Origin of the sequence: Nocardia spumae (genome assembly GCF_020733635.1) — a bacterium.
Classification (GTDB): Bacteria; Actinomycetota; Actinomycetes; order Mycobacteriales; family Mycobacteriaceae; genus Nocardia; species Nocardia spumae.
The window spans coordinates 6549645-6662625 of sequence record NZ_JAJFZL010000001.1 but is presented as its reverse complement, the minus strand read 5'-3'; the positions used below and the strand labels follow the sequence as shown (position 1 = coordinate 6662625).

Here is a 112981-nt window from a genome sequence, read left to right as displayed (position 1 = left end):
CAGTCCATCCAATTGTCAACCGAGGCAATAAGTTCTGTCTTCGTGGCATAGGCGTGCCGGTAGTAATGTTCGTGCTTGAAACTCGACCACAGCGATTCGGATGCGCTGTTGTCCCAACATATTCCGGTCGCCCCCATCGACCGCCGCAGCCCGTGCCGGGCGCAGGCCAGCGTGGTCAGATGCGCGGTGAACTCACCACCGCGGTCCGAATGAAGGATCGTGCCCTCGACCCGGCCGCCGCGGGCCGCCACCGCATGGTCGATAGCGGCGGTGACCATGTCGGCACCGATGTGGTCGGCGATGCTGTAGCCCAGCACGCGACGGGTGTGCCCGTCCCGGATCGCGCAGAGGAACATGTCGCCTTCTCCGCAGGTCAGGTAGGTGACATCGGTTGTCCATACCGCGTCGGGACGGCCCTGGTCGAACTGGCGGGACACCAGGTCCGGCGGGAACGACGCGGCCGGATCTCGCACGGTGGTTCGCACCTTGAACGTACGCGGGCTGATGCCTTCCAGCCCGATAGAGGCCATGATCTTCGCGACCGTCTTGGCCGAGACCCGCTCGCCCTGATCACGCAATTCGCCGGTGATGCGGGGCGACCCGTAAGTGCCGGCGGACTCGGCGTGGACCTCGACGATCTTTGCGGTCAGGTCGGCTCGCCGTTGCTGCCGGCCGGTGGGAAACGTTGCCGCGCAACGGTTCACCCACGCGTGGTAGCCGGATTTCGATACCCGCAGCAAGCGAGCCATGCGGCGGATCGAGAATCGTTGTCCCTCACAGCGGCTGGTGCCGGCGGTCTCGATGTCGTCGGGGCCGGCGTACTTGGCCATCAGTTCGAACCGGGCCGGTTCTGCTGCATCGCGGCAAAGTACGCCGAAGCTTTTTTCAGGAACGCGATGTCCTTGTCCTGCTCGGCGACCTGTTTCCGCAACCGGAGCAGCTCTTCGCGTTCCGCTGGCAACAGCGGTTTCTCACCGTGGACGGCGGCGGCGTCGAGGCGGCGGCGTTCGTCGGCGACCCAGCGCCCCAGCAGGCTTTCGTGGATGCCGAGTTCGCGGGAGACCTCGGCGACGGTGCGTCCGGAATCGATCACCCGGTGGGCGGCCTCGACCTTGTACTCGGTCGTGAACGACCGGCGTTTGCGAGACATGCGAACATCCTTCCAGCAGGATCGATGATCCTGCCAAGTCGGTGTCCACTACTCAGGGTGAACCTCACCACGCGCCGTGTTTTCCCTGTGCATCGTGTACCCACCGCCGTTGTCGCGAGGATAACGCCGCAGTGAACGAAACAGCCGGGTTGCGTTGTGGCGCAGCCAGAACAGGCGGTGATGGTCGGGGTTGTCGCCGTATCGTCCCTGAGTCAAAGGCATGTCAGTTCCCTCTCGCATCCTTCCCCCGCCTTGTCTGTACATCTGCCCGTTGGATCACGGGCGAGTCTTTTCAGTCGGCGCTTCCACGCGCATCGGGCTCGAGATCTGCCAGCGCTGCTCCGAGATCTGCCCGCGCGAGGATGTCCCGCTCTGTGGGAGGCGCCGGCGGTAGCCCGGTTGGCTGCCACGCCCGCAGAGCAGCGAGCAGGCTGTCCAACGAGGCGAGGACTGGCGACCAGCACGCTGTAGTCGTGCCGGACGGATGTCTCTGTGGCAGTGAAGGTCTGATAGCCATCACCGTGCCTCCAGCGGGTTCGCGCGGTGGCCCTCGTCGGGCGCGTACGCCCCTTCTCTTTCGTAGGTTCGGTTGGCCGCGAGGTCGTAGATGTCGGTGAGATCGGCGAGCTCAGCCGGTATCCGTCCGCGCAAGTGCATCAGGTCGGGGACGATCAGCAGTTCGATCTTGTGCGTGGTGACGTGATCCAGCAGTGCGGCGGGCACGATCAGGGTGGTGCTGCGGCACAGTCCGGCGTACTGGTAGCCGAGTCGCGTGGCGACCTGCCGGGCCCGGAGGTCCAGGCCGGTGACAGTCTTCACCAGGTCGATGCACACGTAACCCATTGCGCGGGGCGGGTCGTCAGCGTCCATCGGTGGTTCCTCGTGGGTTATGGGTCCGACGCTCGGATTCGACCCGGCGTTGAATCGCTGCCACACCGCGATCCTTTGGAATGCGTTGAGGCCAAAGCACAATGGCGAAATAGATCCCGGTTGCCGCCGCTAGGCCGCCGATTGTCAACGTGATCACGATTGCCCTCCGATATCGTCGTTTGAGTACTGGCGGTTGGTCAGTAGTTCGGTGAGTGCAGCGGTCCTCACGATCGGCTCGCTTTCGGTACGGGAATTGGTTCGCACCCACCGCCGAGGTTTGCGGCACCCGGCGGCGGGGCTGGTTCAACTATTGCGTGACAACGCAGGTCACAACAGGTACGGAGGGGGTACGCCAGGGGTACGCTCGGTGCACTCGACACGTGACTGGGGGCATAACCGATGCGCACGGTTGGACGATGGACAGGGCGGGAGGTAGCCGCTTTTCGGGCTGCGTTGGGGATGAAACGCGAGGTGTTCGCGGCCTATACCGGAGTGTCCGTGGATGCGGTGAAGAAGTGGGAACGGCGTAAGGAAACCATCGAGCTGAGCGCTCCATACGCCGCGCGGATGGACCGCAAGATCGGCGAAGTCGACACTGTTGTCGCCGAACGGTTTTGGTCGCTCTCGAGTATTCCGGATACGGCCGGCACCGAGGCTGGACTTCAGCTGGGTGCGTCGTCGGAATCCGGCGCCGACTCCGATCACATTCAAGTGCCGGCCCGTACCGCCGCGGGAGAGGTGGTTCTGGTGTCCGTGCCGCGCCGGGCATTTGTCGCCGGTGTCGGAGCCGGTGCCGTCGGCATGGCCGCGAGTGTCGCGTTGTCCAGCAAGTCGTTGGCTGCGGTGTTCACCCACACCGACATCGACCACATCAAGTTTTTCCGCGACAAGCGCATGCACATCATCGAGTCCGACAACATCTACGGATCTGCCAGCACCCTGCCCGACGTGCTCACCTCACTTGAACGCATGCAGGCACTGCGAGAGGCGAAAGTTGTTGATTCCCAGGTCATTCTGCACCTTCTGGCCATGTACGCCGAAACGGCGGCATGGCAGTACCAGGACCAGCGCATGTTCCCCGAATCTCAGCGCTGGGCTGAGAAAGCCCTGACCTGGTCGCAGCAGCTCGGCGACAACTACTACATCGGGCTGTCGCTGGTGCGGATGGGTCAACTGGCCTCGGATCGAGGCGACGGCGCCAGCAGTGCCGAACTCGCCCAAGCTGCCACCCGCGTCGCCCCCCGTGCCTCGCTGTTCACTGCCGCCGCCGTGGCTTACAACGCGCACGCCCTCGCACTCGAGGGCGACCCGATCGCGAGCGCCCGTGCCTACGACGCCGCTCGCACGCTGGTCGACCAGGCCGACACCGATCCCGCGTGGGGATTTTTCCTGGATCACTCCTACATCGACGCCTACCAGGCCCACAGCCTCACCATCCAGGGCGACCACACTGCTGCCATCATGCAGTTCGACCAGGCGACTGCGCGGATGCAGTCCGGCTATCCCCGTGATCGTGGGGTCTATCTTGCGCGGTCGGCTGTCGCACACATGTCCGCTGGGCATATCGAGCCTGCGGCGGCGCTGGGCGCCCAGGCCCTACAGATCGGAGCGGCCACCGGTTCGGGACGCATCATGGAACGGGTGATCACCCTGGCGGGCATGATTGATCCCGCGAGCACCCAGACCGGCGTCGGCGAATTCGTCGACGAATTCCAGCAGTGGAAGGCAGCATTTTGCCCCGACCGTACGTAGTCCTGTCTGTCGCGGTCAGCGTGGACGGCTACATAGACGACACCATCCCCGAACGGCTCTACCTGTCCAACGAGGCCGACTTCGATCGCGTCGAAGTCGTACGCACCAAGTGCGACGCCATCCTCATCGGCGCGGGAACTTTGCGCCGCGACAACCCACGCCTGATCATCAAAAACCCCGAACGCCTGGCAGCCCGCGCCGCGGCAGGTGAACCCGCGCACCTACAGAAGGTCGTGGTCACAGGCTCCGGCAACCTGGACCCGGCCGCCCGCTTCTGGCATTTCGGCGTCGAGGAACGCATTCCGATCGCCTACACCACCGACGCCGGTGCCGAGAAACTCCGCGACCGCCTCGGCGACCTTGCCGTCGTCGTATCACTGGGCACGGCAGTCGATTTCGGTGCCATGCTCGATGACCTCGGCAACCGCGGCATCGGCCGGATGATGATCGAGGGCGGCACCAGTATTCACACCGCTGTACTCGCCGCCGGTCTGGCCGACGAACTCCATCTCGCTGTCGCCCCGCTGCTCGTCGGACAAGCCGACGCACCCCGGTTCGTCAATCCGGCCGAGTTCCCTGGCGGGTCACGCAGGCGGATGAAGCTGGTCGATGTGACCCAGATCGGTGACGTCGCATTCCTCCGGTACTTCCCGAAAGCCGAGTCCGACGGCAATTGATCTCTCGCTGGCCTATCTGCTGCACGGCGACCGTCGCCATGCCTTCGACGCATCGCGGTCCCCACCACCGGGCGGCGCCGCCGTCCGCGTGCACTGGCCGGGATCGATTACGGACTCGCCGCGCCCGCCCTCGCTCGCCCGACTACAGATCCCGTAGAAGATGATCTCGTGACATTCAGCTTCTGGGGTAGGTTGTCGCGCAGCATGTTCCGTCCGACTGCGCGACGCTGGGAAATTTCTTCCTGAAACTTGGGAACCGATCGGCGCGGATTGCCGGCAAAGCCTGTGACAGAACAGTTTCGGGCCAGGGAGAGGCCGCGGCCGTTCTGCAATTGTTCACAGTTCAGAACAAAAGGGGGAAGGCAATGAGCCTTGTCATGTCGAGGTCGGTAGCCAGATTCAGGGGGGCTCGCCAGGTGGAACCAGCTGAAAGAGCGATATGACCGAGACGTGCAACGTCAGGCCCCCGTTACTGGTGTCGCGGGATCCTCAGTCCAACGCCGCCTCAATCGAGTTCGGCAGAAGTGACCGCCCGCGGTGGACCTTGCCGGTCCGGGACGGCGAACACCTCGTCGGAACCCTGCGGTTCGCCGAAGATGGTGAACTCATGGAGATCGAGTTGCTCGATGCCGAAACCCAAATGCCGCGTTCATTGCGGAATCTGGATGAAGGCAACAATCAATCGTAGAGTCACCAGCGATGCGCGTACTGACTTGAACTGAGACCGCCCGACCGGAATTCCGGTCGGGCGGTTCGTCATTCGATGGTGACTCAGTCGGCGATAGTCAACCGCACATCGCCCAGCACCGCCGCGTCCTCACGCTCGACCACGGTCGCCCCGATGATCAACTCGTTCCCCGCACGCCAGATGCGTGAGCGGATGGTCTCGCCCGGGAACAGCACACCCGCGAACCGGGCGCGGAATCCGGCGACCCGGCTCGCGTCGGAGTCCAGCACCGTGTCGGTGGCGGCCTTGCAGACCAGGCCGTAGGTGCACAGGCCGTGCAGGATCGGTTTCGGGAATCCGGCGGCCTCGGCGAAGGCCGGATCCGAATGCAGTGGGTTGCGGTCACCGCACATGCGATACAGCAGCGCCTGCTGCGGCAGGGTCGGGGTCAGCACCTCGAAATCCGGTGCGCGATCGGGCAATTCGACCTTGTTGCTGGGTCCGCGCTCACCGCCGAAGCCGCCCTCGCCCTTGGCGAAGATGGAGGAGCGGTCGGTCCACAGCGGTTCCCCGTCGGAGCCGACGATGGTCAGTTCGCGGGTCAGGACGGCCGCGGAACCCTTGTCCCACAGTTCGGTGACGCGTCCGGTCGCGGTCGCCTTGCCCTCGGCCGGAATCGGCCGGTGCACCACGATCTCCTGACTGCCGTGCACCACCTTGGCGAGGTCGATCTCCACCCCCGGGTAGCTCACCCGCGGCGGTTCGGTGACCCGCATGGTCGGGGCCACGGTCGCGAATGTCGGCAGCACCTGTGGCTGCTTGTCGTCGAGGTAGCGCAGCTCGCCGGCGTCGGTCCAGCGCTCACCCGCGCCCAGGCCGAGGTGGTACAACTGCACATCCGACGGAGTCCACGCGAACTCCTGGCTCGGAAGTTCCGCTCCCAGAGCGGTTTTCAGATCGATGGGCATTCCTTCTCCTACTCTGGTGCGGTGCCGCGAGAGGTCGGGGCCACGCGGCGCGGGCATCGGATTCCGCGCCGCGCGGCCCCGGTCCGTCCATGGTGGACGGGCGTGATCCGGTGGCCGGACCGGGTCTCACTCACCGGAAATATTCCCTACCGACCGCTCGCGGCGGCCGCCGACTGCTGCTTCGCCTTCTCGACGATGTCCATCACCGCGAGGTAGCCGAAGGTCAGCGCGGGACCGATGGTCGCGCCGGGGCCGGCGTAGGTGTGACCCATGACCGGAGTCGAGGAGTTGCCGGAGGCGTACAGGCCCTCGATCACGCTGCCGTCCTCGCGCAGCACCCGCGCGGCGGTATCGGTGACCAGGCCGCCCTTGGTGCCGAGGTCGCCGGGAACGATCTTGGCCGCGTAGAACGGTCCCTGCACCAGTGCCGCCAGGCACGGGTTCGGCTTGACCGTCGGATCGCCGTAGTAGCGGTCGTAGTGGCTCTTGCCGCGGCCGTAGTCCTCGTCGACACCCTTCTCGGCGAAGGCGTTGAAGCGGGTCACCGTATTGGCCAGGTTCTCGGCCGGCACGCCCAGCTTCTCGGCGAGTTCGGCGATCGAGTCGGCCTTGACGATGTTGTCGTTTTCCATCCAGCGGGACGGAAAGCGCTGGCCGGGCTGTAGCCCGGCGAAGATGTAGCGGTTGCGGTAGCGCTGGTCGAACACCAGCCAGGCGGGGATGTTCTCGCCCGGACCGTCACCCTGACCCCACTTGCCGCCGTACATGGTGTGCACGGCCTCGACGTAAGGAGCGGACTCATTTCCGAATCGCTTCCCGTCGGCGTTGACCATGATCGCGCCCGGCAGATTGCGCTCGGCGAGGGCGAACCACGGCTTGCCGCCCTTGAAGATGGTCGGCCCCCACCAGGAATCCTCCATGAAGCCGATATCGGCGCCGACCTCCATCCCCGCGAGGATGCCGTCACCGGTATTGGCCGCGGCACCCGTGGTCCACTCGGTGGTGATGGGCTGGCGCTGGTATTTGGTGCGCATCTCGGCGTTGTGCTCGAAACCGCCGGTGCCCAGTACCACGCCGTAGCGGGCCTTGAACACGGTCGGCTCACCGTCGACCGTGGCCTCCACGCCCACGACCCGGCCGTCCTCGGTGATCAGCTTGGTCAGGGGGGTGTTGAGCAGCACCGGGACGTTCGCGTCCTGCAGGCCCTTGCGCATCGCCGCGATAATGGCCTGGCCCATGCCCACGATCTGCTTGCCGGTGAACTTCGCCAGGTAGGTGCGGGCGCCGACCCGCATCGCGCGCATCATGCCCTTCGGATGGCGCTTGATCAGGTTCAGGCGGACGAAGTCGGTCTGCATGACGACGACGTTGAGCGGAGCCTTGGCGTAGGGCGGTTCCAGATTGGCCGCCTCGGCGCCGAGCACCTTCAGGTTGAACGGCTTCGGCTCGCAGGACCGCCCCGAACCCAGACCGCCGGGGGCCTCCGGGTGGTAGTCGGAGTAGCCCGGCACCCAGGTCATCCTCAGCGGGGAGTGATCGAGGACGAAGTCGAAGGCCTCCGCACCGCGGTCGATGTAGGTGTCGATCTTCTCCTTCGGCACCACGTCACCGATGATGCTGTGCAGGTAGCGGCGTGCCTCCTCCCGGTCATCGGGCCGGCCGGACGCCTTGAGCGCCTTGTTGCCCGGGATCCACACGCCGCCACCACTACGTGCGGTCGAGCCGCCGTAGTGCGCGGCCTTCTCGATGAGCACCGCACGCAGGCCGTGGTGCGCGGCGGCGAGGGCGGCGGTCATTCCGGCGGCGCCGCTGCCGACCACCACCACGTCGTATTCCCGATCAGTCATGTAGAACACGTTATAGAATCGGGTCAGGTTCGGTCTATATTGGTCTGGCAGATGGGACTGCTGACACGAGAAAATGCAGGAAAACTCGTTTCAGTTTGTGTTCCGGTAACCGGCTGGTCCCCGAACCGAGCGCCCCGATGGAAGGAACAAGCGTGCTGTCCGACGCGGTACGGAACGAACTGGCCGCGGAGCTCGCGGTCGCCGAACGAGACCGGGTGCCGATCGATCCGCTGGTCCCGCGGTATCCCGCGATCGATGTCGTCGACGCCTACGAGGTTCAGCTCGTCAACATCCGGCGGCGGCTGGCCGACGGCGCGAAGGTGGTCGGGCACAAGGTCGGGCTGTCGTCGAAGGCCATGCAGGAGATGATGGGCGTCGACGAGCCCGACTACGGGCATCTGCTGGCCGATATGCAGGTGTTCTCCGACGTTCCCGTCGACACCTCGAAGTACCTGTTCCCGCGGGTCGAGGTCGAGGTCGGCTTCGTCCTGGGCGCGGACCTGCCGGGTGAGGAGTGCACCGAGGCCGATGTGCTCGCCGCGACGGTGGCCTACGCCCCGGCCATCGAGCTCATCGACACCCGCATCAAGAACTGGAACATCACGCTGTGCGACACCATCGCCGACAACGCGTCCTCCGCCGGCTGGGTGCTGGGGTCCGAGCGGGTCGCGCCGGATCGCTTGGACATCAAGGCGATCGACGCCACGCTGACCCGCAACGGCGAGGTGGTCGCCGAGGGCCGCAGCGATGCGGTGCTCGACGATCCGACCACCGCGGTGGCCTGGCTGGCTCGCAAGGTCGCCTCGTTCGGGGTGCGGTTGAAGGCCGGTGACATCGTGCTGCCGGGCTCCTGCACCCGCGCGATCGACGCCCGTCCGGGTGACGACTTCCATGCCGAGTTCGCTGGACTCGGTTCCGTCCGTGTGAAATTCAGCTGAGGGAGATCTAGTGCCTAATAACGGGAAGGTGACAGCCGCGATCGTCGGCTCGGGGAATATCAGCACCGATCTGCTGTACAAGCTGCTGCGTTCGGAGCGGATCGAGCCGCGCTGGATGATCGGCATCGATCCGGACAGCGAGGGCCTCAAACGCGCTCGCGGCCTGGGCCTGGAGACCTCGCACGAGGGCGCTGACTGGCTGCTCGCGCTGCCGGAGAAGCCGGACATGCTGTTCGAGGCGACCTCGGCGTACGTCCATCGCGAATACGCGCCGAAGTACGAGGCGGCCGGCATCCGCGCGGTGGACCTCACCCCGGCCGCGGTCGGTCCGGCCGTTGTGCCGCCGGTCAACCTGGGTGCGAATATCGACACCCCGAACGTCAACATGATCACCTGCGGCGGGCAGGCGACGATTCCGATCGTCGCGGCCGTCTCCCGGGTGGTCGAGGTGCCCTACGCCGAGATCGTCGCCTCGGTGTCGTCGGTCTCCGCCGGACCCGGCACCCGCGCCAATATCGACGAGTTCACCAAGACCACCAGTCGTGGCGTGGAGACCATCGGCGGTGCCCAGCGCGGTAAGGCGATCATCATTCTCAACCCGGCCGAGCCGCCGATGATCATGCGCGACACCATCTTCTGCGCGATCCCCGAGGATGCCGACACCGCCGCGATCACCGATTCGATCCACCGGATGGTCGCCGACATCCAGGAATATGTGCCCGGCTACCGCCTGCTCAACGAGCCGCAGTTCGACGAGCCGAGCGTGATTTCCGGTGGGATGGCGAAGGTTTCGGTGTTCGTGGAGGTCGAGGGCGCGGGTGACTTCCTGCCGCCCTACGCCGGCAACCTCGACATCATGACCGCCGCCGCCACCCGCGTCGGCGAGGTCATGGCCGAACAGATCCTCACGGCTCGGGTCTAGGAGGGACCAGATCATGAACTACGTATTGCAGCCGTTCTCCCAGGAACTCGACGTCCGGGTCACCGATACCTCTCTGCGTGACGGCTCCCATCACAAGCGCCACCAGTTCACCGCCACCGAGGTCCGCGATATCGTCGCGGCCGTCGACGCGGCCGGCGTGCCGGTGATCGAAGTGACTCACGGCGACGGCCTGGGCGGCTCATCGTTCAACTACGGTTTCTCCAAAACCCCTGAGCAGGAACTGATCACGATCGCGGCGCAGACCGCGAAGCAAGCCAAGATCGCGGTCCTCATGCTGCCGGGTGTCGGCGTCAAGGAGGACATCAAGATCTCGCAGGACAACGGCGCGTCCATCGTCCGCATCGCCACCCACTGCACCGAGGCCGACGTCTCGATCCAGCACTTCGGCTACGCCCGCGACCTCGGCATGGAAACTGTCGGCTTCCTGATGATGTCGCATTCGCAGCCGCCGGAGGTGCTGGCCAAGCAGGCGCGCATCATGGCCGACGCCGGATGCCAGTGCGTGTACGTCGTGGACTCCGCCGGTGCGCTGGTGCTCGATCAGGTGTCCGAGCGCATCGCCGCGGTCGTCGCCGAACTCGGTGACGACGCCCAGGTCGGTTTCCACGGCCACGAGAACCTCGATCTGGCCGTCGCCAACTCGATCTACGCGGTCAAGGCCGGCGCCAAGCAGATCGACGGCAGCGCGCGGCGCTTCGGCGCGGGTGCGGGTAACACTCCGGTCGAGGCGTTCATCGGCGTCGCCGACAAGATCGGGATCAAGACCGGTATCGATTTCTTCGCGATCGCCGACGCCGCCGAGGATGTCGTGCGCCCGGTCATGCCGCAGGAATGCCTGCTCGACCGCCAAGCTCTCATGATGGGCTACGCCGGGGTCTACTCCAGCTTCCTCAAGCACGCCGAACGGCAGGCCGAGCGGTATGGGGTGTCGGCGGCGGAGATGCTGGTACGCGCGGGCAAGCGCAAACTCGTCGGCGGACAGGAAGATCAGCTGATCGACATCGCGCTGGAACTGCAGCGGGAACAGGCGGGCGTGACCGCCTGAGTCGATGAAAACGAAAGGCCGCGAACATGTTCGCGGCCTTTCGTCGTGCTCGACCCGGATCTGGTGGTGCGGGTCCGGCCGCGAGTCGCCTGAGTCTTCGCTGTGGGGTTCTCGAGTAACGCTCGGCCGGGCGGCCGGGATGTTCTGATATCGGTGCGCTTCGCAGGGGTGCACGGCGCTTCGCGATCGATATTTCGTCTCTTGTGATGACACTTTGGGAGCAGGCTGTGAAGATTCGGACATTTATCGGGGCGGCCGCGGCGGCGGTGGCGGTGGCGGGTGTGGGAACCGGTGTGGCCTCGGCCGACCCGTTCGTCGCCGCGAACGGGCCCACGGTGCAGAACCCGGCGGACTATCTGGTCGGCGACACGGTGTATTTCAGTGCCGGATACGCGAATTGCTCGATGCGTCCCAACGGTGACGTGGGCTGCGATATCAGCCCCGGAATCGCGAATCTGTGGGGAATTCCGATCACGAATCTCGCGATCGATCTGCCGTTCCTTCCCGCGCACCCGACCTTCGGCCTCACCGGTGCGCTCGGACGTCCCGGCAGTCGCTCGATCGGGTCGGGCCCCGCGGCCGACGGTTACGACTACGGCGGCACCATCAGCTACGGCGGCGCCACCTGCAGCGGTGGGGGGCGGGGTGCGGTCAGCTGCACCTCCAAAGGCCACAGCTTCAACTTCGGCTGGTCGGGAACCAACCTGACCTGACCTGTGTTTTTGGCCTCCGCTTCGCTCCGGCGGGGTTGACGGCCCCTTGGTCTCGCCGTTCGGCACCCGCTGCTTGCTCCTTCGTCGCCTACGCAGCGGGCACCGAACGGCGAGACGGCCGCGAAACCACCCACTTGATCTACCTCGGAAACGCTTGTGGCGTGCCGTGCCCGCCTCGAGCGCGTGAGGTCGCCTCTGTGGATCCATCTGGGTGTGCCGTGCCGCATGCGGCAGGTGAGCTCGTGCGGCAGTGGTCGCGGTGGTGAGAAGTGGCGTGGTCGTGAACGGGGCGGTTGATACACTCGTGTATCCAGTTGTCGAGGGAGAGGATCCGGGTGTGGCATCCCTCGACGCCGGGGAACCTCGAATGACCAAGCGGCGGGCCGAGACTCGGCAGCGGTTGCTGGACGCGGCATTCGACGCGTTCGCGGAGGAGGGGTTCGGGCGGTGCACGGTCGAGCAGATCTGTGAGCGAGCCGGATTCACTCGGGGAGCGTTCTACTCCAATTTCACCTCTCTCGAGGAGTTGTTCCTCGACATGTGGGAGGTGCGCTCGGGGCAGATGCTGCGCGAGGTGACCGGTGTCCTGGAGTCCGAGGCCGGTGTCGCGGAGGGAGATCTGCGGGCCGGGGTGGAGCAGGTGCTGCGCGCGGTTCCCCTGGACGACAAATGGTTTCGTATCACCGCCGAATTCACCGCGCACGCCCTGCGCAATCCGCCGCTGCGCCGGGTGATGGTCGCCCGCGAGAACGCCATCGTCGCCGCACTCCTGCCCGTTCTCGAGAATCTTCTGGCCCGCGTGGGGCGCACCGTCACCGATCGCGAGGGGCTGGGGAGTGCGGTGGTCGCCGTGCACGACGGCACCGCCACCCAATGCCTGCTCGAACCCGGCAGCACCACCGCATGGGAGCAGCGGGTGACGCTGTTCACCCAGGTCGCGATGGTATACAGCGTGGCGGCCGACGCATGATTCGCTCCTGCCGCTCGGGAGCCGACCACGATCAGCTCACCGGCATCGGGAACGGTTCCGGTGAGCTGATCACGGTCGGATCGGATCGTGTTCATCTGCACCGAGCCGGCGGTCCCGGTGCGCGGCCGGTGGTCCTGATACACGGGTTCGGTGGTTCGCTGCACTGGTTCGAGCGGATGGCGCCGCCGCTGGCTGCTGCCGGATATCAGCCGATCCGGATCGACCTGCGCGGGCACGGCCACACCGGAGTCCCGGCGCGGGATCGTTCGGCGACCGCGGGTGAACTCGTCGCGGACCTCGGCGGACCCGCGCAGGGCCGCATGATCGCCGATCTGCTGGCTACTCTCGGGCTGGAAGATGTTCTCGCGGTGGGGCATTCGTTCGGCGCGGACGTGGTGCTCGCGGCGGCCGAGCAGTCGGCGCGGGTGACCGCGGTCGCACTCATCGATCAGGCGCCCGACTACAGCTACGCGACATTTCCCGGTGGCAATGCCGTGCTGGCGGATCCGTTCCTCGGCCCGCTGCTGCACCGGCTGGCGATTCCGGCGTTCGTCCGCATCGGCCTGCGCTACGCCGTGGCGCCGGGATTCGATCTGCGGACCGCGTTCGACGTCGCGGATCAGGCCGTCGCCGACTATCGCGGGATGAATGCCGCAATGGCCCGAGCGGTTGTCACCGAGCGCCGTCGTCGCCTGGCCGCCGACCCCCTGGATGCTCAGCTGCGCCGCCTCGGCCTCCCGGCGCTCGTCGTGCACGGCACCGAGGACCGCTTCTACGATTGGCGACCCACCGCCGAACGCTATCGCGCCGCCGGAGCCCGGGTCGAAATCATCGAAGGCGCGGGGCATTCTCCGAATGTGGAATGCCCCGAGCGCGTTGCCGAACTGCTCGACGCCTTCGGGAGCGCGGACCTCGACGCCGTTTCGCGATCGCGGGCCACAACCGGGGCGCGAAATCGGCGGCGTCGGCCCTGACCGCGCAGCATCTGCTGGAATCGACTGCTCTACAGGAGGCGACGATGTCCGAACGGCCCGCGCTGGCCGAGGCGCTGGATCTGCAACCACACCCCGAGGGCGGCTGGTTCCGCGAAACCTATCGCAGTCCGGTCGAATTCGAACCCGAGGGCTACGAGGGCGCGCGAGCATCCGCGACCGCCATCCATTTCCTGCTGCTGCCGCACGAACAGTCCGCTCCGCATACGGTGCGCTCGGACGAGATCTGGCTGTGGCAGCGCGGCGGGCCGCTGCTACTGAACATCGGCGGCGAGGAGGTGATCCTCGGCCCGGATGTCGAACGGGGACAACTCCTGCAGGCTGTGGTTCCGGCGGGCGTCAGCCAAGCCGCGCGCCCGGCCGGCGATGAATACGCACTCGTCAGCTGTGTGGTCGCACCGGGATTCGATTTCGCGGACTTCCGGCTGGATTGATCGCCCGGGGGGGTGCACAGATCGCGCAAGCTGCCGCGATCCGGTCGGTTCCCGATTTCGGCTGGGAGTGTGCACGAATACTTCGGGCCCGCGCACCGTCCCCCGGTGGGGTGTGGTGCGCGGGCCCGAACAGCGTTCCCGCCTACTCGTCGACGACCAGGATGCCCTCGTCGACCGCGTATTGGATCGACTTCTCCAGGTCCGGGCACGGGTCCGGCCGGCCCGGACCCGCCAGTTTCGCGAAGACGGGGCAGTGCTCGGCCGGACTGACCGTCCACTGCACCGAGCGCTGATGCGACGACGACTTGCGGACCAGGACCTCCACCCCGCAGGCGCGGCAGGCCACCGGTGTCAGGCCGTCTTCGAGATAGCGCTGCTTGTCGACGACGGTCTGGGCACGCACCTGCTCCCGGCGTTCCGGACGGTCCGCGAAGTTCGGTGCTTTAGCCCAGGTGGCCATCAGGCACCCGCCTCCTGCTTGACCGCCGCATCCTTGTCAGCGGCGTCCTTCTGCTCGTCCTGCTCCTTCTTACGCCGCAGATTCTCGGCGACCTCGGCCTCCCAGTGCTCGTTGGCCTTGGTGGTGTCGACCTCGAATTCGAAGCGCTGCACCATCTTCGGGTCGATATCGGCGACATCGACGTAGAACTGGTCGTACCAGCGGCGCAGCTGGTAGACCGGGCCGTCCTCCTCGCAGAGCAGCGGATTGTCGATCTTGGACTTGTGCTTCCAGATCTCCACGTCCTGCAGAAAGCCGTCGCCGAAGAATTCGGTCATGCTCGTGGCCAGTTTGGTGGCGGTGTCGTCGTCGAGGCCCTTGGGGATCTCGACGGACAGGCCGTACTGCAGCACGAACGAATCCTGGGTGACCGGGTAGTGGCAGTTGATCAGCTGGACCTTGATCTCGTACCCGCCGTAGATATTGGTCAGCGGGTTGACCATGTAGGACGGGCCGAAGTAGGACGCCTCCGACTTCAGCAGCGTCTCACCGCCGTATTTGGCGGCCATGCCGATGTCCGGACGGCCCTTGGTCTCCAGGAACTGCGTGGCCACGTGGCCTTCGAAGACGTTCTTGAAGTACGTCGGGAAGGCGAAGTGGATGTAGAAGAAGTGGGCCATATCCACCACGTTGTCGACGATCTCGCGGCAGTTCGCGCCCTCGATCACCATGGTGTTCCAGGTGAACGGAGTCCACCCGGGGTTGCGCTCCTCGACCGGATTGCCGTCGGCATCGGTGTACGGCCCCTCGATGTAGGGGATGGTGACATCGTCCGGCGGCGGATTGCCCTCGTGGTCGTGCCAGACATACAGCTGTCCGTTGCGCTCGAGGGTGGTCCACGCGCGAGTACGGGCCAGTGGCGGCACTCGCCGCGCGTAAGGGATCGAGGTGCAGCGGCCATTGCCGCCCCAGCGCCAGTCGTGGAACGGGCAGGCGATGGAATCGCCCTTGACCTCGCCCATGCTGAGATCGCCGCCGAGGTGCCGGCAGTAGGCATCGAGCACTTTCAGCTCGTTGTCGCTGTTGGCCCACACCACGAGTTTGGTGCCGAACGCCTCCACGGCGTGCGGCTTACCGTCGCGAAATGTCTCGGTCAGGCCCAGGCAATGCCAGCCCCGCGCATACCGCGTAGGCGTCGAGCCGACGTCGATCTCGCGGACCTTCCCGCCCCGCTGCGTGGGATTGGCGGCCTCCCGGGTCCCTCCGTGGTTACGCGAGCTGCCTCCTCCGGGCCCGTCGCTCGGCCGCGGTGCGGTCTCTGCCATCGTCATCCCTCCTCTGGAAGTACTAGAACACGTTACAAAATTGCGAGGCCCAGCGCCAGCTATTCCGTTGACTACCAGGCAAAGGGCTCTGTTGTGGGACAATGAACACCCGTTCTCGACATAAATAAGAACGTGTTCTAGTCTCAAGACAAGTATCGGTTCCGCTGAACGGTTGCGGCTGATACCTCCGTTCAGATTTCGACCAGGCAGGAGCAGCCACCGAGATGACGCAAGAAGTGACCGAACGGGTCGAAGCGCTGTTGCCGAAGCTGCGCGAACAGGCGCAGGAGGCAGAGGATCTGCGCCGCATCCCCGACGAGACCATGAAGGCGCTGCAGGAAACCGGTTTCTTCAAGCTGCTGCAGCCGCGCCAGTGGGGCGGCTACGCGTGCGATCCGGTCGTCTTCTACGACACCGTGCGCAAGATCGCGAGCGCCTGCGGTTCCACCGGCTGGGTGTCGGGCATCATCGGCGTCCACAACTGGCATCTGGCTCTGTTCAGCCAGCAGACCCAGGAAGAGGTCTGGGGCGAGGACCCGCAGGTCCGCATCTCCTCCTCCTACGCCCCGATGGGCGCCGGTGTGGTGACCGAGAGCGGTGACGGCTACATCGTCAACGGCTCGTGGGCCTGGTCCTCGGGCAGCGATCACGCGACCTGGACCTTCGTCGGCGGTCCGGTGATCAAGGACGGCAAGCCGGTCGATTTCGGCAGCTTCCTGGTGCCGCGCACCGACTACCGCATCGACGACGTGTGGAATGTGGTGGGCCTCAAGGGCACCGGCTCCAACACCCTGGTGCTGGAGAACGTCTTCGTGCCGCGGCACCGATTCCTCAGCTACAAGGCCATGAACGATCTGACCGCACCGGGTCTGCGGGAGAACACCGATCCGGTCTACAAGATGCCGTGGGGCACCATCCACCCCACCACCATCTCCACCCCGATCGTCGGCATGGCCTACGGCGCTCTCGAGGCGCATGTGGAGCATCAGGGCAAGCGCCTGCGCGCCGCCTACGCCGGTGAGAAGGCCAAGGACGACCCGTTCGCCAAGGTCCGCATCGCCGAGGCGGCCAGCGATATCGACGCCGCCTGGCGTCAACTGTCGGGCAATGTCGCCGACGAGTACGCGCTGCTGGTCGCGGGCGAGGAGATCCCGTTCGAACTGCGCGTGGCCGCCCGTCGCGATCAGGTTCGCGCCACCGGCCGGGCCATCGCCTCGATCGACAAGATGTTCGAGAGCTCGGGCGCCACCGCGCTCGCGAACGGCACTCCGCTGCAGCGGTTCTGGCGTGACGCCCACGCCGGCCGGGTGCACGCCGCCAACGATCCCGAGCGCGCCTACACCATGTACGGCACGCATGCCTTCGGTATGCCGGTCACCGACGGGATGGTGTGATGACCACGGTTTCGGAGCTCACCTTCGAGTCGACCTCGCGTTTCGCTCAGGTCCGGCCGGATCTGAAGCTGCATTACCACGAGGCCGGCGTCGGTAACGGCCCGACGATCGTGCTGCTGCACGGCGGCGGACCCGGCGCCTCCTCGTGGTCGAACTTCTCGCGCAACATCCCGGTGCTCGCGCAGCAGTTCCACGTGCTGGCCGTCGACCAGCCCGGCTTCGGGCTGTCGGACAAGCCGACCGATCATCCGCAGTACTTCGTGCACAGCGCCTCGGCGCTGAAGGATCTGCTCGACACCCTGGGCATCACCGATCGCGTTCACCTGCTGGGCAATTCGCTCGGCGGCGGGGCGGCGGTGCGGTTCGCGCTGGACTATCCCGACCGTGCCGGCAAGCTCGTGCTGATGGGTCCCGGCGGGCTGAGCACCAATCTGTTCGCACCGGATCCGACCGAGGGCGTCAAGGCGCTGGGCAAGTTCAATGTCGAGCCCACCCGCGACAATCTGGAGAAGTTCCTGCGGATCATGGTCTTCGACCAGTCGCTGGTCACGCCGGAACTACTCGACCAGCGATTCGCCTCGGCCAGTACCCCCGAGGCGCTGGCCGCCACCCGGGCGATGGGTAAGTCGTTCGCCAGTGCCGATTTCGAAAAGGGCATGCTGTGGCGCGACGCCTACAAGCTGCGGCAGCCGGTGCTGCTGATCTGGGGGCGTGAGGACCGGGTGAACCCGCTCGACGGCGCCCTGGTGGCGCTCAAATCGATCCCGCGGGCGCAGCTGCACGTCTTCGGCGGCTGCGGGCATTGGGCGCAGCTGGAGAAGTTCGACGAATTCAACCGGCTGGCAACCGATTTCCTGTTCGGTGTGAAGGAGGCGCGATGACCGACACTCGCGCAGCGGGGCATCGGGCCGACCGGGTGCGGGTGTCCCGCAGGGAGGAAGGGCGACGGTGAGTATTCGCACGCTCGGCTATATGCGCATCGAGGCGACCGATATGGCCGCCTGGCGCGAGTACGGCCTCAAGGTCCTCGGCATGATGGAAGGTGACGGGCCCAACCCCGACGCCCTCTACCTGCGCATGGACGATTTTCCCGCCCGTCTGGTGATCGTGCCCGGTGAACAGGACCGGCTGCAGGTTTCCGGCTGGGAGGTCACCGACGCGCCCGCGCTGCAACAACTCCGGGAAACGCTGACCAAGGCCGACGTGGCTTTCGAGGAGGGCACCAAGGACGAGCTGGCGGACCGGCGTGTCGAGGGCATGATCCGTTTCCGGGATCCGGCCGGTAATACCCTCGAGGCGTTCTACGGTGCGCAGTACCTGGCCCGGCGCTTCGTGAGCCCGTACGGGCACACGTTCGTCACGGCCGAACAGGGCCTCGGCCATGTGGTGCTGACCTGCGATGACGATGCCGCCGCACAGGCGTTCTACCAGGATGTCCTGGGCTTCCGGCTACGTGACTCGATGCGGCTGCCACCGCAGATCGTGGGTCGCCCGGCCGACGGCGATCCGGCCTGGCTGCGGTTCTACGGCTGTAACCCGCGCCATCACGCGCTGGCGTTCCTGCCGCTGCCGAATCCGACCGGCATCGTGCACCTGATGGTCGAGGTGGAGAACTCCGACGATGTCGGTCTCTGCCTGGATCGCGCCAACCGCAAGAAGGTGAAGATGTCGGCCACGCTCGGCCGGCACATCAACGACAAGATGCTGTCGTTCTATATGAAGACGCCCGGCGGCTTCGATATCGAATTCGGCTGTGAGGGTTTGGAAGTCGACGATCATTCCTGGATCGCGCGGGAGTCGACCGCGGTGAGCCTGTGGGGTCACGACTTCTCGGTGGGATTCAAGTAGTAGCGAGCGCTGCGGTGTCGAATGCGGAGAGGGCGACAACCATGACCACGACCGGCGAATATCCCGAGATCGACGGCCGGCAGTTCCGGAATGTGCTGGGGCAGTTCTGCACCGGCATCACGGTGATCACCACCTTCGGCCCGGCCGACGGCGACACTGCGGTCGCGCCGATCGGTTTCGCCTGTCAGTCGTTCGCCGCCCTGTCCCTCGATCCGCCACTGGTGCTGTTCTGCCCCACCAAGGGGTCGCGCTCCTGGGCCGCGATCGAGCAGTCCGGGCGGTTCGCGGTGAACGTCCTCGCCGAGGAACAGCAGCCGGTATGCGCCCGCTTCGGTTCCCGCGAACCCGATAAGTTCGCCGGAGTCGACTGGCGCACTTCAGAGCTGGGACTTCCGGTCCTGGGCGACGCGCTGGCCACGATCCAGTGCACGGTGGACAGCGTCGTCGACGGCGGCGATCACTTCATCGTGATCGGCCGAGTGCTGGCCCTGTCGGAGTCCACCGACTCCGGCAGGCCGCTGTTGTTCTATCGCGGTCAGTACACCGCGATAGAACCGGAGAAGACCACCCCGGCTCCCTGGCGGGCCGACCTCGAACACTTCCTCACCACCACGACCCTGGACACGTGGTTGTAGGTCCGAGCACAGGACGAGGGCGGTCACCTTTCCCGGTGGCCGCCCTTCGTCGTTTCGGATATCAGCGGTTCGGTCCGTGGCGTAGCCCGCGGGCGGGCTTGGGTGTGCCCCCAGGGCAATGCGGGAGGGTGCGGATCAGAGCGGATCACCGTGCCCGGCCCCACCGGGGCGCCGCACCGGTGGCATGACGAGTCCGTGCGGTTGTGCCGCGTGCGGGCCGGCGCGGTTGTGCAGGATGGAGGCGTGGATATTCTGAGTGGGACGGTGGCCGCGTTGCGGACGGGGACTCCGGCGTCGGGGTTGTTCGTCCGGCACGCGCCCTGGGGACGGGAGTATCCGGTGGTGCCCGGGGTCGGTTTCCATATCGTGGTGGAGGGGGCTTGCTGGTTGTCGGCGCCCGGTGTGAATCCCATGAGGTTGGCGACCGGGGATGTGTTGTTCATGCCGCGGGGAACCGCCCATGTGGTCGCCGATGATCCGGATACTCCGGTGAGCGAAGTCGCGAAGGTCGGCGAGCCCCGGGAGATTCCGGGGCCCGGGGCGCGGACCACCTTGCTGTGCGGTGCCTATGAGATGTGCCGGGCGCGCAGTCATCCACTGCTCGATCAGTTGCCCGACTTCCTGCATCTGCCCGCGGATTCCGGGCGGAGTCCCGACTTGCGCGCCGCGGTCGATCTCTTGCTCGGCGAGCTCACCCGCCCTCGCCCCGGCAGTGATGCCGCAGTGCCCGCACTCCTGGACACCCTGCTGCTGTTCATCCTGCGATCCTGGTACGACCGGCAACCCGACAACTCCGGTTGGGCAGGCGCTTTCGCGGATTCCGCGGTCTCGGCCGCGCTCCGCGCCATCCACGACGAACCCGCCCGCGCCTGGACCGTTCCGGCCCTGAGCGCCCTCGCCGGCGTCTCCCGAGCCACCCTGGCCCGCCGCTTCACCACCACGGTCGGCGAAGCGCCCCTGAGCTACCTCACCCGCTGGCGCATGCTCACCGCGGCGCGCCTGCTGCGCGAAACCGACCTCCCGATCGCCGCGATCGCCCACCGGGTGGGCTACGGCTCCGAATTCGCCTTCGCGAAAGCGTTCAAACGCGAATTCGCCGTCGCGCCGGGACGTTATCGCCACGCCGAGGAACCCACCCCCGTACTCGCGGTGTGATTCAGCTGAACGGGCTGGAGTGTTCCTGGCGTACTCCGTCGACGTAGAGTTCGACCTTCTCGTTGTAGAAGCAGACCAGTCCGGCCACCTTCTGGCTTTCCGGGAGCGGGGTGCGGTAGTACCAGACCAGGTCGGGGTATTCGGTGTCGTCGATGACGATGTTGTAGTACTCCGCGGTGCCCTTGTACGGGCAGCCGGTCGTGGTGGCCGATGGTGTGAGCAGGTCCATGCGGACATCGGTGAGGGGGAGATAGTAGCGGGGGATGAGCCCGGTTTCGTAGAGGATGCGAGGCGAATCCGATTCCGCCACAACCACACCGCCGAGTTCCACCCGCACCGTGCGTGAGCTGGCGAGGATATCGACGCGGGTGTACGGATTGCGTGGATGAACGGAGATCGGTTCGTCTTCCTCGAACCATTGGTCGATCAGCGCCCAGTCGAGCCGGATGTGATCGCGCAGCTCCGAAATCGGTGAATCCGGATAGCGCAGCGCCGCCGCGGATCTGGTCGTATGACCGATGACGACGTCGTATTCGGCGCCCTCGCCGCGGCTGGGTGAGTGCCGGGCGGATCCGGTCGCCACCAGTTCCGCGCGCACATCCTCGGCGGGCAGATAGTAGGTGGGGTAGTACGGGCTCTCCCAGACCAGTAGCGGCCGGATCGTATCCGCGACCAGCAGGCCCTCCACATAGGCCCGGATGCGTCGGTGACCGGCTTCGGTCCGCACGCGGCCCCGATTCGTCTCCGTCATCTGCCCCACGGTACGCCCGGCGGGTGACGGTGCGGGTTCACGAAAGCAAGAAGCCGGAATCCGATCCGCGGGGTTCGCGGGCCGGATTCCGGCTTACCACCGTGGCGGTCAGAGAAGGGGTACCGCGACGGGGGCGTCATCCGTGCCGACGGGGTGGGCCGGCGGGGACGACCAGGTCTCTTCAGTCGTCGCCGATGGTGATCGCTTCGGCCTCGGCCGGGCTGTGCTCGGCCGGGTCGTGGTCGTCGACGTGGGCCAGCGCCGAGCGCCCGCCCAGCAGTACCAGCACACCGACCGCGGTGCACGCGGCGCCGACCCAGAACGGCAGGGCCATCTGGTGTTCGCCGAGCTTGCCGGCCAGGTACGGGGCGGCGGCTCCACCGGCGAAGCGGACGAAGCTGTAGGCGGCCGAGGCGGTGGCGCGCTCCACCGGCGCGGAGATCATGACGGCCTCGGTGATCAGGGTGTTGTTCACACCCAGGAACAGGCCCGCCAGGACGGTGCCCACGACAAGGACCGGCTTCTGATCCGCCCAGATCGCCATGACGGCCAGATCCGCGGCGAACAGTCCCAGTGCGGTCGCGATCATCGGCACGGTGCCGAACGTGCGCTGCAGCCGGGGAGCGAAGACCACCGAGGCCAATGCCAGCAGCAGACCCCAGCCGAAGAAGATGAACCCGATCGAATAGGTGCCCATGTTCAGCGGGAACGGGGTGTACGCCAGCAGGGTGAAGAAGCCGTAGTTGTAGAGCAGCGCGGTGATGCTGACCAGCAGCAGACCACGGTGCCGCAGGGCCTTGAACGGCGCGGCGATCGAGGTGTGGTGGGCCGGTTTCGGCATTTCGGGCAGCATGACGATGATCGCGATGAAGGCGATCGCCATCAGCACCGCGACGCCGAAGAACGGTGCGCGCCAGCTGAATCCGCCCAGGAACCCGCCGACCAGCGGGCCGGTGGCGATACCGATACCGAGTGCCGCCTCGTACAGGATGATGGCGCGCGCGACTCCGCCGCTGGCCGCGCCCACGATGGTGGCCAGTGCGGTCGCGATGAACAGCGCGTTGCCCAGACCCCAGCCGGCGCGGAATCCGACGATCTGTCCGACAGTGCCCGAGCAGCCCGCCAGTGCCGCGAAGACGACGATGATCGCCAGGCCCGCGAGCAGCGTCTTCTTGGCGCCGAAGCGACTGGACACGACGCCGGTGATCAGCATCGCGACACCCGTGACCAGCATGTAGCTGGTGAAGAGCAGGGTCACCTGGGACGGTGAGGCGTGTAGTTGTTCGCCGATCGGCTTCAGGATCGGATCCACCAGGCCGATACCCATGAAGGCGATGACCGATGCGAAAGCTACTGCCCAAACCGATGTGGGCTGCTTGGTCTTCGTTGTGGCCGTCGCCTCGGTTTCGGCCGGCGATGTGAGAGTGCTACTCATCGACGCTCCTATATCGAGACTTCGTGGGGTGCAGCGGATTTCAGGGCTTCGAGGAGATCGGTCAGCTCATGCTCGAGATGGCTGAGGCGGTCGATTCCGAAGTCGGGCAATCGGGCCGCGAGAGCGGTGCCGAACGCGCGACGGGACGCGGACAGTTGTGCGCGTCCCGCCGGCGTCAGCTCGACGACCACGGCTCTGGAGTCGTCGGGGTCCTTGGTGCGTGCGGCGAATCCGGCGGTTGTCAGCCGGCCGATCAGCGCCGTTGCCGAGGGCTGGGAGCAACCGTCGATCTCCGCGAACTCGCTGATTCGCAGTGGTCCGTGCTCTTCGAGAGTGGACAGCGCCCGCACCAGTGCACGCGGGAGCGCATTGGTTCCCAGCGTGCCGGCCAGTCGGGTGAGTCGCGCCGCGGTGACGGCGATGTCGACCATGAGCGCCTCCGGAGTGGGGGCGGTGGGCGACTCGTTCGACTGCACGAAAATTATGTTACATAAGCTAACTATGTAGGTACATAGCCTAACTATCTATTTTCCGGTGACATCGACCACAGAGGTTTCTATGCAGGTCACCAGGGTGTGGATCGATAGATGCCGCCGCGGATACAGCTCGGCCCCGCGTCCCGAGGGGCGCGGGGCCGAATGCGCGCGGGGCGCCGGCTCAGGCCGGGCGGGCCAGCGGACGCGCCGGCCGGCCGAACAATTCGGCGTCGGCGTGGGCGCGCTTGAAGTACAGGTGCGCCTCGTGTTCCCAGGTGATCGCGATACCGCCGTGCAACTGCACCGTCTCGCCCACCACCGAGCGGAAGGCCTGTGAGCAGTGGATTCGCGCGGATTCCAGATCCAGAACGGTATCGCTCGTGACCGGTCGATCCAGATTCGCGATCGCCGCGTACGCGGCCGAACGGGCGGACTCCACCAGCACGTACATATCGGCCATGCGGTGTTTGAGCGCCTGGAAGCTGCCGATCGGACGACCGAACTGCACTCGCGACTTGCTGTATTCGACCGTCATCTCCAGGCACTGGTCCGCGGCGCCGACCTGTTCGGCCGCCAGCGCGGCCCACGCGATATCGCGCAAGCGGGTGCTCAGCGCGGCGGCGTCGGAGCCCAACCGGGTGGCCGCGGCACCATCGAAGGTGATGGCGGCCAGCCGCCGGGTCGGATCCATGGTGCGGGTCGTCGTCCGCGTGACGTGCTCATCGGCGGCGTCGATCTCGTAGAGGCCGGCATCGGTCAGTACGAGCAGGGTGTCGGCCGCGGCACCGTCGAGAACGTAATGGGCGGTACCGGTGAGGGTGTCACCGTCGGCGCGCACGCCGTAACCCGATCGCGGGGCGGCCGGGGTGGCCCAGCCGGTGGAGTCGGCCCAGCAGAGCGCGAGCGTCCGGGAACCTTCCGCGACCTCGGGCAGCAGCCGCTGCGCGGCGGCGGTATCCCCGGCCGCGAGGACCGCCTGTACGCCGAGGACCGCCGAGCCGAGCATCGGCGGGTTGTGCAGGGTGCGGCCCAGTTCCTCGACCACCACCAGCGCGGTATCCAGATCCGCGCCGACGCCGCCGTACTCCTCCGGGATCGCCAGCGCGGCGACGCCGACCTGCTCGCAGAGCAGCCGCCACAGGCGTTCGTCGTAGCCGAGATCGCTGTCGATCGCCCGGCGCAGCGCGTCGCGATCGCCGTGCTTGGTGAGGACGGCCCGTACGGTATCGGCCAATTCCTGCAGTTCGGCGGTGTCGGTCATGCCCGCACTCCCGTCTGGTCGTCGTGCCGTTGTGGCGCCGAGTGGATCACGCCTCGCCACCGGCCGGCGAGCGCAGCGCCGCGGCGACCCGGGCGCGATGGAAATCGGCTGTGCCCCAGGCGGACCGGAGCGCGGTCGCCTTGGTCAGCCACAGCGACAGATCACATTCGGCGGTGTAGCCGATCGCGCCGTGCACCTGCAACGCGATGCGCGCGGTGCGATAGGCGGCATCGGCGCAGGCGACCTTGGCCGCGGAGACGTCGCGGGCGCGATCGGCGGTGCCGAAACTCAGCGCCGCGCGATGCAGGAGCGGTTCGGCCATATCGAGGCCGATCTTCGCATCGGCGAGATGATGTTTGATGGCCTGGTAACGACCGATCGGCTGGCCGAACTGATGCCGCTGGATCACATAGGCGACGCTGGTGTCGAGCATCGCCTTACCCGCGCCCAGCAGTTGCGCCGCCGTCGCGAGGGCACCGGCGTCGAAGGCGGTCGCCGCGGCGGCGCGCACCGAATCCCCCTGTGCCACCAGCTCGTCGGGGCTCACCGAGGACAGGCGCCGGGCGGCGTCCACGGATTCGATCGAATCGCCGCGCCGCGCGGTGTAGAGCCGGTCGTCGTCCACGAGCAGTACCACGTCCGCGGTATCGGCGTCGAGGGCCGGGGTCTGCGGCGCCGGTGCGATGGTGCCCAGTGACCCGCCCTCGGCGAAGGCCGGGAGCCAGCGTTGCGCCGGACCCGAATCATCGAGGCCCTGTAGCAGGGCCGGAATCACGGCGGCGGTCTCGATCAGCGGTCCGGGCGCCGCGGCCCGGCCGAATTCCTGGCAGGCCACCACCAGATCGATGGTCTCCGCGCCCATCCCGTCGTATTCCTCGGCGACGGCCAGGCCGAGGGCGCCGGCGCCGGCGAGCTGGCGGATCAGCGCCCGGCCGCTGTGGGCGGCGCCACCGCTCCAGGCGCGGATGACCGCGGGTGTGCTCGCCGCATCGCACATCTTGCGCAGACTGTCGGCGAAGTCGCGTTGTTCGGAGGACAGTGCAAATCTCATCGATGGGTCCATTCGGAGGTACGGCGCGGGGACTCGGGGTGGCGCACGGCGGGGCTCAACGCGGTAGTCCGAGCAGTCGTTCGGCGACGATGTTGCGCTGAATCTCGTTGGTGCCGGCGTAGATCGGCCCGGACAGCGAGAACAGGTAGCCGTCGGTCCAGGAGCTGGTCTGTTCGGCCGCGGCGCCCAGCAGATCCAGTGCGGTCTCGTGCATCGCGATATCGAGCTCGGACCAGAACACCTTGTTGATCGAGGATTCCGAGCCGAGTTTGCCGCCTTCGGCCAGCCGGGTCACGGTGCCGAGTGTGTTGAGGCGATAGGCCTCCGCGCCGATCCAGGCGTCGACCACCCGATTGCGGGCGGCGGTATCGGCCGGATCCGCGGTCTCGCGCCACAACTCGATCAGCCGTGCCGCGGTGGCGTTGAAGCGGCCGGGACTGCGCAGCGACAGCCCGCGCTCGTTGCTGGAGGTGCTCATCGCGACCCGCCAGCCCGCACCGGGCTCACCGATCACGTCCCGATCCGGGACGAAGACGTTGTCCAGGAAGATCTCCGCGAATCCGGGCTCGCCGTCGAGTTGCGGAATCGGCCGCACGGTAACGCCGTCGGCCGACAGCGGGAACATCACATAGGTGAGTCCCTTGTGCCGTTCGGCCTCGGGGTCGCTGCGAAACAGCCCGAATGCCCAGTCCGCGAACGATGCTCGCGAACTCCAGGTCTTCTGCCCGTTGAGTACCCAGCCGCCGTCCACCCGCTTGGCGCCGGAGCGAATACCGGCGAGATCGCTACCGGCCTCCGGCTCCGACCAGGCCTGGGCCCAGATGTCGTCGGCACGAGCCATTCTCGGCAGGATTCGCTCGAGCTGTTCCGGGGTGCCGTGTTCGAACAGGGTCGGCGCCAGCAGGAAGATTCCGTTCTGGCTCACCCGGCCGGGTGCGCCCGCCGCGTAGTACTCCTCCTCGAAGAGCACCCATTCCAGCAGGGACGCGTCGCGGCCGCCGTATTCGCGCTGCCAGGACACCACCGACAGCCGCGCGCCGGCGAGGGTGTGTTCCCAGGCGCGATGGGCCTCGAAGCCCTCGCGGGTGTCCATCGACGGCAGGGGTTCGGCGGGCACGTTGGCGCGCAGGAATTCCCGGACCTCGAGCTGGAATTGCTGTGCGGTCGAATCGAGTGCGAGATCCATCTACTTACCGTTCTGTTCTGCGGGAGCGGTGGACGAGTCGGGCCCGGAGGCGGCGGCCGGCGTCGCCACGGAGGGCCCTCGACCGCCGCCATCGGACGCTGTGGCGGTGGCCTTCATCGACTTGGCGTTCATCCCGCCGAGCGAATCGGTGCCCACCTCGGCATTGTGGGCGTGCGCGAAGTGGTGCAGTCCGAAGACCGAGTCCATCCCGGCGCGCATACCCATCAGGTCCTCGCACTGGTTGACGGCCTTCTTGGTCAGCGCCAGCCCGAATTGCGGCATGGCGGAGATCTTCTCGGCCAGCTCCAGCGTGTGCGACTCCAGTTCCGCGCGCGGCACGACCCGGTTGACCATGCTCCATTCGTAGGCCTGCTCGGCGCTGAAGCGGTCACCCGTGTACAGCACCTCCTTGGCCCGGCGCGGCCCCAGCACCCACGGGTGCGCGAAGTACTCCACACCCGGAATGCCCATGCGCACCACCGGATCGGAGAAGAAGGCGTCCTCGGAGGCGACGATCATGTCGCAGACCCAGGCCAGCATCATCGCGCCCGCGATGCAGGCGCCCTGCACCATCGCGATGGTCGGCTTGGGCAGCTCGCGCCACCGGCGGCACATGCCGAGGTAGACCTCGAGCTCGCGGGCGTAGCGCTGATCGCCGCCGGGCCGGTCGACGTGGTCCCACCACAGCGCGGCCTTGTTGTCGTAGCTGATGTGGTGGTCGCGTCCCGGAGTGCCGATATCGTGACCGGCGCTGAAATGTTTTCCGTTGCCCGCCAGGATGATCACCTTGACCTCGGCGTCGGCGACCGCCCGCTCGAAGGCGGCGTCGAGGGCGTAGGTCATGACCGAGTTCTGCGCGTTGCGATAGTCCGGCCGGTTCATCGTGACGATGGCGACCGGACCGCGCCGCTCATAGGTGACGACCTCACCCTCGTCCGGAATCGGGCCCGGGGCGCCGGCATCTGTGGTCACGAAATCTCCTCACGTAATTGCCGCTTGAGTACCTTTCCGGCGGCGCTGTAGGGCAACCGGTCCCGGAATTCCACGAACCGCGGCACCTTGAAGTTGGCCAGTGTCCGCTTCGCGTAGGCGATCACGTCGTCGGCGCTGATCTCGGTACCCGACCTGCGCACGATGTAGACCTTGCCGACCTCGCCCATCCGTTCGTCGGGCACGCCGATCACCGCGGATTCGGCGACTCCGTCCAGCCGCGCGAGGGTCTGTTCGATCTCGGCCGGGTACACGTTGAATCCGCCGGAGATGTACATGTCCTTGAGCCGGTCGGTGATCTTGAGATAGCCACGCTCGTCGAGGATTCCGACATCGCCGGTGTGCAGCCAGCCCTCGGTGTCGATGGCCTTGGCGGTGGCCTCGGGATCGTCGAGATAGCCGACCATCACGTTCGGCCCGCGCAGCAGCACCTCGCCGTGATCGCCGATGCGCAGCTCGAATCCGGCCATGGCGGCGCCGGAGGTGTTGGCGATGGTCTCCGGATCGTCGTCGGGCAGGCACATGGTGCCGAAGCCGGAGGATTCCGAGAGCCCGTAGGCGGTGACCACGACCTCGAATTCCAGTTCGCTGCGCATTCTTTCGACCAGCACCACCGGCACGGTCGCCGCGCCGGTGACCGCGACCCGCAGACTGCTCAGGTCGAAATCCGCGCGGGCCGGATGTTCCAGGATGGTCTGATAGATCGTCGGCGGGCCGGTGAGGACCGTGATGGACTGGTCCTGCACCATCCGCATCGTCTGCGGCACGTCGAAGGTCGCCTGCGGGACGATGGTCGCGCCGGTGACCAGGCAGGCCAGGATGGCCGCCTTGTATCCGAAGTTGTGGAAGAACGGCGGGATCACCAGATAGCGGTCGGAGCTGTCGAGGGTGGACCGCTCCACCCAGCCTCGCACCACGTCGAGAGCCTGCCGATGGGCGACCAGCGTGCCCTTGCTGCGGCCGGTGGTGCCGGAGGTGAACAGGATGTCCGAGATATCGGCCGGCTCGACCGCCTCGGCGCGGGCGAGGATCTGCTCGGCCGGGACCGTCGCGGCCAGCTCCGGCAACCGCGACCACGCGATGGCGTCGTCGTAATGGGTGCCCGCGCTCTCGGCCGGTATGACGATCACGGTGTCGACCGCCAGATCCGGTGCCGCGGCGCGCAGTTCGGCGAGCCGCTGCCGGCCCAGGAAGGGGTCGGCGATGAACAGCGCCTTGGCGTTCACCCGGGCGATCACATCGGCGGCCTCGGCGGCGACGTAGCGGGTGTTCAGCGGCACCATCGCGGCGCCGGTGTAATGCGTGGCCAGTGCGGCCACGACCCAATGCCAGGTATTGGGCGCCCAGATGGCGATGCGATCGCCGCGTTCGACACCGCGTGCCATCAGCGCCCCGGCGGTCTGCCGCACCTCGTCGAGTAGTTGCACCCAGCTCAGGTGCACCTCGCCGTCGCTGAGCGCGGGCGCGTCGCCGTGGATGCGCGCGGCTTCGTGCAGGGCGAGAGGGGTGGTCTGCACAGGGGTTGTCACGTCGTCCTCGATCGGTCTACAAGGCAGTTCTCCGGGAGACCCGGGTCCGCGGGTTCTGCTCCGCAGAGCTCACCGGCCCTACAAAGCAAGTGCTTGGTAGGTTACTCTACCGGAGTGAGTGCGATCCAGACCCCCGATTCCGCCGCCGGCGCGGATGCCTCGGCCGACCAGGAATTCCGTGCCGAAGTGCGCGAATGGCTGGCCGAGAACCTGAACGGACAGTTCCGTGAGTTGCGCGGGCTCGGCGGACCCGGAAGTGAGCACGAGGCATTCGACGAGCGGCTGGAGTGGGACCGCCACCTCGCGGCGGCCGGATTCACCTGTCTGGGCTGGCCGGTGGAATACGGCGGCCGCGCCGCGACCCTGCGCCAGCAGGTGATCTTCCACGAGGAGTACGCGGGCGCCGACGCCCCGGCACGGGTCTCGCACCTGGGGGAGGAACTGCTCGGCCCGACCCTGCTGGCCTTCGGCACCGAGGAGCAGAAGCAGCGCTTCCTGCCCGGCATCCGCTCGGTCACCGAACTATGGTGTCAGGGTTACTCGGAGCCCGGGGCCGGTTCGGATCTGGCGAATGTGTCGACCACCGCCCGGCTCGACGGAGACGAATGGTCGATCAACGGCCAGAAGATCTGGACCTCACTGGCCCATCTGTCGGACTGGTGCTTCGTCATCGCTCGCACCGAACCCGGTTCCTCCCGCCACCACGGCCTGTCCTATCTGCTGGTGCCGATGAAGCAGCCCGGCGTCGAGGTGCGGCCGATCATCCAGCTGACCGGCACCGCCGAGTTCAACGAGGTCTTCTTCGACAACGCCCGCACCGCCGCCGATCTGGTGGTCGGCGAGCCCGGTGCGGGCTGGCGGGTCGCGATGGGCACGCTGACCTTCGAACGCGGCATCTCCACAGTGGGCCAGCAGATCCGTTTCGCGCGCGAGCTGTCGAATCTGGAGGCCGTGGCGAAAGCCAATGGCGCCCTCGACGATCCGGTACTGGCCGATCGCGTCGATCAGGCGTGGGTCGGACTGCGAGTGCTGCGCGCCCACGCCCTGCGCACACTGGAATCGGCGCACGAGAACGTCGACGCCCGCACCGCCGCCGGCCAGGCGTCGGTCTCGAAACTGTTGTGGGCCAACTGGCATCGCGGCCTCGGCGAACTGGCCATGGACGTCCTCGGCGCGGAAGGATTGCTCGCGCGCGATCTCGACGGCGGCTCCGCCCTCGACCCGCATCCGGCCGACGACCTGAACCAGTGGCAGCGCCTGTACCTGTTCACCCGGGCCGACACCATCTACGGCGGTTCGAACGAGGTGCAGCGCAACATCATCTCCGAACGCGTGCTCGGCCTGCCCCGCGAAGCGCGCTGACCATCTCACACCGACCTCGATGACCATGGCCGAAAACGACATTCGGCTACACGGAAGGACCTACAGTGCCTGATCTCTCGGTTCCGCCCCAGCCGATCACCGGTCACGGGCTGCTCGCCGGCCGCGCCGCGGTGGTCACCGCCGCCGCCGGCACGGGTATCGGCTCGGCCACCGCGCGCCGCCTGCTCGAAGAGGGCGCCGACGTCGTCGTCTCCGACTGGCACGAGCGCCGGTTGCGGCAGACCGAGGAGGAGCTCGCCGCGCAGTTCCCGGACCGCAAGGTGGCTTCGGTGGTCTGCGATGTCACCAGCACCGAACAGGTCGACGAGCTGATCCGCGCCGCCGCGGAGCGCTTGGGCCGCATCGACATCATGGTCAACAACGCCGGATTGGGCGGGGAGACCCCGGTCGTCGACATGACCGACGAGCAGTGGGATCGCGTCCTCGACATCACCCTCAACGGCACCTTCCGCTGCACTCGCGCGGTGCTGAACTACTTCCGCGGCGCCGGCCACGGTGGTGTCATCGTCAACAACGCCAGCGTGCTCGGCTGGCGCGCACAGCACGGTCAAGCGCACTACGCCGCGGCCAAGGCCGGTGTCATGGCACTGACCCGCTGCAGCGCGGTCGAGGCCGCCGAGCTGGGTGTCCGGATCAACGCGGTGGCCCCGAGCATCGCCCGCCACCCGTTCCTGGACAAGGTGAGCTCGACCGAACTGCTGGACCGGCTCGCCGCCGGTGAGGCCTTCGGCCGCGCCGCCGAGCCGTGGGAGGTCGCCGCGACCATCGCCATGCTGGCCAGCGACTACACCACCTACCTCACCGGCGAGGTGGTTTCCATCAGCAGTCAGCGAGCCTGAGCTCTGTTCTCGGCCCGCGCTTCGCTCCGCGAACCCCGCCAGAGCGAAGCGCGGGCAAATAAACACTGGCGCCGACCGCCCCCACCTGTGGGATCCTGATGTTGTCCGGTCCGACGGTTCGAAGGGACCACGGCCTATGGGTCTGGACGGTCATCAGGAAGATAACCAAGTACTGGAGCTCGAGCTGATACGCCAAGTGGTGCTGGCTCGGCGGCGGCAGGACGGCATCGTGCTGGCCGCCCTCACCCTCGGTGCCGAATTACTCGATCACGTCGGTGAGATCGCATCGCGTGCCGCGCAGATCCTGCGGGAGCACGAGGTGGACGAAGGAGAGGTCGCTCGCGACCCCCGCGCTGCGTTGCGTGCCGATATGGCCCGTGATCTGCGGCGTGCGCGCCGCATCGGTGCGGCTTGCGAGCCGGGGGAGTCCGATCCCGCACGGGAGCGCCGCAGACAGCAGACCGAGCTGCTGGGTGAGGTCCGTGCCGATCTGCTGGCGGTGGTGCGGCGCTGTCACCGATTCCGCTTCGATCACATCGCCTTCGCCGAGGGCATCGATCAGGGTCTGGCGGCGGCCGCCGGGAAATTGGAGGGCGCCGCCGATCGCGACACCTATCTCGCGTGGCAGCGCGGCATGGTGCTCGCGCTGCGGGAGGTCCCCACGCCGGGCGGTCCGCCCCGGGTACTGGCGACCGTCGACGCCGGTCCGGGCCGGGGCCCGCTGCAGGTGGAATGGGACAGTTGTGAACGGCGGCTGGCACTGGTGGCTCGCATGAAGCGGGCCGGGGTGCCACCGCAGGAGATCTGCGATCGGCTGCTCGCCGATTTGTCGGTGTCCTCCCCGCTGCGCTATTCGATTCGATGACCGACCACCATAGACCAAGCAAATGCTTGGTTGTATTATGGCCGAGTGACCGCATCCGAGGCCTCCAAATCCGCACGCCGTAACGAACTGCTCGGCCTGGCCGCCGGCCTGTTCGCCGAACGCGGCCTGCGTGCGACCACGGTCCGCGATATCGCCGATGCGGCCGGGATCCTGTCCGGCAGTCTCTACCACCATTTCGACTCCAAAGAGGCGATGGTGGACGAGATCCTGCGCGGTTTCCTCGATGACCTGTTCGGCCGCTATCGGGAGATCGTCGCGGCCACGCTGTCGCCTCGCGACACCCTGGAGGCCTTGGTCATCGCCTCCTGCGAATCGTTCGATCGCTGGCATTCCGCGGTGGCCATCTATCAGGCCGAGGCCAAACGGCTCAGTGCCACACCGCGTTTCGACTACATCGCGGGCTACAACCGGGAGTTCCGGGAGCTGTGGCGCAATGTGCTCACCGAGGGTGTGCGCGACGGCAGCTTCCGGCCCGAACTCGATGTCGAACTCGCCTTCCGCTTCCTGCGCGACACGGTGTGGGTCGCGGTGCGCTGGTATTCCCCCGGCGGCCGCATCACTGCCGACACCCTGGCCAAGCAGTATCTGACCATCGTGCTCGACGGGCTTACCAACCCCGAATCCCGTTCCGGCGCGGCGCATTCCGAAGCACTGCCGTCCGGCACATCCGAATAGGAGCGTTACATGTCCACACCGTCCGATCGCCGCCAGTACGCACCGGTGCGCGAGGCCTATGTCATCGATGCTGTGCGCACACCCATCGGTAAGCGCGGCGGTGCCCTGGCCGGTGTGCATCCCGCCGATCTCGGCGCCGCCGCCCTGCAGGGCCTGCTGGGGCGCAACGATATCGACCCCGGCAAGGTCGACGATGTGATCTTCGGCTGTGTCGACGCCATCGGCCCGCAGGCGGGCAATATCGCGCGCACCGCGTGGCTGGCGGCCGGCTACCCCGAGGAGGTGCCCGGCACCACCGTGGATCGGCAGTGCGGATCCAGCCAGCAGGCAATCAATTTCGGCGCCCAGGCCATCATGAGCGGCACAGCCGAGGTCATCGTGGCGGGCGGCGTGCAGAACATGAGCGCCATCCCGATCTCGGCCGCCATGCTCGCCGGTAAGGAGTACGGCTTCGATTCGCCGTTCGTCGGTTCCACCGGCTGGGACCACCGCTACGGCACCGGCGAGGTCTCGCAGTTCAACGGCGCCCAGATGATCGCCGAGAAGTGGGATATCAGCCGCGAAGATATGGAGCGCTGGGCACTTCGCTCCCACGAGCGTGCGCGTAAGGCGATCGCCGAGGGCGCCTTCGATCGCGAGATCGTCCCCGTCGGCGACTTCTGGATCGACGAGGGTCCGCGCGAGACCAGCCTGGAGAAGATGGCCGGCCTCAAACCGCTCAGCGAGGGCAGCCGCTTGACCGCCGCGGTCGCCAGCCAGATCTCCGACGGTGCGAGCGCCACCCTGCTCGCCTCCGACTGGGCGGTCGCCGAATACGGCCTGAAGCCGCGCGCCCGCGTCCATCACGTCAGCGCGCGCGGCGCCGATCCGATCTACATGCTCACCGCGCCCATTCCGGCGACCCGGTGGGCGCTGGAGAAGACCGGCCTGACCATCGACGATATGGATGTCATCGAGATCAACGAGGCCTTCGCCCCGGTGGTGCTGGCCTGGCTGAAGGAGACCGGCGCGGACCCCGAGAAGGTCAACGTCCATGGTGGCGCCATCGCGCTGGGCCATCCCCTCGGCGCCACCGGCGCGAAGTTGTTCGCCACCCTGCTCAACGAACTGGAGCGGGTGAACGGCCGCTATGGTCTGTTGACCATCTGTGAGGGCGGCGGCACCGCCAACGCCACCATCATCGAGCGGATCGCCTGAGCCGCTTCGGCATTCGGCTGATCGGCGGCGCGGCGCGTGCCGGGCTCGGGCCGGGCGGCTACACCACCGGATCGAGCGAGTTGCCCGGAGCGATCGCGCCGCAGGTGGTGGGCGCCGGCCGGCCCGCGAAGCGGTCGTTGAGCCACAGCAGCGCCTCCGGCAGCCACGCGATCGTCGACGGCGTGTGGCTGAGCAGGTCGTACTGCCGGTACAGCACCGACGGGTTTCCGGTCTCGCAGTACTGGCGGGCCAGTGAGCGGACATCGCCCGCGACCATCACGCCGTCACCCGGACCGGTGCCGGGCCGGGCGCCGTCGGTGCCCTCCAGTGCGCCGTTGGCTCCCTGGCCGATGAACATCGGGGTGGTCGGCGTGGGCGCCAGGCCGAGATCGACCTTGCGCACGGCCTCCACGAACGGGGCCACCGAGTTGGGATCGGCGTATTCCGGCTTGACCATCTGCGCCCACGTCAGCCCCGGGTATTGGAACAGCACGTTCGCGATCGAGGCGTACTGCATCCTGTCCGCGATCTCGGCGCCGAGCGGGCTCAGGTACGGCGAGAAGTCGATGTCGTAGGACCGGCCGATACCGATGACCGCCATCGCCGCCACCCCGGCCCAGCCGAAGCTGCCGTCGATATATTTCAGATTCCGGGCCGGATTGACCAGCACGCCGCCCTCGGCCGCGCCGACCAGCTGCCGGTCGACCTCCGGTGCGTACTCCGGCGCGAGCGCGGCGGCCCAGTTGGTGGCGATCGCACCGCCGGAGTAGCCGACCAGAGCCACCCGGGTCTGTTCGTTCAGGCCGGTCTGCGCCGCGTGGGTGGCGGCGCGGATCGAGTCGAGGGTGTTCATCCCGTACTCGGGGCCGGCGGCGAAGTCGGCGGCCTGACCTTCGGTGTCGGCGATGACGATGGTGTAGCCCTGGGCGAGCAGCGGCGCGACCAGCTGGCCCTCCACATTGTTCACCGCCCCGCCGAACGACACACCGCCCGCGATCGAACGCGACGGCGAGTCCTCGGGATTGAGCGAGTCGTAGAAGGACTGGTACGCAACGGCTTTGGTGGGGTCGACGCCGGTGGGCGGCAACAGCACGGATGTGATGCCGATCGCCGGCCGCTGCTGCGCGTCGGTCGTCCGATACTGCAGCTGCACGGCGGTGATCGGCGTCGGGACGCCGACGAAGTGATACTGCATCGTCCGGGTCCGCAGCACGGTTCCCGGCGCGACCGACGACAGCGGCGCCGATCCGGTGTACTCGTAGAACGAATCCGACGCCGCGTGCGCGCTCGGGGCGATGCCCGTCGTGGATCCGAACAGCAACGATGCGGCCGCGACGGCGGTCGCGATCCGAAGGACTGCGCGTCCTCTTCTCACCAGAGTCCCCTTCTGCCCGAACCGGACATCAACGTCCGGTTACCGGCTAGTAGTGTGAACCCAATCACCCTTGTGCGTCAATATGGCGCAGCTCCATTGGTTGGTTTCACATACTGATTCGGCGTGCCGGGCAACGGGGAGCGTCGACGGTGTCGAAGTCCCTGCCCGGGTCACGCCGCGGCGAGCGAACGGCGTTGCGAAAACCGCTGTTGCGCAATGTGTTCGTCGATCGTGCGGAGTGGTCTTACCGATTGCCGTGCACCTCGTCGAGGGCTGCGACGCATAGTGAAACCGGCTGGTTTGAACAAGGCGATGTTCAGCCTCTCCCGGTCGTCGAGGTAGCGAACAGCTATGGCTTCGAATGCGCACTGCCCGGGTATGTAGCGGGCATCTCGGTGGCGCTGCCTGGGCCGTCGAGAACTCCGCGCCGCGTTCCGCGGCTGGACCTGACATCGGTCTATTGACACCGCAAGTGCTGTCGGACACACTTGCGGAGCGAAGTTGACATGACTGTCACGTCATAAGGTTTTCAGGAGGCAACGGTGCCCGAAGTTCCCGACATGCGCGCTCTGGGCCGGAAGGTCAGCAATTGGGGTCGGTGGGGGACCGACGACGAGCGCGGGACCACGAATCTGATCACCCCGGAGCGGGTGGTCGCCGCCGCCGGGCTGATCCGTACCGGTGAGACCTTCACACTCGGCATCCCGCTGGACGGTGACGGCCCGCAACCGGGTGGCGCACGCATCAATCCGATCCGGCTGATGTCGGAGAACGGGCAGGAACAGGTGCTGCCCGGCGGCTTCAAGTGGGCCGACGACTACGTGTTCATGCCGCTGCAGGCCGGATCGCAGTACGACTCGCTGGCACATGTGCACTACGACGATCAGCTCTACAACGGGCACCCGGGCGACGGCGTGACGGTCAAGGGCGCCGACAAATGCGGTATCCACACCCAGTCCGGCGGCATCGCCGGTCGCGGAGTGCTGCTCGATGTGGCCCGGCACCGCGGCGTGGACTGGCTCGAGGCCGGCACCGCGATCGGACCCGAGGAACTCGACGCGGTCGCGGCGGCACAGGGCGTCGAAGTCGGTGCGGGCGACATCGTCCTGATTCGCACCGGATGGCGCGGCAAGTTCCTGGCCGACGGTGACGCGCAGGCGTTCATGGCCGGCGAGCCCGGACTGAGCCTGGCCTGTGCGACCTGGTTGCGCGACAAGGACGTCGCGGTCGTCGGCTCGGACAACTGGGCGGTCGAGGTGATGCCGGGTGAGCATCCGGGCACCGCGTTCGAACTGCATATGGTGCTCATCCGCGATATGGGCGTCACCCTCGCGGAGATGCTCGACTTCGAGGAACTGGCCGCCGCCTGCGCGGGTGACGGCCGCTGGGACTTCTTCTACGCCGGTCCGCCGTTGCAGTTCACCCGCGGTGTCGGCTCGCCGATCAACCCGCTCGCCATCCGGTGATCGTCGCCGTGGCATGCGAAAGAGCAAGGAGCACAGGCACATGCTGATCGGGGACATCGTCGAATACGGCGCGCGCAAACATCCCGACCGGATCGCCGTGCGCTTCGAGAACGAGACGCTCGACTACCGGCAACTACGTGACGGCAGCCGGCGACTGGCGAACGCACTGCTCGCCGTGGCGGAGCCGGGGGACCGGGTCGCCATCCTGTCGCCGAACAATCCGCAGTATCTTCAGGCCTACTACGGCGTGCCGATGGCCGCGATGGCATTGACAATCCTCAACTTTCGGCTGCACCCGGACCAGATCGCCGGGCTGATCCGGCATTCCGGCGCACGCGTGCTCATCGTCGCGGAGGAATTCACCGAACTCGTGCGCGGTCTCCGCGACAGCATTCCGTCGGTCACCACCGTGGTGTCCATCGGCGCCGCGGGAGATGCGATCAGCTGGGACGAATTCGTGGGTTCCGCCTCGGCGCAGGCACCCGCCCGGCGGCCGGACCCCGACGATCTCGCCTGGCTGGTCTACACCAGCGGGACCACGGGCACACCCAAGGGCGTGATGGTCTCGCACCGCAATCTCGTTGCCGGCGTGACCTCTTCGGCATTGCAGTGGCCGATTCCGGAGCAGACGGTCTTCCTGTTCTGCTTCCCGCTGTGCCATGTCGGCGGGTACGTGGTGCTGATCAATCATCTGCTCGGCGCCACCGTGGGCATCCTGCGCGGCTACGACAACGCGACCTTCCTGCGCCTGGTCGACGAATGGCAGGTCACCCAGACCGGCCTCGCGCCGACGATGATCAACTTCCTGCTCCAGGACCCGGAGCTGGACAAGCATTCACTGCGTACGCTCCGGGCGATCGGCTACGGCTCCTCCGCCATCCCCTCCGCGGTCCTGCGTGCGGGGCTGGAACGTTTCGGCTGCGATTTCTACCAGGGCATGGGCATGACCGAACTGGCCGGCAACGTCCTGCACCTGGACGAGCACGCGCACCGCCGGGCCGCCGCCGGAGAGACCCATCTGCTGGCCTCCGCCGGAAAACCGATGCGGCTGGCGGATATTCGCATCGTCGACGAGAACTTCGCCGACGTGGCGATCGGCGAGATCGGCGAAATGGTGGTGCGCGCGGATCAGGTGACCATCGGCTACTGGAACGATCCCGCCGCGACCGCGGACGCCTTCACCGACGGCTGGTTCCGCACCGGCGATATGGTCCGCCAGGACGAGGAGGGCTTCGTCTACATCGTCGATCGGAAGAAGGACCTGATCATCAGCGGCGGGGAGAACGTCGCCTCGCTGACGGTGGAACAGGCCCTGTATCGCGATCCCTCGGTCGCGGAGGCTGCCGCCATCGGTGTGCGCGACGACACCTGGGGTGAAGTGGTGTGCGCGGTGGTCGTATTGCGCGACAACGCCACCGCGTCCCCTGATGACATCATCGCGAGCTGCCGTGAACATCTGGGAGGATTCCAGGTGCCCCGGCGGGTGGAATTCGTCGACGCCCTGCCCAGGAACGTCACCGGCAAGATCCTCAAACGCGAACTGCGCGAGAAGTTCTCCTGAATACGGCAGCACTCGATACACCGGCGGCCCGGTGGTGACGCTGATACCGTCACCACCGGGCCGCCGCCGCTCGGAACCGCGGCGCGGGCACCACTCGGCCGCACCCCGCGAGGATGATTCGATGGACCCGCGACGAATACAGCTGAATCGCCGCCACAGTATCGAGATGGGCCGGCTGTTCGACCGGTTCTGCCGGGAACACCCCGACAACGAATTCGGATTCGGTGAGCACTCGGCCGGCGCCGACCGCGACGAGCGGATGTGGACCGCCTACAGTGCCGAATTGCTCGCGCGGCATCAGGCCGAGCGTTCGGAACTCGCCGATCTACTCGAAGCGGAACAGCGGCAACGTACTTCGACGCCGAAGTCCGCGACGCACGACAGTGCGCGCCGCGGCGCGAACCGGCCGGGAACCACCGAACAGCGGTAGTCCCGGCCGATATCGTGCTGGTCGTGTGATTACCGCAGGTGCCGGGGGTTCGCGATCCGCAGGCGGGCGAGAACCGCGGCGGAGACCGCGCGGCGGACGGCATCATCGGTGTACGAGATCGCTCCGCTGCGCACGCACTCGGCCAGATCGGCCTCGGACTCGCAGCCGAGCGCGACCAGGTGGCCGCGCACCTCCTCGGCGGCCGCGGTTCCGGCGGCCACTTCACGCGCGGCGATGCCGAGGAGGTTCGCGCACACCCGCAGCAGGTAGCGCGAACGCGATTGCTCCGGCGCCAGGGCGGGCCCGACCTCGCCTGTCAGCGTTTCGGCGACGAGTTCCAGGATCTCGGCCGGATGCGGCTGATCGTGCACGGTCGTGATGGCTTCCCCGGCCGCGGAAGCCGGCACGGTGTCGTCGAGCAGGCCGAGGACCTCGAGCAGATCGTATTCCGATTCGCAGACCCGCCGGCCGATGGCGGCCAGTTCGATCGACCGTTCCGTCCCGCCGAGATGGCGCTGGGCCTGAAAGCGGCTCAGCACCAGCCACTTCAGCGTGCCGAATACCTCCCACCAGTGCAGATCCGCGGCCGACGGCCGATAACCGGTGGCCCGCTCGTAGCCGTCGAGCAGCTGATCGCGGGTGCCCAGGCCGCCGACCGGCGGTTCGGCCCCGAACCGCCAGGAGCGCACACACAGCCAGCCCAGATCCTCGATCGGATCGCCGAGATGGGCCAGCTCCCAATCGAGGACGGCACGCACGCCGTCCGGTTCGATCAGGAAGTTGCCGATCCGGAAATCGCCGTGCACCAGTGCCTTCGGATGGCCCTCGGGCGGATGCTCGCGCAGCCAGCGCAGCCCGGCCTCGACCGCGGGACGGGGGTCGCGCAGATCGCGATAGATCTGCTCGATCGCCTCCAGTGGGTCGTCATCGTCGAGAATGTCCAGCGTGTCCAGCGGGGTGCGATGGATCAGGCCGAGGACGTATCCGAGCTCATCGGCCAGCCGCGGCCGCACCTGCTCGAACTGCGGGTCACGGTGCAGTTTCCGGGGAATCGACTCTCCGGCGACCCGTTCCATCAGCAGATAGGGCGCGTCGATCCCCGGCGCGGTGTCGGCGTCGGCGAGGACCTTCGGCACCGGAACTCCGGCCGCGCCGGCCGCTCGCAGGCACGCCGCCTCGGCGCGCATACGGACGGCATCGCCGTGCCCGGGTGGATCACGGCGCAGAACGGCGCGCACCAGGGCGCCGGTCGCGTCGTGCGCCTCGATCGCGAAGACCTGCCGGCTCGCGCCCCCGGTGAACTGCCGCAGCGTGACATCGGTGATCGGGGTCGCGACCGCCGCCGCGAGCACCGCGGATACCCCGTCCTCGAGCGTGACCTTCGGTGCCGCAGCCGGTTCCGGTGTCACAGCCACGGCGCGGCCTCGGGGGAGCGCAGCAGGCGGCGTGCGGTCGACATGCGATGCACCTCGTCGGGTCCGTCGTAGATGCGGGCGTAGCGGGCCTGGCGATACATCCGCTCCAGGGGCGTATCGGCGGTGAGGCCGAGAGCGCCGTGCACCTGGATGGCGCGATCGATGACGTTGTGCAGCATGCGCGCACCCCAGAACTTGATCAATCCGACTCGCACCCGGTAGTCCTCACCGCTGTCCATCGCGCGGGCGGCGTCGAGGGTCATCAGCCGGGCGGCGTGGATCTCGGCCGCGGATTCGGCGATATAGCGGTGGATTTCGCCCTTCTCCGCGAGCAGCGAACCGTGGACGTAACGGGTGTTGGCCCGCTCGCACATCAATTCGTAGGCGCGCTGGGCCTGTCCGAGCCAGCGCATGCAGTGGAAGATCCGGCCCGGCCCCAGCCGATCCTGCGCCACGACGAAGCCCTGCCCGCGCGCACCCAGCAGGTTGGCGGCCGGTACCCGCACATCGGTGAGCCGGACCTCGTAGTGATCGCTCGGATCGTGCCCCATCGTCGGGATGGAGCGGACGATCTCGAAACCGGGTGTGTCGGTGGGGACGATGATCGCGCTGACCCGGCCGTGCCGGGGTACCGATTCGGGTTCGGTGCGGGCGAAGACGGTGCAGTACGCCGCCTGCTGTGCGCCGGTGGTGAACCACTTGTGCCCGTTGATGATCCAGGTATCGCCGTCGAGTTCGGCCGCGGTGGCGATCAGGGTGGGATCCGACCCGGCGACCTCCGGTTCGGTCAGGCCCACCGAGGGCAGGATATCCCCGGCGACCATCGGGGGAATCCAGCGTTGCCGCTGTTCCTCGGTGCCGTGGCGGTGCAGCATGATGGTGTCCTGCATGGATACCGAGCCGACGGCGAGCAGCCCGAATTCCGATCGCCCGATGATCTCGTTGAGGTAGACGAAATCGAGGAACGGCACACCCCCGCCGCCGAGTTCGGCCGGATGACCCAGCGCCCACAGCCCGAGCTCCTTGGCCCGCTCCTTCAGACCGGTGAGCGCGGCGTGTGCGGCCTCGTCCTCGGCAGCCAGCACCGGCTCGGCCGGGATCACCTCGTCGTCGATGAATGCGCGCATGCGCGAGGCCGATTCGGCGATCTGCCCCTCGGGTCGGCTATCGGTTCCCATCATTGCCCCCGAGCCGTGGTCGAGACCTCGCGCAGCGGCCGCGTCGCGGCCGAGTCGACGTATTCGTCGATCCGGGTGATGTGGCCGTCGCGCACCCGGACGAACAGGCTCGCGGGCACCTCCAGCGCGCCGTGGCCGGGCAGATGACCGCGCAGCACATGTTGCTGCGCGAAGCCGTCGGGCAGGCAATAGCGCCGAATATCCTCGTAGCGAAGGTTGTCGACCGTGCGCGAGAGCCAGCGCAGCACCCGCAGATTCTCGTCGACGGTCTCCTCGGCTTGTTTGTCGTTGTGCCATATCCGGGCGTCGGGCGCGTAGAGCGCGGTGAGGGTCTGGGTATCGCCCGCGCTGACGGCGGCGAAGAAGCGATCGGCCAGTTCATCCATGCGAAGAACCTCTTCCGGGTGATTCTCGTGGTGCGGCGGCGGATCAGTGCGCCGCCGCGGCGCCCGGCCGCGGGCGGCCGCCCGCGGCGAGCAGATTGCTGCCGACAGGTTTGCCGAGCAGACGGGAGATCAACCGGGCGGCCTCGAGCGCCCGGTCGATGTCGATACCGGTGCTGATACCACCGTCCTCGAACAGATAGGCCAACTCCTCGGTGGCGATATTGCCACTCGCACCCGGTGCGAACGGGCAGCCGCCGAGACCGCCCGCCGCGGAATCGAATCGGCGAATGCCGTGCGTGTAGGCGGCCCAGGCGTTGGCGAGACCCTGGCCGCGGGTGTTGTGCAGGTGGATGCCGAGGTCGACATCGGGCGCCACGGCCCGCACCCGGCCGATCAGTTCCTCGGTCCGGCGCGGGGACGCGGTGCCGACGGTATCGGCGATCGACAGGGTGTCCGCGCCCGCGGCCAGCGCCCGGGCGGCGATATCGATCACCCGATCGGGCGGGGTCCGGCCGTCGAACGGGCAGTCGAAGGCGATGGCGATGATCACCTCGAGCCGGCCGCCCGCCCGGTGCACCTGCTCGGCGATGGGCGCGATGAGCGCGACCGATTCGGCACTGTCCCGGCCGACGTTGGCCCGGCTGTGCCCGTCGGAGGCCGAGACCACGTACTCGAGTCGCGCCACCCCGGCGGAGAGGGCCCGCCGCACCCCGCCGAGGCCCGCCACCAGCGCCGAGAATTCGACATCCGGCCAGCGATTCAGTTGTGCGGCGACCTCTTCGGCATCGGCGAGGGCGGGGATCGCACGGGGGGAGACGAATGACGTCACCTCGATCCGGCGTACTCCCGTGGCGACGAGCGCGTCGATGAAGTCGATCTTGGCCGCGGTGGGAATCGGGTCCTCGATCTGCAGTCCATCGCGCGGACCCACCTCGCGGATCTCGACGGCGGGGACGGCGGTCATGCGATCGTGCCCTGTTCGCGCAGCTCCGTGAGCCGCTGCTGGTCGAAGCCCAGCAGGTCGCCGAGTACCTCGTCGGTATGTGTCCCGGGCTTGCTCGCGCCACCCCAGCGCACGCCGCCGGCGGTGTCACTGAGCCGGGGAACGACACCCACACCCTTCACCGGCACCGGATCGAACCCTGGGTCGGCACTCCCGACGGAGGGATCGACGTGATCGACGAACAGGCCGCGCGCGTTGAACTGGGGATCGGTCATGACCTCCGCGACCGTGTTCACCGGCCCGGCCACCACGCCGTGCCGGTTGAGCAGTTCGATCAGATCGGTCGCCGTGAAGTCGGCCGCCCAGCCGGCGATCATCTCGTCGAGTTCGTCCTGACGTTCACCGCGCGCACCGTGGGTGGCGTAGCGGGGGTCGGTGGCCAGTTCGGGCCGGTCCATCGCGGTCATCAGCCGCCGGAACACCGTGTCCTGATTGGCCGCGATGATCACCCACAGCCCATCCTTCGCCCGGTACAGATTCGACGGCGCGACCCGGTCCAGCCGGGTGCCCGAGGGCTGCCGCACATGGCCGGTCTTGTGGTAGTCGGGAATCGTGGATTCCTGAATCGCCAGTGATGCCTCGGTGAGCGCGGCATCGACGATCTGCCCGCGCCCGGTGCGTTCCCGCACGAGCAGCGCCGCGAGCACACCCTGGAAGGCGAACAATCCGGCCAGGCTGTCGCCGATCGACAGCGCCATCCGGGGCGGCGCCTGTCCGGGAAACCCGTTGAGGTGCCGCAGTCCGCTGATGCCCTCGGCGACCGAGGCGTAACCCGCGCGCTCGGCGTACGGCCCGGTCTGCCCGTAGCCGGATACCCGGGCCAGCACCAGTTTCGGATTCAGCTCGCTCAGCACGTCGTAGCCGATGCCCCAGCGTTCCAGGGTGCCGGGCCGGAAACTCTCCACCACGACATCGGCCGTGCGCACCAGGTCGAGAAAGACCTCCCGCCCGGCCGGCACCCGCAGATCGAGTCCGACGCACCGCTTGTTGCGGGCATGGACGGTCCAGAAGTACTGGTGGCCGCCGGTGGCCTGACCCCAATCCCGCAGTGGGTCAGGACGATCCGGCGCTTCGATCTTGATGACATCGGCGCCCATATCGCCCAGTAACCGGCCGCAGTACGGGCCCGCGATCAGCGTTCCGAGTTCCAGCACGCGGAACCCGTCCAATGGGCCGGACGCATGAGTATCGGCCACGATGCCTCCTGTGTTGTTGCGGGACACCCGCGCCCGGTCGGCATCCTGCGCGGCTGCGCGAGAGTGGCGCATGATGCCTCCTGTGTTGTCGCGGGACACTGAAGTCGCTACTTGTCGTCCGGATCGAGGCCGAGAGCGCTGACCGACATCTGATCGAGGGTGTCCAGCAGTGCCTGCTCGTCGGCGTCCTCGCCCTGGATCAGCCACAGGTACAGGGTGTGCTCGACCATCGCGGACATGGCGCGCGCCGCCAGTTCCGGATCGAGACTCGCCCGGACCAGACCCTCGCGCTGCCAGCGTGCGATCGCCTGCGCGGTGCGGTCGATGAGCTGCCGGCGGTGCTCGTGGCGCAGCGCCCGGAATTCCTCGTTGAAGGTCGCGACCTGTTCGACGATCGCCATCATCCGGGCATTGCGTCGATACGCCACGTAGTAGGAACGGTTGGCGGCGACGAGCTTTGCCGTGGGCGACAATTCGGCGGCGGCCGGTTCCCGGCGATGCATATCCTCGAACAGTCGCGTGCTCAGTTCGCCGAAGACATGTTCCTTGGATTCGAAGTAGCGGTAGAAGGTGCCGTAGGAGACACCCGCCGCCTCACTGATCTGTTCGACGCGGGTATCGAGGAAGCCGACGGTCTCGAATACGGTCCGAGCGGCATCCAGCAGTCCGTCGCGAGTTCTGCGGCCCCGCGGCGTCAGGCTTTCGACCGGTGCGGGCGCGCTATTGACAGATGACTTCGGCACGGATCACACTATTCCTGAACATGACATGACTGTCAAGTCAGTTGTAGCGGTCGAAAGACCAGCTCGAGCATCGGTGTGCGGCCCTGTCACAGGCCTCGGATCGGCACCACAGCGAAAGGGATTGCAATGAGCGCCTCCAACCGGAAATACGAGCTACGCGGCATCAACCATCTCGCCCTGGTGTGCTCCGACATGCGCCGAACGATCGACTTCTATTCCGGCACACTGGGTATGCCGCTGGTCAAGACCATCGAGCTGCCGCACGATCTCGGGCAGCATTTCTTCTTCGACTGCGGGGGTGGGAACACCATCGCGTTCTTCTGGCTCGCCGATGCGCCCGACGCCACGCCCGGCCTGGCAGCGCCCAAGGGCCTGCCCGACGAGGGGGAACTGGTCAGCGGCGTGGGATCGATGAATCATGTGGCGTTCGCCGTCCCGCCGGAACTGTTCGACGAGTACTACGAACGGGTGCGAGCCGAGGGCATCAAGGTCAGTCGCGTCCTGAACCACGACGACAGTCCCTCGGGCGTATCGCGGGATGTGCATCCGGGGACCTTCGTGCGGTCCTTCTACTTCCAGGATCCCGATGGCGTACTGCTCGAATTCGCCTGCTGGACACGCACCTTCACCGATGCCGACGTCTCCCACGAACCCCGCACCGCCGCCGACCGTCACGTCGCCGCCGAACTCTGACCGCCGCATCCACCACATCAGCGACGAGAACCGCACTACCCGAGAGGTTTCCGGAAACATGCCCCGCCTGCGCGAAGTTCCCCGTGCCGAAGTCACCGACGAGCGAATCCTGTTCTACTACGACCGGCTGTTCGGCCCGGACAAGGATCCCGCCGTGGACCACGGCACCGTGCACGCCACCCCCGGTGATTGGTGGACCGTCTTCGCCCAGTCGCCGGAGGTATTCCGGCACGCCGTCCGGGGTTTCGCGGTCTATCGCAACTCCCGTCTGGATCCGCTGCTGCGCGAACTGGGGCAGTGCCGGGCCGGCTACGCCCGCGGCAGCCAGTTCGTGTTCTCCCAGCACTGCAAGCAGATGCGCTCACTGGGCGCACCCGAGGAGAAGATCGCGGCGATTCCGTCCTGGCAGGTCAGCAACTGCTTCTCCGAACTCGAGCGGGCGATCCTGGCCTACACCGACGGCCTGGTCTACGACGGCGGCCGGGTGCCCGACGAGGTGTTCGAGATCCTGCGGGCCAACTTGAGCGATCCGGAGATCCTGGAGCTGACCTACATCACCGCCCTGTACGACATGCACGCCACCATGTGCCGGGCGCTGCGGCTGGAATTCGACGATCGGCCGGAACCGATCGCGGAGGTCGAGATTCCCGACGGTGTGCAGGTGCGTGACCTGTCCGCCGATCTGTCGGGCGAGTGAGTCGCACCCGGTAACGGACGAGGCCGTCTCGCCCCCAGCGGGACGAGACGGCCTTTTCGTCGCGACCGAACGGTTTCGGCTATGTGGTGCCCGGCGCGGCCTCGGCGCCGTCTCGGAGCGCGGCGATCGCGTCGATCCGCGCGACCGCGTCGTCGATGATGCGGTCGATGAGCTCTGCCACCGTGGGCAGATCGTCGATAATGCCCGCGACCTGCCCGGAGGCGAGCACACCGGCGTGGGTATTGCCCTCCACCAGACCGGCTTTCAGCAGCATCGGGGTATTCGCCGCCATGATCACCTGGGACCAGGTCAGATCCTTCTGCTTACGCATGGCGATGCCGTCGGAGATCATGGTCGACCATTTCATTCCGGTCATACCCTTGAACTTGACGGCATTCGACACCGCGGCGAGCAGACCGCGATAGCTACCCGAATGTTCGAGCTTGTCGACCAGTTCGGTGTTGAGCACCCGGTGCGGCATCCCGTCGACCTTCAGCGAGACCACGGTGTCCTGCAGACCGCGCGAAAGGTACTGCTGTTTCACCGAATCCGGCACGCTCGAGTCCTGGGTGAGCAGGAATCGCGTGCCCATCGCCACACCCGCCGCGCCGTAGGACAGTGCCGCGGCCAGACCGCGGCCGTCGAAGAATCCGCCACCGGCCACGACCGGAATATCGACCGCGTCCAGCACCGACGGCAGCAGCAGGGTGGTGGCCACCGAGCCGGTGTGCCCACCGCCCTCACCGCCCTGCACGATGACCGCGTCCGCACCCCACGAGGCCACCTTGACCGCGTGCTTGGCCGCGCCGATGGACGGCATGACGACCACACCGTTGTCCTTCAGGCGCGCGATCAGTTCCTTCTTGGGCGCCAGCGCGAACGAGGCGACCTTCACACCCTCGCGGATCATCAGCTCGATCCGGTCGGGGGCATCGGACAGATCGGCGCGGATGTTCACGCCGAACGGCTTCTCGGTCTTGGCCTTGGTCTTGGCGATGGCGACCTCGAGTTCGTCGAGCGTCATCGTCGCGGAGGCGAGGATGCCGAGGCCGCCCGCGTTGGCGGTGGCGGCGACCAGGCCCGGGCCGGCGACCCAGCCCATACCGGTCTGCACGATCGGATGTTCGATGCCGGCCAGTTCGGTCAGCGGAGTGCGCAGCCGGGTCACGAGGCCACTTCCTTCTCCCGAATCCCCTTGGGGTCCAGCACGGTACGGATGAGCCGCAGCTCCTCCTCGGTGGGCATCCGGGTGACCTCGGCGGTGTCGAGTCCGGCCACCTCGAAGGCCGTGTTCTCGGCGACCTCCTCGGCGGTCACACCGGGATGCAGCGACAGCGCCCGCAGGGTGTGGCCGGGTCCGCCGAAGTCGAAGACGCCCAGGTTGCTCACCACGCGATGCAGGTGATGGAACCGGTAGGCCGGATTCTCGGGATCGATCTTGTCGTAGCCGATTCCGCAGATGATGTCGACCGTCTCGCAGAACACGCGCTTGCTGTGCTTCGGCACGAAATAGCTGGTCGGGTGGTTGATGGTGTTGCCCGGTGCGCCGCGCACACCGAACATCTGCCGGCTCGGCTGCTGCAGCGCGCCGAAGGCGGACAGATTCTGATTGCCGTAGCGGTCGATCTGGTTGGCGCCCATGACGACGTGCCTCCGCCCGGAGGCCACCACGTCGAAGACCTTGCCGAACGGGATCCAGCCCTCGGTGGGCGCCTTGGCGCCCAGTGCCGGGGTCTCCGCGAGGAACAGCGCCTCGCCGTCGGAGAGCAGCAGATCCGGTTCGAAGGTCAGCCGCGCCAGCCGGGCCCCGATGGTGGGGGTCGGCGACATCGGGCTGGCCATGATTTCGCCCGCGCCCCGGAAGATCTCGGCGCAGGCCACCGCGCAGACCTCCGCGCGAGTAACGGTGGTGGTGTCGGTCATCGACCCTCCTGTAGTCATTTCGCCTGCTCCGCCGCGAATTCCGCGACCGCGGACCGATAGTCGGCCTCGGAGACGTCCAGGTAGCGGGCCTTGAACGCCGCCCAGCTCTCGGGATCCTTGGCCGCTTCCACGTAGTGGCGCTGGAATTTCTCGTCCCGGCCGTGGCTACCGGAGAGGGTGAAGTGCGCGCCGCCCGGCGCTTCGACCACGCCGTCGACCATCATCCGGTTGAGGATGATCGCCTGCTGCGGAACGGCTTTCACCAGCTCCTCGGTCTCGACCACCCGATCCACCGACAGATAGCGGCGCTCGGCGGCCAGGCAGTACAGATCGTCCATGTACGGATCGACACCGGTGTAGGCGGCATTGCCGTGCTTGTCGCCGAGGTCGAGGTGGACGAAGGCGGCGTCGAGGGTGAGTGCCGGCATCGCGACCAGGGTTTCGGTGCGGCCGTCGGCATCCGGATACGGCGAGGCCACGGTGCGCAGTTCTCCGTCCCAGAACTGCAGCACATCCGAGCCCAGTCCGGCCCGGGTCGGCAGGAACGGCAACCGCGCCGCGGCTGCCTGCAGGCCGGATTTGACCATGCCCTCGTCCATTTCGCGGGAGACCAGCTCACCGCCGGTGCGCGCCTTGGCGAACCAGGGATCGTAGAACGGCGCCGAATCCAGGGAGACGAATCCGTAGTAGGCCTTGCGCACCTTGCCCGCCGAACACAGCAGTCCGAGATCCGGTCCGCCGTAGGTGACCACCGTCAGATCGGTGACATCCGAGCGCAACAGGGCCCGCACGAACGCCATCGGCTTACGTCGTGAACCCCAGCCGCCGAGGCCGATGGTCATCCCGCTGCGCAGCTGGGAGACGGCCTCCTCCAACGAAATCCGCTTGTCCCGCATCGCTACTTCCCCTCTTTCTTCGCAGCCAGATCCTCGTCGAACCGCGCCCGGATCTCATCGGCCACACCCGCGAGATTCAGCTCGAAGGTGAAGCCCTGCTCGTAGCGGTAGCTGCGGTGCACATCCTGCAGATCGATGCCGTTGAGCGCACGCTTGGCGGCCCGGATGACCCGGCCGTCCTTGGCGGCTATGTTCTTCGCGACCTCGAGGGCGGCGGAATCGAGCTCGGCCCGCGGCACCACCTTGTGCACCGACCCGAAGTGGTGCAACTGCTGCGCGGTGACGGTGGACGCGGTGTAGAACAGCGTGCGCATCATGTGCTGGGGGACCAGGCGGGCCAGGTGGGTGGCCGCGCCGAGCGCGCCGCGCTCGACCTCGGGCAGGCCGAAGGTCGCGTCGTCGGAGGCGACGATGACATCGGCATTGCCGACCAGGCCGATTCCGCCACCCAGGCAGAAGCCGTTCACCGCCGCGATCACCGGCACCGGGCACTCGTAGACGGCGCCGAAGGCGTCGAAGCAGCCGTGATTGGCATCGATCAGCGTCTGGTGGCCCGGGTTGCGCTGGATCTCCTTGATGTCGACGCCGGCGTTGAAGCCGCGTCCCTCGGCGCGCAGCACGACCACCTTGGTCTCCGGATTGCGCCCGGCCTCGCGAATCGCATCGGCCACGCCGAACCAGCCTGCGGTGGGCAGCGCGTTGACCGGCGGATAGTCGATCGTGACGACCTCGATACCGGAGGCCTCGGTGTGACGGTTGATCCCCATCGCATGTCCATTCGTTGGCAAAACAAGCAAGTGCTTGGTAGGTTAGCACGGTGGCAATCGAAGTGGACCTGTCCGGATCCGTCGTTCTGGTAACGGGTGGCGTCAGGGGAGTGGGCGCCGGTATCAGCCGGGTCTATCTGGACGCCGGCGCGACCGTCGTGGTGTGTGCTCGCCGTCCCGGTGAGGCGCCGATCGAGAGTTCCGGGCGCACCGCGGAGTTCCTGCCGTGCGATGTGCGCGACGGCGATGCCGTCACCGGTCTGATCGATACGATCGTGGCGCGGCACGGCCGCATAGACCATGTGGTGAACAACGCCGGCGGGGCGCCGTTCGCCCCGACCGCCACCGCGTCGCGCAATTTCAATGCCAAGATCGTCGAGCTGAACCTGCTCGCTCCGCTGCTCGTTTCGCAGGCCGCGAATGCCGTGATGCAGGAACAGGACGAGGGCGGCTCGATCGTGATGATCTCGAGTGTCAGCGGCCACCGCCCCTCACCGGGTACCGCCGCGTACGGCGCGGCCAAGGCCGGGGTGGACAGTCTGGTGTCGTCGCTGGCGGTCGAATGGGCGCCCAAGGTGCGGGTCAATTCGATCATCGTCGGCATGGTCGGCACCGAATCCAGTCATCTGCACTACGGCGACGACGCCGGCATCGCCGCGGTCGAGGCGACCGTGCCGCTGCGTCGTCTCGCCACGCCCGAGGACATCGGCCGGGTCGCGGTCTTCCTGTCGTCACCGCTGGCCGGTTACGTCAACGGCGGCTCGCTGATCGTGCACGGCGGCGGTGAACGTCCCGCGTTCCTGGACGCCGCCAACGCCTGACCTGGGTATCGACATCGAAAACCACTGCAGCACTAGGGAAATGAGACACCAGATATGACCGACAATCCCGAACGGATCTGTGCCGGACGCACCGTGATCGTGACCGGGGCCGGACGCGGTATCGGCCGGGCGCACGCGCTGGCCTTCGCCGCGGCGGGCGCCAATGTCGTGGTGAACGATCTGGGTGCCGAGCTCGACGGCGCGCCCAGCGTCGATTCGCCGGCAGCCCAGGTCGTCGAGGAGATCGTGCAGGCCGGCGGCAAGGCCGTGGTCAACGGCGACGACGTCGCCGACTGGGCCGGGGCCGCGCGGCTGATCGGCCAGGCCGTCGAGACCTTCGGCGGACTGGATGTCGTGGTCAACAATGCCGGTATCGTCCGCGACCGGATGCTGGTCAATCTGGCCGAGGAGGAGTGGGACGCCGTTATTCGCGTGCACCTCAAGGGTCACTTCGCCACCATGCGTCACGCCGCGGAGTACTGGCGCGCGGAATCGAAGGCCGGTCGCACCCGCGATGCGCGCATCATCAACACCAGTTCCGGTGCGGGCCTGCAGGGGAGCGTCGGGCAGGGCAACTACGGTGCCGCCAAGGCCGGTATCGCCGCGCTGACCATCACTGCCGCAGCGGAATTCGGCCGCTACGGGGTGACCGTCAACGCCATCGCGCCGTCGGCGCGGACCCGGATGACCGAAACCGTCTTCGCGGACATGATGGCGCGTCCCGACGACGGCTTCGATGCCATGGCGCCGGAGAACATCTCGCCGCTGGTGGTGTGGCTGGGCAGCCCGGACTCGGCCGGCGTGACCGGGCGCATGTTCGAGGTCGAGGGTGGCAAGGTCGCGCTGGCCGACGGCTGGCGGCACGGTATCGCCGAGGATCGCGGAGCCCGGTGGCAGCCGTCCGAATTGGGGCCGGTGGTGCGCGAGTTGATCGCCAAATCGACTGACCCCGAACCGGTTTACGGAGCCTGATCACCGCAACCTGTCCGACCGCCACACAGCGCGGGCCGATCGAGCCTCGCCGCACCTTCCCGCGGCGGCGATCGGCCTGCGCTGTGTCGTTGAATAGCGTTGTGCCGCTGGGGATTCGAGGAGCACGGAGGTTGCGGACAGGCGATCGTTGTCCTCGCGGCGGCTAACGATGCCGAGGGGGCGACACCGTGGTCAGTGGGCTGTCTCACACGATCTTGCTGCGCGAGCAAACTGTCGGCAGTTAAGATGGGCCGCATTCGTTCAGTCCCGGAGGGTGTAGCGACCGGGTATAAATCTGCGCTGAGAAGTTGAGGGAAGGCAAGCGCATGACCATGGGTCGCATAGCGCGCGTGATAGCGGTGGCCGGGATAATAGCCAGTTGCGGGGTACTGGGCCCGCTCGTGGCCAATGCGCAACCAGCGCCGCAGCAACCCGCCCCGCTTCCGCTGGGCACCGGGTCGGCACAGCAGGAACCCGCGCAATCCGAGCGTGGGCCGGTCGCGCCCCGGCCGGAATTGTCACGGCCGTCCGCGTCCACCGATCCGAGTGCTCCGGCGCAGCGACCGGACGCCACCGATCGGCGGGATTCGGCCGGTCTCGTGGCCCGTACGCCATCGAACGCGGGGTCGGCGGGCTCGACTCCGGGCGATGACGCGCAGTACGACAGCACACTGTCGATTCCGGGTCGCGCGGCCGCCTCGTCCGCCCCCGCACCCGGCCAGGTCTCCGGTCCGTCCGCGCCGCCCGTCGCCCCGACCCCTGTCGTCGGCGAGGAAGGCTTCGCCGGACTCTTCAGCATTCTCGGGACCGGTTCGGCGGCAGTGGGTTCGGCCGCGGCGGGATCGGCCGCCACCGGATCCGCCCTGACCGGTTCCGCATTGGGTGGCACCGGATCGGCACTCGCCGGAACCGGTTCCGCGGCAACGGGTTCGGTGGGCGCGGCTACGGGTTCCGCGTTGGCGGGCACCGGATCCGCCGCGGCCGCGACGGGATCCGCGGCCGCCGCCGCCACCGGTTCGGCGCTGGCCGGTACCGGTTCGGCGCTCGCCGGGCTGACCGGACTGGGAACCGCCGCGACGGGTTCGGCCCTCGCCGGATTGGCCGCAACCGGTTCCGCCGCAACGGGTTCCGTGTTGGCTGTGCTGCTCGGCACCGGTTCCGCGGTGACCGGTTCGGCGGCAGTCGGTTCCGCGGCCGCGGCGTCCCCGCTCCTGTTGCTGCTACTCCTGCAACCGGTTCCGTCTCCGGCCGTGCCGGCGGCTCCGCCGCTCGCCGTTCCGCCGGTGCCGCCGATGCCCGCGGTGCCCGGCATTCCGGGCGCCCCGGTGGTTGTCGCCGCGCCGGCCGCGGTGCCGCCGCCGGCTCCCGCCGCACCGCCGGCCGCCCCCGCGGCTCCCGCGGCTCCGGCGCCGGTCGCTCCGAATCCCGCGGTCCGTCCGACCGCGGCCGCCAGCGGTCTGCCCGAGGTCAAGACCTTGGCTGTCCTCGGCGGTGTCATCGCGATGGCACTGGCCGCCGCCGGATCCGGCGCGGTCAGCTTCCAGAGCGCCGCCGCCGCGCAGGCGCGTGTCGATGCCGCACGCGCGGAGTTCTTCGGACCGAGGGCATGAGGGGCCGTGAGATGACCGAGAGCCGGATTCAGACGGGCCGCTCCTATCGCCGGGTCGCGGCCGCGGTCGACGCGGTCTGCGCGGTGGCCGCCGATTTCGACGCCACCACCCTCGACGAGGTGGTGCTGGCGATCGCGGCCGAACGCGGCCGCCTCATCGAGATCGCCGACGCCGAGCTGGGCCCCGGTGTCTGTGGTCAGCGCCGCAGCTATCCCGACAAGGATGTGATCGTGCTGGCCGCGGCACTGCCCAGTCGCGATCACACCCTGGCCCACGAATTGGGGCATGTGGTCTTCGACCATCCGGGCGAACCGGCCGCCGAGGTCACCCTGGAGGCCAGCGACGATCTGATCGCCTACATGTTGTCGCAGCGCGCACACCAGCAGATCGTCGACGACGGTCAGGACGAACAGTACGAATGGGAGGCCGAAACCTTCGCCAGCATGCTCATGACCCGACTACGCGTATTCAACAACCGGGGCGCGGGCGTCTCGGTGCTCCGATTCGACGAGGCACTCGGATGACCGAGTCACGGCCCGGAGGCGGCAGCATGCCTGACCACGTAGGGCCCCTCGGTCATCCGCAGAAGATGCGATGAAGGAAACAGGGTAGAGAATGACGTTCTGGTTGACGGCCCTGCTGGTCTGGATGGCGGCCGGTGCGCGAATCGGCCGAGTATTGGTGAAACCCGCGACCACCGCACGAGTGGCGGTGGTGATCGCGGTCGCCGCGGTCGCGGGCGCGGCCACCCTGGGCATTCCGGAGATCGGCGTCGCGGTGGATCATCTACTGCCGCAGGGGATCAACGGGGAGAATCTGGCCGATCGCCTGGTAGTGGCGACCTGGCTGCTGTTCACCGTGGCCACCTCGGTGGTGGCGGCCGCCGCCTGGCCTGTGGTCTCCCGCCGGAATCTGCGCCAAATCGCCTGGCTGGTCTATGGTTTCGGCGCCGTCGTGATCGCGGCTACGATCATGTGGTCGATCCTGTTCGGCTGGGTCATGACATTGGCGGGCTGTGTCTTCATCGCGGTGACGGGTCTGCGCAATCTGGACTGGACGGCACTGGGGCGCGGGATCGCGCTCTACACCGCGGGCACGATGGTCGCGGGATTGCTTGCCGCACTCTCGATTCGACGGCTGGCCATCGGTCAACAGCCGGTACGTCCCGGTGATCCGGGCTGGTACTGGCCGGCTTGGCAGGTGGCGAGTCTGTTGATCGCGGTCGGCGCGGTATGGATCGTCATCGAGCTCTGGGTACGCGCGCGACTGCTGCTGCGCCAGATCCGGGCCCTGCATCGGACGATGATCAAACGTTTCCCGGAGGTCGTGGCCCACGAACAGACCGTGTCGGCGACTCAGCTCAAGGCATCGGACCAGGTGGCGCAGATCATGGACGCGCTGTATCTGCAGACCGGTGGTGGATTGGAGTTGGCGGCGGCCGGAAATCCCGCGCGATCGGTCGTCGAACGCGCCGACCGGGTGGCCCGCTGGGCTCGTAATCCGCTCGGTGACGAGATCGTCGACGCGCGCTGGATCGCACCACCGGAGGGGCTCAGTCCCCGCGGGTGGGTGCAGGCGATTGCCCGGTCCTTCGACAGCGCCACCGCTGCTGATCGGAAACCGGCAGCGGCACAGCGGGATTGACGACAAGAACGGCGAACCCGGGCGGGTCGTGGGGAATCGGCGCCGATGCGCGGCGGGCGGCGCCGATCGAGTGGTGACCGGCCTGGGGCGGAGCTGAATCAGCGAAAGACGAACACAGAGCGGAACCGAAGCATCCGATGCTTCGGTTCGGCTCACAAACGAACACAGTGCGGATTTGGATTACCGCACTGTGTTCGATTTGTTGAACGTGCTATTCCGTGCCGTCCGGTGGAACCTCGGGCAAACCCTCACTGGCTCGGAGCTTTTCGGCCATCGAGGTCAGCAGGTTCTGTGATTCTTCGGAGAGATCGAACGCCCTGCTCGATAGCCGTCGCAGTCCGTAGCCCTGCAGCTGGGACAGCAACTCCAGATCGTGATCGATCTTGGCAGCGTAGATGTCGTTGAAGAAGTAGTCAGGTTTGACTTTGAAGAACTTTGCCAGTGCGGCCACCGTCTCGTCAGAGGGGTTGGTCCGCTGCCCCGACCGCAGCTGTGAGAGATACGGTTTCGAGATCGGATGTCCGGAGGCGGTGAGCGCCGCCGCCACCTCGGCATTGGTGTGCGGCTTACGCCCGGGGGGATGCACGGTTTCGAACAGCTTGTTCAGCCGCGCCGCGAAATCAGCCATTGTGAGCCGCCCAATTCCCTTCGCTGTACTAACAGTCGTTATCTCGGATACGTATCATTGATATTAGCGGCTGAGTAACTGAAAACCTACGCCTGATTCGGGATTTCCTTGAAGCTTCCAGGTGGCCGGTCTGGGAACTGGTCAGCGTCGGGGCGTTTGCGGGGCACCGCAGCGTCACAGGTCGAGGCGCAGTACGCTCCGGTTCTGGCCCGTCGGAAGAGTCTCCCCCAACGGGCCATCGATAACCAAAAGATAGCTGACGTCTCATCCTTTTGTCTGTATCGCAGTTTGTGTGGTGTACGACACGTTCTAGCGTTGTGAGGATGAACGTTCAACCACCATTGATATCTGTGTGGTATTACAAGCGTTCGATGATTGTTCCGGTCGCAAGTGCGCCACCGGCGCACATGAGGATCATCGCAACCGACTTGTCGGAGCGCTCCAGCTCGTGCAGGGCGGTGGTGATCAATCGCGAGCCGGTGCTACCGACCGGATGTCCGATCGCGATCGCGCCGCCGTTGACATTCACCCGGTCCATATCCGGCTTGTGCACCGATGCCCACGACAGCGGCACCGCGGCGAAGGCTTCGTTGATTTCGAAGACATCGATATCGGACATGCTCATTCCCGAGCGTTCCAGAAGCCGGGTGGTGGCCTGCACCGGGCCGTCGAGGTGGAATTCCGGCTCCGCGCCGACCAGGCACTGGGTGATGATCCGGGCCCGCGGCCGCAGACCCGAACGGGCAGCGGCCTGTTCGTCCATCAGTAGCACCGCGGCCGCGCCGTCGGAGATCTGCGACGAGGTGCCGGCGGTGTGAATCCCGCCTTCCAGCACCGGCTTCAGCTTCGCCAGGCTCTCCCGGCTGGTCTCGCGCAGGCCCTGATCGCGGTTGACATCCAGCTTCTCGCCGGTGGGGGCGCCTTCCTTGTCGACCTGGGGGGCGCCGGTGACGGTGAGGACCTCGCGATCGAAGCGGCCCTCGGCCCACGCCTGTGCGGCCAACCGCTGTGAGCGGACGCCGAACTCGTCGATGTCGTCACGGGTGATGCCGCGCCGCTTGGCGATTCGCTCCGCCGCCTCGAACTGGTTGGGCATATCGATATCCCAGCTGGCGGGGCGGCGCGGCCCGGCGTTCTCACCCACATTGGCGCCCAGGGGGACGTGGCTCATCGATTCGACGCCGCAGGCGATGCCGATATCGATGGCGCCGGTGGCGATCTGCCCGGCGATCAGATGATTGGCCTGCTGGGCCGAACCGCACTGGCAGTCGATGGTGGTGGCGCCGACCTGCCACGGCAGTCCGGCATGCAGCCAGGCGGTGCGGGTCACATTGTTGCCTTGTTCGCCGACCTGCATCACGCAGCCGCCGATGACCTGTTCGACCAGCGCCGGGTCGAGTTGTGCGCGCTCGAGCACGCCGCGCTGGGCCGCGCCCAGCACCTCCGCGGCATGTAGGCCGGCCAGCCAGCCGTTGCGTTTGCCGATCGGGGTACGCGCGGCCTCGACGATGACGGGGGTGCCCATAACTTCAACCTTTCGAACAGAAACTGGAACAAGTTCTGTGGATGTACTGAGGGCGGACTATGGCTTCTTTACTACTGATACCACCTATGCTGCAATGAAGGTAGAACGTGTTTCAGTTAGTCGAAGGAGACAACTGGTGGTTGACGCTCGAGTGGCCCCGAACCTCCCCGAAGGGTTCGATGCGACCGATCCCGATATGTGGGCCCGCGGAATCCCGGCCGAGGAGTTCGCGGAACTACGTCGGGCCGCGCCTATCTGGTGGAACCCGCAGTCGCCGGACGTCGGCGGATTCCACGACGACGGCTTCTGGGTTGTGAGCAAGCACGCCGATGTCAAGGAAGTCTCGCGCCGTGACGACTTCTCCACCTACGAGAACACCGCGATCCCGCGCTTCAACGACGACATCCCCCGTGAAGCCATCGAACTGCAACGGCACATCCTGATCAACAAGGACGCGCCGGAACACACCAAACTGCGCAAGCTCATCTCCAAGGGTTTCACCCCGCGGGCCATCAACGGCCTGCGCGCGGAGCTGTCGGCCCGCGCCAAATCCATCGTGGACGCCGCGGCGGCGAGCGGTACCGGCGACTTCGTCACCCAGGTGGCCTGTGAACTTCCGCTGCAGGCGATCGCCGAGCTCATCGGTGTGCCGCAGGAAGACCGCATGAAGGTTTTCCAGTGGTCGAACGAGATGACCGGTTACGACGATCCCGACAGCGATGCCGATCCGGCCATGTCGTCGATGGAGATTCTCGGTTACGCCTGGCAGATGGCCGAGGCGCGCAAGGCCACGCCGGCCGACGACATCGTGACCACCCTGGTCAACGCGGATATCGACGGCGAGGCACTGACCTCGGAAGAGTTCGGATTCTTCGTGATCCTGCTGGCCGTCGCCGGCAACGAGACCACGCGCAACGCGATCACTCACGGTATGCACGCCTTCCTGGAGAACCCCGAGCAGTGGGAGCTCTACAAGCGTGAGCGCCCCGCGACCGCCGCGGACGAGATCATCCGCTGGGCCACCCCGGTCAGCTCCTTCCAGCGGACCGCGCTGGTGGACACCGAACTGGCCGGTGTGCAGATCAAGAAGGGCCAGCGGGTACTGCTGATGTACCGTTCGGCGAACTTCGATGAGGAGGTGTTCGAGAATCCGAACACCTTCGACATCACCCGCGACCCGAATCCGCATCTGTCCTTCGGCGGAACCGGCGCTCACTTCTGCATCGGCGCCAACCTGGCCCGGCTCGAGATCGACCTGATCTTCAACGCGATCGCCGACCACCTTCCCGATATCACCAAGATCGGCGACCCCAAGCGCCTGACCTCGGGTTGGCTCAACGGCATCAAGGAATTCCAGGTCGACTACAAGACCGCGGCCAAGAGCTGAGCACACGACGAAAGGGCGGGCACCCGGCTGGGGTGCCCGCCCTTCCTGTGTGTACGGCGCCTAACCGGTAGGGCTTGCCTCCCCGGAAAGGCCGCTCTGCTTCCGCATGGTCGCCATCGCGCGGTCGGTCTCCCAGAAGGCCCGCAGTGCGACGATTTTTCCGGCCTCGTCGACCTTGTAGGTGAACACGCCCTCGGCATCGATGACATGGCCGCCCAGCCGGGTGCGGATCAACCCGGTGAAGGCGACCTCCCGGCCGCAGGCGAAGGAATCGCCGAAGACGAATTCGATCGATTCGGTTGGGGCGATCGCCTTGTCCCAGAACGCGGCGATGGCCTCGTGACCACGATGTCCGACGCCGTCGGGATCGAAGACCGAGGGCCCGATCGGATCCTCGACGATGCCGTCTGCGGCGAACAGCGCCAACCAGGCGTTCTTGTCCCGGGCGCGCACCGCGGACTGCGATGCGCGCCCGGCGATGCGCGCCGGATGCTCGGTGGTCGTGGTGGTCATGTCATAACTCCCGGCTCGGCGGTATCGGTGAATTTGCTGATGGAATTGCAAATGTGCTTTCCGCCGGGTTCCGGAGGCTCGGAATTACCGTCGGAATTGCGCCTCACCGTGGTTCGGAGCCCACCACCCACATCGAGAAGTACTGCGATCCGCCGCCGTAGGCGTGGCCCAATGCTTTTCGCGCACCCTCGACTTGGTAATCGCCGGCCCGGCCCATTACCTGCTTGGCGGCTTCGGCGAACCGGATCATTCCGGAAGCGCCGATCGGATTGGAGCTCAGCACGCCGCCCGACGGGTTCACCGGCAGCTTCCCGCCGATCTCGGTTTCGCGCGCGTCGACCAGTTTCCAGCCCTCGCCCTCGGCGGCGAAGCCCAGATTCTCCAGCCACATCGGCTCGAACCAGGAGAACGGCACGTAGATCTCGGCCGCGTCGATCTCCTCGAGCGGATTGGTGATTCCGGCCTGTTCCCACAGCGCCGCCGCGGCGTCCCGGCCGGCCTGCGGACTCACCTGATCGCGACCGGAGTAGGCCAGCGGTTCGGTGCGCATGGCGGTGCCGTGCACCCAGGCGACCTTCTTACCCGACGCCTCCACGGCCTTGGCGGCCTCCTCGTCACCGATGATGATGGCACAGGCGCCGTCGGAGGACGGGCAGGTCTCGTCGAAACGGACCGGGTCCCACAGCATTTGGGACGCCAGCACCGATTCCATCGTGATGTCGGGCTGATGCAGGTGGGCGAAGGGGTTCTTGGCGCCGTTGCGCCGATCCTTCACCGCGACCATGGCGCCGATGTGCAGGGGAGCGTTGGCGCGGCGGATGTAGGCGCGCACATGGGGTGCGAAGTACCCGCCGGCGCCGGCGCCCACCGGCATGGTGAACGGCACCGGATTCGACAGTGCCCACATGGCATTCGATTCGGACTGCTTCTCCCAGCAGACCGCCAGCACCCGCTTGTACACCCCGGCCTGGACGTGGTTGGCGGCGACCACACCGGTCGAACCGCCCACCGAACCGGCCGTGTGCACCCGCAGCAGCGGTTTTCCGGTGGCGCCCAAGGCATCTGCCATGAACAGTTCGGGCATCATGGAGCCCTCGAAGAGGTCCGGCGCCTTGCCGACGATGACCGCGTCGATATCGTCCATGGTCAGGTCGGCATCTTCGAGCGCGCGGTCGATGGCCTCACGGCACATACCGGCCATCGAGACATCGGACCGTTTCGTCACGTGATGGGTTTGACCCGTGCCGATTACGGCAGCTTGGTTCGTCATCGTCCCTCCAGAATTGCCACCAGGTTCTGCTGCAACGCCGGACCACTGCTGGCGTGCGCGAGGGCTCGGTCGGCGGTGCCGTTGATGATTGCGTCGGCCGCGTAGCCGATTCGCTCCAGACCGGCGGAGAACATCGGATTGCCCGCCAGCGCACCACCCGAGGGGTTGATGCGGGTGGACTCGCCGAGGCCGATGGCCTGCTTCAGGATCAGTTGCTCGTGGCTGTAGGTGGCGTGCAGTTCGGCGATATCGAAACCGCTGGTGTCGCCGCCGGTGACCGCCTTCGCCGCGGCCGCGGTCGATGGGGAGGTGGTCAGATCGCGGGCACCGATGACCGGGGTGTCGATACGGTGCGCCATACCGGTCAGCCAGGCCGGCCGCTCGCACAACTCGCGAGCCCTGTCGCCCCTGGCGAGCACGATCGCGGCCGCGCCATCGGTGATCGGCGCGATGTCGTGTTCGCGCAGTGGATTCGCGACATACGGTGCCGCGAGCCGCTTTTCGATCTCGGCGTCATCGGCGGCCGAGACCGCGGCCATATCGCGCTCGGTCCAGTGTCCGGCGTCCAGTCCGGCGCGCGCTTGCAGGCCGGCCACCGATACGGCGTCGGGCCACAGCGGGGCCACCAGGTACGGGTCCATCTGCAGCGTCAGCACCTGCCGCAGCGTGCCGGCCGAGGCCTTGCCGAAGCCGTACACCAGCGCCGTATCCACCTGTCCGGAGCGGAGTTTCACCCACGCCTCGTACAGTGCCCACGCGGCGTCCATCTCGACGTGCGACTCGTTGATCGGCGGCACGGCCCCGATCGAGTCGATCGCGGAGATGAACGAAAAGGCGCGTCCGGCGAGGTAATCCGATGAGCCCGAGCACCAGAAGCCGATATCGGACACGCCGATGTTCAACGTGTCGTACAGCTGCTGGAAGCACGGCACCAGCATTTCGACACCGTTGGTGGTGCCGTAGGTTTCACGGACATGCGGTGCGTGGGCGAAGCCCACCACCGCGATATCTGTTGCGTTGTCGCTCAAGGTCTTTCAGCTCCTAGAGGTGGTGCCGGTAGCTGTCGTAATCCGCGTCCGGCTCGCCGTTGGGCTCGAAGTGGTCCACATTCTCCAGCGTGTAGCCCCACTCCTCGCGTGGCTTCCACACAGCTTTGACCCGCATGCCCATGCGAACGTCGGCGGCATCGCAACCCAGCACCCGGTGCAGCACCGGAATATCGGAGCCGTCGAGCAGAACATAGGCGGCCACGAACGGCGGCTTGATCTTCTGGCCCATGAACGGCACGTTGACGATGCAGAAGGTGGTGATGGTGCCGGTATCGGACACCTCGATCATCTCGTCGGTAGGCCGACCGTCGATCGGATCGGCACCGCGAGCGGGGAAGTAGACCTTGCTGTCGGCATCCGCGCGACCACCGAGCAGCCGCCCCTCGGCCAGGCCCTTCAGGTACTTGGTCTCGGTGGGCGCCGCGGTGTGCTTGTAGCGCAGGTCGATCGGGGTGATTATCCCGGTAACCGGCTCGCCTGCGGGGGAATCGCTCGGCGCGGCGGAGGTCTCGCCGGGCTCGACGCATGCGATGTCGTGGATGCTGCCGGTGCGTTCGGCGGCCCAGCGCACCCGCACCCGCATCCCGGTGTGCACGTCGTCGGGCGAGGACACGTCCAAGGCGTGTAGCAGTGCGGTATCGGCGCCGTCGAATGTCACCAGCGCCCAGGCGAAGGGGCGGTCGAAGGGCTGGCCGGGGAGCGGGTCGGCGACCCAGCTCCAGCTCTGCACGGTCCCGACATCCGAGACGTCGACGAAATCGCTCAGCGGCTTCGTGGTCACCGGATCGAATTCCGCCGGCGGCACGATCACCCGGCCGTCGCTGCCGCGGACGCCGACGATCCGGCCCTCGCGCAGCCCGGTCAGGAACCGGCCGATGGTCGGTCCGACCGATCGGGTGTAGTCGAACTTCATTCGTAGTTCGGCGCTGAGTACCTCGGGGGCGGGTTCCGCTTCCGGACCGCTGCCTTTCGCGATTGCGCCGGTCATGGTGTTCCCATTGGTCACGATATCGAGTAGAACAGGTTCTTATTCTGGTGGCAAGAGTTACCAGGGAAAGGCCGTCCGGCGACGGGGTCCGGCGAAAGGAGTCGATGATGCGATTCGGGTTGCAGCTCGGGTATTGGGGCGCCGCTCCGCCGCCGAACGCGGCGGAGTTGGTCGTCGCGGCCGAGGAGGTCGGCTTCGACGCCGTCTTCGCCGCGGAGTCGTGGGGTTCGGATGCCTTCACCCCGCTCGCGTGGTGGGGATCGTCGACGAATCGGGTGCGGCTGGGCACCTCCGTGGTGCAGTTGTCCGCGCGCACGCCCACCGCGACCGCGATGGCGGCGTTGACCCTCGATCATCTCAGCGGCGGCCGGCACATCCTCGGGCTGGGCGTCTCCGGTCCACAGGTGGTCGAGGGCTGGTATGGCCAGCCGTTTGCCAAACCGCTGCAGCGCACCCGCGAATACGTCGGGATCATCCGTCAGGTACTCGCCCGGGAGGCGAAGGTGGTCAGCGACGGCAGCCACTACCGCCTGCCCTACGACGGACCCGGCGCCACCGGCCTCGGCAAGCCGCTGAAGCCGATAACTCACCCGCTACGTGCGGATCTGCCGATCTGGCTGGGGGCTGAGGGCCCGAAGAACGTGGCCCTGACCGCCGAGATCGCCGACGGCTGGCTGGCGATCTACTACACCCCCCGGCTGGCCGGCATGTACGACGAGTGGCTCGACGAGGGCTTCGCGCGTCCGGGTGCGCGGCGTTCGCGGGAGGATTTCGAGATCGCGGCGAGCTGTCAGGTGATCATCACCGACGACGCGCGCGCGGAGATCGATCGGATCAAACCGGTGATGGCGCTCTACATCGGCGGTATGGGGGCCGAGGAACTCAATTTCCACGCCCAGGTCTATCGCCGGATGGGTTACGGCGCCGAGGTCGACGAGATCACCGCGCTGTTCCGATCCGGTCGCAAGGACGAGGCGGCGGCCGTGATTCCGGATCAGCTGATCCTCGACACCGCGATCATCGGCGATGAGGACCATGTCCGATCGCAGCTGAAGGTCTGGGAGGCCGCCGGCGTCGGGATGCTGCTGGTGACGGTCCGCGATATCGGGCAGCTGCAGCGCCTGGCCCCGCTTGTCCAGATGTAGAACGCGTTCTAAATTCGAGGAGTGACTTCGATGGAGCAGGCACAGCAGCTGGGATTGTGGAATATCGCGGCGTCGACACCCGAGCGGATCGCGGTCGTCGATCCGACGGGCCGCGCGGTGAGCTACCGGGAACTGGCCGGGCAGGCCGATCGCATCGCGCGTGGTCTGCAGGCCGACGGGTTGCGGCCCGGTGATGTGCTGGTGTCGATGGTGCACAACACCACCGACGCTCTGGCGGTGTACTTCGCGGCCTACCAGGCCGGGCTCTACATCGTGGCGGTCAACTGGCATCTGACCGGACCGGAGGTCGCCTACATCCTCGGCGACAGCGAGGCTCGGGTGTTCATCGCCGACGAGCGTTTCGCCGACGCCGCGACGATCGCCGCCCGGATGGCGAATGTGCCTGCGAGTGGCCGATATTCGGTCGGCACCGTCGACGGTTTCCGGCCGCTGGCCGACCTCGGGGCGGGGGAGTCCGGCCGCCCGGCGGTGCGCGCCACCGGTGCGCCGATGCTCTACACCTCCGGAACCACCGGACGTCCCAAGGGTGTGCGGCGACCGCTGACCGGTGCCGACCCGGATGTGGTCGGCCCCCAGGCCACCGGATTCTTCGGCCTGTTCGGTATCGGGCCCCTCGACGATCATGTGCACATCTGCGGGTCCCCGCTCTATCACACCGCCGTGCTGAACTTCGCCTCCATCTCGATTCAACTGGGGCACAAGGTGGTTCTGATGGACAAGTGGGATCCCGAGGAGATGCTGCGGCTGATCGACGAACATCGGGTCACCCACAGTCATATGGTTCCCACCCAGTTCCATCGTCTGCTGGCGCTGCCGGACGAGGTTCGCGCACGCTACGACGTGTCCTCGTTGCGCTGCATGATCCACGGCGCCGCACCGTGCCCGCGGGAGACCAAGCGCAGGATGCTGGAGTGGTGGGGTCCGGTCGTCACCGAGTACTACGCGGCCACCGAGGGTGGCGGTACCTCGATCTCGGGTGCGGAGTGGTTGCGCAAACCGGGATCGGTCGGCAAGCCGTGGCCGTACGCGGTGGTCAAGGTGCTCGGCGAGGACGGTGCGGAACTGCCGCCCGGCGAGATCGGCCAGGTGTACATGAAGATGGGCGGCTCCACCTTCGAGTACCACAAGGACAAGTCCAAGACCGAGGATGCGCGGGTCGGTGATCTGTTCACCGTCGGCGATATCGGCCATATGGACACCGACGGCTATCTGTTCCTGCACGATCGGCGTTCGGACCTGATCCTGTCCGGGGGTGTGAACATCTATCCGGCCGAGATCGAGGGCGAGCTGATCACCCATCCGAAGGTCGCCGATGTCGCGGTTTTCGGTATCCCGCATCCGGATTGGGGTCAGGAGGTCAAGGCGGTGGTGCAGCCCGCCGAGGGCGTGGTCGGCGACGACGCGCTCACCGGTGAACTGATGGAGTTCGCCGCGGCGCGGCTGGCGAAGTACAAACTGCCCAGGAGCATCGACTATCTGCCGGAACTGCCGCGCGATCCGAACGGCAAGTTGTACAAGCGAACGCTGCGCGAGCGGTACGCCCCCGCGTAGCGGCAGTCTCGCCGATCGAGGCCGGCGTCCTGTCGTCCTGCCCTGTACAGGGCGCTCTCGATCGCGACGGCCGAGCCCGTCCGGTATCCACCGGGCGGGCTCGTCGTCGTCGCAGAATACGCCTTTCCGGAAAACCCATCGGCGGTACGGGCGAATTAGTAAACTGTGTTAATTAGGTCTTGTCAGCAGAGAGAACACGTTCTATTTTGGTCCTGTGAGCTACAACATAGCGGACCTTGTCGAACACACCATCGACCTCGTGCCGGACCGTGTCGCGCTGGCCGACGACGTCCGCTCGGTGACCTATGCCGAGCTGGAGGATCGGGCCAACCGATTGGCGCATTACCTGCAAGAACAGGGTGTGCAACCGGGTGACAAGGTCGGCATCTACTCGCGCAACACGATCGAGGCCGTGGAGGCCATGGTCGCGATCTTCAAGGCGCGGGCAGTAATGATCAACGTGAACTTCCGATACGTCGAGAACGAGTTGCAATACATATTCGACAATTCGGATATGGTCGCGCTGATTCACGAGCGTCGATACAGCGACAAGGTGTCGGCGGTGCGGCCGAACTCCCCGAAGCTGAAGTCGGTCATCGTCGTGAACGACGGTACCGAGGCCGAGGTGGATCTGCCCGCGGATTCGGTGGAATACGAAGCGGCGCTGGCGAGTACGTCCGGTGAACGCGACTTCGGTGACCGCACGGGCGACGACATCATGATGATCTACACCGGCGGCACCACCGGTATGCCCAAGGGCGTCATGTGGCGCCAGGAGGACTGGTGGCGGGTGCTCGGCGGTGGCATCAACTTCGTCACCGGCGAGGCCATCGAGGACGAATGGCAGCAGGCCAAGGCCGGCGCCGCGGGCCCGCAGATGGTGCGCTATCCGATCCCGCCGATGATCCACGGCGGTTCGCAGTCGGCGACCTTCCACGGCCTGTTCGACGGCGGCAAGACCATCATGCTGCCCGAGTTCACCGCGCACGGCGTCTGGCAGGCGATCGACCGCCACGGCGTGAACCTCATCTTCATCACCGGCGACGCCATGGCCCGGCCGATGCTCGACGCGCTGAAGGCGGGCGATCCGGAAACCGGTGCGGACTACCAGCATTCGAATCTGTGGGCGATGGCCAGCAGTGCGGCGCTGTTCTCCCCGGCGCTCAAGGACGAGTTCATCGAGCTGCTGCCGAATACGGTGATCACCGACTCCATCGGCTCCTCGGAGACCGGTTTCGGCGGCCTGTCGGTGGCGGCCAAGGGTGCCACCCACACCGGTGGCCCGCGGGTGAAGATCGACGCCTCCACCGCCGTGATCGACGACGAGGGCAATCCCGTCGCTCCCGGCTCCGGTCAGGTCGGCGTGCTGGCCCGCACCGGCAACATTCCGCTCGGTTACTACAACGACCCGGTGAAGACCGCCGCGACGTTCAAGGAATTCAACGGGGTCCGCTACTCGATTCCGGGTGACTTCGCCCGCGTCGAGGAGGACGGCACCGTCACCATGCTCGGCCGCGGTTCGGTCAGCATCAACAGCGGTGGCGAGAAGATCTACCCCGAAGAGGTCGAGGGTGCGCTCAAGTGTCATCCGGAGATCTTCGACGCGCTGGTGATCGGCGTGCCCGACGAGCGCTGGGGGCAGCGGGTGGCCGCGGTCGTGCAGTGCCGCAGCGAGAACCGGCCCACGCTCGAGGATCTGCGTCCGGTGCTGACCCGCGAGATCTCCTCCTACAAGCTGCCGCGCAGCCTGTGGTTCGTCGACGAGATCAAGCGTTCGCCGGCCGGAAAGCCGGACTACCGCTGGGCCAACGAGCACGCGCAGTCGCGTCCGGCCGATGAGGACGGGCAGGCGGCGGCGAAGTAGTTACCTGGCCGAAGTAAATATTGGGCAATCGATCTCGCCGTGCCCGGACGTCGTATCCGGCGCACGGCGAGATCGTCTCCGGAGGGCTCCGGAATCGCACCTGGCCCGCTGTCGCCGCGTGGCCGTTCGTGCGCCATTACGCCGCATCGTTTCCGGTTCGCGACGGTGCCCCGGTTTTCGGGGTGTTTTCTGTCGGTGGCCTGTGCCACAGTGATCCGCATGAGCGAAAAAGCCTCCGCCGGCACCGTCGACGACGTGCTGCAGCAATTTGAGGGTTACCGGCGGGAGCTGTGTGCTTACGCCTATCGCATGCTGGGCTCCTCCTTCGAGGCCGAGGATGCGGTGCAGGAGACGTTCACCCGGGCGTGGAAGGCCTACGACACGTTCGAGGGTCGCTCCAGTCTGCGTTCGTGGCTGTACAAGATCACCACGAACATCTGCCTGGATATGCTCGACGGCCCGCAGCGGCGGGCCCGGCCGATGGATCTGTCCGGTCCGTCGAGTCCGGACAGCCCGCTGCCGCCGCCGCAGCCGGATTACGTATGGGTCGAGCCGATCCCGAACGCCCTGGCCTTCGGCGCGGACCCGGCCGAACACGCGAGCACCAAGGATTCGCTGCGGCTGGCATTCGTCGCGGCGTGTCAGCATCTGCCGGCCACGCAGCGCGCGATTCTGATCATGCGTGAGGTGCTGCGGTTCTCCGCCAGCGAGACGGCCGAGATGCTGACCATGTCGCCCGCCTCGGTGAACAGCGCCTTGCAGCGGGCGCGTGCGACGATGTCGAAGGTGCAGCCCTCGGAATCGGGCGGCTACGACGAGTCCGACGACAAACAACGCGAACTCGTCGACGATTTCGTGCGCGCCTTCGAAGCCTACGATATGGACGCGCTGACATCTCTGCTGAAACAGGATGTGGCGCTGTCGATGCCGCCGATCGAGCTATGGGTCTCCGGTCCGGAGAATGTCGCGCAGTTCATGCTGTCGCCGGGGCCTTCGGCCTGCCGCGGTTCCCGGTTGGTCGCGCTGGAGGGTGCCAACGGCCTTCCCGCCTTCGGTCAGTACAAGCCCACCGAGGAGCCCGGGGTGTACTCGCCCTGGTCGATCACCGTGCTCGAGCTCGACGGTGCGGAGATCGGCGGCCTGAATTTCTTTCTCGACGCCGAGCGGCTGTTCCCGCTGTTCGGTCTGCCGCTGGAGCTGCGCGACGAGACCGCCGACTCCTCGGACTAGTCGATCGCCTTCGCGGTCAGCCAGATCGCGATGACCACACCCCCGGCCACCACCATGCCGATGTGGCCGGGGGATCGTGCGTAGTCGTAGACCGAGAATGCGACGACGGCCGCCATGACGAAGATCAGCAACCGTTTCACTGTCTTTCCCCCCACCGCTCGGCATCCCAGGATACGAGAGATGGATTCGGTTGTGCCACAGGGGAATAGCGGCTAATCCACAGCGTCGCCATTGCCGGGGGTTCGCTCTCGAGTCTCGCGGCGCCGCCGGGGATGGGATGGATGGCCCTCGTCGCGTCGGATCACGCGGGCGAGCACTCTATATGTACCGATACCCTCTCGGGGTATGAAATGAATCACAGGACCTCGCCGTATTCTCCAGATACCCCTAGGGGGTATACAGAACAGGTCCGAAATTCAAACGGGCGCAACCGATGCGCCCACGCCCAAGGAGTGAGGATTTCGATGTCCACTCGGGTATCCGCGCCGCCGTCGCGGCGCTGGTTCGCATTGGCCCTGATCGCCCTGGCTCAGTTCATGGTCATCATGGACACCTCGATCATCGGTGTCGCCCTGCCGAAAATGCAGGATTCCCTCGGCTTTTCGCAGGAAGGCCTGTCCTGGGTCTTCAACGCCTACGTGATCGTCTTCGGCGGATTGCTCCTGCTCGGCGGCCGGCTGTCCGATATCCTCGGCGCCCGCCGCGTCTTCGGTGCGGGGTGGATCGTGCTCGGCGCCGGTTCGCTGGTGGCCGGACTGGCCGGTTCACCCGCGGTCGAGCTGATCGGCCGGGGCGTGCAGGGCGCCGGTGCCGCTCTGATCGCGCCCTCCGCGTTGACGCTGCTGATGATGCTGTTCGGTGCCAACCCCAAGGAGCTCACCACCGCCTTCGCGTTCTACGGCGCGGCCGCTCCGGCAGGTGGTACCGCCGGTGTGTTCCTCGGCGGCCTGATCACCGAATATGCTTCGTGGCCTTGGGTTTTCCACATCAACATCCCGATCGCGATCCTGGCTGTCGTCGCGGCCGCGCTACTGGTCCCCGGCGGGGCGTCCGAATCCGGCGGATCGGTCGATGTGCTGGGCGCCGCCACCGCGACGCTGGGACTCGGCGCGGCCGTCTTCGCGGTCGTGCGTGCTCCCGAAGTCGGATGGGGTTCCGGCTCGACCTGGGCCGTACTGGGGATCGCGGTCGCCCTGCTGACGGGATTCGTGGTCCTGCAGGCGCGCCGCCGGCAACCGCTGATGCCGCTGTCGATCTTCCGCGCCCCGGATCTGGGTGCCGCGAATCTGGCTCAGGTACTGCTGGGCGCGGCCTGGGTGCCGATGTGGTTCTTCCTGAACCTGTATCTGCAGCAGGTCCTGGGCTATTCGGCCTTCCCGTCGGGTGCGGCCCTGCTGCCGATGACGGCGCTGATCATGATCGGAATGATCGCGATATCGCCGAAACTGTTCGCGCGCTTCGGTGCTCGCCCCATGGTCGTCACCGGACTGCTGGTTCTGGGGGCCGGACTGGTCTGGCTGTCGTTCATCCGGTCCGGCGGCACCTTCTGGATCGATGTGCTGCCCGGGTCGCTGCTGGCCGCGCTGGGAATGTCGCTGGCGTTCGTGCCCTCCCTGCAGACGGCCATCTCGGCGGCCCGTCCGGAGCAGGGCGGGCTGGCCTCCGGCCTGGTCAACACCGGATATCAGATCGGATCGGCGCTGGGCCTGGCCGCGGTGACCGCGGTCGCGTCCGTGGCAGGCGCCGATCGGATCGGTGAGGTGGACGCACTCACCGACGGATTCTCCGCGGCATTCGGAACCGCCGCCGGGATCGCGGTGTTCGCGGCGGCGCTGGCCTGGGTGACGTTCCGGTCGCCGGTGCGGCGGAAGGAGGTCCCGGCCGGCGGGTGAGACCCCCTGATCGACGAGTGCGGCCTCCGACCGATGGGTCGGGGGCCGCGCATCGCTGTGTGGTCAGGAGGTGATGGTGTGGCAGGCCTCGATCAGTGCTCGTAGTTCGGCACGCGGGGGATCGGGGCGCACCGCCAGATAACTCGGCATCACCGGCTCGGGGTCGCGCAGCGGCCGCCAGACGACCCCCGGGAACGACAGTTGCCCGGCCTGCGCCGCGTAGTAGACCGTCCAGCTGGGGGCGCCGAAACCGATGGCGGCCAGAGTGTCCTGCTCCGTGGTGAACTCCGGGCCGAACGTCGGTGTGAAGCCGGCCCGCCCGCACGCGTCGGTGATCAGATCGTGCAGAGCCGGGTTGCGGCCGCGATCGACCAGCCGCAACGGAAGCTCCGCCAGCCGGGCCAGCTCGATCTCGCGCAGGACCGCCAGATCGTGGCGAGCGGGAAGGACCGCGACCAGCCGATCGGACCACAGGGGGAGCAGTTCCAGGCCGGCTTCGGTCCGGGCGCCGCGCACGATCGCGGCATCCAATTCGCCCGATCGCACCCGCTTCATCCGTTCCTCGGTATCGGCATTGACCAGCTCCAGATGCGCGTCCGGGGCCGATCGCGCGAATTCCACCAGGATGGCCTCCAGCCGAGTGCCCAGCCCGGTGCTGGTGCCCAGCCGGATGGTGCCCGATCGCTCGACGCGCAGATCGTCGATAGCTCGGCGGGCCCGGGTCACCGCGTCCCGGACCTGTTCGGCGTGGGGGAGCAGCCGCCGCCCGGCCTCGGTGAGCCGCACGGTACGGGTGGTGCGATCGAACAGCGCCACGCCCAGCTCCCGTTCCAGCCGGTTGATCTGCTGACTGACCGCCGACTGCACGATGTGCAGTCGTTCGGCCGCCCGTCCGAAGTGCAATTCCTCGGCGACGGTCAGGAAGTAGTGCAACTGCCGGAGCTCCACCCGGCGAGATTAATCAGTTTTCGTGAACAGTGCCAGCTCGATTCGGCCGTTTTTCGCCGCCGCCGATCGCGGTTTCCTGAGTGCACACACCGAACACAGGAAGTGATCGCGATGCCGTACCTCACCGTCAACCACACCCAGCTCTACTACGAGGATCAGGGCAGCGGGCAGCCGCTGCTGTTCCTGCACGGCTGGGGCACCAGCGGCCGGGTCTGGGGCGCGCAGCAGGCCGATCTGGTGCCCGATTTCCGGGTGGTCACCCTCGACTGGCGGGGATGCGGGCGCTCGGCCCGGCCGGCCGCGGGCAACACCTTCGCGGGTGCGGTGGCCGACCTGGTCGAGGTGATCGAGCAGCTGAATCTGTACCGGCCGGTGGTGATCGGTTCCTCGGTCGGCGCGGCCTTCGCCACCGAACTCGCGCTGGCGCATCCGGATCTGCTCGGCGGAGTGATCGCCGTGGACGGCCCCGCCTACTGGCCCGGGCAGGGCATGCCACTGGCCGAGATCATCGACGAAATGCGATATCGGCGAGCGGAATTCCTGTCGACCTGGGTGCCGAACTGGTACGCCGCCGCATCACCGGTACTCGTCGACTGGACGATCCGGCAGATCCTCGACTCGGGGGTGTATATCGACGAGTTGTTCCACGCCTGCGCGACCTACGATCCGCGCCCGCGACTTCCGTTGCTGCGCACCCCGATCCACTACCTGCACGGGGAATTGGACGCGGAGATCCCGGTCGAGGTGGCGCGAGTGTGCGCAGCCCTCACTCCCGGCGCCGCGGTGACCGTTATCGATGGTGCGGGACATATGCCGCAGCAGGAGCGGGCCGCCGAGTTCAATGCCGCCCTGCGTTCGGCGGTGGCCGCATTCCGGCAGCGCGTGGCCGCCTGATATCCGAATATCCCTGTCGCCCTAGGACATACGATGCATATCGCAACAGCTCGATTCGACGGCCGCGAGGCCCGGGTCGCCTACGATCTCACCGGAACAGGCCCGGCGGTGGTGCTGGTCCACGGCACCGCGGCCGCCCGCGATCAGTGGGCGCCGTTGACCGCCCTGCTCGCCGACCGCTATACCGTTCTCGCCCTGGACTATTCGGGCTCCGGCGATACCGCCGACGACGGTGGGCCGCTCACCGTCGCCGATTTGGCCGCCGAGGTCCGGGCCGCCGCCGACCATGCCGGAGTCGGCGAATTCCATCTCGTCGGCCATTCGCTCGGCGCGGTGATCGCCGCACATCTCGCCGCCACCGCACCCGGCCGGATCCGCTCCCTGCTCATGCACGCGGGCTGGGTCCGCACCGATACCCGCATGGATGCCGAATTCCGGTACTGGATCGAGCTGTTGCGGACCGACGCGGAGCACGGCACCGCGCTGTTCGCGCGGCAGCTTCCGATGATGGCGTTCGGCCCGCGCTACTGGGAGCGCACCACCGCCGCGGACAACGATGCGCTGGTCGAGCAGCTGGCCGGTGTCATCGCCCCGGGGGCGGCCAGACAGACGGAAGTGGATCGAACCGTCGATCTGACCGATCTGCTCGGCCGGATCGCCGCGCCGGCCCTGATCCTGGCCAGCGCGCACGATCGGATCATTCCGGCGGCGCAGCAACGGCAGCTAGTGGCCGCGATTCCGGATGCCCGCTACGCCGAAATCGATGCCGGGCACGGTGCGCCGGGCGAGGATCCGGACGGATTTCACGCCAAGATCATCGGTTTCCTGGATGCGCAGTGAGCTGAACCGGCCTCGGGCGGCGATCAGTTGCCGCCCGGGTAGTCCATCCAGAAGGCTTCCCAGTGATGTCCGTCCGGGTCGAGGAACGCGCGGCTGAACATGCCGACAGCCTCCTCCTGGGCCCGCTTGTCCTCGCTGACCTCCTCGGTGGCACCGGCCGCCGTTGCCGCGGTCAGCAGCGCCTCGACCTCCGCGGCACTGCCCATCGACAGGGCGTAGATCGACCCGGCGGCCGCGCGGGTGTCGGCGATGGGGCGGTTGGTGAACATGTCGAAATGGCGGTGCGTCAGCAGCATCACGCAGATGTTGTCGTCGACGACCACACAGGCGGCGTTCTCGTCGGTGAAGTCGGGATTCACCTTCCAGCCCAGCGCCTCGTAGAAGGTTTTGGATCGCTCCAGATCCTCGACGGGGAGATTGATGAAGATCATCTTGCTGGCCATGCGCGGGGGTCCTCTCGCCTGCGTTCGTCTCTGTCACCAATACCGACGCCGCGGCGCGGGCAAACTCATCGCAGATCTGTGGCATGGCCTCTGAGCTGGGGGAACCGTCCTCCGGTGCGAGAAATGGATCGCTCGCGAGCGCGGTGCCGGGATACCGTCGGCCCATGTGTGCTTCCGAGGCCGGAGATGCCGGCGATCCCGTGAGGGAGACCTCCGGCGCGGTGTACCTGATCACCGGTATCCAAGCGGCGGGCAAGTCGACGGTCGCCCAGGCGCTGGCCGAGCGATTGCCGCGCTCGGCCCATGTGCACGGGGATGTGTTCCGGCGCTTCGTGATCGGCGGGCGCGCCGAGATGTCGGGCGCGCCGAGTGCGGACGCCCTGCGGCAGTTGCGACTACGGCATCGGCTGGCGGCATCGGTGGCCGACGAGTACGCGGCGGCCGGTTTCACCGCGATCGTTCAGGACGTCGTCCTGGGCGAACTGCTGCCGTGGACGATCGAGCGGATCCGGACCGATCCGCTGTATGTGGTCGTGCTGGCCCCGCGCCCGCCCGCGGTCGCCGACCGGGAGGCGCGTCGCGGTAAGAAGGCCTACGGCACCTTCACCGTCGAACAACTCGACGACATCCTGCGCACCGAGACCCCGACTATCGGATTATGGCTCGATACAACGGATCTCACCGTCGCCGAGACGGTGGACGAGATACTCGCCCGGGCCGATCCGATACCGAGGTAGCGGGCCGGATCATTACGTGGAAATGTCCGGCCGGGTTCGATCCGGTGGAGCGGCGGATCGAACCCGGCCGGGCGCCTGCGCTAGTGGGCCTCGGCCAGGAGGGTGCCCAGGGCGCGCAGGTGGTCGGTGGCGCCGCCGAGTGCGAACTCGTTGTGCTTGGCGGCGGTGAAGTAGCACTGGACGATGTGGTCGCGGTCGATGCCGACGCCACCGTGCACGTGCACGGCGGTGTGGGCGATGCGATGACCGGCCTCGGCGGCCCAGAACTTGGCGGTGTGGATCTCGGCGTCGGCGGGCAGCCCCTCCGACACCCGCCAGGCCGCCTGGGTGACCGCGAGCCGCAGCCCCTGCAGATCGATGTACCCGTCGGCGAGGCGTTGTGCCACGGCCTGGAAGCTGCCGATCTTGCGATTGAACTGTTCGCGTTCGCGTCCGTACTCGGCGACCAGTTCGACGGCGCGCTCGAGTGTGCCCAATTGCTGTGCGGCCAGTCCGAGCCAGCCCTGTGAGAGCAGCCAGTTCAGGATCTCGGCGCCGTCGTCCACGGTGCCGACCAATTCGGCGGGTGTGGCGTCGAATTCGAGTTCCGCCTCCGGGCTGCGGTCGACGACCTGCTGATCCGTCAGCCGCACGCCGGCCGCGGCCGGATCGACCAGGAACAGCGCGGCCTTACCGGATACGGTGGCGGGCACCAGGATTCGTGTGGCCTGCGCGGCGAACGGCACGATGGTCTTGGCGCCGACCAGCGTCCAGCCGTGGTCGTCGGTGGCCGTGGTGGTGGGCTTGTTCGGCTCCCAGTTCCGTTCCTCGGACAGCGCGACGGTCAGAATCGTCTCACCCGCACCGGCTTTCGTCGCCAGCTCGCGCTGCGCGTCGTTACCCCAGCGGGCCAGCGCGCCGGCGCCGAGGACGACCGACCACAGATACGGAACGGCGGCGACGGCCTTGCCCAGCTCGCGCAGGATCGCGGTCTGCTCCAGCACGCCGAGATCGCTGCCGCCCACCGATTCCGGCAGTGCCGCCGCGAGAACTCCGGTCTCGGCCAGCGAACGCCACAGCTGCGCGTCGAAGCGGACCTCGGCGGTGTCGAGCTCACGCAGCCGGTCGGCGGTGACCAGCTTGCCGCAGACCTCGCCGGTCAGCCGTGCCAGATCCTGCTGCCCCTCGGTAAGTGTGAAATCCATCGGTATTACCCAGCTTTCGAACTAGTGCGCGGCTCAGCGGGCGGCTGCGGGCTGTTTCAGGGCGGTCATCGCGATGATGTCGCGCTGCACCTCGTTGGTGCCGCCGCCGAAGGTCAGGATCAGGCAGGCGCGATGCATTCGCTCGAGCCGTCCGCGCAGCTGGGCGCCGGGGGAGTCCTGCCGCAGATAGGCCTGCGGTCCGAGGATCTCCATCAGCAGCCGGTAGGCCTCGGTGGCCAGTTCGGTCCCGAGCACCTTGCAGGTGGAGGCATCCCACGGCCGCGGGGCCGCGTCACCGCCGGCGTCGGCGCCCGAGGCGATCTCCCAGTTGAGCAGCTTGAGATATTCGACCTGGGCGTGCACCCGGGCCAGATTGAGCCGTACCCATTCGCTGTCGATGAGGCGGGCGCCGCTGGAATCCTTGGTGTCGCGCGCCCATTCGGTGGTCTGCGCCACCGCCAGCGCCAGCGGGGCGGCGGAGGTCAGTGCCACGCGCTCGTGGTTGAGCTGATTGGTGATCAGCGCCCAGCCGCCGTTCTCCGGGCCGACCATCGAGCTGTGCGGGACCCGCACGTCCTGGTAGTAGGTGGCGCTGGTGTCCGGTCCGGCCATGGTGTGCACGGGCGTCCAGGAGAACCCCTCGGCGTCGGTGGGCACGATGAACATGCTCACGCCCTTGTGCTTCTTGGCGCTCGGATCGGTGCGGGCGGCCAGCCAGATGTAGTCGGCGTACTGGATCAGGCTGGTCCACATCTTCTGACCGTTGATCACCCACTCGTCGCCGTCGCGGACCGCGCCGGTGCGCAGCGAGGCCAGGTCGGTACCCGCCCCGGGCTCGGAGTATCCGATCGAGAAGTGCAGCTCGCCGGCGGCGATCTTGGGCAGGAAGAACTTCTTCTGCTCCTCGCTGCCGTAGTGCATGATCGTCGGTGCGACCGAGTTGATGGTCAGGAACGGCACCGGGGCGCCGGCGACGGCCGCCTCATCGGTGAAGATCAGCTGATCCATCGTCGAGCGATCCTGCCCGCCGTACTCCTTGGGCCAGCCCAGGGCGAGCCAGCCGTCCCGGCCCATTTCCTGGACCACCTCACGGTAGACGTTGCCGTGGCCGTATTCACCGGTCTGGGACGACAGGGCCTCGCGGCGCTCCGGCGTGATCAGCTTGGCGAAATATTCGCGGAGCTCGGCGCGCAGCTGCTCCTGTTGCTCGGTATAAGCAATCCGCATGGCGGTTACCTCGACTCGGTGATGGGGATGACGGATGCGGCGACATCGGCTCGTGTCGGCCGGCCCTGTCACGATCATTGCATATCTACTGAAACATGTTCCAGTATGGATACCGAATCCGCCCGCTTCGTCGGCGGCGGTGCGTCCGGGCTTGTAGGCTCGGCAATACCTGGTGGTGAAGGAGTTATCAATGAAGGTCAGCGTGGACTTCGACCAGTGCGAAGCCAATGGAATCTGTGTCGGAATCGCCCCCGACGTCTTCGAACTCGACGATGAGGACATGCTCCACATCGTCACCGCCGACGTGCCCGACGATCGGCTCTCCGATGTCGAGACCGCGGTCGCGCAGTGTCCGAAGGCCGCCCTGCGTTTGCAGTGAAATGGATGCTTGCCGATAACTGGAACACGTTCTAGAGTCACGGCGTGAGTGAATCGTCGAATCAGTCGGGGACGGACCTGTCCGGCAAGGTAGCGATCGTGACCGGAGCTGGTGCCGGCCTCGGACGGGCGGAGGCACTGGCACTGGCCGGTGCCGGCGCCTCGGTGGTGGTCAACGATCTCGCCGAGAGCGATGCGGTGGCCGCCACCCTCGCCGACATCCGCGCGCTGGGCGCCAAAGCGGAATTCGTGGCCGGTAGTATCGCCGAGCGCGCGACCGCCGACGCCCTGATTCGCACCGCCGACGAGACCTTCGGCAGCGTGGACATCGTGGTGAACAATGCGGGAATTGTCCGCGACCGCATGCTTTTCAATCTTTCCGATGAGGACTGGGACGCGGTGCTCTCGGTCCATCTGCGCGGACATTTCCTCTTGTCGCGCAATGCCGCCGCCTACTGGCGCGCTAAATCGAAGGAATCTGGTGCTCCAATTTACGGGCGCCTGATCAACACCTCTTCGGAAGCGGGTTTGCTGGGTCCCGAGGGGCAACCGAATTACGCCGCCGCGAAAGCCGGAATCACCGCATTGACGCTGTCGGCCTCGCGTGGTCTGTCGCGCTACGGCGTGCGCGCCAATGCGATCTGCCCGCGCGCGCGGACCGCGATGACCGAATCCGTTTTCTCCGCGGCGCCCGACGGCGACGTGGATCCCCTCTCGCCCGACCATGTCGCCCGTCTGGTGGCCTATCTGGCCTCTCCCGGCGCCGATGCGGTCAACGGCCAGGTCTTCGTCGTCTACGGCCCCATGGTCGCGCTGATGGCCGCGCCCGAGGTCGAGGCCCGCTTCGACGCCGCCGGTGCGGAATGGAGTGCGGACGCGCTGGCCGACACACTCGGCACCTACTTCGCCGAGCGCCCCGTGGGGCGTACGTTTTCCGCGAGTTCGCTACACGATCTCGGCTGATTATCGGGTGCAGGTCGTCTGACCAACTTCGGTTGATCGGCGGTCGCGCACTTGGTAGACATGGGGTCGATGGTTGTGGGGTGCCTCACAAAGGCGTTCTGTACACCGTATAGAACCTGTTCTAGCTTCTGAGTCGACTCTCAGATGAAAGAGCAGGTCAAAAATGGCAAATTCTCTTCCGAATCGACATGAACATGTTCTAATCTTCGGAGCGGAAGAGGTGTGGAGGCCTGCGGGCGCGACGTTGCGCGTACGGGTCGGCTAGGAGGAATCGCGGAATGAACGAGGTTCTTGCCGTGCCGTTGCGTGCGGTCGGTGGGTTCTTCGAACTCGTGGCAGCGGTGGCGCGGGCCGTGATACGTCCCCCATTTCAGCGGCGAGAATTCGTCGACCAATCATGGTTCGTCGCGCGAGTGTCGATCGTCCCGACCATCTTGGTCGCGATCCCATTCACGGTCCTGGTGAGCTTTACGCTCAATATTCTGTTGCGGGAAATCGGCGCGGCCGATCTCTCCGGTGCGGGCGCCGCATTCGGAACGGTCACCCAGGTCGGTCCGATCGTGACGGTGCTGATCGTCGCGGGCGCCGGCGCCACCGCGATCTGCGCCGATCTGGGAGCGCGCACCATTCGAGAAGAAATCGACGCCATGAAGGTGCTCGGTATCGACCCCATCCACCGTTTGGTGGTGCCCCGGGTGCTCGCCTCGATGTTCGTCGCGGCCCTGCTGAACGGCCTGGTGTCCACAATCGGCATCGCCGGTGGCTTCCTGTTCTCGGTACTGCTGCAGGGCGTCAACCCCGGCGCCTTCGTCAACGGGCTCACCCTGCTCACCCACACTCCCGAGCTGGTCATCTCCGAGGTCAAGGCCACGCTGTTCGGTCTGATCGCCGGTCTGATGGCCTGCTACCTCGGACTCAATGTCAAGGGCGGCCCCAAGAGTGTGGGTGACGCGGTCAACCAGACGGTGGTGTTCTCCTTCATGGCCCTGTTCGTGGTGAACGTCGTGGTCACCGCCGTCGGTATCAAGTTCACGGTGCGGTGATCCGATGGCATTCGTAATCCAGTCCCGTTTCCCCCGTACTGTTCGACGGGTGCGGCGGGTGTCTAGTTCGATGGACGGGATCGGGCATCATGCCCAGTTCTACGCGAGATCCCTGGCCTCGGTGCCGAAGGCGTTCTCGCACTATCGCACCGAGACGATTCGTCTGATCGCCGAAATCAGCATGGGCACAGGCGCTTTGGCCGTCATCGGTGGCACGGTGGTGATCGTCGGCTTCCTGACGCTGTTCACCGGTGGCACGATCGCCGTGCAGGGCTACAGCTCGCTGGGCAATATCGGCGTCGAGGCCCTCACGGGCTTCTTCGCCGCATTCCTCAACGTGCGCATCGCCGCCCCGGTGATCTCCGGTATCGGTCTCGCTGCCACCATCGGCGCGGGCGCCACCGCTCAGCTGGGCGCCATGCGGGTGGCCGAGGAGATCGACGCGCTGGAATCCATGGCGATCCGGCCGATGCCGTTCCTCGTGGGTACCCGCGTGCTGGCCGGCATGATCGCGATCGTCCCGCTCTACGCACTGGCGGTCATCGCCTCGTTCGTGGCGAGTCGGTTCGCGACCGTCGTCATCTACGGCCAGTCGGGTGGTGTGTACGACCACTATTTCTCGACCTTCCTGATTCCCAGCGACATCCTGTGGTCGTTCGTGCAGGCGATTCTGATGGCCTTGGCGGTCATGATGATTCACACCTACTACGGCTACAACGCGACCGGTGGACCGGTCGGTGTGGGAATCGCGGTCGGCAATGCCGTACGCGCCTCACTGGTGGCGGTGGTGTCGGTGACTCTGCTGATGTCACTGGCGATCTACGGCACCTCCGGCAACTTCCATCTCTCCGGGTAGGCGGTATGGCGGCAAATAAGCTCGTTGAAAAGGAAGGCACCGGAAAGTTTTTCGGCGCCGGATGGGGCGTGAAGCTCTCGGGCCTGGCCCTGATCCTGATTCTGGCCGCGGTCGTCGCTATCGCCTTGACCATGTTCGTGGGGGGCTTCACCACCACCAAGCCGGTCTATCTGGACGCACCGCGCGCCGGACTGGTCATGGACAAGGACGCGAAGGTCAAGATCCGCGGCGTGGAAATCGGCCGGGTGTCGCATATCGCGTATACCGGTGATCACGCGCGCCTGACCTTGGCGATGAACCCCGATCAGCTGAAGATGGTCCCGGCCAACTCGACCGTCGATATTCGGTCGACCACGGTATTCGGCGCCAAATACGTGAACTTCATCGAACCGGAACAGCCTTCGGGCGGACATCTGCAGCCCGGATCCACCGTGTCGGCACAGTCGGTGACCGTCGAATTCAACACGGTATTCCAGCATTTGACCGATGTGCTGGCGAAGGTGGCGCCGGAAAAGCTCAACGCGACGCTGACGGCGCTGGGCACCGCGTTGCAGGGCCGCGGGGACAAACTCGGACAGCTGCTCGTCGATTCCGATCAATACCTCAGCGACATCAACCCGAGCCTGCCGGATCTGCAACGAGATCTGCAGACCTCGGTCGGCGTGACGAATCTGTACGCCGATGTCACCCCGGACCTGTTGCGCACCACCCAGAACGCGACCACGACCAGTAAGACCATCGTGGACGAGAACAAGAACTTCGACGCGATGCTGGTGAATCTGATCGGCCTGGCCGACACCACCCGCCCGATTCTGAGCGATAACGCCCAGGCGCTGGCCACCTCGCTGGACCTGTTGCGCCCCACCACGGCACTGCTCAACGAGTACCGCTCGGCGCTCGGCTGTGTGGTCGAGGGTGTCGGTCAGAACGTCGACATCATGGACAAGATCTTCGGTGGTGGCCCCGGCGGCACGGTGCTGCTGAACGCCGGCTTCATGCCCGGTGGCGAGCCCTACCACTATCCACAGGATCTGCCCAAGGTGAACGCGACCGGAGGCCCGCACTGTGAGGGCATCCTGGATCGCCAGCCCACCGATCACGCCAACTATCTGGTCACCGATACCTCGGAGGGCGAGGTCTGGACTCCTGAGCTGCACACACATCTCAACGGACCCAGGGTCTTCCAGATCATGTTCGCCGGACTGCCGGGGGTGCCCAACCCATGAGGATGAAAATTCACGCGTCGACTCTCAAGCTGGGTATTTTCACCCTGGTCATGGTGGTCGTACTGGCTTTCCTCGTCGTGGTGTTCAGCCAGATGAGGTTCTCGCGAGAGACCGGGTATCACGCGGTCTTCACCAATTCGTCGGGAATGCTGCCGGGCTCCAAGGTGCGTATCGCGGGTGTTCCGGTCGGCTCGGTGAAGAGTGTCGAGGTGGGCTCCGACCACCTCGCCCATGTCGATTTCGATGTCGACACGAAGTACAAGCTGTACGTCAGCACCCGGGCCACCGTCCGTTACGAGAACCTCGTCGGTGACCGGTATCTGGAGTTGATGGAGGGTCCCGGTACCGCCCAGGTACTGAAGAAGGGCGGCACCATCGGCACCGACAAGACCAAGCCGGCCCTGGATCTGGACCTGCTGCTCGGCGGGTTCAAACCACTGCTGCGCGGCTTGGATCCGACGCAGGTCAACGACCTGACCAGTGCGCTGCTGCAGGTGTTCCAGGGCCAGGGCGGCACCCTCGTCTCGCTGTTGAACAGCGGCGGTTCGTTCACCAAGACCCTCGCCGATCGGGACGCTCTGATCGGCAGCGTGATCGACAACCTGAAGACGGTCCTGGCGACCATCGACGATCACAACAAGGAATTCGACACCACACTGACCGAACTGCAGCGGCTCATCAGCGGACTGGCCGCGGACAAGGATCCGATCGGCGAGGCACTGCCGAAGCTGGCGGGCGCCACCGGCGATCTGACCGGTCTCCTGCGGGAAGCCCGCCCGGACCTGAAACAGACCTTCGGCCAACTCGGCCAGGTGTCGGAGAACATCGACGCGCACTCCAGTGATATCGAGTGGATCTTCCAGCAGTTGCCGAGTACCTACCGAAAGCTCGTGCGGATCGGTTCCTACGGATCGTTCCTGAATATGTATGTCTGTGGTGTGACGATGCTCGCCGATGGTCCGGACGGTAAACCGATGGAAGTGCACCTGTCGGGTAACCAGACCACGGGAAGGTGCGAAGCGAAGTGAAAGTCGAACGTTCTCCCCTGATTTCGGCCGGCATCGTCGGCATCGTGGTGGCGGCGTCGATCGCACTGTCGGCATTGCAGTTCGACCGGCTGCCGTTCATCCGCAGCGGCGCCGACTTCACCGCCTACTTCGCCGACGCCGGCGGGCTGCTGCCCGGTGACCAGGTTCAGGTCGCCGGGGTGCGTTCCGGGCAGGTCGAGGATGTCGGCCTCGACGGGGCCAAGGTCAAGGTCCGGTTCAGTGTCGACGAGTCGATCGTGCTCGGGCAGAAGACGACCGCCGCGATCAAGACCAATACCGTGCTCGGCCGCAAATCCCTCGCCCTCGTTCCGCAGGGCCCGGGCGCCATCCGGCGGGATCAGCCGATCCCGTTGGAGCGCACCACCTCCCCGTACTCGCTCAACGACGCACTCGGTGATCTGACGAAGACCGTGCAGGGGCTCGACCTCGATCAGGTCAACAAGACCTTGGACACGCTGTCGGAGAGTTTCGCCGATACGCCGGCCCCGCTGCGCTCGGCCCTCGACGGGGTGACCGCGCTGTCACGGAGCCTGAACAAGCGCGATCAGGCCCTGACCGAACTGCTCTCGCACGCGCAGAACGTGACCAAGGTGCTCTCCGATCGCGCCAACCAGATCAACGCGTTGCTGACCGACGGCAATGATCTGCTCGGCGAACTGGATGCCCGGCGGTCCTCGCTGAGTCAGCTGATCGTCTACGTGAATCAGCTGGCCCAGCAGCTGACGGGCTTCGTCAACGACAACGAAGCGCAGCTGAAACCCGCACTGGACAAAGTGAATTCGGTGCTGCAGCTGTTGCAGCGGAACAAGGACAACCTCGGCAAGGCGCTCGACGCGCTCGGCCCGTATGCCGCGGCGCTCGGTGAACAGGTCGGCAGCGGACCGTACTTCCAGGCCTACCTGTCGAATGTCGAGAGCATCCCGCTCAGGTCGCTGGTCGACGCGCTGGTGTGGCCGGAGCGCTTGCCGAAGGACCTGTACGACTCCTTCGGACACCCGATCACCACCAACCCCGCCGAAACGGAGCCGCCGCGATGAACGCAGTGCGCAGACTCGCCAAGGTGCCACGCTGGGCGCAGGTCGTCGCCGCGATCGTGGTGATCGCCCTGGTCGGGTGGTTGATCTACGGCCTGGTATCGGGCATCGGCAAGAAGCACGTCACCGCCTATTTCCCCTCCACCAACGGCCTGTACGCCGGTGACGACATCCGGGTGCTGGGGGTCAAGGTCGGGCGGATCGACAAGATCGAGCCCGGCAAGGATCAGGTCAAGGTCGCGATGACCGTCGATCGTGGCGTCGACGTACCCGCCGACGCGAAAGCCGTGCTCGTCTCCCCGAACCTGGTGTCGGCTCGGTTCATTCAGTTGGCGCCCGCCTACACCGGCGGGCCGAAGATGGCGAACAACGGCTCGATTCCGATCGAGCACACCGCCGTTCCGGTGGAGTGGGACGACATCAAGAAGGAACTGACCGAGCTGTCCAAGGCCCTCGGCCCGGTGGGTGAGGATCAGCAGGGCTCGTTCGGCCGGTTCATCGACACCGCGGCGAACAATCTCGGTAACGGCAACGCCCAGGCATTCCGCGATACGTTGCAGGAGTTGTCGCACACTCTCGGTGTGCTGTCCGACGGCCGGACCGATCTGTTCGGCAGCATTCGCAATCTGCAGCATTTCGTCGATGTGCTGTCCAAGAGCAACGAGCAGATCGTGCAGTTCGGCGGGCGGCTGGCCTCGGTGTCGTCGGTGCTGTCGGATACCTCGAACGATCTCGGGGCCGGACTCGACAACCTCGACTCCGCGGTCGGTGACGTCAAGCGATTCCTCGACGAGCGTGGCGGCGCCCTGACCGAGAGTGTGCAGCGGCTCAGCGATGTGACCCAGCTGCTCGCCGACAAGCGCGACGATATCGAGCGGGTCCTGCACGCCGGCCCGACCGGACTGGTCAACTTCTATCAGATCTACAAGCCCGCGCAGGGATCGTTGGCCGGTGCCGTGGTCGGTACCAACTTCGCGAACGCATCGGCCTTCCTGTGTGGTTCGGTCGAGGCGATCGAGGCCGACGATTCCGACAAGTCCGCGGCGCTGTGCAAGCAGTACGTGGCGCCGGTGATCAATTCGCTGATGATGAATTACCCTCCGATCCTGGCGAATCCGGCGTCGACGCAGACCGCGTTCCCCCAGCAGCTCACGTACAGCACGCCGGATCTGGCCGAGCGCGCGAATACCGCCCCGCCGAGCAGCGTGCCGAACGGCATCGCGGGCCTGGCTCTTCCAGGAGGTCGTTGATGCGTAACCGTCGGAGGCGGATAGCAGCTGTCGCCATCGGCGTCGCTGTCGTGATGGGCGCCACCGGCTGCCAGTGGGACGGGCTGAATTCGGTGCCGATGCCGGGTGCGGCGGGAACCGGGGCGGGCTCGTGGCAGGTTCGCATTCAGATGCCGAATGTCACCACGCTGACCCGCAATTCGCCGGTCATGGTCGACGACGTGACGGTCGGATCGGTGAGCGGAATCGAGCTCGAGGACTGGCACGCCCTGGTTACCGTGAGTCTCGACAAAGATGTGAAGCTGCCGGAGAACGCGGTCGCCCGGATCGGGCAGACCAGCCTGCTGGGCAGTAATCACGTCGAATTGGCGGCGCCGGAGGGGATCGCGCCGGAAGGACAGCTGAAGAACGGCGACCTGATCCCGCTCGACCGGGCCGGTACCTACCCCACGACGGAGCAGACGTTGTCGTCGTTGTCGGTGGTGCTCAACGGCGGAGGTATCTCGCAGCTGGAGACGATCACCCACGAATTGAACGCCACGTTCAAGGGCCGGGAGGATTCGATCCGCGACCTGCTTCCGCAGCTGAACCAGCTGACCACGACACTCGACCAGCAGACCGGGGACATCATCTCCGCGATGGGCGGGCTGGATCGGTTCGGCGGGCAGCTGGCGCAGGAGAAGGACAAGGTCTCCGCCGCCATCACCCAGATCCACCCGGCGCTGACCGTGCTGGCCGACAAGCGTGAGAACATCACCAAAACCATTACGGCCCTAGGTGATCTGAGCGGCGTCGTGCAGCAGGTGATCGCGCAGAGCGGTGACAACCTGAAGGCGAATCTGGCCAATCTCTGGCCTGCCCTGCAGACTCTCGCGAACACCGGTGACCGGCTCGCCACGTCCCTGCAGCTCTTGCTCACCTTCCCCTTCCCGATCAAGGGCATCAACAAGGCGATCAAGGGTGACTACATGAACCTGTTCGTCACCTATGACCTGACCAGTGCCCGGCTGGACTCCAACTTCCTCACCGGCACCCCCCTCGGTGGCAAGTTCGGCGGTGTCCAGGCGAAGTACGGTGTCGAGGCGGCGCTGGGCACGATCGCCGGAACCGCCGGTGAGAAGGGCGATCCCGTCCAAGGTCCGCTGCAGCCGCCGCCGCCCACACCGTCGCTGCCGGGGCTGCCGCCGATTCCGGGGCTGCCCGCGATTCCGGGATTGACGGTTCCCGTTCCCGTTGCGCCGCAAGGAGGTCCGGGTCGATGAAGCTCAGTAAATTTGTCAGGACTCAGCTGATCATCTTCTCGGTGCTGACGGTTGTCGGCCTGGTCGTCATGTCGGCGAGCTACATCCATCTGCCCGCGATGGTGGGTATCGGGCGCTATCAGGTCACGGTGAAATTGGCGGCCACCGGCGGCCTGTACCCGACCGCGAACGTCACCTACCGCGGCACGAATATCGGCAAGGTCGAGGATGTGAAGCTCACGCCCGACGGCGTGGACGCGCGCATGTCGATCACCACCAAGTACAAGGTTCCCTCCGATGTGGACGCCTACGTCAAGAGCGTGTCCGCGATCGGTGAGCAGTACGTGGACCTGGTGCCGGTCGAGAATCCGCAGGGCGGGAATCTGCGCGACGGATCCGTTATCCCGGTGCAGCGCACCAGACTTCCGCAGGATGTCGGTGACATGCTCGACCAAGCCGATCGCCTGTTGTCCTCGGTCGCGGACACCAAACTGCGCGAGGTGATCGACGACGCGTTCGTCGCCTTCAACGGCGCCGGCCCGGATCTGCAACGCTTCATCGATTCCGCCTCACTGCTGGTGCAGGAAGCCAAGGGCAGCACCGAACAGACGAAGGATCTGCTGGACAAGCTCGGTCCGCTGCTGGACACCCAGAATCGGTCCGATGCCGATATCCGGGCGTGGACCAAGAACCTCGCGACGGTGACCGATCAACTGCGCGAGCACGATCCGTCGTTGCGGCAGCTGATCGAGCGCACTCCCGCCGCGGCTCAGAAGATCAGCTCGACGTTCCAGGATCTGGAGCCGACGTTGCCGATCCTGCTGTCGAACCTGGTCTCGGTCGGACAGGTGGGCGTGACGTATCACGCCGGCCTGGAACAGATCCTGGTGGTATTGCCGCCGATGATCGCGGCGCTGCTGACGGCCGCGAAGAGCAGCCCGACCAAATACGGCGCGAAGGCCGACTTCATGCTCGGGCTCAACGACCCGCCCGGCTGCACCACCGGCTTCCTGCCGCCGGATCAACGGCGTTCCCCAACGGATTTCAGCATCCCCGACACCCCGGAGCTCTACTGCAAGATCTCGCAGGACTCGAGTACCGCGGTGCGCGGTATCCGCAACTTCCCCTGTGCGGACGTACCCGGTAAGCGGGCTCCGACCCCGGCGCTGTGCCATGATCCGCAGGGTTACATCCCGGAGGGGACCAACCCGCCGTTCGGCCCGCCGCAGCCGGTCGCGCCGTCCGCCGCTCCGTCGGCCGAAACCCATCCGTCCTCCTTCTCGAATCGCACGATGGATCCGCGCAGCGGAACCTTCACCGGTCCCGACGGCAGGACGTACCGGCAGGGGGATGTCGCTGCCAACGGTTCGGGCACGGTACCGTCGAGTTGGCAGTCGATGCTCGAGGAGCAGCAGCGATGAGCGAGCAAAGCAACCACAACAGCGCGCGAACGCGCCCGGCCGGGTGCGGCGCCATCGAGGTACTGGCATGAGTGAAACCGAATCCGCGCAGACCGGCAGGGTCCGGCGGCGCGCCGGACGCCCGGCGGGACCGCCGGTGGACGAGGCGAAGGCCGAGGCGAAGGCGAGCACGCCTGCCGCTGCGGGAGGCGATTCGGCTACGCAGCAAACTGTCGGCGATAGCGGTGCGAAATCGGCCGCCGCGGCCACCGACGAGGTGACGGTGAAGACCGCGACGACGGCGCCGGTCGCCGAGGACAAAACCGAGAAGCTCGCGCCGCCTGCCGACGCTGCGGCCACCGACGACGCGACGGTGAAACTCGCGACGCCCGGCGCCGACGACGAGACGGTGAAGCTCGCGACCGCGGACGCCGCCGCCGGCGACGAGCCCGGCCGGCGCACGCTCGGCGTGCTGGGCTGGGCGGCCGTCGTGGTGGCCGTGCTGTCGGCGCTGGTTCTGCTCGGTTCCGGCGGCTTCTACGCCTATCACCAGCACAGCGTCGACGCGCTCGCCGCGCAGCGCGACGATTACGTGCAGACCGCCAAACAAGCCGTCCTGAACCTCACCAACATCAAGGACGACAGCGCGCAGCAGGATATCGACCGGGTGCTGTCGGTGGCCTCCGGCCAGCTCAAGGAGGAGTACTCCGCGCGCAAGGACGACTACGCGAAGGTCGTGCAGCAGGCGAAGGTGAAGGCCAGCGGTGAGATCATCGAGTCGGCGCTGGAGAGTTCGGACGATCACACCGCCCGGGTGCTGGTCGCCGCGAAGCAGACGCTGACCAACGCCGGGTCGCCGGACCCGCAACAGCGTTACTACCGCTTCCGCATCACCCTGACCCGCGACGGCGGGCACACCACTGCCTCACAGGTGGAGTTCGTGGCATGAGAAAGAATCTGCGTCCGATCCTGATCGTCTCCGCGGCGGTCCTGCTCGTGGCCGCGCTGGCCGTCGGTGGTCTCGCCGGGTTCACCTACTGGTCGGATCAGCAGGCCGAGCAGGCCCGCACGCATTCCGTCGAGGCGGCGCGGACCACCGTGCAGGCCATGTTCACCTACGACTTCAACAATGTGGACACCGAGCTGCCGAAGTCGGCGGACAATCTCACTCCCGATTTCCGCAAGGACTACCTGAAACTCGTCAACGAGGTCATCGCCAAGGGCGCCAAGGAGAAACAGCTCACGGTCAAGGCGAACACCCAGGCCGCCGGGGTGGTCTCGGCCGATCGCTCACATGCAGTGGTGCTGCTCTACCTGAACCAGATCACCACCAGTAAGGACTCCCCGCAGGGTGCCATCACGCCCAGCCGGGTCCGCGTGACGATGGACAAGCAGGACGGTCGCTGGCTGGCCTCCCAGGTCACCCCGATCTGATCCCGGTCCGCGACGACATCAGGTTCGACGGCGGGGTGACGGCGTCTTAAGTGAATGTCGTTCCTTCCGTTAAGTATTCGCCTCTACCGTCGATCACGCAGCGATTCCGAGGCGGGATCGGTGGTCGAGGCCGATACGGTCGAGCGGTGTCCCGCCGGAGAAGCACGCCTGCGCCGCACGGCGGAACGTGCGGTGAGATCCCGGCGGGTGCGGCGGAATCCGGGGTCTGTGGTGTGCGGCGACCGCACGGCTCCGGCGGAGGCCAGGACCGAGATGCGGTGACCGCGGGCGTGGCGGATCGGGGAGTCGACGGGTCGGATCGAAGGGTGGACCCGCCTCGGATCGCTGTGCGGTCGATGGTGTGCGGATCGCTGTGCGGTCGATGGTGTGCGGATCGCTGTGCGGTCGATGGTGTGCGGATCGCTGTGCGTTTTCAGCGGCCGCCCGGATCCACATCCGCGTCGGTGAGCAGCGCACTGCCGGCTACCCGGTCCTGTGCCAGTGCGTCCAGGAACGAACGGGCCCAGCGATCCACATCGTGCGCGAGGACCTGACGGCGCAGGGCGCGCATGCGACGGCGCTTGGTCTCCGCATCGTCCTCGATCGCCGACATGATCGCATTCTCGACACTGTCGAGATCGTGCGGATTGCACAGATATGCCTGGCGTAGTTCCGCTGCGGCACCGGTGAATTCGCTCAGCACCAGAGCGCCGTTGAGCCCGCTGTGCGAGGCCACGTACTCCTTCGCGACCAGATTCATCCCGTCGCGCAGCGGCGTCACCAGCATGACGTCGGCGGCGACGAAGAAGGCAACGAGCTCGTCACGGGGGATCGGGCGGTGCAGGTAGTGCACGAACGGGTAACCGACACGGGAGAATTCGCCGTTGATCCGGCCCACCTGGCGTTCGATGTCACCGCGCATCTGGATGTAGCTCTCCACCCGCTCGCGGCTCGGCGTGGCCAGCTGCACCATCACCGTTTCGGTCGGATCCAGGCGGCCGGCGTGCAGCAGCTCCTGCAACGCGGCCAGGCGGATATCGATGCCCTTGGTGTAGTCGAGCCGATCCACACCCAGCAGGATGTGCTTGGGATTCCCGAGCTCCTCCCGGATCTGCGCGGCCCGCTCCCGCACCGACCGCCGCCGCGACAGCTCGTCGAGTTCGGCCGAGGCGATCGAGATCGGGAAGGCGCCGACCCGAACCGTGCGGAAACCGACCTGCACCACACCGAGTTTCGACCGGACGCCGACCGCGCCGCGCGAAGTCGGCTGACCGGCAAGCCTTTTCGCCAGGTACAGGAAGTTCTGCGCACCACCGGGCAGATGGAAGCCGATCAGATCGGCGCCCAGCAGACCCTCCACGATCTCGGTCCGCCACGGTAGCTGCATGAACAACTCCACCGGCGGGAACGGAATGTGGAGGAAGAAGCCGATGGTCAGATCCGGCCGCAGCATCCGCAGCATCTTCGGCACCAGCTGTAGCTGATAGTCCTGCACCCACACCGTCGCCCCCTCGGCGGCCACCTTCGCGGTGTACTCGGCGAAGCGCCGGTTCACCTCGACATAGGCGGTCCACCAGTCACGGTGGTACTCCGGCCGCACGATCACATCGTGATACAGCGGCCACAGGGTCCCGTTGGAGAAGCCCTCGTAGTAGTCGGCTACCTCGGTGGCCGACAGCGGTACCGGATACAGCTCCAGTCCGTCCTCGATGATCGGATCGACATCCACATCGGGGACACCGGCCCAGCCCACCCAGGCGCCGTTGTTGTTCCGCAGGACCGGTTCCAGCGCGGTGACCAGGCCCCCGGGACTCCGCTTCCACCGCGTGGTGCCGTCGGGGAGGCGTTCGAGATCCACCGGTAGCCGGTTGGCGACCACGACGAATCCGGACCCGGCGCTGCCGGGGCGGGCGGCTGGTGCGGATTCGGTTTCCGGCAGAGCGTCTCGGGGTAGATCACTGCGTATATCGCTCGTCTGGTCCACTGCTGGATCCTCCGGTCGCCGAAATGGCGGGGCTAGGCGTGGGATTTCAGTTGTATGGGTGAATTGCCGAAGTGGCTATTCGCCGCGGGTGCTGGGGCCGATGCCGAGCATCGACAGCAGCATCCGGCACTCGTCGGCGTCGGTGGCGTAGGCGGCCACGACGCGCTGTGCCTGCCGGGCGGTCTCGTCGGCCAGCGGTTCCAGGTCGTCGTCCGCGATGTCGTTGGCGCTCTTCGCGGCCATCATCGTGTCCTCTCGGCTCGGGGTCGTGGCACGGCGGTTGGTGTGGACCGTCGTGGTCTCGGCGCCGTGCGCTGTCAATGGTATCGGTCGTCCCGAAAAGGGCCGTCGGCTTGGTGCCGTCCGCTGCCGAACCGCAACAGCGCGGGTGTGGCTGCCCACAGGGGCGAAACGCCGGGAGAGTGCGAACCTATACCGTTGGTGAGAGGCGAGTATCGCCGCCGCACCGATCGTCGAGGAAGGGGTCACTGCATCATGCCGTTGGCCACGGTGAATGGAATCTCACTGAACTACCAGGTGAAGGGGGACAAGGCCAAAGGCACCGACACCAAGGGAGCGGCCCCGCTGGTCGTGCTGATCATGGGGACCGGCAGCCCGGGCAGGGTGTGGGAGCTGCATCAGGTTCCGGCGCTGGTCGCGGCCGGATACCGGGTCTGCACGTTCGACAACCGCGGTATCGCCCCGTCGTACGAGGCGGCCGGCGGTATGACCATCGACGAACTCGCCGCCGACACCGCCGCGCTCATCGAATATCTCGACGAGGGCCCGGCTCTGGTCGCGGGGACCTCGATGGGCGCCCGGGTGACGCAGGAGCTGGCTCTGGCCCGCCCGGACCTGGTGCGCAAGGCCGTGTTCATGGCCGGGCACGCGCGCCTGGATCAATTCCAGAAGACCCTGTCACTGGGTGAGCACGAACTCGACGCCTCGGGTGTGCAGATGCCGGCCAAATACGAGGCCGCCGTGACCGCGGTGATGAATCTTTCGCCCGCGACGATGGCCGATCCGAATTCTGCGCGCGATTGGCTGGATCTGTTCGAATTCACCGGCGGGCCGGTTACCCCGGGAATTCGGGCCCAGCGACGAATGGATCACGATTTCGACCGGCTGCAGGCCTACCGCGGAATCAAGGTGCCGTGTCTGGCCATGGGCTTCGCCGACGACCGGATGATCCCCGCGTATCTGACCCGTGAGCTGGCCGACGTCATTCCCGACGCCCGCTATCAGGAGATCCCGGACGCCGGACATTTCGGCTATCTCGAACGCCCGGAGGCCGTCAACAAGATCCTGCTCGATTTTTTCGCGGGCTCGAGGTAACCCGCAACGCGTAACGTCGGTCTTGCTAGTGTCGACACATCGCTCGGGGCTTCGGCTCAGGTCGGTCGGTTCCGGCTCGAGTCCGGCGCTCCACGAAATCCGTACACAGCGCGTTCCCGTATACAGCGCCAGTATCCAGTGAGGTGAAATGAGCACCAACCCCTTCGACGACGAGGACGGCCGCTTCTTCGTTCTGGTCAACGACGAGGAGCAGCATTCCCTGTGGCCTGCATTCGCCGAGGTTCCGGCCGGGTGGCGAGTGGTGTTCGGCGAGGACAGCCGCGCAGCTTGCGTCGAATACGTGGAGAAGAACTGGACGGACATGCGGCCCAAGAGCCTGCGTGACGCGATGGCCGCGGACGATGCGGCCCGGCAGGCCGCCCAGTCCTGATTCGCGCTCGACGATACGGCGCGGAGCGACGGTGATCAGCGGCTGCGTGCTGCCCGGATAGGGCACACGCGGCCGCTGCGTCCGTTCCCGTCTTTCCTACGGCTGTGCAGGTTTTTCGCACAGCCGCCGAGCTGGTTATGATTGCACCGCTTCACCCCGCCTCCTTAGCTCAGTGGTAGAGCACCGCTCTTGTAAAGCGAAGGTCGTCAGTTCAATCCTGACAGGGGGCTCTCTTCGTCTGTGAACAGTTCCGCGCGCGGCCCCACACGGGGCTCGCAGGAAACTCCCAGGCAACGTTCAGCGCTTTCCGGGCTGTGCGAGAGACGATAGCCAGCATGAACGGTGTGGCTGGCGATCGGACGCCCGAGGCCCGGGTACTGGTGGTCGATGACGAACCGATGATCGTCGAACTGCTGTCGGTGAGTCTGCGCTACCAGGGCTTCGAGGTGGCATCGGCGGTCAACGGCGCCGAGGGGCTCGATCGAGCCAAGCAATTCCGGCCCGACGCGCTGATCGTCGACGTCATGATGCCCGGCATGGACGGCTTCGGCCTGCTGCGCCGGCTGCGCGCCGACGGCATCGACGCACCCGTCCTGTTCCTCACCGCCCGCGACGAGGTCGAGGACAAGATCACCGGACTCACCCTCGGCGCCGACGATTACGTCACCAAACCGTTCTCCCTCGAGGAGGTGGTGGCGCGGTTGCGAGTGATTCTGCGCCGTTCCGGTCACGTGGTGGAGGAGACGAAATCCTCACGGATCCGTTTCGAGGACATCGAACTCGACGACGACACCCACGAGGTCTGGAAGGCGGGGGAGCCGGTGGCGCTGTCGCCGACCGAATTCACCCTGCTGCGGTACTTCATGGTCAACGCCGGGACCGTGCTGAGCAAACCGCGCATTCTCGACCACGTCTGGCGCTACGACTTCGGCGGCGAAGTGGGCGTGGTGGAGACCTATGTGTCGTATCTCCGCAAGAAGGTCGACACCGGACCGGACCGGCTGATCCACACGCTGCGCGGTGTCGGCTATGTCATGCGCGCCCCCAGCCGCAGCAGATCGTCGGCGACATGAGCGATTCGCGATCGGTGGCCGGCCTCGCGGGGGCCGCTCCCGAACAGGCCGGGGCCGAGCGGTCGAATGCGGTCTCCGACATCGACGCTCCCGATATCGAGGCCGAGACGCCGCGGGCCGGCGTGGATTCGCCGCCGCGAACCGGACTGCGCCGCAGGATCTCCCACCGCCTGGCCGCGATCCCGTTGCGGGTCACGCTGGTGCTGGCCCTGGTGTCGCTGGCCGGCCTGGGCCTGCTGGTCTCCGGAGTCGCGGTGACCTCGGCCATGCGAAACGTATTGATCGACAAGGTCGATCGGCAACTGTTCGATGCCGCGCACAGCTGGGCCGGACCCGATGCGCCGCCGCCGCAACATCTTCCGCTCCCGCCCGGCCGGGAACGCCCGCCCGCGCTGTTCTACGTGCAGGTGCTGGGGCCCACCGGAAATCAGCGGCTGTTGCTCGGCTCCGGGCCGACCGTGCCCGACATCCCCTCGGATCTGTCCAAACACCCCCAGACCGTGGGTTCGGTCGGCGATCCCAGCGAACACTGGCGCGCGATCCGGGTGGTCACCCCGCAGGGCTCCAGCCTGGTTGCCTTGCGCCTCACCGAAACCGAGAACATCATCGACCGGCTGGTCGGGCTCCAGGTCGCGGTCGGCGTCATCGTGCTGGGGGTGCTCGGTATCGTCGCCCAGTTCGTGATCCGGCGTAGTCTGCGTCCGCTCGGTGAGGTGGAGAAGACCGCCGCCGCGATCGCCGGCGGCGACCTTCATCGCCGAGTTCCCGTGCAGGGCACCAATACCGAGGTCGACCGGCTCTCTCAATCGCTCAACGGGATGCTCACCCAGATTCAGAGCGCCTTCGCCGCCACCGAGGCCTCCGAGGAATCCGCTCGTCGATCCGAAGCGCGGATGCGCCGCTTCGTCGCCGATGCCAGCCACGAACTGCGTACCCCGCTGACCACCATCAAGGGTTTCGCCGAACTGTATCGGCAAGGCGCGCTGAACGATCCGGCCATGTTCATGGATCGCATCGAACGCGAATCCAACCGGATGAGCCTGCTGGTCGAGGACCTGCTGATGCTGGCTCGCCTGGACGCCCAGCGGCCGGTGGAACGCCGCCCGGTGGATCTGCTGGCGCTGGCCAGTGATGCCGTGCACAATGCGCGCGCGGTCGACGCGGCGCAGCGGCCGGATGAACCACACCGGTCGATCGACCTGGAAATACGATCCGGCACCGGGACATTGGAGGTGCGCGGCGACGAGGCGCGGTTGCGTCAGATCCTCGGCAACCTGGTCAACAACGCCCTCATCCACACCCCGCCCGAGGCCGCCGTCACCGTCGCGCTGACCCCCGCGGCCGACGAGGTGATCATCGAGGTGGCCGATACCGGACCGGGACTTCCCGCCGAAGAGGCCGATCGCATCTTCGAACGTTTCTACCGCACCGACACCTCACGCAGCCGTGACAGCGGTGGCACCGGACTCGGCCTGTCCATCGTCCAAGCTCTGGCCGCCGCGCACGGCGGCACCGTCTCGGTGCGCAGTGAGGTGGGACAGGGCACCACGTTCGCGGTGCGCCTGCCCCGTGGTGGGCGTCCCGTGGTCGCTCAGTCCGGGACGTTGGCGCCGTAGCCCAGGTCGCGCAGCGCCTTCTTGATCCGGGTTTGCGCCTCGTCGAGCGACTCCGGGCTGGGATTCGGGTCGGCGCCGGAGATGTTGAAATCGTTCAGCTCGAATGCCGGGAAGACGTGCACATGCAGATGTGGCACCTCCAGCCCCGCGATCAGCAGACCGGCGCGCGGCGCATCCCATGCCTTGCGCACCGCCTGGCCGATCTTCTGCGCCACCCCGTTGATCCGGGCGAACGCGTCGGCATCGAGATCCTGCCACTGATCGATTTCCTTGCGGGGCACCACCAGCGTATGGCCCGGCGTCACGGGGGCGATGGTCAGGAAGGCGACGAACTCCTCGTCCTCCCACACGAATCGACCGGGGAGTTGGCCGTCGATGATTGCACTGAATACAGATGGCATGAGTTGATTCTCGCCTCCGCTTCGCTCCGGCCTGCTCGCGGCCCGGTGCGCGCGAGCCGAGCCGAGCCGACGGCCGGCCCGTACCGGATTGTGATTCCCATCACTGAGAAAGCCGGTCGGGTCGCGGTATCTAGACTCCGTGGTGTCGGTGGGGCCACGCCACTTCGTTATTTCGTCGCAAACCAGTGGGGCGACTCGGCACCGCTTCGGCCGCTCACCTGCCGAGTCCCGCGAAGAAGGCTTTATGAGGATCCTCAGCAGTCGCTGTCGAACATTCGCCTACACGATCACGACCCCGAGCCGAGTGGCCATGGAACTCGGGCCTGCCGTCATCGGCACGGTGAACCGGTTCGACGGCTGCCTGTTTCTGATGGTCGGCGTGGAACGAGATGACATCCGACTGGGTAGTCGCCCGGTGAAGACGATTCGGCGAATCGCGGCCAAGACCGATGCGCAATGCGTTGTGATCAACGGTTTCTCGCATCTGGCGCACCCGGGCATCCGCCCCGATGTAGATACCGCGCGGGGCGTGCTGGACAGGCTGGTCGAAGGTCTGCAAGCGCGAAGCCTGCGGGTCCACCTGATGCCCTTCGGATGGAACAAACAATGGACGGCCGATGTCCTCGACGGTGAGTGGGAGCAACGGATGGACCATCTGACCCCGTCCGTCCCGCACAGCCATGCTGTGCGCGCCACCACGCTGCCGTCGCCGCCGCGTGATCGCACACCGATATAGCGTGTTCACCGACGTCCCCTAAGCTGTCACGCGTGCGCGTACTCGTCATCGGTTCCGGAGCCCGTGAACACGCCCTGGTGGAGGCCCTGCGTCGGGATCCTGGGGTGACCGCGATCGCGGCCGCGCCCGGCAATCCGGGAATCGCCCAGGTCGCCGAGGTGCGAGCGGTCGATCCGGCCAGTGCCGAGTCCGTGGTCGGGCTGGCCCGGGAATTCTCCGCCGATCTCGTGGTGATCGGGCCCGAGGTGCCGCTGGTGCTCGGTATCGCCGACGCGGTGCGGGCGGCGGGGATCGCATGCTTCGGGCCGTCGGCGGCCGCGGCGCGGATCGAGGGTTCCAAGGCCTTCGCCAAGGATGTGATGTCGGCGGCGGGGGTGCGCACCGCGCACAGCGAGATCGTCGACCATCCCGGCGAGCTCGATGCCGCCCTGGATCGTTTCGGCCCGACCTGGGTGGTCAAGGACGACGGGCTGGCCGCCGGGAAGGGCGTCGTGGTGACCGCGGACCGGTCGGCGGCCCGCGATCACGGTGCCGAACTGCTCGAGCAGGGCCATCCGGTGCTGCTGGAATCGTTCCTCGACGGTCCCGAGGTCTCCCTGTTCTGCCTCGTCGACGGTGAGACGGTGGTGCCGCTGCTGCCGGCGCAGGATCACAAGCGGGTCGGCGACGGCGATACCGGACCGAACACCGGCGGTATGGGCGCCTACACGCCGCTGCCCTGGCTGCCGCCGGAGAGCGTCACCGAAATCGTCGACGATGTCGTCGAGCCCGTGGCCGCCGAGATGGTCCGGCGCGGGGTCCCGTTCTCGGGTCTGCTGTACGCCGGTCTGGCGATGGGCCGGTCGGGACCGGCGGTCGTCGAATTCAACTGCCGCTTCGGCGATCCCGAGACCCAGGCGGTGCTCGCACTGCTCGACAGTCCGCTCGGCGCCCTGCTGCACGCCACCGCCACCGGCACCCTCGCGCAGGCGGAGCCGCCGCGCTGGAAGGACGGCGCCGCGATCACGGTGGTTCTGGCCGCGGAGAATTACCCGGGCCGTCCCCGCACCGGTGACGTCATCTCCGGTACCGAGGGTGCGGATGCGAATACCGATGTGCTGCACGCGGGTACGTCACTGCGCGCGGACGGTGCGTTGCTGTCGTCGGGCGGCCGGGTTCTCAATGTCGTCGCCACGGGCGCCGATCTGACCGAGGCGCGGGCCCACGCCTATGACCGGATCGCGGGTGTCAAACTCCCCGGCAGTCACTTCCGCACCGATATCGGGCTCGCGGCTGTCGAGGGCCGCATTTCGCTGCCCGCGCGGGTCTGACGCGCCCGGGGTCGGCGGCGCGGGTTCAGCCGACCTGAATCCCGCGCATGGCCAGCCAGGGTTGTGGATCGATGTGCTGGCCGCCGATGAGGATCTCGAAGTGCAGATGCGGTCCGGTGGAGTCGCCGCGGTTGCCGATGCGGGCGATCTGCTGTCCGGCCCGGACCCGCTCGCCGACCGAAACCGAGAAGTCGTACATGTGGCCGTAGACGGAGATGGTGCCGTCGTTGTGGCGGATCCGCACCCACAGTCCGAATCCCTGCGCGGGCCCGGCATCGATCACGGTGCCGTCGGCGACGGCGTAGATCGGTGAACCGATAGGTGCCGCGATATCGATGCCGTAGTGGAAGGTGCCCCAGCGGCCGCCGTAGCCGGAGCTGAAGACTCCGCGCGCGGGTAATGCGAAACCGCTTGTGCCGGGCGCGATTCCGCCGGGGATCAGGCCGCCGGGAATGCTCCCGGCGGGACCGGGCAGCCATGCTTGCGGGGCCCCCGCGACCGCCGCGGCGGCCTCGGCCTTCGCACGATCCAGGGTGGCTCGGGACGCGGCGGCCACCACCTGCGATTCGCGAATCCTCTCACCGTTGTCGATAGCCTTCAGATAACGCTTGCTGGTCTCCGGCTCGGCCTGGACCTGTAACGGATAGGCGACCGCGATCCGTTGTGCCGTACCGGGTTTCGGTGTGCTGTCGATCGTCCGGGGCGCCACCGTATCGGCGGCCGCGAACAGGCCGACCACGACGACTCCGATGACCAGGACCCGATGATCACCCACCCAGCCGCGCAGCCGTGGCCACAGCGTGTCGAATTCCTCGCGCCAGTTCCGCCCGCGCAGGTCGCGTCCGAGCCGCCGGGTCCGCCGCCACCCCGCGGCCGCCGCGGACCGGACTGCCGTGCCTGATCTCCGGGCCGTGGACCGCACCCGATCGCCGGCCGAGGGCCGTTCGCTGCGCAGCGTTGTTCGCCAGTCCGGGCGGATCACGGTCCGGGCCCCCTGGTACAACGTGTCGCGGCGTGCCTGTTCAGGCATTCTGCCGACGATAACAGGGGGTTGCCCGGCCGTGCAGGAGGGCGCGTCGGCGCACAGCACCGCATCGGTAGGCCGGTGCGTGTCCGAGCTCGTGGCGCGGTGTTCTACCGTCGTCGGGTGCGCAGTGAATCCCGTCGTTCCACCGTTCCGACCTTCTACGTGATGGATGTGTGGAAGGCAGCGGCCGAACGTGCCCGCACCCACGGCGATGTGCTGGTGCTGGCGGCAGGCCAGCCCTCCACTCCCGCCCCGGTGCCGGTGTTGCGTGCCACCAGGGCGGCTCTCGACGACGAATTACTCGGGTACACAGAGACTTTCGGCCTGCCGGAACTGCGCGAGGCGATCGCGGCTCATCATCGCGACGGTTACGGGGTCGAGGTCGATGCCGAGGACGTGGTGGTCACCACCGGTTCCTCGGGCGCCTTCACCCTGCTGTTCCTGGCGGCCTTCGATGCCGGCGACACCGTCGTGGTGGCCCGGCCCGGCTATCCGGCCTACCGCAACACCCTCACTGCCCTGGGGTGCCGGGTGATCGAGCTGGACTGCGGGCCGCAGACCCGATTCCAGCCGACGGTCGAGATGCTCGAGGCGCTGCCGGAACCACCGGCCGGGGTGATCGTGGCCAGTCCGGCGAATCCGACCGGCACCATGATCGCGCCCGCGGAGCTCGCGGCCCTGGCACGCTGGTGCGATGAGCACGGCACGCTGCTGATCTCCGACGAGATCTACCACGGCATCGCCTATTCCGGCCTCGACGGGGATACCGAGCCGGTCAGCTCGGCCTGGGAGACCTCGCGCGAAGCGGTGGTCATCGGCTCGGTCTCGAAGTATTTCTCGATGACCGGCTGGCGGCTGGGCTGGATGCTGGCGCCCGCGCGGCTGCGCCCGGCCCTGCAGCGGCTGGCCTCGAATATGACCGTCTGCCCACCGGCGATCTCGCAGTTCGCCGCTACGCACGCCTTCGGCGCCGAGGCCCGAACCGAACTCGACGGGCATGTCCGTCGCTATGCGCGGAACCGGGCGCTGCTGCTCGACGGGCTGCCCGCGCTCGGTATCACGGATCTGGCGCCGGCCGACGGCGCCTTCTACGCCTACGCCGATATCGGCCATCTGAGCGAGGATTCGACCCGATGGTGCGCGGATCTGTTGGCCCACACCGGCGTCGCGCTGGCACCCGGCATCGATTTCGACACCCGCCACGGAAACCGCACGGTCCGCTTCTCCTTCGCGGGCGCCACCGCGGATATCGAGGAAGCGCTCGTACGCCTCGGGCGCTATCTGGGCTGAGGTGCAGACTTTCTGTACTGGCCCGTAGCCCGGGCCGATGCGGTACAAATAACTCGGTTGTGGGTTGAACCACCATTTTTCGACACCGGTCCCGGCTGCCCACTCGGGCCGGATCCAGGAAATTTGCGCGGTCCCATGGACGATTCCACACAACGGATCGGCCGGGATTGCCCAGACGCACAGATTTGCACAGATCGCACCGATTTGGCACGGATGAACCGATGATGACTGGCACGATGACACGGTGATCACCGCGACGACCCCGAAAGGCGAAAGGCGTCGCCAAGCGTTGGTTGCGGCAGCCGCGGAGTTGCTACTCGAAGGCGGCTTCGATGCCGTGCGCCACCGTTCAGTGGCCACGCGCGCGGATTTGCCATTGGCATCCACGACCTATTATTTCGAATCCCTCGAGGACCTGATCGCGCGCGCGGTCGAGTTCAGCGGCAATGCCGAACTCGAGTCGATGCGCCGCCGGATCGGGGACGTCACACATCGCCGGCGCGGCCCCGAGGCGACCGTCGATCTGATCGTGGATCTGATGGTCGGCGCGGACCGCCCCGACGACTTCGCCCGCGCCCGGCTGATCGCTCGCTATGAGCGTTCGGTGGCCTCGGCCCGGCATCCGGAACTGCGTGAGGTGCAGCTGCGGTTACGCGCGCAACTCGAGGATCTCGTCGCCGATGTGCTGCGCCGATCCGATCGCATGGTGCGCACCGATCAGCTGCGCCGGCTGGTCGCCGTGGTGGACGGCGCGGTGGTCGCCGCGCTGGCCGAATCCGATCCGCAACCCCGTCGTACGGCCCGCGGTGCCCTGCTGGAGTTGATCGATGTGATCGCCCCGCCGACACCGCAGCCGCTGCTCGCGCCGCAGCCCGTGCCTCCGGCCACGGCGCAGCCGATGCCGTCGGCCATGCCCCAGCAACCCAGCAGGCACCGAACACTAGACTGACTGTTCGTGAGTCTTGTCCCGAACGTCCTCGCCACCCGGTACGCGAGCCCGCAGCTGGTGCAGCTGTGGTCGCCCGAGAACAAGATCGTGCTCGAGCGCCGGCTGTGGCTGGAGGTGCTGCGGGCTCAGATGGAACTCGGCGCGGCCGGCACCGAATCCGTCACCGCCGAGGTGATCGAGGATTACGAGCGCGTACTGGGTGAGGTCGATCTGGCCTCGATCGCCGAGCGGGAGCGGATCACCCGCCACGACGTCAAGGCGCGAATCGAGGAGTTCAACGCCCTCGCCGGCCACGAGCAGATCCACAAGGGCATGACCAGCCGGGATCTCACCGAGAACGTCGAGCAGTTGCAGATGCGGCTGTCGCTCGAGCACGTCTTCGAGCACGGCGTGGCGGTCGCCGCCCGGCTGGCCGAGCGGGCCGCCGAATATCAGTCGTTGGTGATGGCGGGCCGTTCGCACAATGTGGCCGCCCAGGCGACCACTCTCGGCAAGCGTTTCGCGAGTGCCGCCGACGAGGTGTTGATCGCCCTGCGCCGGGTGCGGGAACTGATCGACCGCTATCCGCTGCGCGGCATCAAGGGCCCGATGGGCACCGCCCAGGACATGCTGGACCTGTTCGACGGTGATGCCGCCAGACTCGCCCAGCTCGAGCAGAAGGTTGCCCGGCATCTGGGTTTCACTTCGGTGCTGACCAGCGTCGGTCAGGTCTACCCTCGTTCGCTCGATCACGACATCCTCTCGGCCCTGGTCCAATTGGGCGCGGGCCCTTCGTCGTTCGCGCACACGGTCCGGTTGATGGCCGGGCACGAGCTGGTCACCGAGGGGTTCCAGCCCGGTCAGGTCGGCAGCTCGGCGATGCCGCACAAGATGAACACCCGTTCCTGTGAGCGGGTCAACGGCCTGCAGGTGGTGCTGCGCGGCTACGGCTCGATGGCCGCTGAACTGGCGGGCGCGCAGTGGAACGAGGGTGACGTCTTCTGTTCGGTGGTCCGCCGGGTCGCGTTGCCGGATGCCTTCTTCGCCATCGACGGGATGATCGAGACCTTCCTGACCGTCCTCACCGAATTCGGCGCCTACCCTGCGGTGGTCGATCGTGAACTCGATCGCTATCTGCCCTTCCTGGCGACGACCCGCATTCTGATGGCGGCCGTGCGGGCCGGTGTCGGCCGGGAGAGCGCGCATGAGGTCATCAAGGAGCACGCGGTCGCGGTGGCGCTGGCCATGCGGGAGCAGGGCCGGGAACCGGATCTGCTGGATCGCCTCGCGTCCGACGACCGGATGCCGCTGGATCGAGCCGGACTCGACGCCGCCCTCGCCGATCGCACCGCCTTCATCGGCGCGGCCGAATCTCAGGTCGGTGAGGTGGTGGCGCAGGTGCAGAAGTTGATCGACGCCTATCCGGAGGCGGCTCGCTACACGCCCTCACCGATTCTGTAGCCGGCGACCCGCGCGGTCCCGGTACCGCGCCGCCGAACGGCGCGGTGGGGCAACCGAACCCGGCTATTAGGGTTGGCGACCATGGACCCCTACAGAATTTTCGCCGACATCGTGGCGGGACGGGCGCCCTCGTCGAAAGTCTTCGAAGATCCGGATGTGCTCGCGTTCATGGACATTCGGCCCATGACACCCGGACACCTGCTGGTGATTCCGAAGGTTCCGGCCCGCAGTCTGGCGGAACTGGATCCGGTGATCGGCGGCAAGCTCTTTCAGGTCGGTCAGCGTCTGGCGGCCGCCCTGCGCGAGTCCGAGGTGCGGTGCGACGGGGTGAACTTCTTCCTCGCCGACGGGGCCACCGCCGGGCAGGAGGTGTTCCACGTGCACCTGCATGTCATTCCACGCACTCCCGGTGACGGATTCGGCCTGCGCAGCCGTGCGACATCCCCGCGCCGCGCCGATCTCGACTATTTGGCCGCGTCCATCCGCGGTGCGGTGCAGCGGGCCGAGCCGGGTGGTGCGGACGCCCAGGAGGGGACGTGGTGGCTCACCTGATCCCGGAGCGACCCTCCTGGTTTGCCGAAGAAACGCCGGTGACCTAAACGCGTACGCAGTACCCGGGTGTGCGTTACGTTAAGTAGCACTTGTGGCGGGCTGTTGGAGGTGGGGACATGCGTCGTTCGGCCGTTGCTGTTTCTGTGCTGGCAGTCGTACTGGGTGTCGTCGGCCCGTGGGTCGGTCCACAACCGCGGGCCTCGGCGGCCCAGCTGGTCGGTGTCGACGATATGAGCCCGACCCGCACGGCGCTGTTCATCGACTCCCCGGCGATGGGACGCACCATCCAGGTGCAGGTCCTGCATCCGGCCGGCGGCGGCTCGCGCCCCACCTACTATCTGCTCGACGGACTGGATCCCGGTGTGCAGCAGAGCACCTGGACCAATGCCACCGACGCCGAACCGTTCTTCGCCGGTAAGGATGTCAACGTGGTGCTGCCGATCGGCGGCCAGGCCGGTTACTACACCGATTGGCAGCGCGACGACCCCCACTTCGGGCGCTACAAGTGGGAGACCTTCCTGACCCGCGAGCTGCCGCCCATCATCGACTCCTCCTTCTCGGGCAACGGGGTCGACGCGATCGGTGGGCTGTCGATGGGCGGTATCGCCGCCTTCGTGCTGGCGGCCCGGCATCCGGATATGTACCAGGCCGTCGCCGGGTACAGCGCGTGTCCCGATATGGGTTTGGCGCAGGGCGCGATCACCTTCTCGATCGCCAACCGCGGCGGTAATCCGTTCAATATGTGGGGTGCGCCGGGCAGTCCGGAATGGGGCGCCCACGATCCGGCGCTGATGGTGGATCGGCTGCGGGGCAAGACCATCTACCTGTCCACCGGAACCGGTATCCCCGGACCGCACGAGGCGGAGATCAAACCGCAGCTGCCGGAGAACATCTTCCTGGGCGGGCCGATCGAGGCCGGAGTCGATATCTGCGTCTCCGCCTTCGAGCAGCGACTGCGCGGGCTGCGGATTCCGGCACGGGTCGATCACAACCCCGTGGGTACGCATTCGTGGTCGTACTGGCAGGACTACCTGCACGCGTCGTGGCCGACGATCGGCGCGGCGATCGGTGCCTGATCGCGGGCGGCGGTTCGCGCGATCAGGCCGTTCGATACCTCGGGATTCAGGCCGGGGTAGCACCCGGGCGGTTGAATTCGCCGTCCTTGGCGCCGGCGACGAAGGCCCGCCACTCGCCGGGGGTGAAGATCAGCGCCGGGCCGTCCGGATTCTTGGCATCCCGCAGCCCGATATTGCCGCTGGCCAGAAATGCCACTTCGACACCCCCGGCGCCGTCACCGCTGCGCTGCCAGACCGCCCCGGGCTCGATGTCGCGGTTCTTCGCTTCCACCCTTGTGCTCCCCTGCGTCGTCGTCGATCACCCGCCGGACGAGCGGGCGGGCGCTACCGTCCTCGAGCGTAGGCGGTGCGGGGGCCGGGTACGGGTGTCCTTTCTGAATCGTCCGATTTCTGCATGGCCGGGATCACATCGATATCGGGACCTGCGAAATGTGGGGTTTGTCTACTCGTCTCGGCAACACCGCTGGTTTACGGCGCAACCCGAGCGGAAACACCTCACTCTGTGGCGGAAATATGGCGTCGAATCGTCGAGAGAGCGAGAGGGCGCACCCTGCCGCACTGAAGGGACGACAAGGATGGAGCACCGCATGGCACCCGTCTTCGACAGTTGCGCGGTGGTGCCCCGGCACCTCACCGTTGAGCAGGCGCACAACATCCTGCACAGTCACAGCAGCTGTCCCACCGACCAATGCCCGCGCCGCAAAGCCGCACTGTTCTTCTTGATGGAATCTCGTCGTTCGGCTCGCGGTAACGGGAGCGACCTGCGCCGGCCCGCGCCGCGCGCCACCGGATTGGGGTAGTAAAGGACCAGATCCCGCACTCGCCGATGTCGATGACACCGGCGTGTGCGGGGTCCTGCGCCCAGTGACCGGGCCTCGCGATTACGGTGGTCCCCATGGCTCTCGACAGTGGTACCGGAACCATTCAGAACGCCGGCGACACCGCAGCGGCGGTGACCCCGCCGATCGCCAAGAAGATCCCGTCCGAACGCACCCATCACGGTGACACCTTCGCCGATCCCTACGAGTGGTTGCGCGATAAGGACGATCCCGAGGTCATCGCCCATCTGGAGGCGGAGAACGCCTACACCGACGCCCAGACCGCCCATCTGGCACCACTGCGCGGTCGTATCTTCGACGAGATCAAATCCCGGACCCAGGAGACCGATCTGTCGGTGCCGGCACGGCTCGGCGACTACTGGTACTACTCACGCAGCTTCGAGGGCAAGCAGTACGGCGTGCACTGCCGCTGTCCGATCGCCGATCGCGACGACTGGACCCCGCCGCAGCTCGACGTCGATGTCGAGATCCAGGGCGAGGAGATCCTGCTCGACAGCAATGTGCTGGCCCACGGCCACGACTTCTTCGCTCTGGGCGCGTACTCGATATCCCACGACGGCACCCTGCTGGCCTATTCCACCGATACCGTCGGCGACGAGCGCTACATCCTGCGGTTCAAGGATCTGCGCACCGGTGAACTGCTCGGTGACGAGATTCCGGGCACCGCGCCGGGCGCGACCTGGTCATTGGACGGTACCCACGTCTTCTATCAGACCGTCGACGAATCCTGGCGGCCCGATACCGTGTGGCGGCATCGTCTGGGCACCGCGCAGTCCGAAGACGTGACGGTATTCCATGAGCCCGATGAGCGGTACTGGGTCAGCATCGGGGCCACCCGGTCCGAGAAGTACCTGATGATCTGGGTGGGCTCGAAGATCACCAGCGAGGGCTGGCTGCTCGAATCCGATGATCCCGAGGGTGAGTTCCGGGTGCTGCTGCCGCGTCGCGAGGGTGTGGAGTACTCGGCCGAACACGCGGTCATCGGCGGTCGCGATCGTCTGCTGATCCTGCACAACGATGTCGTCGACGGCGTGAAGGCCGAGAACTTCGTCCTCGCCGAGGCGCCGGTGGACGCGCCCGCCGAGATGACGATGCTCATCCCGCATCGCGACGATGTGCGGCTCGAGGACATCGACTGCTTCCGCGATCACCTGGTGCTGTCGTATCGTCGCGAGGCGCTGCCGCGAGTCGCGGTGTGGCCGTTGACCTCCGACGGCTACGGCGAACTGCGCGAGCTGGATTTCGGACTGGAGTTGTTCTCCGCGGGGGTGGGATCGAATCCAGAATGGGCACAGCCGACCCTGCGGTTGGGCGTGACCTCTTTCATCACCCCGATGCAGGTCTTCGACTATGTGCCGGCGACCGGTGAGCTGATGCTGCGCAAGCAGCAGCAGGTCCTGGGTGGCTACGACCCCGACGAGTATGTGCAGCACCGCGATTGGGCGGTCGCCGCGGACGGCACCCGGATTCCGATCTCGGTGGTCCGCCGTCGTGACAGCGAGGGCGCGGATCCGAAACCGTTGCTGCTCTACGGATACGGCTCCTACGAGGCGAGTATCGATCCGGGTTTCTCGGTTTCACGGTTGTCGCTGCTGGATCGCGGAATGGTCTTCGCGGTCGCCCACGTGCGGGGCGGCGGTGAGATGGGCCGGCTGTGGTACGAGCACGGCAAGACGCTCACCAAGAAGAACACCTTCACCGACTTCGTCTCCTGCGCACGGCATCTCGTCGATACCGGTGTCACCGAACCGCGGGTGATGGTCGCCGACGGAGGCAGTGCCGGTGGTCTGCTGATGGGTGCGGTGGCCAATCTGGCGCCCGAACTGTTCGCGGGCATTCTCGCCAACGTGCCGTTCGTGGATCCGCTCACCTCGATCCTCGATCCGTCGCTGCCGCTGACGGTCATCGAATGGGACGAGTGGGGCAACCCGCTGGAGGATCCACAGGTCTACGCGTATATGAAGTCCTACTCGCCGTACGAGAACGTCGAGGCGAAGGAGTATCCGGCGATTCTGGCCATCACCAGCCTCAACGACACCCGCGTGCTGTACGTCGAGCCGGCGAAATGGGTTGCCGCGCTGCGGGCCACGAAGACCGGTGACTCCCAGCTCATGCTGAAGACCGAGATGAGCGCCGGGCACGGCGGTGTCAGCGGCCGGTACGAGAAGTGGAAGGAAGTCGCCTTCGAATACGCCTGGGTCCTCGACACCGTCGGTCTCGGCGAGCGCTGAGGCGGGTGTGCTGCGCGCTCCCGGCGGGTTCTACGCCAGGCCGCAGTGCGCGATATTGTCCAGCAGGTACCGGCGGTCACGCTGGCGGGCGGCGTCGTTACCGCGATAGGCGTTGTGCTGGTCCATGATTCGGGTATAGGTGTCGGCGATCTGGTCCGGGGTGGCGCCCGGATTCGTCTGCCGCACCTTGTCGACGAACTCCTTGGTGGTCGCACACTGCTCGTCCTGGGTGTAGATCGGCGGCGGAGCGCCCGGATCGGCGTGCGCCGAGCCCGGTGCGGCGATCATCAGCGGTACCGCGAGTGCGGTCAGGAGGGCTGCTTTCATCGGGCCGATCCTATGGCCCTCGCGGCGGGGCCGGAAGCTCGTTCCGGTCGGTATGCGGCCGGGAATTCGTCGGGGCGTCACTTCGGCTGCACGGGGGCGACACCTGCGGAGCTCACAGTGGAGCCATGAGCGGCAACGACCGGGGGTGCGGGCAGCTGATCGTCTCGGTGTCGGGTATTCGCGACACCACACTGGCGCAGGCGCGCGCCTTCGCCGCGGCGATGGACAGCCGCGGTGTGCGGCTGTCGCTGCTGGTGGCGCCGCGGCTGAAGGGGAAGTATCGGCTGGTCGACGATGCCGGCACCCAGCGCTGGTTGCGGGATCGCCGCGAGGGCGGCGACGCCATCGTGCTGCACGGTTACGACCAGGCCGCGACCAAGCGCCGACGGGCCGAATTCGCCACCCTGCCCGGCCACGAGGCGCGGCTGCGGCTCACCGCCGCCGATCGGGTGATGGAGCAGATCGGATTGCGGACCCGGTTGTTCGCCGCGCCGCGCTGGACGGCCTCCGAGGGCGCGATCGCCGCCCTGCCCGAGGTCGGCTTCCGTCTGGCGCTGAGCCTGACCGCCATCCACGACCTGGAACGTGATGTGGCACAACGATGCTGGGTGCACGGTGTCGGTGAGGGCTTCCGCGCCGAACCCTGGTGGTGTCACGCCCTGGTGATGAGCGCGGCCCGGATCGCCCGTCGCGGCGGCACACTGCGGCTCGCGGTCTCGGCGGCGCAACTGTCGCGGCCGGGACCGCATCAGGCCATGCTCGACGCGGTCGATCTGGCGCTGTTCCACGAGGCGGTGCCCGAGGTGTACCGCTGGCAGCCGCTCACCCTGCCGCGTGCGGCCTGAACGCATCGGCGCGTGCGGCCACGAGTTCCGGAATCAGTGGCCGTCCTCGCCCGGTGCCTGTCGTAGATCGAGTGCGGTCGCGATCGCCTCGTCCGATACCGCCGCGGTCGCATCGTGGGTGAATCCACCCGCGTCCCGGCGGGTGAGCGAGACCGACAGCGGGTGTTTGCGCAGCTGATCGATGCCGCGGTGGATATCGGCCAGGAGTAGATCGGCCATATCGTGGGTGAAACCGTGCCGGATCACCGCCCGCATGATCGTCTCGTCCTGCCGGTTCGCCGGCAGGGGATAGGCCGCGATCAGCCAGCCCCGCGAGCGCAGCCGTTCGGACAGGTCGTAGAGATTGAAGCCGGGATCCTCGCGCAACCGCCACGACACCGCGCTGATCCCGCGTTCGGGGGAGCTGTCGTGGATCATGTCGAACAGTCCGGTGGCGGTCAGGCCCCGGGCCAGATGTTCGCCGACCCGGTAGATCGCCGATTGCAGGCGGGTGTAGCCGGTGCGGCCCAGCCGGATGAAGTCGTAGTACTGGGTGATCGCCTGGCCGCCCGGCCGGGAGAAATTGAGATTGAAGGTGGCCATGCTGCCGCCCAGATAGTCGACATCGAAGATCAGTTCCGCCGGCAGGTCGTCGTGGTCGCGCCAGATCGCCCAGCCGCTGCCCAACGGCGCCAGACCGGTTTTGTGTCCGGAGGCGTTGATCGACTTCACTCGTGGTAGTCGGAAGTCCCACACCAGATCCGGCGCGGTGAACGGTGCCAGGAATCCGCCGCTGGCGGCATCGACGTGCAGTGGGATGTCCGATCCGGTCGTGGACTGGATATCGTCGAGGGCCGCGCTGATCGCGGCGATGTCCTCGAACAGGCCGGTGAAGGTCTGGCCCATGGTCGCGACCACCATCATGGTGTTCGAATCACAGTGCGCCGCAATATCGTCCGGATGCAGGGTGTAGCGGTCGCCGCGCAAGGGCACCTGCCGGATCTCCACGTCGAAGTAGCGGGCGAACTTCTCCCAGCACACCTGGACCGGTCCGCAGACGAAATTGGGAATGCCCTGCCCGCCCTGTTTGCGCCAGCGCGTCTTGGCGGCCAGACCGCCGAGCATGGCGGCCTCGCTGGAGCCGGTGGTGGAGGTGCCGTGCGCGGATTCGGGGTCGGGTGCGTGCCACAGATCGGCGACCATGCGCACACAGCGGCGCTCGACCTCGGCGGTCTGTGGATACTCGTCCTTGTCGACGATGTTCTTCGCCACGCTCTGAGCCATCAGCCGCTCGGCGAACTCGTCGATCCAGGTGGTGCAGAAGGTAGCCAGATTCATGCGCGAGACGCCGTCGAGCATCAGCTCGTCGTGCACGATCTGATAGGCCTCCTGTGGCATCATCTCGCGCTGGGGGAAGGTGTGTTTGGGCGCGCCGCGATCCAGGTCGGGCATCGCGAACAGGTCGTCGGACTCCGATGATGCGGCCATCTCGTCCTCTCCGGTGGTTCCGATCGTGGTCGAGTCGTACTCCATGATGCCCGCAGAGATTGCGGAAAGTTAACGAACGGCGGGATGGGCATCGATAATTCTGCCAATTTACGGCTCTGTAGTGGCAGAGTGTTCCTGCGGCGGCGTCGCTGTGATCATTTGCTCTACCGGTGAAATTCGAGTCGTCGGGCCTGCGTGACTGGAGGAGCGGTAATGACGAATGCGGTGGCGACCGCCGAGAAACCCATGGTCACCAGGTACATCTCCTGGGTGACGCTGGCCTTGATGACCACCAGTTCGGTGGCCAGTCTCCGGTCCGCGCCGACGATGGCGGTCTACGGCCTGGCCTGCGTATTCCTCTATGTCGTTCCGGCTCTGCTGTTCCTGCTGCCCACGGCCTTCGTGTCCGCGGAGCTGGCCTCCGGCTGGGAGGGCGGGGTCTACAACTGGGTCGGCGACGGATTGTCCAAGCCGCTGGGCTTTCTCGCGGTGTGGTGCCAGTTCGCGATGACGATCTTCTACTACCCGAGCCTGCTGGCCTACGTCGCCAGCACGTTCGCCTACATCATCGATCCGTCGCTGGCGGCCAACGGCGTCTATGTCGCGATCGTCATCATAGTCATCTACTGGGCGGGGGTATTCGTCTCCGCGCAGGGCACGAAAACCGTTGCGGGACTGTCGAGTATGGGACTGGTCATCGGGACGCTGGTGCCCGGTGCGCTACTGGTCGTGCTGGGCGTCGTCTTTCTCGCCCAGGGCAATCCGTCGGCCGCGCCCATGGATACCGGTCATCTGCTGCCGCAGTGGACCGGTGTGGCCAGTCTGGTGCTGATCGTCAACAACTTCCTGTCCTATGCCGGAATGGAGATGAACGCGGTCCACGTCTCGTCGTTGCGGAATCCGGCCCGGGAGTATCCGCGGGCGATGGTGCTGGCCGTCGCGCTGGTCCTGGCGATCTTCATCATTCCCGCGGTGGTGATCAGCTGGGTGGTGCCCGCGCAGAGCCTGAGCCTGACCGCCGGTGTGATGCAGGCCTTCGACGGATTCTTCAACTACTTCGGAATCGGTTTCCTCACACCGATTCTCGGCATCATGCTGGTCGCCGCGGCGCTGGGCGGCATGTTGACCTGGCTGGCCGGGCCGTCGAAGGGCCTGCTGCTGATCGGCCGGTCTGAAGGCTATCTGCCACCCGTGCTGACCCGCGTCAACAAACACGGTGTGCAGCAGAACATGCTGGTGGCCCAGGGTATCTTCACGACCCTGCTGGCGCTGCTCTACGCATTCATCCCGAACGTGTCCAGCGCCTACTGGATTCTGTCGGTGATCACCACCCAGGTCTATCTGATCATGTACGTGCTGATGTTCGCCGCGGCCGCCCGGTTGCGCCGCAGACAGCCGGACCATCCGCGCGGCTATCGGGCGCCGGGGCTGATCGCACTGTGCGGCTTGGGTAGTGCCGCGTCGGTGGCGGCCTTCCTCATCGGCTTCGTCCCGCCTTCGCAGTACGGCAGCGGGGGAGCGTGGAGTTACATCGTGATCATCGGCGCGGGCATGGGCGTCGTCGGTCTGCTGATTCCCTATCTGTTCCTGCGGTTCCGCCGGCCCGGCTGGAAGATCGAGGTCCCGGCGGAGGCGCTGTCGTGACCGGCCCGGCCGGCTCGCATCCGGCGGAAACCGCTGAGCAGACACGTAATCGGCGGATCGTGAACGTGACCGTCGCGGCGGTGCTGGTGGCGCTGGCGATCGTCGGGCTGCTGGTGTTCGAGCAGAAACGCGACGACGCGCACGCGGCGGAACCGGCGCATCGCCTGCACGAGCGACTGGTCGCGGCGGGGCTGCCCGCACCCGATCCGGACCGGATCGCCGATACGCTCGGTGACGACGGTGGATTGATCTGCTCGGATCCGTCGTCACCGCTGATCGCGGCCCGGTATCGGGATGCGATCGCCACCGGCGCCGGTGGGCCCGGTATTCGCCCGGTGATCGTCGATCGCGATGTGGTGGCGGCGACCGAACTCGCGGTCGACACCTACTGTCCGGACCGCCTGCCCACCTACCTCGAGCAGGTTGCGAAACTGAAACTCGGCGATACCACCAAGTGAGAGGCCGGTGTGCGATGACCGACGAAGCGCGGACCACCGCCCTGCGGGAGCAGGTGCGCTCGCTCATGCCGCAGGCGAAAACGGATCTGGCCCAGCTTGTCTCGTATCGTTCGGTAGCCGATGCCCGGCAGTTCCCGCCGCAGGAGTGTCATCGGGCCGCGCAGTGGGTGGCGGAGGCGTTCACCGAGCTGGGCCTGTCCGATGCGGCGCTGCACGAAACCCCCGACGGCAGTAAGGCGGTCGTGGCCCGGTACCCGGCTCCCGCGGGTGCGCCCACAGTACTGCTGTACTGCCATTACGATGTGCAGCCGCCCCTCGACGACGCGGCCTGGCATACCCCGGTGTGGGAGCTCACGGAACGGGACGGCCGGTGGTACGGACGTGGTGCGGCGGACTGCAAGGGCAATATCGTCACCCATCTGACGGCCCTGCGGGCATTGCGGAACACGGTGGGCGGCAAGGACTATCCGGTGGGGATCACGCTCGTGGCCGAGGGCTCGGAGGAACAGGGCACCGGAGGGCTGGAGGCCTTCGTGCCCGGACATGCGGACCTGCTGCGCGCCGACGCGCTGCTGATCGCGGACTGCGGCAACTTCGCCGTCGGCGTGCCGACCTTCACCCAGACCTTGCGCGGTAACGTGAATGTCCTCGTCACCGTCGAAACGCTCTCCGGCCCACTGCATTCGGGCATGTTCGGCGGTGCGGCGCCCGATGCCGTGGCCGCGCTGATCCAGCTGCTCGCCACCGTGCGTGACGAGGCCGGCAACACCACCATCGCCGGGTTGGCGGCCGATCAGGTGTGGGACGGAGCGCAGTATCCGGTCGACCGGTTCCGCGCCGACGCCGGTGTGCTCGACGGTGTCGAGCTGCTGGGTGGTGGCACCGTCTCCGATATGCTCTGGGCCCGGCCCGCGCTGACCGTGCTCGGCATCGACGTGCCGCCCGTGGTCGGCTCGGCGGCGGCGATCCAGCCCAGCGCCCGGGCCCGGCTGAATCTCCGTATCCCGCCCGGTACCGACCCCGGCGCCGCGCTGAAAGCCCTGACCGCACACCTGGAATCGCGGGCGCCGTGGGGCGCCCGGGTGCGGATCGACACAGAGGCCACCGGGTCGCCGTTCCGCTCCGGTACCGGTGGTCCCGCGCGTGCGGCGATGGACGCCGCCTTCGCCGCCGCCTACGGCAGGCCGACCACCACCCAGGGACAGGGTGGCTCGATTCCGCTGTGCAATGTCTTCGCCGACACCTACCCCGACGCCGAGATCATGCTGATCGGCGTCGAGGAACCGAAGTGCCTGATCCACGCGCCCAACGAGAGTGTGGATCCCGGCGAAATCGAACGGATGGCTTTGACGGAGGCGTTGTTCCTGGCCTCCTATGCGGGGTGAACCTCAGAACTGCGCGTGATCCTCGGGTTCGATGAGCGCGAATTCGGTATCGGCCGGGCGCATTTCGGACAACCGGCCGAAATAGATGCCCTGTGCCTCCGGTGCGAGGATGCCGTAGTGGATGGGGATGGCGGTACGCGGTGACACCGCGCGCAGATAATCCACCGCCTCGCTGATCTTCATCCAGGGCGCCGCCGCGGGCACGGCCAGTACGCCCAC

General features: G+C 66.9%; 113 protein-coding genes and 1 tRNA gene (2 of these 114 only partly in view). 69 read left to right on the top strand and 45 right to left on the bottom strand.

The genetic code is table 11. The features are described 5' to 3' along the window. The 3 genes from LKD76_RS29730 to LKD76_RS29720 form a co-directional block, all read right to left on the bottom strand. Positions 1-830 carry the 5' portion of an IS3 family transposase gene (locus LKD76_RS29730; RefSeq protein WP_227983164.1) on the bottom strand. 91 nt of this gene lie to the left of the window's left edge, so the window shows 830 of its 921 coding nt (coding positions 1-830); it begins with the start codon at positions 828-830; the stop codon falls past the left edge of the window. Continuing rightward, on the bottom strand, positions 830-1150 hold the full coding sequence (locus tag LKD76_RS29725; RefSeq protein WP_227983165.1) for a transposase: 321 nt from the start codon (positions 1148-1150) through the stop codon (positions 830-832). Before LKD76_RS29725 ends, LKD76_RS29730 begins: the two co-directional genes overlap by 1 nt. 516 nt (positions 1151-1666) lie before the next feature. Then, positions 1667-2020, bottom strand: coding sequence for a hypothetical protein (locus tag LKD76_RS29720; RefSeq protein WP_227984685.1), 354 nt, complete (start codon positions 2018-2020; stop codon positions 1667-1669). Between the two features lie 399 nt (positions 2021-2419). Between LKD76_RS29720 and LKD76_RS29715 the strand changes: the two genes are divergently transcribed. The 3 genes from LKD76_RS29715 to LKD76_RS29705 all read left to right on the top strand — a co-directional run bounded on the left by LKD76_RS29715 (position 2420) and on the right by LKD76_RS29705 (position 5137). Next, positions 2420-3772, top strand: coding sequence for a helix-turn-helix domain-containing protein (locus tag LKD76_RS29715; RefSeq protein ID WP_504828450.1), 1353 nt, complete (start codon positions 2420-2422; stop codon positions 3770-3772). Next, entirely contained in the window at positions 3754-4449 is a 696-nt protein-coding gene (locus LKD76_RS29710; RefSeq protein ID WP_227984683.1) for a RibD family protein, read from the top strand. Before LKD76_RS29715 ends, LKD76_RS29710 begins: the two co-directional genes overlap by 19 nt. A 439-nt stretch (positions 4450-4888) precedes the next feature. After that, positions 4889-5137, top strand: coding sequence for a DUF2283 domain-containing protein (locus LKD76_RS29705; protein ID WP_227984682.1), 249 nt, complete (start codon positions 4889-4891; stop codon positions 5135-5137). Between the two features lie 83 nt (positions 5138-5220). Here LKD76_RS29705 and chsH3 read toward each other — a convergent pair whose 3' ends face one another. After that, entirely contained in the window at positions 5221-6084 is an 864-nt protein-coding gene (gene chsH3 / locus LKD76_RS29700; RefSeq protein ID WP_227984681.1) for an enoyl-CoA hydratase ChsH3, read from the bottom strand. 146 nt (positions 6085-6230) lie between these two features. Then, complete coding sequence (gene kstD / locus LKD76_RS29695) at positions 6231-7940, bottom strand: 3-oxosteroid 1-dehydrogenase (protein ID WP_308188601.1); 1710 nt, start codon at positions 7938-7940, stop codon at positions 6231-6233. 143 nt (positions 7941-8083) lie between these two features. Between kstD and LKD76_RS29690 the strand changes: the two genes are divergently transcribed. From LKD76_RS29690 to LKD76_RS29660, 7 genes are all read left to right on the top strand, one after another. After that, on the top strand, positions 8084-8869 hold the full coding sequence (locus LKD76_RS29690; RefSeq protein ID WP_227984679.1) for a 2-keto-4-pentenoate hydratase: 786 nt from the start codon (positions 8084-8086) through the stop codon (positions 8867-8869). A 10-nt stretch (positions 8870-8879) separates the two neighbouring features. Beyond that, positions 8880-9791: an acetaldehyde dehydrogenase (acetylating) gene (locus LKD76_RS29685; protein WP_227984678.1), complete on the top strand. Its 912-nt coding sequence runs from the start codon at positions 8880-8882 to the stop codon at positions 9789-9791. A gap of 13 nt (positions 9792-9804) precedes the next feature. After that, positions 9805-10857 carry a 4-hydroxy-2-oxovalerate aldolase gene (gene dmpG / locus LKD76_RS29680; RefSeq protein WP_227984677.1) on the top strand — a complete coding sequence of 351 codons (1053 nt, stop codon included), beginning with the start codon at positions 9805-9807 and terminating at the stop codon, positions 10855-10857. Between the two features lie 227 nt (positions 10858-11084). Continuing rightward, complete coding sequence (locus tag LKD76_RS29675; RefSeq protein ID WP_227984676.1) at positions 11085-11570, top strand: hypothetical protein; 486 nt, start codon at positions 11085-11087, stop codon at positions 11568-11570. A gap of 367 nt (positions 11571-11937) precedes the next feature. Beyond that, the gene (locus tag LKD76_RS29670) at positions 11938-12540 is read left to right on the top strand and encodes a TetR/AcrR family transcriptional regulator (RefSeq protein WP_227985465.1); all 603 of its coding nucleotides are present in this window, start codon (positions 11938-11940) and stop codon (positions 12538-12540) included. Further along, positions 12537-13514 (top strand): alpha/beta fold hydrolase, encoded by a 978-nt coding sequence (locus LKD76_RS29665; protein WP_227984675.1) that lies wholly within the window; start codon positions 12537-12539, stop codon positions 13512-13514. Before LKD76_RS29670 ends, LKD76_RS29665 begins: the two co-directional genes overlap by 4 nt. Before the next feature lie 44 nt (positions 13515-13558). Then, positions 13559-13966, top strand: coding sequence for a cupin domain-containing protein (locus tag LKD76_RS29660; protein WP_227984674.1), 408 nt, complete (start codon positions 13559-13561; stop codon positions 13964-13966). A gap of 142 nt (positions 13967-14108) precedes the next feature. Here LKD76_RS29660 and LKD76_RS29655 read toward each other — a convergent pair whose 3' ends face one another. Beyond that, positions 14109-14426, bottom strand: a complete 318-nt coding sequence (locus LKD76_RS29655) for a hypothetical protein (RefSeq protein ID WP_372465949.1) — start codon at positions 14424-14426, stop codon at positions 14109-14111. After that, positions 14426-15730 (bottom strand): 3-ketosteroid-9-alpha-monooxygenase, oxygenase component, encoded by a 1305-nt coding sequence (locus tag LKD76_RS29650; RefSeq protein WP_227984673.1) that lies wholly within the window; start codon positions 15728-15730, stop codon positions 14426-14428. Before LKD76_RS29650 ends, LKD76_RS29655 begins: the two co-directional genes overlap by 1 nt. Positions 15731-15954: 224 nt before the next feature. Here LKD76_RS29650 and hsaA point away from each other — a divergent pair, with 224 nt between their 5' ends. From hsaA to LKD76_RS29625, 5 genes are all read left to right on the top strand, one after another. Then, positions 15955-17124, top strand: a complete 1170-nt coding sequence (hsaA, locus tag LKD76_RS29645; RefSeq protein ID WP_227984672.1) for a 3-hydroxy-9,10-secoandrosta-1,3,5(10)-triene-9,17-dione monooxygenase oxygenase subunit — start codon at positions 15955-15957, stop codon at positions 17122-17124. Next, the gene (hsaD, locus tag LKD76_RS29640; protein ID WP_227984671.1) at positions 17124-18005 is read left to right on the top strand and encodes a 4,5:9,10-diseco-3-hydroxy-5,9,17-trioxoandrosta-1(10),2-diene-4-oate hydrolase; all 882 of its coding nucleotides are present in this window, start codon (positions 17124-17126) and stop codon (positions 18003-18005) included. The genes hsaA and hsaD overlap by 1 nt, the downstream gene beginning before the upstream one ends. Positions 18006-18096: 91 nt before the next feature. Further along, complete coding sequence (gene hsaC / locus LKD76_RS29635; protein WP_255662196.1) at positions 18097-18972, top strand: iron-dependent extradiol dioxygenase HsaC; 876 nt, start codon at positions 18097-18099, stop codon at positions 18970-18972. 41 nt (positions 18973-19013) lie between these two features. Then, entirely contained in the window at positions 19014-19607 is a 594-nt protein-coding gene (gene hsaB / locus LKD76_RS29630; protein WP_227984669.1) for a 3-hydroxy-9,10-secoandrosta-1,3,5(10)-triene-9,17-dione monooxygenase reductase subunit, read from the top strand. Positions 19608-19850: 243 nt separating this feature from the next. After that, positions 19851-20762, top strand: a complete 912-nt coding sequence (locus LKD76_RS29625) for an AraC family transcriptional regulator (RefSeq protein ID WP_227984668.1) — start codon at positions 19851-19853, stop codon at positions 20760-20762. Between the two features lies 1 nt (position 20763). On the opposite strand, the gene LKD76_RS29620 is transcribed toward LKD76_RS29625, so the two are convergent. The 8 genes from LKD76_RS29620 to LKD76_RS29585 form a co-directional block, all read right to left on the bottom strand. Then, a complete protein-coding gene (locus LKD76_RS29620) occupies positions 20764-21513 on the bottom strand; it encodes a DUF427 domain-containing protein (RefSeq protein WP_227984667.1) in 750 nt (249 codons plus the stop codon). 181 nt (positions 21514-21694) lie between these two features. Continuing rightward, entirely contained in the window at positions 21695-22948 is a 1254-nt protein-coding gene (locus tag LKD76_RS29615; RefSeq protein WP_227984666.1) for an MFS transporter, read from the bottom strand. An 8-nt stretch (positions 22949-22956) separates the two neighbouring features. Continuing rightward, positions 22957-23424, bottom strand: a complete 468-nt coding sequence (locus tag LKD76_RS29610) for a MarR family winged helix-turn-helix transcriptional regulator (RefSeq protein ID WP_227984665.1) — start codon at positions 23422-23424, stop codon at positions 22957-22959. Between the two features lie 181 nt (positions 23425-23605). Next, complete coding sequence (locus LKD76_RS29605) at positions 23606-24685, bottom strand: acyl-CoA dehydrogenase family protein (RefSeq protein ID WP_227984664.1); 1080 nt, start codon at positions 24683-24685, stop codon at positions 23606-23608. A gap of 46 nt (positions 24686-24731) precedes the next feature. Then, positions 24732-25736 (bottom strand): acyl-CoA dehydrogenase family protein, encoded by a 1005-nt coding sequence (locus LKD76_RS29600; RefSeq protein ID WP_227984663.1) that lies wholly within the window; start codon positions 25734-25736, stop codon positions 24732-24734. Positions 25737-25791: 55 nt separating this feature from the next. Further along, positions 25792-26922 (bottom strand): acyl-CoA dehydrogenase family protein, encoded by a 1131-nt coding sequence (locus LKD76_RS29595; RefSeq protein ID WP_227984662.1) that lies wholly within the window; start codon positions 26920-26922, stop codon positions 25792-25794. Continuing rightward, the gene (locus tag LKD76_RS29590) at positions 26923-27894 is read right to left on the bottom strand and encodes an enoyl-CoA hydratase (RefSeq protein WP_372465948.1); all 972 of its coding nucleotides are present in this window, start codon (positions 27892-27894) and stop codon (positions 26923-26925) included. Continuing rightward, entirely contained in the window at positions 27891-29441 is a 1551-nt protein-coding gene (locus LKD76_RS29585) for a FadD3 family acyl-CoA ligase (protein ID WP_227984661.1), read from the bottom strand. The genes LKD76_RS29590 and LKD76_RS29585 overlap by 4 nt, the downstream gene beginning before the upstream one ends. Before the next feature lie 123 nt (positions 29442-29564). Between LKD76_RS29585 and LKD76_RS29580 the strand changes: the two genes are divergently transcribed. From LKD76_RS29580 to LKD76_RS29560, 5 genes are all read left to right on the top strand, one after another. Then, positions 29565-30803: an acyl-CoA dehydrogenase family protein gene (locus LKD76_RS29580; protein WP_372466013.1), complete on the top strand. Its 1239-nt coding sequence runs from the start codon at positions 29565-29567 to the stop codon at positions 30801-30803. A 65-nt stretch (positions 30804-30868) separates the two neighbouring features. Continuing rightward, positions 30869-31663 carry an SDR family oxidoreductase gene (locus tag LKD76_RS29575; RefSeq protein WP_227984659.1) on the top strand — a complete coding sequence of 265 codons (795 nt, stop codon included), beginning with the start codon at positions 30869-30871 and terminating at the stop codon, positions 31661-31663. A 136-nt stretch (positions 31664-31799) separates the two neighbouring features. Continuing rightward, positions 31800-32528 carry a hypothetical protein gene (locus LKD76_RS29570; RefSeq protein WP_227984658.1) on the top strand — a complete coding sequence of 243 codons (729 nt, stop codon included), beginning with the start codon at positions 31800-31802 and terminating at the stop codon, positions 32526-32528. A gap of 45 nt (positions 32529-32573) precedes the next feature. Further along, complete coding sequence (locus LKD76_RS29565; RefSeq protein ID WP_227984657.1) at positions 32574-33224, top strand: TetR/AcrR family transcriptional regulator; 651 nt, start codon at positions 32574-32576, stop codon at positions 33222-33224. A 45-nt stretch (positions 33225-33269) separates the two neighbouring features. Further along, on the top strand, positions 33270-34421 hold the full coding sequence (locus LKD76_RS29560) for an acetyl-CoA C-acetyltransferase (RefSeq protein ID WP_227985462.1): 1152 nt from the start codon (positions 33270-33272) through the stop codon (positions 34419-34421). A gap of 58 nt (positions 34422-34479) precedes the next feature. On the opposite strand, the gene LKD76_RS29555 is transcribed toward LKD76_RS29560, so the two are convergent. Further along, complete coding sequence (locus tag LKD76_RS29555) at positions 34480-35796, bottom strand: lipase family protein (RefSeq protein WP_227984656.1); 1317 nt, start codon at positions 35794-35796, stop codon at positions 34480-34482. A 560-nt stretch (positions 35797-36356) separates the two neighbouring features. Here LKD76_RS29555 and LKD76_RS29550 point away from each other — a divergent pair. The 3 genes from LKD76_RS29550 (at position 36357) to LKD76_RS29540 (ending at position 39253) form a co-directional block, all read left to right on the top strand. Beyond that, entirely contained in the window at positions 36357-37262 is a 906-nt protein-coding gene (locus tag LKD76_RS29550; protein WP_227985461.1) for a cyclase family protein, read from the top strand. 40 nt (positions 37263-37302) lie between these two features. Then, entirely contained in the window at positions 37303-38823 is a 1521-nt protein-coding gene (locus tag LKD76_RS29545; protein ID WP_255660534.1) for an AMP-binding protein, read from the top strand. Between the two features lie 121 nt (positions 38824-38944). Then, positions 38945-39253, top strand: coding sequence for a hypothetical protein (locus tag LKD76_RS29540; RefSeq protein ID WP_227984654.1), 309 nt, complete (start codon positions 38945-38947; stop codon positions 39251-39253). A 29-nt stretch (positions 39254-39282) separates the two neighbouring features. Here the strand turns inward: LKD76_RS29540 and LKD76_RS29535 are convergent, their stop codons facing one another. The 6 genes from LKD76_RS29535 to LKD76_RS29510 all read right to left on the bottom strand — a co-directional run bounded on the left by LKD76_RS29535 (position 39283) and on the right by LKD76_RS29510 (position 45174). Further along, positions 39283-40668, bottom strand: coding sequence for a phosphotransferase family protein (locus LKD76_RS29535; RefSeq protein ID WP_227984653.1), 1386 nt, complete (start codon positions 40666-40668; stop codon positions 39283-39285). Continuing rightward, a complete protein-coding gene (locus tag LKD76_RS29530) occupies positions 40659-41846 on the bottom strand; it encodes an acyl-CoA dehydrogenase family protein (RefSeq protein WP_227985460.1) in 1188 nt (395 codons plus the stop codon). Before LKD76_RS29530 ends, LKD76_RS29535 begins: the two co-directional genes overlap by 10 nt. Further along, positions 41846-42232: a nuclear transport factor 2 family protein gene (locus tag LKD76_RS29525; RefSeq protein ID WP_227984652.1), complete on the bottom strand. Its 387-nt coding sequence runs from the start codon at positions 42230-42232 to the stop codon at positions 41846-41848. Before LKD76_RS29525 ends, LKD76_RS29530 begins: the two co-directional genes overlap by 1 nt. Before the next feature lie 43 nt (positions 42233-42275). After that, positions 42276-43196: a hydroxymethylglutaryl-CoA lyase gene (locus tag LKD76_RS29520; protein WP_227984651.1), complete on the bottom strand. Its 921-nt coding sequence runs from the start codon at positions 43194-43196 to the stop codon at positions 42276-42278. Then, entirely contained in the window at positions 43193-44431 is a 1239-nt protein-coding gene (locus LKD76_RS29515; RefSeq protein WP_227984650.1) for a CaiB/BaiF CoA transferase family protein, read from the bottom strand. The genes LKD76_RS29520 and LKD76_RS29515 overlap by 4 nt, the downstream gene beginning before the upstream one ends. A gap of 107 nt (positions 44432-44538) precedes the next feature. Continuing rightward, positions 44539-45174 carry a TetR/AcrR family transcriptional regulator gene (locus LKD76_RS29510; RefSeq protein WP_227984649.1) on the bottom strand — a complete coding sequence of 212 codons (636 nt, stop codon included), beginning with the start codon at positions 45172-45174 and terminating at the stop codon, positions 44539-44541. A 126-nt stretch (positions 45175-45300) separates the two neighbouring features. On the opposite strand from LKD76_RS29510, the gene LKD76_RS29505 reads away from it, so the two are divergent. Both LKD76_RS29505 and LKD76_RS29500 read left to right on the top strand, forming a co-directional pair. Beyond that, positions 45301-45867 (top strand): VOC family protein, encoded by a 567-nt coding sequence (locus tag LKD76_RS29505; protein ID WP_227984648.1) that lies wholly within the window; start codon positions 45301-45303, stop codon positions 45865-45867. A gap of 58 nt (positions 45868-45925) precedes the next feature. Next, on the top strand, positions 45926-46564 hold the full coding sequence (locus tag LKD76_RS29500) for a carboxymuconolactone decarboxylase family protein (protein WP_227984647.1): 639 nt from the start codon (positions 45926-45928) through the stop codon (positions 46562-46564). 79 nt (positions 46565-46643) lie between these two features. On the opposite strand, the gene LKD76_RS29495 is transcribed toward LKD76_RS29500, so the two are convergent. The 4 genes from LKD76_RS29495 to LKD76_RS29480 are packed head-to-tail and all read right to left on the bottom strand — an operon-like array spanning position 46644 to position 50150. After that, complete coding sequence (locus LKD76_RS29495) at positions 46644-47732, bottom strand: NAD(P)H-dependent flavin oxidoreductase (protein ID WP_227984646.1); 1089 nt, start codon at positions 47730-47732, stop codon at positions 46644-46646. Beyond that, complete coding sequence (locus LKD76_RS29490; protein WP_227984645.1) at positions 47729-48487, bottom strand: CoA-transferase subunit beta; 759 nt, start codon at positions 48485-48487, stop codon at positions 47729-47731. Before LKD76_RS29490 ends, LKD76_RS29495 begins: the two co-directional genes overlap by 4 nt. 14 nt (positions 48488-48501) lie before the next feature. Continuing rightward, positions 48502-49383 carry a CoA transferase subunit A gene (locus tag LKD76_RS29485; protein ID WP_227984644.1) on the bottom strand — a complete coding sequence of 294 codons (882 nt, stop codon included), beginning with the start codon at positions 49381-49383 and terminating at the stop codon, positions 48502-48504. A 2-nt stretch (positions 49384-49385) separates the two neighbouring features. Next, positions 49386-50150, bottom strand: a complete 765-nt coding sequence (locus LKD76_RS29480) for an enoyl-CoA hydratase family protein (protein ID WP_227984643.1) — start codon at positions 50148-50150, stop codon at positions 49386-49388. 50 nt (positions 50151-50200) lie between these two features. Between LKD76_RS29480 and LKD76_RS29475 the strand changes: the two genes are divergently transcribed. The 5 genes from LKD76_RS29475 to LKD76_RS29455 all read left to right on the top strand — a co-directional run bounded on the left by LKD76_RS29475 (position 50201) and on the right by LKD76_RS29455 (position 55197). Continuing rightward, positions 50201-50971, top strand: a complete 771-nt coding sequence (locus tag LKD76_RS29475) for an SDR family oxidoreductase (protein WP_372465947.1) — start codon at positions 50201-50203, stop codon at positions 50969-50971. Positions 50972-51025: 54 nt separating this feature from the next. Then, positions 51026-51943 carry an SDR family oxidoreductase gene (locus tag LKD76_RS29470; RefSeq protein WP_227984642.1) on the top strand — a complete coding sequence of 306 codons (918 nt, stop codon included), beginning with the start codon at positions 51026-51028 and terminating at the stop codon, positions 51941-51943. 326 nt (positions 51944-52269) lie between these two features. Continuing rightward, positions 52270-53553 carry a hypothetical protein gene (locus LKD76_RS29465; RefSeq protein ID WP_227984641.1) on the top strand — a complete coding sequence of 428 codons (1284 nt, stop codon included), beginning with the start codon at positions 52270-52272 and terminating at the stop codon, positions 53551-53553. Positions 53554-53564: 11 nt separating this feature from the next. Then, the gene (locus tag LKD76_RS29460) at positions 53565-54077 is read left to right on the top strand and encodes an ImmA/IrrE family metallo-endopeptidase (protein ID WP_227984640.1); all 513 of its coding nucleotides are present in this window, start codon (positions 53565-53567) and stop codon (positions 54075-54077) included. A 91-nt stretch (positions 54078-54168) separates the two neighbouring features. Beyond that, complete coding sequence (locus tag LKD76_RS29455; RefSeq protein WP_227984639.1) at positions 54169-55197, top strand: hypothetical protein; 1029 nt, start codon at positions 54169-54171, stop codon at positions 55195-55197. A gap of 211 nt (positions 55198-55408) precedes the next feature. On the opposite strand, the gene LKD76_RS29450 is transcribed toward LKD76_RS29455, so the two are convergent. Then, positions 55409-55825, bottom strand: coding sequence for a helix-turn-helix domain-containing protein (locus tag LKD76_RS29450; protein WP_014348820.1), 417 nt, complete (start codon positions 55823-55825; stop codon positions 55409-55411). Between the two features lie 358 nt (positions 55826-56183). After that, the gene (locus LKD76_RS29445) at positions 56184-57350 is read right to left on the bottom strand and encodes a steroid 3-ketoacyl-CoA thiolase (RefSeq protein ID WP_227984638.1); all 1167 of its coding nucleotides are present in this window, start codon (positions 57348-57350) and stop codon (positions 56184-56186) included. 196 nt (positions 57351-57546) lie between these two features. Between LKD76_RS29445 and LKD76_RS29440 the strand changes: the two genes are divergently transcribed. Beyond that, positions 57547-58737, top strand: coding sequence for a cytochrome P450 (locus LKD76_RS29440; RefSeq protein ID WP_227985458.1), 1191 nt, complete (start codon positions 57547-57549; stop codon positions 58735-58737). A 60-nt stretch (positions 58738-58797) separates the two neighbouring features. Here the strand turns inward: LKD76_RS29440 and LKD76_RS29435 are convergent, their stop codons facing one another. The 4 genes from LKD76_RS29435 to LKD76_RS29420 all read right to left on the bottom strand — a co-directional run bounded on the left by LKD76_RS29435 (position 58798) and on the right by LKD76_RS29420 (position 62557). After that, complete coding sequence (locus tag LKD76_RS29435) at positions 58798-59250, bottom strand: nuclear transport factor 2 family protein (protein ID WP_227984637.1); 453 nt, start codon at positions 59248-59250, stop codon at positions 58798-58800. Positions 59251-59353: 103 nt separating this feature from the next. Further along, positions 59354-60520 carry a thiolase family protein gene (locus tag LKD76_RS29430; protein WP_227984636.1) on the bottom strand — a complete coding sequence of 389 codons (1167 nt, stop codon included), beginning with the start codon at positions 60518-60520 and terminating at the stop codon, positions 59354-59356. After that, on the bottom strand, positions 60517-61548 hold the full coding sequence (locus LKD76_RS29425; RefSeq protein ID WP_227984635.1) for a thiolase family protein: 1032 nt from the start codon (positions 61546-61548) through the stop codon (positions 60517-60519). Before LKD76_RS29425 ends, LKD76_RS29430 begins: the two co-directional genes overlap by 4 nt. Positions 61549-61561: 13 nt before the next feature. After that, complete coding sequence (locus LKD76_RS29420; RefSeq protein ID WP_227985457.1) at positions 61562-62557, bottom strand: Zn-ribbon domain-containing OB-fold protein; 996 nt, start codon at positions 62555-62557, stop codon at positions 61562-61564. A gap of 107 nt (positions 62558-62664) precedes the next feature. On the opposite strand from LKD76_RS29420, the gene LKD76_RS29415 reads away from it, so the two are divergent. The 4 genes from LKD76_RS29415 (at position 62665) to LKD76_RS29400 (ending at position 68368) form a co-directional block, all read left to right on the top strand. Beyond that, positions 62665-63702, top strand: coding sequence for an LLM class F420-dependent oxidoreductase (locus LKD76_RS29415; protein ID WP_227985456.1), 1038 nt, complete (start codon positions 62665-62667; stop codon positions 63700-63702). Positions 63703-63732: 30 nt separating this feature from the next. Beyond that, on the top strand, positions 63733-65274 hold the full coding sequence (locus LKD76_RS29410) for an acyl-CoA synthetase (RefSeq protein WP_227984634.1): 1542 nt from the start codon (positions 63733-63735) through the stop codon (positions 65272-65274). Between the two features lie 214 nt (positions 65275-65488). Continuing rightward, entirely contained in the window at positions 65489-67138 is a 1650-nt protein-coding gene (locus LKD76_RS29405) for an acyl-CoA synthetase (protein ID WP_227984633.1), read from the top strand. Positions 67139-67357: 219 nt separating this feature from the next. Further along, the gene (locus LKD76_RS29400; protein WP_227984632.1) at positions 67358-68368 is read left to right on the top strand and encodes a sigma-70 family RNA polymerase sigma factor; all 1011 of its coding nucleotides are present in this window, start codon (positions 67358-67360) and stop codon (positions 68366-68368) included. On the opposite strand, the gene LKD76_RS29395 is transcribed toward LKD76_RS29400, so the two are convergent. Continuing rightward, entirely contained in the window at positions 68365-68508 is a 144-nt protein-coding gene (locus LKD76_RS29395) for a hypothetical protein (protein WP_227984631.1), read from the bottom strand. The genes LKD76_RS29400 and LKD76_RS29395 overlap by 4 nt on opposite strands. Before the next feature lie 324 nt (positions 68509-68832). On the opposite strand from LKD76_RS29395, the gene LKD76_RS29390 reads away from it, so the two are divergent. Then, positions 68833-70260 (top strand): MFS transporter, encoded by a 1428-nt coding sequence (locus LKD76_RS29390; protein ID WP_227984630.1) that lies wholly within the window; start codon positions 68833-68835, stop codon positions 70258-70260. Between the two features lie 63 nt (positions 70261-70323). Here LKD76_RS29390 and LKD76_RS29385 read toward each other — a convergent pair whose 3' ends face one another. Then, positions 70324-71208 (bottom strand): LysR family transcriptional regulator, encoded by an 885-nt coding sequence (locus LKD76_RS29385; RefSeq protein ID WP_227984629.1) that lies wholly within the window; start codon positions 71206-71208, stop codon positions 70324-70326. A 111-nt stretch (positions 71209-71319) separates the two neighbouring features. On the opposite strand from LKD76_RS29385, the gene LKD76_RS29380 reads away from it, so the two are divergent. Together LKD76_RS29380 and LKD76_RS29375 are read left to right on the top strand one after the other, a co-directional pair. Next, positions 71320-72102, top strand: a complete 783-nt coding sequence (locus LKD76_RS29380; protein ID WP_227984628.1) for an alpha/beta fold hydrolase — start codon at positions 71320-71322, stop codon at positions 72100-72102. A 33-nt stretch (positions 72103-72135) separates the two neighbouring features. Then, a complete protein-coding gene (locus tag LKD76_RS29375; protein ID WP_227984627.1) occupies positions 72136-72942 on the top strand; it encodes an alpha/beta fold hydrolase in 807 nt (268 codons plus the stop codon). 23 nt (positions 72943-72965) lie between these two features. On the opposite strand, the gene LKD76_RS29370 is transcribed toward LKD76_RS29375, so the two are convergent. Next, positions 72966-73385, bottom strand: coding sequence for a VOC family protein (locus tag LKD76_RS29370; protein WP_227984626.1), 420 nt, complete (start codon positions 73383-73385; stop codon positions 72966-72968). 164 nt (positions 73386-73549) lie between these two features. Here LKD76_RS29370 and LKD76_RS29365 point away from each other — a divergent pair, with 164 nt between their 5' ends. Next, the gene (locus LKD76_RS29365; protein WP_227984625.1) at positions 73550-74122 is read left to right on the top strand and encodes an AAA family ATPase; all 573 of its coding nucleotides are present in this window, start codon (positions 73550-73552) and stop codon (positions 74120-74122) included. An 80-nt stretch (positions 74123-74202) separates the two neighbouring features. Here the strand turns inward: LKD76_RS29365 and LKD76_RS29360 are convergent, their stop codons facing one another. Both LKD76_RS29360 and LKD76_RS29355 read right to left on the bottom strand, forming a co-directional pair. Continuing rightward, complete coding sequence (locus tag LKD76_RS29360; protein WP_227984624.1) at positions 74203-75306, bottom strand: acyl-CoA dehydrogenase family protein; 1104 nt, start codon at positions 75304-75306, stop codon at positions 74203-74205. Between the two features lie 33 nt (positions 75307-75339). After that, complete coding sequence (locus LKD76_RS29355; RefSeq protein ID WP_227984623.1) at positions 75340-76533, bottom strand: acyl-CoA dehydrogenase family protein; 1194 nt, start codon at positions 76531-76533, stop codon at positions 75340-75342. Between the two features lie 190 nt (positions 76534-76723). On the opposite strand from LKD76_RS29355, the gene LKD76_RS29350 reads away from it, so the two are divergent. The 12 genes from LKD76_RS29350 to LKD76_RS29295 all read left to right on the top strand — a co-directional run bounded on the left by LKD76_RS29350 (position 76724) and on the right by LKD76_RS29295 (position 88386). After that, complete coding sequence (locus LKD76_RS29350) at positions 76724-76912, top strand: ferredoxin (protein ID WP_227984622.1); 189 nt, start codon at positions 76724-76726, stop codon at positions 76910-76912. Between the two features lie 44 nt (positions 76913-76956). Further along, entirely contained in the window at positions 76957-77874 is a 918-nt protein-coding gene (locus tag LKD76_RS29345) for a 3-oxoacyl-ACP reductase (protein ID WP_227984621.1), read from the top strand. Positions 77875-78152: 278 nt separating this feature from the next. After that, a complete protein-coding gene (locus tag LKD76_RS29340) occupies positions 78153-78917 on the top strand; it encodes an MlaE family ABC transporter permease (protein ID WP_227984620.1) in 765 nt (254 codons plus the stop codon). A gap of 4 nt (positions 78918-78921) precedes the next feature. Then, positions 78922-79773: an ABC transporter permease gene (locus tag LKD76_RS29335; protein WP_227984619.1), complete on the top strand. Its 852-nt coding sequence runs from the start codon at positions 78922-78924 to the stop codon at positions 79771-79773. 5 nt (positions 79774-79778) lie between these two features. After that, the gene (locus LKD76_RS29330; RefSeq protein ID WP_227984618.1) at positions 79779-80999 is read left to right on the top strand and encodes an MCE family protein; all 1221 of its coding nucleotides are present in this window, start codon (positions 79779-79781) and stop codon (positions 80997-80999) included. Positions 81000-81001: 2 nt separating this feature from the next. Beyond that, positions 81002-82027 (top strand): MCE family protein, encoded by a 1026-nt coding sequence (locus LKD76_RS29325; RefSeq protein ID WP_227985455.1) that lies wholly within the window; start codon positions 81002-81004, stop codon positions 82025-82027. After that, complete coding sequence (locus LKD76_RS29320) at positions 82024-83085, top strand: MCE family protein (protein WP_227984617.1); 1062 nt, start codon at positions 82024-82026, stop codon at positions 83083-83085. The genes LKD76_RS29325 and LKD76_RS29320 overlap by 4 nt, the downstream gene beginning before the upstream one ends. Next, complete coding sequence (locus LKD76_RS29315) at positions 83082-84332, top strand: MCE family protein (RefSeq protein ID WP_227984616.1); 1251 nt, start codon at positions 83082-83084, stop codon at positions 84330-84332. The genes LKD76_RS29320 and LKD76_RS29315 overlap by 4 nt, the downstream gene beginning before the upstream one ends. Further along, on the top strand, positions 84332-85573 hold the full coding sequence (locus LKD76_RS29310) for an MCE family protein (protein WP_227984615.1): 1242 nt from the start codon (positions 84332-84334) through the stop codon (positions 85571-85573). The genes LKD76_RS29315 and LKD76_RS29310 overlap by 1 nt, the downstream gene beginning before the upstream one ends. After that, the gene (locus tag LKD76_RS29305) at positions 85570-86973 is read left to right on the top strand and encodes an MCE family protein (protein WP_227984614.1); all 1404 of its coding nucleotides are present in this window, start codon (positions 85570-85572) and stop codon (positions 86971-86973) included. The genes LKD76_RS29310 and LKD76_RS29305 overlap by 4 nt, the downstream gene beginning before the upstream one ends. Before the next feature lie 67 nt (positions 86974-87040). Then, on the top strand, positions 87041-87901 hold the full coding sequence (locus LKD76_RS29300; protein WP_227984613.1) for an Rv1363c family protein: 861 nt from the start codon (positions 87041-87043) through the stop codon (positions 87899-87901). Next, positions 87898-88386: an Rv1363c family protein gene (locus LKD76_RS29295; RefSeq protein ID WP_227984612.1), complete on the top strand. Its 489-nt coding sequence runs from the start codon at positions 87898-87900 to the stop codon at positions 88384-88386. The genes LKD76_RS29300 and LKD76_RS29295 overlap by 4 nt, the downstream gene beginning before the upstream one ends. A 433-nt stretch (positions 88387-88819) precedes the next feature. On the opposite strand, the gene LKD76_RS29290 is transcribed toward LKD76_RS29295, so the two are convergent. Both LKD76_RS29290 and LKD76_RS29285 read right to left on the bottom strand, forming a co-directional pair. Next, positions 88820-90325 carry an alpha,alpha-trehalose-phosphate synthase (UDP-forming) gene (locus LKD76_RS29290; protein WP_227985454.1) on the bottom strand — a complete coding sequence of 502 codons (1506 nt, stop codon included), beginning with the start codon at positions 90323-90325 and terminating at the stop codon, positions 88820-88822. A gap of 120 nt (positions 90326-90445) precedes the next feature. Beyond that, positions 90446-90613, bottom strand: a complete 168-nt coding sequence (locus LKD76_RS29285) for a hypothetical protein (protein WP_193365166.1) — start codon at positions 90611-90613, stop codon at positions 90446-90448. A 252-nt stretch (positions 90614-90865) separates the two neighbouring features. Here LKD76_RS29285 and LKD76_RS29280 point away from each other — a divergent pair, with 252 nt between their 5' ends. From LKD76_RS29280 to LKD76_RS29260, 5 genes are all read left to right on the top strand, one after another. Further along, positions 90866-91705 (top strand): alpha/beta fold hydrolase, encoded by an 840-nt coding sequence (locus LKD76_RS29280; RefSeq protein WP_227984611.1) that lies wholly within the window; start codon positions 90866-90868, stop codon positions 91703-91705. A gap of 148 nt (positions 91706-91853) precedes the next feature. Continuing rightward, positions 91854-92096 carry an MbtH family protein gene (locus LKD76_RS29275; protein WP_019931522.1) on the top strand — a complete coding sequence of 81 codons (243 nt, stop codon included), beginning with the start codon at positions 91854-91856 and terminating at the stop codon, positions 92094-92096. A gap of 158 nt (positions 92097-92254) precedes the next feature. Then, positions 92255-92326 (top strand) — tRNA-Thr (locus LKD76_RS29270). 105 nt (positions 92327-92431) lie between these two features. After that, complete coding sequence (locus tag LKD76_RS29265) at positions 92432-93169, top strand: response regulator transcription factor (RefSeq protein WP_227984610.1); 738 nt, start codon at positions 92432-92434, stop codon at positions 93167-93169. Next, positions 93166-94785, top strand: coding sequence for a sensor histidine kinase (locus LKD76_RS29260; RefSeq protein ID WP_227984609.1), 1620 nt, complete (start codon positions 93166-93168; stop codon positions 94783-94785). The genes LKD76_RS29265 and LKD76_RS29260 overlap by 4 nt, the downstream gene beginning before the upstream one ends. Here the strand turns inward: LKD76_RS29260 and LKD76_RS29255 are convergent. Next, a complete protein-coding gene (locus LKD76_RS29255; RefSeq protein WP_227984608.1) occupies positions 94761-95186 on the bottom strand; it encodes an HIT family protein in 426 nt (141 codons plus the stop codon). The two genes, LKD76_RS29260 and LKD76_RS29255, sit on opposite strands and share 25 nt — an antisense overlap. A 139-nt stretch (positions 95187-95325) precedes the next feature. Here LKD76_RS29255 and LKD76_RS29250 point away from each other — a divergent pair, with 139 nt between their 5' ends. Together LKD76_RS29250 and purD are read left to right on the top strand one after the other, a co-directional pair. Then, positions 95326-95922, top strand: a complete 597-nt coding sequence (locus tag LKD76_RS29250) for a threonyl-tRNA synthetase editing domain-containing protein (RefSeq protein ID WP_227984607.1) — start codon at positions 95326-95328, stop codon at positions 95920-95922. A gap of 32 nt (positions 95923-95954) precedes the next feature. Then, positions 95955-97232: a phosphoribosylamine--glycine ligase gene (gene purD, locus LKD76_RS29245; protein WP_227984606.1), complete on the top strand. Its 1278-nt coding sequence runs from the start codon at positions 95955-95957 to the stop codon at positions 97230-97232. A 25-nt stretch (positions 97233-97257) separates the two neighbouring features. Here purD and LKD76_RS29240 read toward each other — a convergent pair whose 3' ends face one another. Beyond that, a complete protein-coding gene (locus LKD76_RS29240) occupies positions 97258-98262 on the bottom strand; it encodes a M23 family metallopeptidase (RefSeq protein ID WP_227984605.1) in 1005 nt (334 codons plus the stop codon). A 117-nt stretch (positions 98263-98379) separates the two neighbouring features. Here LKD76_RS29240 and LKD76_RS29235 point away from each other — a divergent pair, with 117 nt between their 5' ends. The 5 genes from LKD76_RS29235 (at position 98380) to LKD76_RS29215 (ending at position 103566) form a co-directional block, all read left to right on the top strand. Further along, complete coding sequence (locus LKD76_RS29235) at positions 98380-99549, top strand: pyridoxal phosphate-dependent aminotransferase (protein WP_227984604.1); 1170 nt, start codon at positions 98380-98382, stop codon at positions 99547-99549. Positions 99550-99793: 244 nt separating this feature from the next. Beyond that, a complete protein-coding gene (locus LKD76_RS29230) occupies positions 99794-100498 on the top strand; it encodes a TetR/AcrR family transcriptional regulator (protein ID WP_227984603.1) in 705 nt (234 codons plus the stop codon). A 6-nt stretch (positions 100499-100504) separates the two neighbouring features. Next, entirely contained in the window at positions 100505-101938 is a 1434-nt protein-coding gene (gene purB, locus LKD76_RS29225; RefSeq protein WP_227984602.1) for an adenylosuccinate lyase, read from the top strand. A gap of 81 nt (positions 101939-102019) precedes the next feature. Next, positions 102020-102490, top strand: a complete 471-nt coding sequence (locus LKD76_RS29220) for an HIT family protein (RefSeq protein ID WP_227984601.1) — start codon at positions 102020-102022, stop codon at positions 102488-102490. Between the two features lie 116 nt (positions 102491-102606). Then, positions 102607-103566, top strand: coding sequence for an alpha/beta hydrolase (locus LKD76_RS29215; protein WP_227984600.1), 960 nt, complete (start codon positions 102607-102609; stop codon positions 103564-103566). A gap of 46 nt (positions 103567-103612) precedes the next feature. Here the strand turns inward: LKD76_RS29215 and LKD76_RS29210 are convergent, their stop codons facing one another. Then, entirely contained in the window at positions 103613-103837 is a 225-nt protein-coding gene (locus LKD76_RS29210; protein WP_227984599.1) for a DUF397 domain-containing protein, read from the bottom strand. Between the two features lie 316 nt (positions 103838-104153). On the opposite strand from LKD76_RS29210, the gene LKD76_RS29205 reads away from it, so the two are divergent. Together LKD76_RS29205 and LKD76_RS29200 are read left to right on the top strand one after the other, a co-directional pair. Then, a complete protein-coding gene (locus LKD76_RS29205; RefSeq protein WP_227984598.1) occupies positions 104154-104366 on the top strand; it encodes a hypothetical protein in 213 nt (70 codons plus the stop codon). Positions 104367-104461: 95 nt separating this feature from the next. Continuing rightward, positions 104462-106636 (top strand): S9 family peptidase, encoded by a 2175-nt coding sequence (locus LKD76_RS29200; RefSeq protein WP_227984597.1) that lies wholly within the window; start codon positions 104462-104464, stop codon positions 106634-106636. A 30-nt stretch (positions 106637-106666) separates the two neighbouring features. On the opposite strand, the gene LKD76_RS29195 is transcribed toward LKD76_RS29200, so the two are convergent. Beyond that, the gene (locus tag LKD76_RS29195; RefSeq protein WP_227984596.1) at positions 106667-106963 is read right to left on the bottom strand and encodes a hypothetical protein; all 297 of its coding nucleotides are present in this window, start codon (positions 106961-106963) and stop codon (positions 106667-106669) included. 125 nt (positions 106964-107088) lie between these two features. Between LKD76_RS29195 and LKD76_RS29190 the strand changes: the two genes are divergently transcribed. Next, on the top strand, positions 107089-107808 hold the full coding sequence (locus tag LKD76_RS29190) for a DUF2334 domain-containing protein (RefSeq protein ID WP_227984595.1): 720 nt from the start codon (positions 107089-107091) through the stop codon (positions 107806-107808). 33 nt (positions 107809-107841) lie between these two features. Here the strand turns inward: LKD76_RS29190 and gad are convergent, their stop codons facing one another. Next, entirely contained in the window at positions 107842-109320 is a 1479-nt protein-coding gene (gad, locus tag LKD76_RS29185) for a glutamate decarboxylase (RefSeq protein ID WP_227984594.1), read from the bottom strand. 168 nt (positions 109321-109488) lie between these two features. Here gad and gadC point away from each other — a divergent pair, with 168 nt between their 5' ends. The 3 genes from gadC to LKD76_RS29170 are packed head-to-tail and all read left to right on the top strand — an operon-like array spanning position 109489 to position 112762. Beyond that, positions 109489-110919 (top strand): glutamate/gamma-aminobutyrate antiporter GadC, encoded by a 1431-nt coding sequence (gadC, locus tag LKD76_RS29180; protein WP_227984593.1) that lies wholly within the window; start codon positions 109489-109491, stop codon positions 110917-110919. Then, positions 110916-111377 (top strand): hypothetical protein, encoded by a 462-nt coding sequence (locus LKD76_RS29175; RefSeq protein WP_227984592.1) that lies wholly within the window; start codon positions 110916-110918, stop codon positions 111375-111377. Before gadC ends, LKD76_RS29175 begins: the two co-directional genes overlap by 4 nt. 14 nt (positions 111378-111391) lie before the next feature. Next, positions 111392-112762 carry a dipeptidase gene (locus LKD76_RS29170; RefSeq protein WP_227984591.1) on the top strand — a complete coding sequence of 457 codons (1371 nt, stop codon included), beginning with the start codon at positions 111392-111394 and terminating at the stop codon, positions 112760-112762. A 3-nt stretch (positions 112763-112765) separates the two neighbouring features. Here the strand turns inward: LKD76_RS29170 and LKD76_RS29165 are convergent, their stop codons facing one another. Next, positions 112766-112981 carry the end of an MBL fold metallo-hydrolase gene (locus LKD76_RS29165; RefSeq protein WP_227984590.1) on the bottom strand. Its footprint extends 429 nt past the window's final position, so only the last 216 of its 645 coding nucleotides appear in the window; the start codon falls outside the window, past its right edge; it ends in the stop codon at positions 112766-112768.

What these genes read in the sequence shown, in the direction of transcription:
- LKD76_RS29370 (WP_227984626.1), bottom strand. Translation starts at nt 73,385, where the DNA reads ATGGCCAGCAAGATGATCTTCATCAATCTCCCCGTCGAGGATCTGGAG.
- LKD76_RS29455 (WP_227984639.1), top strand. Translation starts at nt 54,169, where the DNA reads ATGACGTTCTGGTTGACGGCCCTGCTGGTCTGGATGGCGGCCGGTGCG.
- LKD76_RS29445 (WP_227984638.1), bottom strand. Translation starts at nt 57,350, where the DNA reads ATGGGCACCCCCGTCATCGTCGAGGCCGCGCGTACCCCGATCGGCAAA.
- LKD76_RS29725 (WP_227983165.1), bottom strand. Translation starts at nt 1,150, where the DNA reads ATGTCTCGCAAACGCCGGTCGTTCACGACCGAGTACAAGGTCGAGGCC.
- LKD76_RS29350 (WP_227984622.1), top strand. Translation starts at nt 76,724, where the DNA reads ATGAAGGTCAGCGTGGACTTCGACCAGTGCGAAGCCAATGGAATCTGT.
- LKD76_RS29490 (WP_227984645.1), bottom strand. Translation starts at nt 48,487, where the DNA reads ATGACCGACACCACCACCGTTACTCGCGCGGAGGTCTGCGCGGTGGCC.
- LKD76_RS29655 (WP_372465949.1), bottom strand. Translation starts at nt 14,426, where the DNA reads ATGGCCACCTGGGCTAAAGCACCGAACTTCGCGGACCGTCCGGAACGC.
- LKD76_RS29550 (WP_227985461.1), top strand. Translation starts at nt 36,357, where the DNA reads ATGCGCGCTCTGGGCCGGAAGGTCAGCAATTGGGGTCGGTGGGGGACC.
- LKD76_RS29300 (WP_227984613.1), top strand. Translation starts at nt 87,041, where the DNA reads ATGAGTGAAACCGAATCCGCGCAGACCGGCAGGGTCCGGCGGCGCGCC.
- LKD76_RS29295 (WP_227984612.1), top strand. Translation starts at nt 87,898, where the DNA reads ATGAGAAAGAATCTGCGTCCGATCCTGATCGTCTCCGCGGCGGTCCTG.
- hsaA (WP_227984672.1), top strand. Translation starts at nt 15,955, where the DNA reads ATGACGCAAGAAGTGACCGAACGGGTCGAAGCGCTGTTGCCGAAGCTG.
- LKD76_RS29540 (WP_227984654.1), top strand. Translation starts at nt 38,945, where the DNA reads ATGGACCCGCGACGAATACAGCTGAATCGCCGCCACAGTATCGAGATG.
- LKD76_RS29400 (WP_227984632.1), top strand. Translation starts at nt 67,358, where the DNA reads ATGAGCGAAAAAGCCTCCGCCGGCACCGTCGACGACGTGCTGCAGCAA.
- gadC (WP_227984593.1), top strand. Translation starts at nt 109,489, where the DNA reads ATGACGAATGCGGTGGCGACCGCCGAGAAACCCATGGTCACCAGGTAC.
- LKD76_RS29470 (WP_227984642.1), top strand. Translation starts at nt 51,026, where the DNA reads ATGACCGACAATCCCGAACGGATCTGTGCCGGACGCACCGTGATCGTG.
- LKD76_RS29200 (WP_227984597.1), top strand. Translation starts at nt 104,462, where the DNA reads ATGGCTCTCGACAGTGGTACCGGAACCATTCAGAACGCCGGCGACACC.
- LKD76_RS29315 (WP_227984616.1), top strand. Translation starts at nt 83,082, where the DNA reads ATGAACGCAGTGCGCAGACTCGCCAAGGTGCCACGCTGGGCGCAGGTC.
- LKD76_RS29195 (WP_227984596.1), bottom strand. Translation starts at nt 106,963, where the DNA reads ATGAAAGCAGCCCTCCTGACCGCACTCGCGGTACCGCTGATGATCGCC.
- LKD76_RS29325 (WP_227985455.1), top strand. Translation starts at nt 81,002, where the DNA reads ATGAAAATTCACGCGTCGACTCTCAAGCTGGGTATTTTCACCCTGGTC.
- LKD76_RS29530 (WP_227985460.1), bottom strand. Translation starts at nt 41,846, where the DNA reads ATGGGAACCGATAGCCGACCCGAGGGGCAGATCGCCGAATCGGCCTCG.
- LKD76_RS29450 (WP_014348820.1), bottom strand. Translation starts at nt 55,825, where the DNA reads ATGGCTGATTTCGCGGCGCGGCTGAACAAGCTGTTCGAAACCGTGCAT.
- LKD76_RS29190 (WP_227984595.1), top strand. Translation starts at nt 107,089, where the DNA reads ATGAGCGGCAACGACCGGGGGTGCGGGCAGCTGATCGTCTCGGTGTCG.
- LKD76_RS29340 (WP_227984620.1), top strand. Translation starts at nt 78,153, where the DNA reads ATGAACGAGGTTCTTGCCGTGCCGTTGCGTGCGGTCGGTGGGTTCTTC.
- LKD76_RS29525 (WP_227984652.1), bottom strand. Translation starts at nt 42,232, where the DNA reads ATGGATGAACTGGCCGATCGCTTCTTCGCCGCCGTCAGCGCGGGCGAT.
- LKD76_RS29715 (WP_504828450.1), top strand. Translation starts at nt 2,420, where the DNA reads ATGCGCACGGTTGGACGATGGACAGGGCGGGAGGTAGCCGCTTTTCGG.
- LKD76_RS29705 (WP_227984682.1), top strand. Translation starts at nt 4,889, where the DNA reads ATGACCGAGACGTGCAACGTCAGGCCCCCGTTACTGGTGTCGCGGGAT.
- LKD76_RS29330 (WP_227984618.1), top strand. Translation starts at nt 79,779, where the DNA reads ATGGCGGCAAATAAGCTCGTTGAAAAGGAAGGCACCGGAAAGTTTTTC.
- LKD76_RS29285 (WP_193365166.1), bottom strand. Translation starts at nt 90,613, where the DNA reads ATGGCCGCGAAGAGCGCCAACGACATCGCGGACGACGACCTGGAACCG.
- LKD76_RS29420 (WP_227985457.1), bottom strand. Translation starts at nt 62,557, where the DNA reads ATGACCGGCGCAATCGCGAAAGGCAGCGGTCCGGAAGCGGAACCCGCC.
- LKD76_RS29615 (WP_227984666.1), bottom strand. Translation starts at nt 22,948, where the DNA reads ATGAGTAGCACTCTCACATCGCCGGCCGAAACCGAGGCGACGGCCACA.
- LKD76_RS29305 (WP_227984614.1), top strand. Translation starts at nt 85,570, where the DNA reads ATGAAGCTCAGTAAATTTGTCAGGACTCAGCTGATCATCTTCTCGGTG.
- LKD76_RS29310 (WP_227984615.1), top strand. Translation starts at nt 84,332, where the DNA reads ATGCGTAACCGTCGGAGGCGGATAGCAGCTGTCGCCATCGGCGTCGCT.
- gad (WP_227984594.1), bottom strand. Translation starts at nt 109,320, where the DNA reads ATGGAGTACGACTCGACCACGATCGGAACCACCGGAGAGGACGAGATG.
- LKD76_RS29410 (WP_227984634.1), top strand. Translation starts at nt 63,733, where the DNA reads ATGGAGCAGGCACAGCAGCTGGGATTGTGGAATATCGCGGCGTCGACA.
- LKD76_RS29260 (WP_227984609.1), top strand. Translation starts at nt 93,166, where the DNA reads ATGAGCGATTCGCGATCGGTGGCCGGCCTCGCGGGGGCCGCTCCCGAA.
- LKD76_RS29375 (WP_227984627.1), top strand. Translation starts at nt 72,136, where the DNA reads ATGCATATCGCAACAGCTCGATTCGACGGCCGCGAGGCCCGGGTCGCC.
- LKD76_RS29650 (WP_227984673.1), bottom strand. Translation starts at nt 15,730, where the DNA reads ATGGCAGAGACCGCACCGCGGCCGAGCGACGGGCCCGGAGGAGGCAGC.
- LKD76_RS29275 (WP_019931522.1), top strand. Translation starts at nt 91,854, where the DNA reads ATGAGCACCAACCCCTTCGACGACGAGGACGGCCGCTTCTTCGTTCTG.
- LKD76_RS29665 (WP_227984675.1), top strand. Translation starts at nt 12,537, where the DNA reads ATGATTCGCTCCTGCCGCTCGGGAGCCGACCACGATCAGCTCACCGGC.
- LKD76_RS29280 (WP_227984611.1), top strand. Translation starts at nt 90,866, where the DNA reads ATGCCGTTGGCCACGGTGAATGGAATCTCACTGAACTACCAGGTGAAG.
- LKD76_RS29435 (WP_227984637.1), bottom strand. Translation starts at nt 59,250, where the DNA reads ATGACCACCACGACCACCGAGCATCCGGCGCGCATCGCCGGGCGCGCA.
- LKD76_RS29480 (WP_227984643.1), bottom strand. Translation starts at nt 50,150, where the DNA reads ATGGGGATCAACCGTCACACCGAGGCCTCCGGTATCGAGGTCGTCACG.
- LKD76_RS29500 (WP_227984647.1), top strand. Translation starts at nt 45,926, where the DNA reads ATGCCCCGCCTGCGCGAAGTTCCCCGTGCCGAAGTCACCGACGAGCGA.
- LKD76_RS29620 (WP_227984667.1), bottom strand. Translation starts at nt 21,513, where the DNA reads ATGACGGAGACGAATCGGGGCCGCGTGCGGACCGAAGCCGGTCACCGA.
- LKD76_RS29440 (WP_227985458.1), top strand. Translation starts at nt 57,547, where the DNA reads ATGTGGGCCCGCGGAATCCCGGCCGAGGAGTTCGCGGAACTACGTCGG.
- LKD76_RS29255 (WP_227984608.1), bottom strand. Translation starts at nt 95,186, where the DNA reads ATGCCATCTGTATTCAGTGCAATCATCGACGGCCAACTCCCCGGTCGA.
- LKD76_RS29335 (WP_227984619.1), top strand. Translation starts at nt 78,922, where the DNA reads ATGGCATTCGTAATCCAGTCCCGTTTCCCCCGTACTGTTCGACGGGTG.
- LKD76_RS29485 (WP_227984644.1), bottom strand. Translation starts at nt 49,383, where the DNA reads ATGCGGGACAAGCGGATTTCGTTGGAGGAGGCCGTCTCCCAGCTGCGC.
- LKD76_RS29605 (WP_227984664.1), bottom strand. Translation starts at nt 24,685, where the DNA reads ATGACCGACACCGCCGAACTGCAGGAATTGGCCGATACCGTACGGGCC.
- LKD76_RS29430 (WP_227984636.1), bottom strand. Translation starts at nt 60,520, where the DNA reads ATGACGAACCAAGCTGCCGTAATCGGCACGGGTCAAACCCATCACGTG.
- LKD76_RS29355 (WP_227984623.1), bottom strand. Translation starts at nt 76,533, where the DNA reads ATGCGGATTGCTTATACCGAGCAACAGGAGCAGCTGCGCGCCGAGCTC.
- LKD76_RS29595 (WP_227984662.1), bottom strand. Translation starts at nt 26,922, where the DNA reads ATGGATCTCGCACTCGATTCGACCGCACAGCAATTCCAGCTCGAGGTC.
- LKD76_RS29720 (WP_227984685.1), bottom strand. Translation starts at nt 2,020, where the DNA reads ATGGACGCTGACGACCCGCCCCGCGCAATGGGTTACGTGTGCATCGAC.
- hsaC (WP_255662196.1), top strand. Translation starts at nt 18,097, where the DNA reads ATGCGCATCGAGGCGACCGATATGGCCGCCTGGCGCGAGTACGGCCTC.
- hsaD (WP_227984671.1), top strand. Translation starts at nt 17,124, where the DNA reads ATGACCACGGTTTCGGAGCTCACCTTCGAGTCGACCTCGCGTTTCGCT.
- LKD76_RS29660 (WP_227984674.1), top strand. Translation starts at nt 13,559, where the DNA reads ATGTCCGAACGGCCCGCGCTGGCCGAGGCGCTGGATCTGCAACCACAC.
- LKD76_RS29545 (WP_255660534.1), top strand. Translation starts at nt 37,303, where the DNA reads ATGCTGATCGGGGACATCGTCGAATACGGCGCGCGCAAACATCCCGAC.
- LKD76_RS29365 (WP_227984625.1), top strand. Translation starts at nt 73,550, where the DNA reads ATGTGTGCTTCCGAGGCCGGAGATGCCGGCGATCCCGTGAGGGAGACC.
- hsaB (WP_227984669.1), top strand. Translation starts at nt 19,014, where the DNA reads ATGACCACGACCGGCGAATATCCCGAGATCGACGGCCGGCAGTTCCGG.
- dmpG (WP_227984677.1), top strand. Translation starts at nt 9,805, where the DNA reads ATGAACTACGTATTGCAGCCGTTCTCCCAGGAACTCGACGTCCGGGTC.
- LKD76_RS29205 (WP_227984598.1), top strand. Translation starts at nt 104,154, where the DNA reads ATGGCACCCGTCTTCGACAGTTGCGCGGTGGTGCCCCGGCACCTCACC.
- LKD76_RS29220 (WP_227984601.1), top strand. Translation starts at nt 102,020, where the DNA reads ATGGACCCCTACAGAATTTTCGCCGACATCGTGGCGGGACGGGCGCCC.
- LKD76_RS29600 (WP_227984663.1), bottom strand. Translation starts at nt 25,736, where the DNA reads ATGAGATTTGCACTGTCCTCCGAACAACGCGACTTCGCCGACAGTCTG.
- LKD76_RS29520 (WP_227984651.1), bottom strand. Translation starts at nt 43,196, where the DNA reads ATGACCGCCGTCCCCGCCGTCGAGATCCGCGAGGTGGGTCCGCGCGAT.
- LKD76_RS29670 (WP_227985465.1), top strand. Translation starts at nt 11,938, where the DNA reads ATGACCAAGCGGCGGGCCGAGACTCGGCAGCGGTTGCTGGACGCGGCA.
- LKD76_RS29465 (WP_227984641.1), top strand. Translation starts at nt 52,270, where the DNA reads ATGACCATGGGTCGCATAGCGCGCGTGATAGCGGTGGCCGGGATAATA.
- chsH3 (WP_227984681.1), bottom strand. Translation starts at nt 6,084, where the DNA reads ATGCCCATCGATCTGAAAACCGCTCTGGGAGCGGAACTTCCGAGCCAG.
- LKD76_RS29265 (WP_227984610.1), top strand. Translation starts at nt 92,432, where the DNA reads ATGAACGGTGTGGCTGGCGATCGGACGCCCGAGGCCCGGGTACTGGTG.
- LKD76_RS29460 (WP_227984640.1), top strand. Translation starts at nt 53,565, where the DNA reads ATGACCGAGAGCCGGATTCAGACGGGCCGCTCCTATCGCCGGGTCGCG.
- LKD76_RS29170 (WP_227984591.1), top strand. Translation starts at nt 111,392, where the DNA reads ATGACCGACGAAGCGCGGACCACCGCCCTGCGGGAGCAGGTGCGCTCG.
- LKD76_RS29380 (WP_227984628.1), top strand. Translation starts at nt 71,320, where the DNA reads ATGCCGTACCTCACCGTCAACCACACCCAGCTCTACTACGAGGATCAG.
- LKD76_RS29215 (WP_227984600.1), top strand. Translation starts at nt 102,607, where the DNA reads ATGCGTCGTTCGGCCGTTGCTGTTTCTGTGCTGGCAGTCGTACTGGGT.
- LKD76_RS29360 (WP_227984624.1), bottom strand. Translation starts at nt 75,306, where the DNA reads ATGGATTTCACACTTACCGAGGGGCAGCAGGATCTGGCACGGCTGACC.
- LKD76_RS29390 (WP_227984630.1), top strand. Translation starts at nt 68,833, where the DNA reads ATGTCCACTCGGGTATCCGCGCCGCCGTCGCGGCGCTGGTTCGCATTG.
- LKD76_RS29505 (WP_227984648.1), top strand. Translation starts at nt 45,301, where the DNA reads ATGAGCGCCTCCAACCGGAAATACGAGCTACGCGGCATCAACCATCTC.
- LKD76_RS29240 (WP_227984605.1), bottom strand. Translation starts at nt 98,262, where the DNA reads ATGCCTGAACAGGCACGCCGCGACACGTTGTACCAGGGGGCCCGGACC.
- LKD76_RS29415 (WP_227985456.1), top strand. Translation starts at nt 62,665, where the DNA reads ATGCGATTCGGGTTGCAGCTCGGGTATTGGGGCGCCGCTCCGCCGCCG.
- LKD76_RS29570 (WP_227984658.1), top strand. Translation starts at nt 31,800, where the DNA reads ATGGGTCTGGACGGTCATCAGGAAGATAACCAAGTACTGGAGCTCGAG.